The following is a 112,756-nucleotide window of genomic DNA, read 5'->3' on the forward strand; positions in this document are numbered from 1 at the left end:
CCAGCGCTTGCGCAGGAACGCCAGCCCGAGCAGCACGAGCGATGCCAGCGCGAAACGTGCGGTGAGAAAGACGAACGCGGACGCGTGACGCAGCCCGAGTTCAGCGAAGATCGCGCCGCTGCTCCACAGCAGCACGAAGAGCGACGTCGCGCCATGCGCGGCGAGCGCGCGTTTGAACGAAACCATGTGAATCCACCTGTCGAACGGATCGGAATGTTCCATCCGCGCGCGCAGCGGCACGCCGTGCGTCACGACACACGAATGCGAGCCCGCGGGCGAATGGAAGACGAAACGAAAAGCCGGCTGGTCAGCCGGCGCGTGCCGCCGGAGGGGGCGGCGCGGCGCCGACGAGCGGCGGTGCGACAGGAGGAGGAAGGACCGACGGATGCGCGCACGCCTGCGGCCGCGAGTCGAACTGCGGCCGGGATTTTGCGAGGGCGGACGTGAACGGATGCATCGTGTCGGAATGCGCTTGAACGCGAATGAGCATCAAAGGTAACGCAACGACGGCATCGGATGCAACACCTGTCGGTGACGCATCGCATGGCGAAGGTCGGCGGGCGATGCGTGAGCAGCCGTTGCCGTGCGGGCTGCGTTCGAGGCAGGGGGAAGCTGATGACGGCGTCGCGTGATTCGGCAACCGCAGTCGCGCGAAATTGCCGGGTGACCCGACACCCGATTCACGGCGCACGCGGGGCGTTGGTCACGTACGCGCCGCGGTGATGCCGGGGATTCGGCGGGCAGTCACATTCGACAGGGTATGATGGGGGTAACCGGGCGGGCAAGCGTCTACCCCGGCGCAGTGGTTGATTGGAGACATTCGACGAATTCGCGGCACTTCGCCTGCTTCTTCTTCTTTTCGTGCTTCGATAAACCGTGAACAATGGGATCACGCGCAACGCTCCGACGAGAGCGCGCGGATCGTGCATTTGCCGGCCCCCAGCGGGCCGGGTTTCAAGATTCAAGAGTGGGGAACCATCATGCATGTCGGGTCGATTGTCTGCACTACCCATATCGCGGTGCCGAAGGGCGCGCGCGGCATCGTCCAACGCGTCCTGGGCGACATGGCCATGGTGACCTGGTACGCGGGCGTACCGGGCGAGTCCAAGGAACTCAACACCGAGCCGTTCTTTCTCGAGGACCTGATCGATACCGGCGAATCGGTACTGCCGGCCGGCGCAGCGCTTCACTAACGGGCGCTCGTCTTTCAGTCCGGCTGACGGCACAATGCGGGGCATGAAAGACGTCACTCCCGCTCCCGCTTCTCCCGCCGGCCCGCCGTTTGCCGGACTCACGCCCGAGTGCGTGCTCGACGCGCTCGACAGCGTGCTGATACCGGCCGGCCTGCGCACCGACGGGCGCCTGCTCGCGCTCAACAGCTACGAAAACCGCGTCTATCAGGTCGGTATCGAAGACGGCCCGCCGGTCGTCGCGAAGTTCTACCGTCCGGCGCGCTGGTCGGACGAAGCGATCCTCGAAGAGCATGCGTTCGTCGCCGAACTCGCCGCGCGCGAGATTCCGGCGGTGCCCGCGCGCACCTTCGACGGCCGCACGCTGCACGCGTTCGACGGCTTCCGCTTCTCGATCTTCGAGCGGCGCGGCGGCCGCGCGCCCGATCTCGATCGCAGCGACACGCTCGAATGGCTCGGCCGCTTCATCGGCCGGCTCCATGCGGTCGGCGCGACGCAGCCGTATGTCGCGCGCCCCGTGCTCGACATCACGACGTTCGGCTATGAGCCGCGCGACTACCTGCTCGCGCACGATTTCATTCCGGACGACGTGCGGCCCGCATACGAGACGGCCGTGAACCTCGCGCTCGAAGGCGTCGAGGCCGCGTTCGAGCGGGCGGGCGAGATCCGCCTGCTGCGCACGCACGGCGACTGTCATCCGAGCAACGTGCTGTGGACCGATGCCGGCCCGCACTTCGTCGACTTCGACGACAGCCGGATGGCGCCCGCGATCCAGGATCTATGGCTGCTGCTGCCGGGCGATCGCGAAGGCGCGTCGCGTGCGCTGGCGGACCTGCTGGCCGGCTATGAGGACTTCTGCGAATTCGAGCCGCGCGAGCTGCATCTCGTCGAAGCGCTGCGCACGCTGCGGCTGATCCACTACGCCGCATGGCTCGCGCGGCGCTGGGACGATCCCGCGTTTCCGGCCGCGTTTCCGTGGTTCAACACGCATCGTTACTGGGAAGCGCGCGTGCTCGAGTTGCGCGAGCAGATCGGCGCGATGCAGGAAGGGCCGCTCTGGCCCGTGTGACGGCGCGCGCGGCACTCTCGCCGCGCGGCAGGCATGTGCGGGCCGCGGCGCGATGCGCGCGGCCCGTTTTCCGTTTCGCCTAGAACTTCAGCATCAGCTTGATCAGTGCGGCGAAGCGCTTGCCGTACGGCGGCGCGAGCAGGTTGCGCGCGTTCAGGCGCGCCTGCGTGAGCACCGGCTTCATCTTCGAGAACGTCACGAAGCCGTCGTAGCCGTGATAGGCGCCCATGCCGCTCGCCCCGACCCCACCAAACGGCAAACTGCTGCACGCGATATGCATCAGCGTTTCGTTGACCGTGACGCCGCCCGAGATCGTTTCGCGCATCACGCGGTCGATCGTGCCGCCGTCCTCGTCGAACAGGTAGAGCGCGAGCGGACGCGGGCGTGCATTCACGTAGGCGATCGCTTTGTCGAGCCGTTCGTACGGCACGAGCGGCAGCAGCGGCCCGAAGATTTCCTCCTGCATCAGTTGCGACGCGGCCGGCACCTGCGTGACCGCGCACGGCACGAAGCGGCGCGAGGCGGGATCGGATTGCGCGTCGGACAGCGGATGCAGTTGCGCGCCGGCCGCCTGCGCGTCGCTCGCGAGCTGCTGCAGTCGCGCGTAGTGGCGCGGCGACACGATCGTCGTGTAGTCGCCGTTGGCGGACAGGTCGGGATACATCTTCGCGAACCGGGCGCGCGCGCGCTCGATGAACGCGGCTTCCATCCCGCGCGGCAGCAGCACGTAGTCGGGCGCGATGCAGGTCTGGCCCGCGTTCAGCGTCTTGCCCGCGACGATCGCGTCGACGGCCGCATCGAAGCGCGCGTTCGGGCCGACGATCGCCGGCGACTTGCCGCCGAGCTCGAGCGTGACGGGCGTGAGGTTGTCGGCGGCCGCGCGCATCACGTGGCGGCCGACGTGCGTCGAGCCGGTAAACAGCAGATGATCGAACGGCAGCCCGCTGAACGCGGCGCCCACTTCCGCATCGCCGTTCACGACCGCGACGTGGTCGCGCGTGAAGGTCTTCGCAATGAGCTGCTCGAACAGCGCCGACGTGCGCGGCGTCAGTTCGGACATCTTGATGATCGCGCGGTTGCCGGCCGCGAGCGCACAGATCAGCGGGCCGGCCGCGAGCAGCACCGGGTAGTTCCACGGCACGACGATGCCGACCACGCCGAGTGGCTGCGGAATCACTTTCGCGCGCGCCGGGCGCAGCCACTTGTTCATCGGCTTGCGGATCGGCTTCATCCAGCGCTTGCCGTGCTTGAGCGCGTCGTCGATCTCTTCCTTCGCCATCCAGATTTCCGACAACAGCACCTCCTGCTTCGCGCGATGACCGAAATCGGCGCTGATCGCTTCGGCGAGGGCATCCGCATGGTCGATCAGCATCGTGCGCAGCGCGCGCAGGTGCTGCACGCGCGTTTCCCATGCCGGATACGGCGCGCGCAGGTAGGCTGCGCGCTGGTCGCGCAGCAGCGCCGTCAGCGCATCCACCGACGGCAGGGCTTGCGGGGCCAGTTCGGGCAGGTCGTTCTTCATGTCGTCTCCTCCAGTTGGGCCAGGCGGGTCGGCCGGCCGTCACGCCGCATGCGCACGCTCGGCGAGCGCGGCGACGCGGATCGGGGTGGTGCGGGTCGCGCGGCGCGGGCCGGATGCGACGTGTGCTCGAAAACCGGTTGAAGCGTGCAGCGGGCGTCGCATCCGCGCGACGGTGTGTGCATCCGGAACCTGCTTTGTGGCGCATGCGTGTGCGGTGCGATGTGACTGCCGACAGGCACGCGTCGCTGCGCCGTGAGCGTCTGCCGGCGCACCGAAGCGGGGCAGCCCGACAGGTCAGTCGAATCGTGACGCAGCGCACCGTGCCGCTGTGGCCAGCAACCATCCAAACGGTCGGCGACGACGCGTGCCGTTCGATTTCGCTCGACCGCGCGCATGACGCCGAGCCTCGCCGCGCGAGCTGCCGTTTGAAATGAAATGCGGGCTGCACGCATCGCATCCGGACCACCCGGTCGACACGCGGCCTGCAGAACCTGGCGCTGCATCGTCGTCACTCCCGTTTCGCGACGGATCGGCTTCTCGTGGCCGGCGCGTCGCGCCAAGCGAATCGATACATCTTAAATTTAGTTCACGCGGGCGTTTAGAGGAATCGCTCTTGAATACGCGTGCCGCGCGCGCGACGGCCATTCCTACAATGCCCGAACATTACAAGAGGGGACGCGGTCGCCTGGCGGCCTTCCATGACACGACGGAGACGTGACATGCAATACGACTACATCATCGTCGGCGGCGGTTCGGGCGGCTCGAGCCTGGCAGGCCGTCTCGCCGATGCCTGCCCCGATGCGACGATCGCGCTGATCGAGGCCGGCTCGCATACGGAGCGCAACCTGCTCGTCAACATGCCGGTGGGCATCGCGGCGCTGGTGCCGTTCAAGCTCGGCACGAACTACGGCTACGAGACGGTGCCGCAGCCGGGCCTCGGCGGGCGGCGCGGCTACCAGCCGCGCGGGCGCGGGATGGGCGGCTCGAGCGCGATCAACGCGATGATCTACACGCGCGGCCATCCGGGCGACTACGACGAATGGGCGCAGCTCGGCGCGACTGGCTGGGGCTGGCAGGACGTGCTGCCGTATTTCCGCCGCGCGGAAGGCAACCAACGCGGCGCCGATGCGTGGCACGGTGCGGACGGCCCGCTCACGGTGTCGGACCTGCGCTTTCGCAATCCGTTCTCCGAACGATTCATCCAGGCCGCGCACGCGGCCGGCTATCCGCTGAACGACGACTTCAACGGCGCGACGCAGGAAGGCATCGGCTTCTACCAGGTCACGCACCGCGACGGCTCGCGCTGCAGCGTCGCCCGCGCGTATATCTACGGCCGCAACCGGCCGAACCTGCATGTGATCACCGATGCGACGGTGCTGCGCGTCACGTTCGACGGCAAGCGCGCGGCCGGCGTCGCGGTCGCGCGCAACGGGCGCGTCGAGACGCTCGACGCGCGCGCGGAAGTGATCCTGTCGGCCGGCGCGTTCAATTCGCCGCAACTGCTGATGTGCTCGGGGATCGGCCCGGCGGAGCAACTGCGCCGGCACGGGATCGCGGTCGTGCAGGATGCGCCGGACGTCGGCACGAACCTGATCGACCATATCGATTTCATCATCAATACGCGCGTGAATTCATCGGAACTGGTCGGCGTGTGCCTGCGCGGGATCGCGAAGATGACACCCGCGCTCGCGCGCTATTTCTCGAGCCGCACCGGGATGATGACGAGCAACGTCGCGGAGGCCGGCGGCTTCATCAAGAGCGACCCGTCGCTCGAGCGTCCCGACCTGCAGCTGCATTTCTGCACGGCGCTCGTGGACGACCACAACCGCAAGATGCACTGGGGTTTCGGCTATTCGCTGCACGTGTGCGCGCTGCGGCCGTTCAGCCGCGGCACGGTGGCGCTCGCGAGCGGCGATGCGCGCGACGCACCGCTGATCGATCCGCGCTTCTTCAGCGATACGCGCGATCTCGACCTGCTCGTGCGCGGCACGCAGGCGATGCGCAAGATCCTGTCGCAGGCGCCGCTCGCGTCGCAGGGCGGGCGCGAGCTGTACACGCGGGCCGACCAGAGCGAAGCGGAACTGCGCAAGACGATCGTCGAGCATGCCGACACGATCTATCACCCGGTCGGCACCTGCCGGATGGGCTCGGATGCGCGCGCGGTCGTCGATCCGCAACTGCGCGTGCGCGGCGTCGACGGGTTGCGCGTGGTGGATGCATCGGTGATGCCGACGCTGGTCGGCGGGAATACGAATGCGCCGTCGGTGATGATCGGCGAACGCGCGGCGGATTTCATCGTCGCCACGCGCAAGGGCGCGGTGCCGCGCGGCGAGGCAGCCGCGGCGGTGCACGGCCGCTGAGCGGCGCGCGCACGGCGGCGGCCATGCTCAGGCAAACGTATCGACGAGGCCGGCGCGGCTCACGCTCGCGGCGGCCGGTGCGGATTGCGCAGCGCCGACCGGTGCATCGCCGGCTGACGATCCGCCGCTCCCGCGCCGCGACGGCTGGCCGCCGGCGAAGGACTGTTGCGGGTTCTGCTGCTGCGAGGCGAAGCCGCCGTCGCTGACGGTCGCGCTGCCGAGCCCGAGCCCGCCCGCTTCCATCGCCTCGCGCAGCTTCGGCAGCGCGGCTTCGACCGCTTCGCGCACCTGCGCGTGCTGCGACACGAACAACGCGTGCGCGTTGTTGTCGGCGACGCGCAGCACGACCTGCAGCGGCCCGAGATCGGCCGGATTGAGCGTCAGTTCGGCGCTCTGCTGGTGTGCATTCGACAGGAACACGACCTTCTGGCTCAGCGCGTCCGTCCAGTCCGGCGTGCTGATGTGCGGCGCGAGCACGTGCGCGTTCGCGGCGGCGATCGCCCCCGCCGCCGGTGACAACTGCAGGTTCGCCTGGGCCGCGGCCGCAGCCGTGGCGCCGGCCGCGAGGGTCGCGCTGGCGGCCGGGTCCGCCGCGTCGCTGGCTGCCGCGAGCGCGTGCTGCTCGCCCGACTGCGCGTTCGCGTTGGCCTGCAGCGCCTGCGCGGTGGCTTGCACCGGCGTTTGCTGGGTGGCGAGCGCGCCCTTCGCGTCGGCGAGCGTGCGGTCGAAGGTCGGCACCTTCGGTGTCAGCGGCGCGGCGGTGCCGGTCGCCGCGGTCGCGGCCGGTGCGGGCGCCGTCGTGCCGGCTGCGGGCATCGCGATCGCACCCGTGCCGCCCGTCAGCTTGGCGAGCGCGTCCTGCAGCGCATCGCGGCTCGTTGCCGGCGTGGCCTGGGCGGCCTGGGTGGCCGCCGCCGCGTCCTTGGCCGCATGATCCGTCAGCGTGGCCGTGGCATCGGGTTGGCCGGACACGGCCGTCTTTTGCGCAGCGGCCGCGGCGGCAGCCGCGTCGGCCGGCATCGCGTTGTCCGTGCGCGCCTGCAGTTGCGCCTGCACGGCCGCAGCCGCCGCGAGCGCGGCGGCGTCGGGGTTCGTGGCGGCGTTCGTGGTCGTATCGTCGGTCGTGTCGTCGTCTGCGGCGGCGGACGGCTTCGTGCCGGCGGCCGGCTTCGACGAAGCTTGTTGCGTCGAAGCATCCGGGACGCCGGCATTCGACGCATCGCGGCGCGTGGCGACGCTTTGCTTCAGCGTCTGCGCGAACGGCACGGCGGTCGTCGCGGTCGCGGCATCGTTGCCGGCGGCGCTGGACGCACCCGCGCCGCGGGCGGCCTTGAGTGCGGTGCCGGCGGTGTCGAGCAGCGCGCCGAGCAGGGGCAGGGGAGGCATGTCGGTTCTCTCGTTCGAATGCGGTGGTCGGTTACGACGAACGGGCCGCGTCGGCCCGCATGCGCAGGATCTTCGCGGCGTGTTCGTCGGCGTCGCGCTGCTCGCGCCGGGCGTCCCGCTTCGCTTCCTGCGCGACGCCGCGCGCCTGCAGGATTTCGAACGAGCCGACGGTACGTTTCTTGTTTTGCCAGTTCGGGCGGGCTTCGTCGATACGGATTTCGGCCGCGGCCAGCACGTTGCGCTGCTGCGCGATCGCGGCGTCGAGCGTATCGATGAACGCCTGGAAATTGCGCCAGTTGCCGGCCGGCATCCCGTGCTGCGCGGATTGCGAGAAGCGCGCGTGGTATTCGTCGCGATAGCGCAGCAGCGCGTCGAGCTGCTCGGCGGCCGCGGTGCGGTCGCGCTGCGCGGTGCCGAGCTGCTTCGTCGCGGAGTCGAGATCTTCCTGCGCGCGGTCGAGCAGCAACTGAAGAGGAAAGCCGTGTGCCATCGGGATCAGCCTCCGTAAGCGTCGAACAGTGCATCGAGCCCGGCTAGGCTCGACGCGAACGGTGCGCATTCGCGAAAGCCCTGCTGCAGGAACGCCTCGATGCGCGGATAGAGCGCGATCGCGCGGTCGAGCTGCGCGTCGCGGCCGGGCGCGTACGCGCCGACGGCGATCAGGTCGCGATTGCGCTGGTAGCGCGACAGCATCTGCTTGAACTGCCGGACGTGGTCGAGGTGCGTTTCGTCGATCAGCGCGGTCATCGCGCGGCTGATCGACGCCTCGATGTCGATCGCCGGATAGTGGCCGGCCTCGGCGAGCGCGCGTGACAGCACGACGTGACCGTCGAGGATCGCGCGCGCCGAATCGGCGATCGGGTCCTGCTGGTCGTCGCCTTCGGTGAGCACCGTGTAGAACGCGGTGATCGAGCCGCCGCCTTCCGGCCCGTTGCCGGTGCGCTCGACGAGCGCGGGCAGCTTCGCGAACACCGACGGCGGATAGCCCTTCGTTGCGGGCGGCTCGCCGATCGCCAGCGCGATCTCGCGCTGCGCCATCGCATAGCGCGTGAGCGAATCCATCAGCAGCAGCACGTGCTTGCCCTGGTCGCGGAAATACTCGGCGAGCGACGTCGCGTAGGCCGCGCCCTGCATCCGCAGCAGCGGCGACACGTCGGCCGGCGCCGCGACGACGACCGAGCGCGCGAGCCCGTCCTCGCCGAGGATCTGTTCGATGAATTCCTTCACTTCGCGGCCGCGTTCGCCGATCAGCCCGATCACGATCACTTCCGCGCTCGTGTAGCGCGCCATCGTGCCGAGCAGCACCGACTTGCCGACACCGGAGCCCGCGAACAGGCCCATCCGCTGCCCGCGGCCGACGGTGAGCAGCGCGTTGATCGCGCGCACGCCGACGTCGAGCACGTGGTGGATCGGTTCGCGCTCGAGCGGGTTGATCGACGGCGCCGACAGCGGCGCGTCGACCTTCGACGCGAGCGGGCCGAGGCCGTCGAGCGGGCGGCCCGACGCGTCGACGACGCGCCCGAGCATTTCCCAGCCGACCGGCAGCCGCTTCGCGCCCGCGAGCGGATCGGCGACGGGCGCGCTTTCGCGCGGCCACACGCGTGCGCCGGGCAGCACGCCCGCGACGTCGGTGGTCGGCATCAGGAACAGGCGATCGCCGGCGAAGCCGACGACTTCCGCTTCCGCGTGCGGCAGCGTGCTGCCGGGCGGCAGTTCGATCGTGCATTCGGCGCCGACCGACAGGCGCAGCCCGATCGCTTCCAGCACGAGGCCGGCCGCGCGCGTCAGGCGCCCGCACGGCCGCAGCGGCAGCGCGCGCTGGCTGCGCGCGGCGAGCCCGTTCAAATGGGTGCGCCAGTGCGCGAGATGCGGGTTGTGCGGTGCGCGCGGCGCGGCGTCGGACGTATCGGCCGCTGCGGCGGCGGCGTGCGGGGTGGTGGGTGCGGTGTCCAGCGCGGCGTTGTGCGCGTCCGGGCCGAACGACGCGAGCGCGAGTTCGCGCTCCAGCGGCGTCATGCCGTCGTGCGCGAGCGCCTCGGGCGGCCGCGTCACCACGTGCTCACCTTGCCGATCGCGGCGGCGACGCGCTGCCAGCGCGTGGGCAGCGTCGCGTCGACCTCGCCGGTCGCGGCGTGCGCACGGCAGCCGCCGCGCTCGATCGACGCGTCGGTGCGCACGTTCCAGCCGAGCGCATCGAGATCGTCCTGCAGATAGGCTTCGACGACGGGCAGGTCGGCCGGATTCACCGCGAGATGCGGCGCGCCGGACAGCGCGGGCTCGGCCGCGAGCACGTCGCGCACGGCGGCCACCAGCGCGGCCGGGTCGTGCTTCACGTGCTGGCGCACGACCTGCTGCGCGATGTCGAGCGCGAGCTGCGCGATGTCGGCGGCCAGATCGTGCTCGACGGTCGACACGGCCTCGCGGAACGACGCGGCGAGCGCCGCGAGCTGCGCGGCCTGTTCACGCGCGTCGGCCTGGCCGGCCTCGAAACCCTGTTCGCGGCCCTGCTCGAAACCGGCCTGGTAGCCGAGCGCCTGGCCTTCGACGTGGCCGGCCGCATGGCCTTCGGCGTGCGCGGCGTCGCGCACGCGCTGCAGTTCCTCGGCGAGCGCGGCGGCGGCCGCTGCCGCGTCGTCGGGCGGCGGCGGGGGCGGCGGCGGGTCGAACGACGCCATCTCCCACCGCTGGTAGGCGGTGAGGGTGCCCGCGCGATCGCTCGCCGAATCAGACATACGCGTCTTCCGCCTTGCCGCCGATCGCGATCGCGCCGCTCTCGGCCAGGTTGCGCACGATCTGCAGGATGCGGCGCTGCTGCGTCTCGACGTCGGACACGCGCACCGGGCCGCGCGCGTCGAGATCCTCGGCGAGCAGTTCGGCCGCGCGTTGCGACATGTTCGCGAGGAACTTCTGGCGCAGTGCCGGCGGCGCGCCCTTCAGCGCGATGATCAGCGTTTCCGACTCGACTTCCTTGAGCACCATCTGGATCGCGCGATCCTCGAGGTCGAGCAGGTTCTCGAACACGAACATCTGGTCGATGATCTTCTGCGCGAGTTCGGCGTCGTACTGGCGCACGCTCTCGAGCACGCCTTCCTCATGCACGCTCGTCATGAAGTTCAGGATCTCGGCCGCGGTGCGGATGCCGCCCATCGGGCTGCGCTTCAGGTTGTCGCTGCCGGACAGCAGGCCCGTCAGCACGTCGTCGAGCTCGCGCAGCGCGGCCGGCTGGATGCCGTCGAGCGTCGCGATCCGCAGGATCACGTCGTTACGCAGCCGCTCGGTGAAGCACGACGCGATTTCCGACGCCTGGTCGCGGTCGAGGTGCACGAGGATCGTCGCGATGATCTGCGGATGCTCGTTCTTGATCAGTTCGGCCACCGCGGCCGAATCCATCCACTTCAGGCCCTCGATGCCGCTCGTGTCGCTGCCCTGCAGGATGCGGTCGATCAGCACGCCGGCCTTGTCCTCGCCGAGCGCCTTGGTCAGCACCGAGCGGATGTAGTCGCTCGAATCGAGCGACAGCGCGGTGTGCTGCTCCGCTTCCTTCGCGAAATCGTGCAGCACGTCCTCGACCTGCTCGCGCGTGACGTTCTTCAGCGCGGCCATCGCGGCGCCGATCTTCTGGACCTCGCGCGGCGCGAGGAACTTGAATACCTGCGCGGCCTCTTCCTCGCCGATCGACATCAGCAGGAGCGCGCTCTTGGTCAAGCCTTCAGCGTTCATCGGACACCCAGTTCTTCACGACGGTGGCGACGATCTTCGGATCCTGGCGGGCGATCGTGCGCGCGTAGTCGAGGTTGCGTTCGTAACGGTTCTTCTCGCTCTCGAACCCGAGCAGCAGCGAATCGGGTTCCTCGGCCTTTTCCGGCGCCGGCAGGCCGTCGAGCGCGACCGGATCCTCAGGTGCCGCGAGCGCCGGCGCGGCCGGCTCGGGCGGCGGGAACGCGCGGCGCATCGCCGGGCGCACGAACATGAAGTAGAGCGCCGCGGCGGCGGCTGCGATGCCGAGCCACTTCGCCGCTTCCTTCGCCATCTCGATCATGTCCGGCTGGCGCCACCACGGCAGGTCGGCGTACGGGTCGCTTGCGGTCGAGAACGCGCTGTTCACGACGTTCACCGAGTCGCCGCGCTTCGCGTCGTAGCCCATCGCATCCTTCACGAGCTGTTCGACCTGCGCGAGCTTCGCGGGCGGCAGCGGCTGCATCGTCACGTGGCCCTTCGCATCGGCGACCGGCTGGTAGTTGACGACGACCGCGACCGACAGCCGCTTCACGCTGCCCATCGGCTGTTCGAGGTGGCGGATCGTCTTGTCGAGCTCGTAGTTGGTCGTCTGGTCCTTGCGGTCGCTCACCGGCGTTGTCTGCGGCGCATTCGCGCCGTTGCCGGCGACGATCGGCGCGGACGCCGGCTGCGGCGGCGTGTTCGACAGCGCGCCCGGCACGCCCGATGCGCCGCCCTGCGCGAGTTCGGTCGAGCTGCTGGTCTGCTGGCTGCGGATCGCGGATTGCTGCGGATTGCCGTTCGGGCCGTAGCTTTCCGACGTCTGCTCGAGCTTCGAGAAATCGAGGTCCGCGCTGACCTGCGAGCGCGCGTTGCCCGCGCCGAAGATCGGCGCGAGGATCGCGTCGATGCGCTTTTGCGTGTTGTGCTCGACCTGCTGCACGTACTTGAGCTGGCTCGCGTCGAGGCCCGACGCCGACGCGGTCTGGGTCAGCAGGTTGCCGTCCTGGTCGACGATCGTCACGTTCTTCGCGGGCATGTCGGGCACGCCGGACGACACCATCCGCGTGATGGCCTGGACCTGGCCCTCGTCGAGCACGCGGCCCGGGTAGAGGTCGACGAATACCGACGCGCTCGGCGCTTCCTTGTCGCGCACGAACACCGACGGCTTCGGGATCGCGAGATGCACGCGTGCGCCGCGCACGGCGTTGATCGATTCGATGGTGCGCTGCAGCTCGCCTTCGAGCGCGCGCTGGTAGTTGATCTGCTCGGCGAACTGGCTGATGCCGAATTTCTGGTTGTCCATCAGCTCGAAGCCGACCGAGCCGCCCTTCGGCAGCCCCATCGCGGCGAGCTTCAGGCGCGTTTCATGCACCTGGTTCGACGGCACGAGGATCGCGCCGCCGGCATCGGCGAACTTGTAGGGAACGTTTGCCTGCTGGAGCGCGGCGATGATCGCACCGCCGTCGCGATCCGACAGGTTGCTGTACAGCACGCGGTAGTCGGGCGCGCGGCTCCACAGCACGAGCGCGGTGATGACGGCGACCGCGAATGCGACGGCGATCAGGAACGGCAGCTTCGGGTTGCCCTTCATCCGCGAGATGCCGGGGATGCGTTCCGCGAAGCCGCCAAGCCCGAAGTCCGCGCCTGTGCCACCCACGCCCGGCAACGCGGCGGCCGCGGCGGCGCCTGGCGCCGGGCTGGCGAGGCCCGCGCGGGCGTCTGGGTTGATCAGCGAGTTGGCCTGCGAATCCATGCGTCGAGTTTCTCCGGAGCGGGACGACTGAGCTCGCTCGGACGAGCGGGCGGACAATGACACGATGCGATTATCGTGACCCGGGCGGCACTCCGATCGACCGAAAAGAGCGGGGTTTCCCCCGTACTTTCGCGGCTTTGACGCGCGGCGCGCTGCTATCCTTTTTCGGAATCCGGCATGGCGCGCGTGGTGCGGCACCGGCGGATCTCCCGGTGCGTCCGGGTCTCTCTCTCAGTTTTGGGGACAGCATGACTGCGAACGTCAGCGGAATCGGTTCGGTGTTGCAACAGATGCAGTCGATGGCCGCGCAGGCGTCGGGCGGCGTCGCGAGCCCGACGGCGGCACTGGCCGGCTCGGGCGCGGCGACGGCCAGCACGTTCGCCAGCGCGATGAAGGCGTCGCTCGACAAGATCAGCGGCGACCAGCAGCACGCGCTCGGCGAGGCCCAGGCGTTCGAGGTCGGCGCGCCGAACGTGTCGCTGAACGACGTGATGGTCGACATGCAGAAAGCCAACATCGGCTTCCAGTTCGGGCTCCAGGTCCGCAACAAGCTAGTGAGCGCTTACAACGACATCATGCAGATGGCGGTTTGACAAGGCGGCTATTCGGGGAAAGCAATCCGTGGACGGCCATCCGGCCGGGTCCGCGGGCCGGCCTTGCTGCGCCAGGCGGCACGCGCCGCTTGCCTAAAGCTTTCCAAATCCCTTCCGATAACTCCGGTGATGGCCGCGTCGTGCGATGCACGGCGGCGGTTCCCGTATAGCCAACGCATAACAAGGAGAAGCGCATGTTTTCCCCAGGACACGCTGGAGCCAGTGCATACGCGCGTGTCGGCGTCGAGACCGGGGTGATGGGCGCTTCCCCGCACCGGTTGATCGCGATGCTGTACCAGGGCGCGCGGCAGGCGGTTGCGCTGGCGCGCATGCATTTGCAGCAAGGCAATGTGTCCGCGCGCGGCGAAGCGATCGGCAAGGCGATCCGGATCGTCGACAGCGGGCTGAAGGCATCGCTGAACCTCGATGCGGGCGGCGAGATCGCGGCGCGGCTGGATGCGCTGTATGCGTATATCACCCGGCGTCTGCTCGACGCCAATGCGCAGGCGAGCGACACGATGCTGGTCGAAGTCGACGGGCTGCTCGCGACGCTCGAGGAAGCATGGACGGGGATCGGCCCGGAAGTCGCGCGGATGGCCGCACAACAGGCAGTGGAAGCATCACGATGAATCGCAAGGCCGAATACTTCGAACGTTACGAGGCGCTCGCCGCCGTGTCGGGCCGGATGCTGGGCGCTGCCCGCAGCGCCGACTGGAGCGCGTTGCCGGAGTTGCAGGCCGAATTCATGCAGCTGGTCGACGGGTTGAAGGAGGCCGATCCGGGCGTCGTGCTCGACGAATCGGATCTCGGCCGCAAGCTCGACCTGATCCGTCGCATCCTGGCCGACGACGCCGCGATTCGCGATCTCGCGAGCCCGGACCTCGCGCGGCTGTCCGCGCTGTTCGAGGCGCGGCGCTCGACCAAGGTATTGACCGATCTCTACCGCGCGCGCGGGTAGGGCCCGTTTCCGGGGAAACGGGCGCGGGGCGCACGCGTCCGCCGTGGCACGCGCGCAGTTCCCGCAGGCGGCACCGGCGTGCCGTTACCGGATTCGCAACGATGTGGCTGAGATGAGCAGGCTCCGATCATGACCGGTATCGACTCCGTTGCGGCTGCCCTGCTGGCGAGCCGCCTCGACAGCCTGCTGACCGGCACCGTGTCGGCGCCTGCCAGCGGCGGCGCGACCTCGCAGGTCGGCACGCCGGGCAACGGCGCGTCGTCCACGCCTTCGGCCGGCAGTCCGCCTGCCGCGCCGCCGGCTTCCACCCAGACCGCCCTGTCCGATGTCGGGCGCGTGCTCGACGCGATCTCGCGCGCGGGCGGCGACGCGACGCCGGCCATTGTCGGGCGCGCACCGCTGCTGGCTGACCCCACCGTGCTGCTGACCGACACGGCTGCGCCGGCCCGCGCGCCGGCCGCCGCCGATCCGGCGGCGGCCTCCACGCCGGCTTCAGCCGCTGCATCGTCGGCTGCGTCTGCGGCTGCGGCGGCGCGCGACGCGGCTGCGACGTTGCCGGTCGCGGCGCTGCGCGCGGCGCTCGCGCAGGCCGTGAGCGAAAGCGGCCTTTTCTACGAATCTCATCTCGCGCAGTGGCTGGCCGGCCAGCGTCCGCTCGCGGCACTGATGCGCGAGCCGCAGGCGCGCCTCGCGGCCGCGCTCGCGCCGGCCGATCCGGATGCCGCCCAGCATGGCTCGACCGATCCGCTCGACGAACTGCTCGCGCAGCGCCCGCCATTGCCTGCGTCCGCGCGCGCCGCCGCGCAGCCGGGCGCGCCGGCCCAGGGCGGTGCGCCGGCGCGGGACCCCGCACAGGCGTTGCCGGCAGGCGCGCGGCAAGGGGTGCCGCTGCCGCACGATACGGCCGATCTGCTCGGCGACCCGCCCGATGTGCGCTGGACGCCCGCGCGAGCCGAACTGGCCGCCGCGTCGTCCGATTCGCAGGCGCAGACGCTCGCGACCGTGCATCCGGCCGCCGTGCCGCTCGTCAGGCAGCAGCTCGACGCGCTCGCGACCGACCAGTTTCGCTGGGCGGGTGAGGCGTGGCCCGGCGCGCGGCTCGACTGGACGATCGAGCCCGACGATCCGGGCAACCGTGCGCCGCACGGCGACGGCGACACGGGTGACGGCATCGCCTGGCGCACGCGCCTCACGCTGACGTTGCCGTCGCTCGGCACGGTCGACGCGGAGCTGGTGCTGAACGGCACGCAGCTCGTCGCGCGGCTGCGTGCGAACCAGACGGGTGCCGACCGTCTCACGCGGCACGAGGCGGCGCTGCGGCAACGGCTCGAAGTGTCGGGGCTCAAGGTGGGCGGGCTGTCGATCCGCGCGGTCGACGACGGCCCGGACGGCTTCGACCTGTTTGCGGCGCAGGCGGCGGCCGCCGCGTACGCACGCGGTTCGGCGTCGACGTCGATCCTGGCCAGCGGCCCGGCGACGCGTGCGCCGGATACCGACGACGAGGTGCTGCCATGAGCATGACGTCCCGCAAGCGCGCGGCCGCGCTCGTCTACGATCCGAAGGGCGGCGATGCCGCACCGCGCGTGGTCGCGAAGGGCTACGGCGCGCTCGCCGAAATGATCGTCGCGCGCGCGCATGACGCCGGGCTGTACGTGCATACGGCGCCGGAGATGGTGTCGCTGCTGATGCAGGTCGATCTCGACGACCGGATTCCGCCGCAGCTCTACCAGGCGGTCGCCGATCTGCTCGCGTGGCTGTACTCGCTCGACCGTACCGATCCCGCACCGGACGCCGCCGCACCGCGCTTTCCGCTGCCGCCGCTGCGCTGAACGGCGCTGCGCCGCGCGATTTCTTACGAAATGCCGCCTTGACCTTGCAAGGTCATTCTGTCGGTATTTGTCGCCTAACGACCGGCATCGTGCCGCAACGGGCGTGCTTCGGCGGAATTTCCTCGCTCGACGGGCTTGCCGCTCCACAGCCGCGCGGATTGAGCGTGCAATAGATTTGTGTAATGATATCCATTCTCATTTTCATGCTGCACGGGCGGCGCGCACGCTTTGCGCGCCGCCCGTTGTTTTGAACGAATGGAATCTCTCGCGTGAACGCGCCCGAAACGATCAATCCGCCCAAGACGGGGACTTCCCGCGCCGGCGTCACCATGCTGCACCCGGCGGCCCGCCCGCTGAGCGACGACGAACGGGCCGCGCGCCGCCAGCGTTCGCGCCGCGCGACCTTCATCAAATGGCTGCGCAAGGTGCATGGCTGGGTCGGGCTGTGGGGCGCGGTGCTCGGGCTGCTATTCGGCGTGACGGGCGTGCTGCTCAACCACCGCGCGCCGCCGCTGAAGATTTCGACCGGCGAGCCGCAGGTCGAGGAGATGCAGATCGCGCTGCCGGATCCGGCGCCGAAGACGCCCGCCGCGATGACGAAGTGGCTGCAGCACGAACTGCATTTCGACGGCAAGCCGGGCCGCATGCGCAAGGATCCGGCGCAGCCCGTCGCGTGGGGCGACAAGCGCGTGATGCAACCGGAGCACTGGCAGATGGGCCTGTTCGGCCCGCACCAGAACGTGCAGGCCGAATACTGGGTCGGCAACGGCTACGTCGCGGTGAAACGCACCGGCAACACGTTCCTGACGACGCTGAACAACCTGCATCGCGGCGTCGGGATGAATCTCGGCTGGGTGCTGTTGATGGACACGATCGCGGGCTCGCTGATCCTGCTGTCGCTGACCGGCGTGCTGCTGTGGACCGAGCTGAACAAGCGCCGCACGGTCGGCGTCGTGCTGGTGGTCGGTTCGGTCGCCGCGGCGCTGGCCGCCGGCCTGACCTGATCGGCGGCACGCGCGGCCTGGCGCCGGCGCGTGCGCTTTCGTCGATTTCGTCCGCTTCGCCCGCCGCGGACGCCCACCTGGCGCGACCGCGCGCCGGCGTCGCCAGCGATCAGAGGCCGCAGGCCGCGCCGCTGTTCGCGGCGATCTCGCGCGCGGCCTTCGCGCCCTCGACCTGCAGGATCGTCGGCAGCGACACGTTGTTCTTCGCGGCGGTGATCTCGGCGAGGATCGAGATCGCGATTTCCGGCGGCGTCCGGCTGCCGATGTAGATGCCGGCCGGCCCGTGCAGCCGGGCCAGTTCCGCTTCGCTCAGGTCGAATTCGCGCAGCCGCTCGCGCCGTGCCGCATTGTTGCGCCGCGAGCCGAGCGCGCCCACGTAGAACGCGGGCGTCTTCAGCGCCTCCATCAGCGCGAGATCGTCGAGCTTCGGGTCGTGCGTGAGCGCGATCACCGCCGAACGCGCATCGAGGTTCATGTCGAGCACCGTATCGTCGGGCATCGTGTGCACGACGCGCGTACCCGGCACGTCCCACGCATCCGTGTATTCCTCGCGCGGATCGCACACCGTCACCTGGTAGTCGAGCCCGACCGCGATCTGGCACAGATAGCGCGACAATTGGCCGGCGCCGATCACGAGCATCCGGTAGCGCGGCCCGTGGATCGTCACGAGCCGCTCGCCGTCGAACGCGAGCCCGTCGGCCGCCTGCGCGGGCGACAGCGATGCGCGGCCGGTCGCGAGCGTCATCGTGCGCGTGACGAGGCGGCCGGCCTCGACTTCCGCGCACAGCGCGGCAATCCCGCTGTCGCGCGTGAGCGGCTCGAGCACGAGCTGGATCGTGCCGCCGCACGGTAGCCCGAAGCGGTGCGCTTCCTCGGCCGTCACGCCGTACTTGAGCGCTTCCGGGCGCGCATCGGCCGCGATCCCGCTTGCGTGTACGCGGGCGATCAGGTCGTCCTCGATACATCCGCCGGACACGGAGCCGACCACGAGCCCGTCCTCGCGCACCGCGAGCATCGCGCCTTCGGGGCGGGGCGACGAACCCCACGTCTTCACGACCGTCACGAGCAGCACGCGGCGCCCTTCTTCGAGCCAGCGCGCGCTGGATTTCAATACATCGAGATCGACGCTTTCCATCATCTTCTTCCTGTTGCCGGGCGACGCCGCCGATGCGGGCCGCCGTTCGATGGCGCGATTATGAACCGCACGGCGCGCACGTGCAGGCGGCGCGCTGGCTCGTGCGGGCAAATCCGGAGAATCGGGCAAGATATCGCGACGATCGGACAGCGGTCGATCGGGGGAGTGGCGCGCGGCCGGTTCGGAAACGCGCGGGGCACCAGTGATGGGCCCGCGCGGTGTTCGTCCGACGCGCGGCCTGCGCGCGCCGATACGTCGCTCAGTGCGCGTCGTGGTGACCGTGCGCGAGTTTCGAGTGGTGGCGCGAGTACAGGAAGTAGATCGCGAGGCCGATCACGAGCCAGATGCCGAACGCGGCCCACGTGATGGGCTGCAGGTTCAGCATCAGGAACAGGCATGACGCGACCGCGAGGATCGGCACCACCGGCACGCCCGGGCAGCGGAACGCACGCGGCAGCTCGGGGTGCGTGCGGCGCAGCACGAGCACGGCGATCGACACCATCGAGAACGCGGCGAGCGTGCCGATGTTGATCAGCTCGGCGAGCACGTTGAGCGGCACGAGCGCGGCGATCAGCCCGAAGAACAGGCCGACGAGCCAGGTCGTCAGGAACGGCGTCGCGTAGCGCGGGTGCACGCGCGACAGCGCTGCCGGCAGCAGCCCGTCGCGCGACATCGCGAAGATCACGCGCGTCTGGCCGTAGCTCATCACGAGGATCACGGTGAGCATGCCGAGCACGGCGCCGAGATCGATGAAGCCTGCGACCCACGTCTCGCCGGCCTTCTGCAGCGCGTACGAGATCGGGTGCGAGATGTTCGCGTACTCGGCCGACGGCACGATGCCGGTCGCGACCGCGGCGACCGTCACGTACAGCACCGCGCACACCGCGAGCGACGCGATGATGCCGATCGGCAGGTCGCGTTTCGGGTTCTTCACTTCCTCGGCCGCCGACGACACCGCGTCGAAGCCGATGAACGCGAAGAACATCACGGCCGCCGCACCGAACACGCCGTTCCAGCCGTGCGGCATGAACGGCTTCCAGTTCGCGGGCGTCACGTGGAACACGCCGACCGCGATCACGAGCAGCACGACCGACACCTTGATGAACACCATGATGTTGTTGATGCGGGTCGACTCGCGGATGCCGATCGACAGCAGCGTCGTGATCACGATCATCACGAGGAACGCGGGCAGGTTGAACCACGTGACGACGCCCGGCACCGCACCGGGCGCGGCCGTCAGCACGGTGGGCAGCGTGAGCCCGAAGCCCTGCAGCAGCGACTGCAGGTAGCCCGACCAGCCGACCGACACGGCCGACGACGCGAGGCCGTATTCGAGCATCAGGTCCCAGCCGATGATCCACGCGACGAGCTCGCCGAGCGTGGCGTACGAGTACGTGTAGATCGAGCCGGCGACGGGGATCGTCGACGCGAACTCCGCGTACGACAGCGCGGCGAGGCCGCACGCGATCGCGGCGATCACGAACGACAGCATCAGGGCGGGGCCGGCCTGCACGGCGCCGGTACCGGTCAGCACGAAGATGCCGGTGCCGATGATCGCGCCGATGCCGAGGAAGGTGAGGTCGATCGCGCCGAGCGCTTTCTTGAGCCCGGCGGCATGCGCGCCGGCGATCATGCGATCGACGTTTTTCTTGCGGAAGAGAGACATTGCGGATGAATCGCCAGCGCGCGCGGGCGCGGTAGCGCTGACTGAGTGAAAACCCGTAATTTTAGCCGATTTGGCGCGCAAGACCCGCTGCAGCGCAGCGCTGCGTCACAAAATCGTCCGATAAAACAAGCGCTTGCGCTTCCGGCGGGCGACAGAGGGCGGCGGCGCGGCATGTGCCGCGTCGCTGGGCCGGACGAATCGGGTGAAGCGGGGGAATCAGGCGCCGGCCGTGGGCGCCATGTCGACGAGCCGGTTGCTCATCACGTAGAACGTGAGCTCCGCGTTGTTCGACAGCCGCATCTTCTCGAGCAGCCGCGAGCGGTACACGCTCACCGTCTTCACGGATAGCGACAGCGTGTTCGCGATGTCGGTGAGCCGCTTGCCCGATGCGAGCATGCAAAGCGTCTGGTATTCGCGGTCGGACAGCTTCTCGTGCGGCAGCGGTTCGTTCTCGAACGACACGTATTCGGCGAGCGCCTCGGCCATCGCGGGGCTCACGTACTTGCGGCCGGCCGCGACCTGCTGGATCGCGCCGATCATCTGCGCGGCGTTGACCGTCTTCGACAGGTAGCCGGCCGCGCCGGCCTTCAGCGCGCGCACCGCGTACTGGTCCTCGCGATACATCGAGAACATCAGCACCGGCGTGCGCGACAGCTTGCGCTTGAGGCGCTTGAGCACCTCGATGCCGTTCGTGTCCGGCAGCGAGATGTCGAGCAGGATCACGTCGAATTCCTGTTTGTCGACGGCCGCCATCGCGTCGCCGCCGGTTTCGGCCTCGGTGACGTCGCGCGCGACGCCGCGGTCGATCAGCAACTGGCGGATCCCTTGCCGGACGATCGCGTGATCGTCCACGAGCAGGATGTTCAGGCTCATGACGACCTCACGAAAGCGACGCGCGGCGCGCCGCGACGGGCACCGCGAGCAGCGAATCCCAAGCGAAGCGCGCGGTGACGCGCGTGCCGTGGCCGGTTGCCGGCGTGGCCGTCTCGAAGCTGCCGCAGAACGCCTCGCAACGGGCGCGCATGCCGGCCAGACCGTAGCCGGCGCGGCGGCGCCGGGAGAAACCGGTCCCATCGTCGGAGACAATCAGTGACAGGTGCGTGTCGTCAGTGGCGATCCGCACGTCGACCGACGTCGCGCGTGCGTGCTTCGCGACGTTCGACAACGCTTCCTGGGCGACGCGGAACACCGCGAGCGCGCTGGCGCCGGCGAGCTGCGTCAGGCGTGCGTCGGCCGCACAGACGAAGCTGGTGCGCAGGCCGGTGCGGGCCGCATGGGTGTCGGCCCACGACGACAACGCGCCGACCAGGCCCGCGTCGAGCGCCGGCGTTTCGCGCTCGTCGATCAGCCGGCGATTCGCGGCGGTCGCGGCGTCGAGCGCCTGCTGCGCCAGCTCCAGCGCGCGCAGGCAACCGTCCGGCGCATCGGCCGGCAGCCACGTTTGAACGTTTGCGAGCGCGAATCGCGCAGCGGTGAGTTCGGCGCCGAGCCCGTCATGCAACTCGCCGGCCAGGTGGCGGCGGGCCGCTTCGTCGGCGGCGAGCAACTGGGCAGACAGCACTGCGATCCGCGCGGCGGAGGCGCCACGTTTGGACGCGGCGTCGGCAATGGGCGGAGTCGCGGCGCAGCCCGGCACGAGCTGTTGCGACGGGAACGGGGCGTGGGCGCCCAAAGGCGCGTTAAGCGACGTATCCATGACTCTCCCTGCTGTCAGAAAGCGGTTCAGACACCGGCTGGCTGCGTGGATCGGCTGCCGTTCCGATGACGGTCGCCGCCAGAGAATCGCCCCCTGCCGAGGTAACAAAAGTTACGTCTTGTAACACTTGCATCCGACCCTTCCACTCTCATCCGAACGGCAACCACGCGCGGCGAATAATATCTCAAAATTTTCGAAAAAGTCATGACAGGCGGACATTTAAGGGTAAATGTGAATGATTGGGATGAACGTGTTGTAGGAAAAACACTGACACCCAAGCGCCGGACGATGACGTATCCAAATGTAACTATTTGAGATGGGATGATCCCAATTTGTTACGAATTCGCCAAGTGGGGACGAAAAAAAACCGGAGCTTTCGCTCCGGTTCTTGATGGTGCGCAAATTTGGGGATCGATCAGTCCACGAACGCGCGCTCGATCACGTAGTGGCCCGGTGCGCTGTTCTTGCCTTCGACGAGACCGGCCTGCTTCAGCAGCTCGGTCGTGTCCTTCAGCATCGCGGTGCTGCCGCACAGCATCACGCGGTCGTTTTCCGGCGAGAACGGCGGGACGTCGAGATCCGTGAACAGCTTGCCCGTGGCGATCAGGTCGGTGATCCGGCCTTCGTTGTCGAACGCTTCGCGCGTGACCGTCGGGTAGTAGACGAGCTTTTCCTTGATGATGTCGCCCAGGTACTCGTGGCCCGGCAGGTCGTGCTTGATGTAGTCCATGTACGCGAGCTCGCCCTTCAGGCGGCACGTGTGCGTCAGGATCACCTTGTCGAAGCGGTCGTAGATGTCCGGATCGCGGATGATCGACATGAACGGCGCGAGGCCCGTGCCCGTCGACAGCATCCACAGCGTCTTGCCCGGCAGCAGGTTGTCGGCGACCAGCGTGCCCGTCGGCTTCTTGCCGATCAGCACCGTGTCGCCCACCTTCAGGTGCTGCAGGCGCGACGTCAGCGGGCCGTTCTGCACCTTGATGCTGAAGAATTCGAGATGCTCTTCGTAGTTCGGGCTGACGATCGAGTAGGCGCGCGCAAGCGGCTTGCCGTCGACCTCGAGGCCGACCATCGTGAATTCGCCGTTGTTGAAGCGCAGGCTCGCCTCACGGGTGCAGGTGAAGCTGAACAGCGTGTCGGTCCAGTGATGGACGGATTGGACGGTGGCGGTGTCGTATTTGCTCATGGCTTTGAAAACGGACGCGCGTAGCGAACGCGAGTAACGGGCCCAAAAACGGGCAAAAAACCGAGTGCGACGGCCCGATCACGGATCGGCCGGCCGGCGCGTCGGACACGCGCCTTCTCGATGACAGACGATTGAGGAACTCGTTATTTTACCCTGTTGACGCGGATCGCGGGCTTGACCCCCGCGGCCGCGCGGATTTGGCGCAACGAATTATTTCAATCGCCTTTCAGTTTTTCAGCGCTCGGCCGCGAGTTTCGCGCCGAGGTCGGGAACGCTATTGCGGATCGAGGCGCAGGCGCGCGATGTACGGCAGGTGATCCGACAGCCACGCGGCCTCGCCGGACGGCGCGCGCCATTCGAGCGGCGTCAGCCCGCGCACGAACATCTTGTCGAGCGCGAGCGCCGGCGAGAACGCGGGGAACGTGCGGCCCGATTCGCCGAGCAGCGTCGCGACCTCGGACAGCCCGATCTCGCCGAACAGCGCGACCGAATCGTTGCGCCAGTCGTTGAAGTCGCCGGCGAGCATCAGCGGGCCGTCGCCTGCGTTGCGCACGATCCAGTGCGCGATCCAGTGCATCTGGCGCAGCCGCGCGGCGCGCGTGAGCGCGAGGTGCGCGCACAGCAGCGTGACCGGGCGGGCGCCCGCGAGCGTCGCGCGCGCGACCAGCAGGCCGCGCCGCTCGAAACGGTGCGCGGAGATGTCCCAGCGGCCGCCGAGGTCCAGCGGATGCGGTGACAGGATTGCGTTGCCGTGCCGCCACGACGGCTTGAACACGTTCGGCCCGAGCGCGATCTGCCAGTCGAGCGCATGCGCGATCTCGGTGGCCTGGCAGTGCCAGACGTCGTCGACCGCGTCGTCCATCGGGGCGCCGAAGCCGGGCGCGAGCACGGGGCGCGGCATGCGGCGCGCCATCGCTTCCTGCAGGAAATACACGTCGGCGTGCGTCGACTGCATCCAGTTGCGCATCGCGTTCCACGCGGTGAAGCCGAGCGGCGAGCGGCCCTTGTGCAGGTTCCAGCTCACCGCGGTGATTTCGTCGGGGGCGGCGTGCGGTTCGGCGAACGGCAGGGACAGTGCGTCGGCGGACATGACGCTCAATCCTTCGCGACGTGCGCACGCACGCGATACACGAGGTGCGGATGTTGCTCGACGAGCGTCCAGTCGGTCCACGCGTCGGCGCCGACCGTCAGGCCGGGGTGACTCGCGACGATTTGCCGCGGTGACGCGGGCACGCACGGATCGGCCGGCTTCGCGCCTTCGTCGTCGATCGTTTCCTGCACGTCGAGCGCGAGCGACACCGTGTTCGCGCCGGCATCGACGGTGAGCGGGGCGACCGTCACCGTGCGCGAGCGCTCGGTCGGCACGACGCGCGCGGCATTGCCGCAGCCGACCGGCACGGCGGACGGATAGCGATGAGTATCGGTACGGGTCTGACCGACGGTGGTGCGCTGCTGGAACGTGTCGATGGTCTGACCGTCGCGTACCACCTGGATCTCCCACGCGACGGAGGCCGGTGCGGGGCTCTGCGCATGGGCGGCGAGCGCGACGCTCGCGAGCAGGACGGCCAGGCCGTGTTTCAGCATGAAACGTCTCCGGAAACGCGCAATAGCGGGGAACGGACGCACATCTTACGCCCGATCGATTTCGGTCGCGATGTGACGGGACGCGCCGCGGCAGGTTCGCCGCACGATGCGTTCCTGCTCGAAAGGTAGGGCCGCGTCATGCGTTTTCAAGCGAAAAAGCGCGTGAACTCGGCGACGGGCGCGCGCTCGGTGACGAGGCGGTTCTCGATCGCGTCGGGGTCCGCATGGCCGAGCGACATCCCGCAGACGAGCTGTTCGTTAGCGGGAATGCCGAGGTGTTCGGTGACGATCCGGTGAAACGGCACGAACGCGGCCTGCGGGCAGGTATCGAGCCCGCGTGCACGCGCGGCCGTCATCACGCCCTGCAGGAACATCCCGCAGTCGAGCCAGGCACTTAGGGGCTGTTTGCCTGCGGAACGTGCATGCGTTGCCCCGAGAAGGGCCGCTCGCAAGGCGTGCGACGCCGCGAATACTGGACGTATTCGCAAGGAGCACAACGCGGCGAGCGGCCCTTCTCGGGGCAACCCCAAATTTAAAATTTATTCCACGGGAATGGCCTAAATCGGCCGCATGGCGGCGTCGATCGTTGCTTGTTTGGCGCGGCCAAACGGCGCTCCTCACTCCTTGCCCTGCAGCCGATTTAGGCCATTCGCATGCACGTTCCGCAGGCAAACAGCCCCTAATCATCACGCGGTCAAGCGTGAAGAACAACGCGACCGGCGCATCGAAGAAGCGGAAGTTGCGGGCGTGCTGCGCATGCATGCGTGCCTTCTCGTCGCGGCCGATGTTCAACAGCCCGTACAGGTCCCAGCCGACCTTGCGGCGACGGTCGATATACGGCGACACCCACTCGCGCGGGTAGTAGTCGTACTCGGCGACGTATTTCTCGTCGCGCGCGGGATCGTCGTGGGCCGCGGTGAGCGCGGCGGCGAGCGCATCGCGCGTGGCGCCCGTCGCGACGTACACGCGCCACGGCTGGATGTTGGTGCCCGACGGCGCGCGGCTCGCGGCTTCGAGGATCGCCTCGAGCGTGTCGCGCGGCACCGGCGTCGGCAGGAACGCGCGAACCGCACGGCGCGACGTGAGCGCCGCGTCGACGGCACCGATCGTATCGGCATCGACGCGCGGAAATGCAGGGGGGACGGACATCGGCATACCTTCGGGGGGCGGGGGCCGACGCGCCGCGCGGGCGCGGTCGGCCAGGCCGGTGTGGCGGGTGGGTGAACTGACGATCATACGCCGCGGCGCGCCGGCGTGCAGCGCGCGCGGGTGTTAGCAGCAGACGCGCTCGGCTGCTTGCTTGCGCGGGATGGCGGGATCGCTACACTGAAATCGTAAGGGTCTGATGATCGTGTGACGGCAAGCGGGAGCGAGGTTGGTATGACGACGGCGATGGTGAAACAGGAACTGGCGGTGGCGTCCTTCAGCACGGTGTACGACCTCGAGCAGGTCGAGACGGCGCTGAGTGACCTGAACGAGAGCGCGAGCGACGCACTGCGCGCCACCTACGAGAAGATGCTCAAGACGGGCAATCTGCGCTTCTGCGTGAAGCCGAACCGGATGCCGTCATTCGACGCGCTCGGCGAGGCATTGCCCAATTTCGCCGAGCCGCTCGAAGACGTGCGCAAGCAGGTCGCGCTGTGCCTCGAAACGGAGGACCGGCTCGAACTGATGCCGATCCTGCTGCTCGGGCCCCCGGGCATCGGCAAGACGCACTTCGCGAAGGCGCTCGCGCAACTGCTCGGCACCGCGTACCACTACGTGCCGATGAGTTCGCTGACGGCCGGCTGGATCCTGTCGGGTGCGTCGTCGCAATGGAAGAACGCGAAGCCCGGCAAGGTGTTCGATGCGCTCGTGAACGGCAGCTACGCGAACCCGGTGATCGCGGTCGACGAGATCGACAAGGCCGGCAGCGATGCGCAATACGATCCGCTCGGCGCGCTGTATGCGTTGCTCGAGCACGACACCGCGCGCGCATTCATCGACGAATTCGCGGAAGTGCCGATCGATGCGGGCAACGTGATCTGGATCGCGACCGCGAACGAGGCGCACGCGATTCCGGAGCCGCTGCTCAACCGGATGAACGTGTACGAGATCGCGCCGCCCGATGCGGCCGGCGCGCGCCGGATCGCGCAGACGATCTACGACGAGATCCGCTCGTCGCACGCGTGGGGGCGGCGCTTCCCGGATACGCTCGGCGACGACGCGCTCGACGTGCTGGCCGCGACCCCGCCGCGCACGATGCGCCGCGCGCTGCTGCACGCGTTCGGCGCCGCGCGGCTCGACGGGCGCGACGCGATCGGGCCGCGCGACATCCGGGCCGACGAAGGCGCCGCGAAGCGCCGGCCGATCGGCTTCTGAACGAGCGGCGCGCGCACGCGACCAAGGCCGGGGCCGTGCGCGCCGCGCAGAGCCGCGTGTCGTGTCGTACCGAGCGTCGCGCGTCATGCACGGCGTCGTCGCGAGACGCTGCACGACCTTCGGCAAGCGGATGAACCGGGACGTACAATTCCCTTCTCTCCCCTCGACGCGCTAGCGGCGCGAAACGTCATGGAGCAGATGGATTGTGTCGTGATCGGCGCGGGCGTCGTCGGTCTGGCGATTGCACGCGAACTGGCCGCGCGCGGGCGTGAAACGCTCGTGCTCGAGGCCGCCGATGCGATCGGCACGGGTACGAGTTCGCGCAACAGCGAAGTGATCCACGCGGGGCTCTACTATCCGCGCGGGTCGCTGAAGGCGACGTCGTGCGTGCACGGGCGCGACCTGCTGTACGAATTCTGCGAGACCCATCACGTGCCGCACCGGCGCGCGGGCAAGCTGCTCGTCGCCACGAGCGCCGCGCAGGTGAAGCAGTTGAGGGCGATCGCCGCACGCGCGACCGAAAACGGCGTGCTCGACCTGCTGCCGCTCACGCGCGCCGAGGCGCAGACGCTCGAGCCCGCGCTCGAATGCGTCGAGGCGCTGTTCTCGCCGTCCACCGGCATCGTCGACAGCCACCAGCTGATGCTCGCGCTGCTCGGCGACGCGGAGCGCGACGGCGCCGTGTGCGCGCTGAAATCCCCGGTCGAATCGATCGACGTGCTGCGCGGCGGACGCTTCGTCGTGCGCACGGGCGGCGACGCGCCGACCGAGATCGAGGCCGCCTGCGTGATCAACAGCGCGGGCCTCGGCGCGCAGGCGCTGGCGCGCCGCACGCGCGGCCTCGACCCGCGCTGGGTGCCGCCGCTCTATCTCGCGCGCGGCAACTATTTCAGCCTGTCGGGGCGCGCACCGTTTTCCCACCTGATCTACCCGATGCCCGACCGCGCGGGGCTCGGCGTGCACCTGACGCTCGACCTCGGCGGGCAGGCGCGCTTCGGCCCGGACGTCGAATGGATCGATGCGCTGCGCTATGAAGTCGATCCGGCGCGCGCGACCGCGTTCTACGCGTCGATCCGCGCGTTCTGGCCGGGCTTGCCGGATGACGCGCTGCAGCCGGCGTATGCAGGCATCCGGCCGAAGGTCGCGGGCCCGGGCGAGCCACCGGCGGACTTCATCGTGCAGGGCGCCGCGCAACATGGCGTGCGCGGGCTCGTGAACCTGTTCGGCATCGAGTCGCCGGGGCTCACCGCGTCGCTCGCGCTTGCGCAGCGGGTGGGCGACATGACGGCTTACCGCTGACGCGGCACGTATGTGGAGGGGAAGTGGCGAATGCGTATCGGCCGTGTGGCGGCCGTGTGAAATTCCTTATCTCTGGAATTTCGGCACGCACATTTATTCGCTTGAGCGTTATTCTGTCGAACGGCTGTCGCCAGAACAGCTTTCAAACCGATAACGTTGGAGCGAGTCCCCCATGAAAACATCCCGTCGGAGTTTCCTGATTACGAGCATTGGTGCCGTGTCCGCGCTGGCGCTGTCGCGTGAAGCGCTGGCCGATGCGCCGATGCTCGCGGAAAGCGACCCGACCGCGACGGCACTCGGCTACAAGGCCGATGCGACGAAGGTCGACAAGACGAAGTACCCGAAATACGCAGCGGGCCAGGATTGCGCGGCCTGCATGCTGTACCAGGGCAAGAAGGGCTCGGCCTCGGGCCCGTGCGGCGCCTTCCCCGGCAAGCAGGTGTCGGCGAAGGGCTGGTGCAGCGCCTTCTCGAAGATGGGTTGAGGCCCGTGCGGCATCGTGCGATGCCGCATTGTGGCGAAAACCACACAACGCCCGCCGTCGAAAGATGGCGGGCGTTTTTTATTGCTTGAAAACGGTTCCGTCGCTTTCTACACTCGCTGCACACCGGCGCGCCGCGGGCACTTTGCGCGCCGCGCAGCCCGACACGGCGAACCGACGAGGACGAGGCACGCATGGCGACGATTGCGAATTCAACGAAAACGATCCGGCCCGAGCGTGCGCTGAACCGCCGTGCGGTCGCGGCCGCCGTGATCGGCAATGCGCTCGAGTGGTACGACTTCACGGTGTTCGGCTTCATGACGGTCGTGATCGCCGAGCTGTTCTTCCCGACCTCCAGCGAATACTCGTCGCTGCTGCTGACCACCGCGACGTTCGGCGTCGCGTTCTTCATGCGTCCGATCGGCGGCATCGTGTTCGGGCTGTACGCGGATCGCGCGGGCCGCAAGGCCGCGCTGTCGCTCGTGATCCTCCTGATGACGGCCGGCATCTTCCTGCTCGCGGTCGCGCCGCCGTATGCGGCGATCGGCATCGGCGGCCCGCTCCTGATCGTGCTCGGCCGTCTGCTGCAGGGTTTCTCCGCGGGCGGCGAATTCGGCAGCGCGACGGCGCTGCTGATCGAGGCCGCGCCGTTCTCGAAACGCGGCTTCTACGGCAGCTGGCAGATGGCGAGCCAGGCGGCCGCGCTGCTGATCGGCGCGCTCGTGGGCGCGGCCGTCACACGCGGGCTGTCGCACGAGGCGCTGCGCAGCTGGGGCTGGCGCGTGCCGTTCATCCTCGGGCTCGTGATCGGCCCGATCGGCTTCTACATCCGCCGCCATCTCGCCGATTCCGAGGCGTTCCTGCATGCGCAGCAAAGCGCGCGCCGCGTGACGCTCGGCGAAGTGTTCACGCGCTACCCGCGCGAGGTGCTGTGCGGGCTCGGCTCGGTGATCGCGCTGACGGTGACGATCTACGTGCTGATCAGCTATCTGCCGACCTTCGCGGTGAAGCAGCTGAAGCTGCCGTACGCGGAATCGTTCTATGCGGTGATCGTCGGCAACCTGCTGCTGATGGTGCTGTCGCCGATCGCCGGTGCGTGGTCGGATCGCATCGGCCGCAAGGGGCTGTCACTGTGGTCGCTCGTGCTCACGCTCGTGCTGATGTATCCGCTGTTCGCGTGGCTCGACGCGGCGCCGAGCATCGCGCGGCTGATCGCGGTGCAGGCCGTGCTGTCGGTCACGCTCGCGGGCTACTACGGGCCGTTCGGCGCGATGATCGCCGAGCTGTTCCCGGCCAACGTGCGCTCGACCGGGCTGTCGATCGCGTACAACGTCGCGGTGATGCTGTTCGGCGGCTTCGGGCAGTTCATCGTCACGTGGCTGATCAAGGTCACGGGCACGCCGCTCGCGCCGACCTACTACGTGATGGCCGGGATCGCGCTGTCGATCGTCGCGGTCGCGTTCGTGCCCGCGCGCAGCGCCGACCTCGACGCGCCGGCGTGACGACGCGGCGACGCGACAACATGACGATTTGAAGACGGTCACCCGATCGTTTCGCAAAACGCAATGATGTGCTGCAGAACACGGGCAAGCGGTGGGTCGATCCTTCGTGGTCGCGCCCGAATTGTTTAGTCGTCGAACGAAACTTGCGCCAAATGAACGAAATGGGCGCTCGCGCGCGTTGTCGCATTTTTTACTCCCACTAAACATCGGCAAAAACCCGGCGGGACATCTAGAAGAGTTTTTTCTCCAGCTTGTTGCCACATCGTTAGCTCAAGTAATATCCGCGTACGCCGGCCCCTGGCGGGCCGGTTCCGATCTGGAGACCTGGAGGAAACATGGAATACAACCGTCTGTTGCACACCCTGCGTGTTACCGCCATTGCAGGCGTGGCAGCGGCATCGCTCGGCGTCGCGGGCTCTGCATTCGCACAGATCCCGAACAAGACGCTCGTCTACTGCTCAGAAGGCAGCCCGGCGGGTTTCGATTCCGCGCAATTCACGACCGGCGTCGATTTCACCGCCGCCACGTTCACCGTCTACAACCGTCTCGTCGAATTCGAGCGCGGCGGCACGAAGGTCGAGCCGGGCCTCGCCGAGAAGTGGGACGTGTCGCCGGACGGCAAGGTGTACACGTTCCATCTGCGCCACGGCGTGAAGTTCCACACGACCGACTTCTTCAAGCCGACGCGTGAATTCAACGCGGACGACGTGCTGTTCACGTTCCAGCGCATGCTCGACCCGAACCAGGCGTTCCGCAAGGCGTACCCGGTGTCGTTCCCGTACTTCACCGACATGGGCCTCGACAAGCTGATCACGAAGGTCGAGAAGGTCGATCCGTACACCGTGAAGTTCACGCTCGCCGAGCCGAATGCGCCGTTCATCCAGAACATGGCGATGGAATTCGCTTCGATCCTGTCGGCCGAATACGGCGACCAGCTGATGAAGGCCGGCAAGGCCGCCGACATCAACCAGAAGCCGGTCGGCACGGGCCCGTTCATCTTCCGCAGCTACACGAAGGACGCGACGATCCGATTCGACGGCAATCCTGATTACTGGAAGAAGGGCGAAGTGAAGATCTCGAAGCTGATCTTCTCGATCACGCCGGATCCGGGCGTGCGCGTGCAGAAGATCAAGCGCAACGAGTGCCAGGTGATGAGCTATCCGCGTCCGGCCGACATCGCGACGCTGAAGGCCGATTCGAACGTCGACATGCCGTCGCAGGCAGGCTTCAACCTCGGCTATCTCGCGTACAACGTCGAGCACAAGCCGGTCGACAAGCTCGAGGTGCGTCAGGCGCTCGACATGGCGATCAACAAGAAGGCGATCCTCGAGTCCGTCTACCAGGGCGCAGGCCAGGCCGCCAACGCGCCGATGCCGCCGACCCAATGGTCGTACGACAAGAACCTGAAGATGGCGCCGAACGACACCGCGAAGGCGAAGGCGCTGCTCGCGAAGGCCGGCTTCCCGAACGGTTTCGAGATCACGCTGTGGGCGATGCCGGTGCAGCGCGCGTACAACCCGAACGCCCGCCTGATGGCCGAGATGATCCAGGCCGACTGGGCGAAGATCGGCGTGAAGGCGAAGATCGTCACGTACGAGTGGGGCGAGTACATCAAGCGCGCGCACTCGGGTGAGCAGGACACGATGCTGATCGGCTGGACGGGCGACAACGGCGATCCGGACAACTGGCTCGGCACGCTGCTCGGCTGCGAAGCGATCAAGGGCAACAACTTCTCGCACTGGTGCTACAAGCCGTTCGACGAGCTGGTCCAGAAGGGCCGCACGACGACGGGCCAGGATGCGCGGACGAAGCTCTACATGCAGGCTCAGCAGATCTTCGCGCAACAGCTGCCGTTCTCGCCGATCGCGAACTCGACGGTCTACCAGCCGGTGCGCAAGACCGTGGTCGACATGCGTATCGAGCCGCTCGGCTATGCCCGCTTCGACGGTGTTAGCGTGAAGTAACGCGCCCGGCGTAAGCTGTCTACGAAGACCGAGACCGGCTAATTCATCCGGCGGCGGGAGGCCAAAAGCTTCCCGTCGCCGGTCGCACATTTCCCACAAGAAAATCCGAGACGCATCATGTTCACATTCGTGTTGCGCCGCGTGGGCATGGTGATCCCGACTTTCATCGGCATCACCATCCTGGCGTTTGCGCTGATTCACCTGATACCGGGCGACCCCATCGAAGTGATGATGGGCGAGCGCGGCGTCGATCCCGCGATGCATGCGGAGGCGATGAAACGCCTCGGGCTCGACCAGCCGCTGCCCATGCAGTACATCCACTACATCGGCCGGGCGCTGCATGGCGACCTCGGCACGTCGATCATCACGAACACGAGCGTCGCGGGCGAGTTCTTCGCGCGCTTCCCGGCGACCGTCGAGCTGTCGCTGTGCGCCCTCGTGTTCGCGCTCGCGGTCGGGCTGCCGGCCGGCGTGATCGCTGCGCTGCGGCGCGGCTCGGTCGTCGACCATGGCGTGATGGGCACCGCGCTCACCGGCTACTCGATGCCGATCTTCTGGTGGGGGCTGATCCTCATCATGGTGTTTTCGTCATACCTCGGCTGGACGCCCGTGTCGGGGCGCATCGCCGTCGAATACGACTTCCCGCACCCGACGGGCTTCATGCTGATCGACGCGCTGCTCGCGCCGGATGAAGGCTCGTTCAAGTCGGCGGTCAGCCACCTGATCCTGCCCGCGATCGTGCTCGGCACGATCCCGCTCGCGGTGATCGCGCGGATGACGCGCTCGTCGATGCTCGAAGTGCTGCGCGAGGATTACATCCGCACCGCCCGCGCGAAGGGACTGTCGCCCGCGCGCGTGGTCGTCGTGCATGCGCTGCGCAATGCGCTGATCCCGGTCGTCACCGTGATCGGCCTGCAGATCGGCACGCTGCTTGCTGGCGCCGTGCTGACCGAGACGCTCTTTTCGTGGCCCGGTGTCGGCAAGTGGCTGATCGATGCGATCGGCCGCCGCGACTATCCGGTCGTCCAGGGTGGCATCCTGCTGATCGCGACGCTCGTGATCGTCGTGAACCTGGTCGTCGACCTGTTGTACGGCGTGCTGAATCCGCGCATCCGCCACACGAGGTAATCCCATGAGCAATCTGCAAAATACCCTGCCGACCGAATCCGCGCCGGCCGGCGGCCGTGCGCTCGCGCTGCGCGAGTTCTGGGCCAACTTCTCGCGCAACCGGGGTGCCGTCGGCGCCGGCATCGTCGTGATCGTGCTGATCCTGGTCGCGCTGCTCGCGCCGCTGCTCGCACCGCACAGCCCGGTCGAGCAATACCGCGACTTCGTGAAGATCCCGCCCGCGTGGCTTGAAGGCGGCAACTGGAAATTCATCCTCGGCACCGACGAAGCGGGCCGCGACATTCTTTCGCGCCTGATGTACGGCGCGCGGATGTCGTTCTGGATCGGCTTCGTGTCGGTCGTGCTCGCGCTGATCCCCGGCATCGTGCTCGGGCTCGTCGCCGCGTTCTTCCAGAAGTGGGCGGACACGCCCGTGATGCGCATCATGGACGTGCTGCTCGCGCTGCCGTCGCTGCTGCTCGCGGTCGCGGTCGTCGCGATCATCGGCCCGGGCCTGACCAACACGATGTTCGCGATCGCGATCGTCGCGCTACCGGCCTATGTGCGTCTCACGCGCGCATCGGCGCTCGGCGAGCTGCAGAAGGAGTACGTGACGGCGTCGCGCGTGGCCGGTGCCGGCACGCTGCGCCTGATGTTCTCGCAGGTGCTGCCGAACTGTACGGCGCCGCTGATCGTGCAGGCGACGCTCGGCTTCTCGTCGGCCATCCTCGACGCGGCCGCGCTCGGCTTCCTCGGCCTCGGCGTGCAACCGCCGACCGCCGAATGGGGCGCGATGCTGGCCTCCGCGCGCGACTACATCGACAACGCGTGGTGGATCGTGACGATGCCGGGCCTGTCGATCCTGATTTCGGTGCTCGCGATCAACCTGCTCGGCGACGGGCTGCGCGACGCGCTCGATCCCAAACTGAAACGGATGGCGTGACCATGAGTAATCTTCTGACCATCCGCAATCTCGCGGTGAACTTCAACGGCCTGCCCGCCGTCGACCGGATCAACCTGTCGATCGCGCCGGGCGAGGTGGTGGGCGTCGTCGGCGAATCGGGCTCGGGCAAGAGCGTGACGATGATGGCGCTGATGGGCCTGATCGACGCGCCGGGCAAGGTGACGGCCGATGAGGTCACGTTCAACGGCGTCGACCTGCTGAAGGCGTCGCCGAAGGCGCGCCGCAAGATCGTCGGCAAGGACATCGCGATGGTGTTCCAGGATGCGCTGACGAGCCTGAACCCGAGCTATACGGTCGGCTACCAGATCAAGGAAGTGCTGAAGCTGCACGAGGGCTTGCGCGGCGACGCGCTGCACCGGCGCGCGCTCGAACTGCTCGACCAGGTCGGCATTCCCGATGCGAAGAACCGCATCGCGTCGTTCCCGCACCAGATGTCGGGCGGGATGAACCAGCGCGTGATGATCGCGATGGCGGTGGCGTGCAACCCGAAGCTGCTGATCGCCGACGAGCCGACCACCGCGCTCGACGTGACGATCCAGGCGCAGATCATGGACCTGCTCGTGAAGCTGCAGAAGGAGCGCGGCATGGCGCTCGTGCTGATCTCGCACGACCTGGCCGTGGTGTCGGAAGTCGCGCAGCGCGTGGCGGTGATGTACGCGGGCGAGGTGATCGAGACCAACCGCGTGCCCGACATCTTCCGCGCGCCGCATCATCCGTACACCGAAGCGCTGCTCGCGGCGATTCCCGAGCACAATCAGGGGGCGCGTCGCCTTGCCGCATTGCCCGGCATGGTGCCGGGCCGCGATGATCGCCCGTCCGGGTGCCTGTTCGCGCCGCGCTGCAAGTACGTCGTCGACGACTGCCGCAAGGCGCGGCCGGCGCTCGACACGCTGGTGCCGGCCAACGATGCGATGCGCGCACGCTGCATCAAGCCGCTCAACGTTTCCAACCTCGACCTGACGGGAGGTGCACGATGAATGCAGTCAATCAAACGCCTCGCGTGGCGCACGACGAGGAAGCCGTGCTGGTGGCCGACGGCCTCGCGAAACACTATTCGGTGAAGCGCGGGATGTTCGGGCAGGGCACGGTGAAGGCGCTGAACGGCGTGTCGTTTTCGCTCAAGCGCGGCAAGACGCTCGCCGTCGTCGGCGAATCGGGCTGCGGGAAGTCGACGCTCGCCCGCCAGCTGACGATGATCGAGACGCCCACCTCGGGCAGCCTGACGATCGACGGCAAGAACGTGGCCGGCGCGAGCCGCGAGACGGTCGCCGACCTGCGCCGCCGCGTGCAGATGGTGTTCCAGAACCCGTTCGCGTCGCTGAATCCGCGCAAGACCGTCGAGCAGACGCTTTCCGAGCCGCTCGAGATCAACGCGAACCTGACCGCCGCCGAACGCGCGCAGCGCATCGCGCAGATCATGCGCACGGTCGGCCTGCGGCCCGAGCACGCGAAGCGTTATCCGCACATGTTCTCGGGCGGCCAGCGCCAGCGTGTCGCGATTGCGCGCGCGATGATCCTCGATCCGCGCATCGTCGTGGCCGACGAGCCGGTGTCCGCGCTCGACGTGTCGATCCAGGCGCAGATCCTGAACCTGTTCATGGATCTGCAGGAACAGTTCAAGACGAGCTACGTGTTCATCTCGCACAACCTGTCGGTGGTCGAGCACGTCGCGGACGACGTGATGGTGATGTACTTCGGCAGCGTCGCGGAGCTGGGCGACAAGGCGACGATCTACGCACGGCCGCGCCATCCGTATACGCGCGCGCTGATGTCGGCGACGCCGGCGATCTTCGAGGAAGACCGCCGCGTGCAGATCAAGCTGCAGGGCGAACTGCCGTCGCCGCTCAATCCGCCGTCGGGATGCGCGTTCCATCAGCGCTGCCCGTATGCGGTCGAGCGCTGCCGGGTGGAGGAGCCGCAGCTGCGCGAGGTCGACGGCCGGCGCGTGGCCTGCCATCGGGCCGAGGAAGTCGGGGAGGAGAATGCCTGAAGTGTTGGCGGCGCGCGCGTCCGGCGTGCGCCGTGCGGGGGCAAGCAGCGCGCGCGTGATGCGCGCGTACCGCTACGCGCGGCGCTGGAGCGTGCGTACCGTCACGGGCGCGGCGCTGGCCGGCGCGTGCGTGGCGGCCAGCTTCGTGGTTCCCGTCGAATCCGCGCGCGCCGAAGGGCGCGCGCCGGCCACTTCACCGATCCATCCGTCGCAAGTCCCGCCGCCCGGCATGAGCCTGCCGGGCTTCCACGCGCCTGCCGTATCGAACGGCACGGTGTCGAGCGGCACCGTGCGCGTACAGCCCGCACGCATGCCGTTCTACGTCGCGACCAAGGGCAAGGTCACGCTCTACGTGCTCGGCACGCTGCATACCGGCGACCCGTCCGACTACCCGAGCGCGCAGCCGTTCCGGCCGCGCATCCTCGCGGCGCTTGCCGCGTCGCCCACCCTGGCGCTCGAACTGTCGCCCGACGATCTGCTCGAATCGCAGGATGACGTGTCGAAGTACGGCGTCTGCCGCTACCCGTGCCTGCAGCGCCTGCTGCCCGAGCCGCTGTGGCAGCGGCTCGCGGCGCGCCTGCGCGGCAACCCGGCGGCGCTCGTCGAGATCCGCAAGATGCGGCCGTGGCTCGCGGCGCTCGTCGTCGAGACCTACGATTCGCTGTCGGCCGGCCTGCAGACGGAATACGGCACCGAGGCGCAGCTGCAGAACGTGTTCCTGAAGAAGAAGGGCGGCCGCGTGATCGGGCTCGAGACGCTCGCCGAACAGATGCGCGCGTTCACCGGGCTGACGCTCGCCGAGCAGCGCGAGATGCTCGCGCAGGACATGGTGCAGACGCCCGCGCAGAACGCCGACGACATCAAGGCGCTGCATCGACTGTGGCGAATTGGCGACGCCGATGCGATCTCGGCATGGGCGGTCGCGAAGAGCGAACGGCTCGCGCGTTCGAAGGCATTGTCGGACGCGATCGACAACAAGATCGTGTACGAGCGCAACCGGCGCTTCGTTGCACGGATGACGACAATCGCCGCGCCGAACCGGCCGCTGTTCGTCGCAATCGGCGCGCTGCACCTGGGCGGCCCGCGTGGCGTGCTCGAATTGTTGCGTCAACAAGGTTACAGCGTCGACGCGAACTGATCGCCGTCACCGCGCCCGAACCGATCCTCCCCTGTTTGATCGACACTGCGCGAGCGGCTCGAACGCCTGGTTGGGCACGCGATTCGATAAGGAAAACCCTCGAATCATCAGAAAATAGCGTTTCAAACGATTGACATCCCGATCTGCCAATATCTATTCTTCGATCCACAAGTTGAAAAAATGAAAAGAATAGAAAAAGTTCTACGGGGTAGCAGAAAATAAAGCGCGGGGTTAGCGCGTTGCCGGCACGTGGTGCACGTGCCGGCCGCGGAAGTGTCTGCATGTACGGCGGGGCCAATCATCGTCGGACAACAACAACGCATGCAGGCCGACTTGCGGGATAAGCAACGTTCCGTCGTCCCACCGGGGAAAGGCAGTGATCGGGCGGCGGCGGACGTTTTTTAATCCGGAATAATTTTCCGGTCACCGTCGCAAGACGGTTTCGGGGGGCGAATCGACAGACGGCGAAGCCGCAGCGATTGCGCCAACGGAAAAGCGCCACGAGGGCGCTTTTTTCTTTGGTGCGACGGATCGTGCGTGCGCCGGCGCGATCGGCCGGATCAGGCGCGTTCGTCGGCCTGCAGCATGCCGGGCGCGACCACGTCGACGCCCACCGCCTCGAGCGCGGCGCGAATCCGTTTCGCGAAGACCAGCGCGTGCGGCCCGTCGCCGTGCAGGCAGACGGTCTGCGCATTGAGCATCACCCATTCGCCGCCGATCGCCCGCACCTGCCGGCTGCGCACCATGTCCAGCGTGCGCGCGATCATCGTGTCCTCGTCGTCGATCAGCGCGCCGGGCTGGTTGCGCGGCACGAGCGAGCCATCGGCGCGGTAGCCGCGATCGGCGAACACTTCCTCCACCGCGGCGAGCCCCGCGTGCCGCGCGGCCGCGACGAACACGCTGTTCGCGAGCCCGAACACCGCGAGCGACGGGTCGAAATCGCGGATCGCGGACACCACCGCCTCGGCGATCATCGGGTCGCGCGCGGCCTGGTTGTACAGCGCGCCGTGCGGTTTCACGTGCGCGATGCGGCCGCCCTCGGCCTGCGCGATCGCCGACAGCGCGCCGAGCTGGTACAGCACGCCCGCGTAGATGTCGCTGGCCGGCAGCTGCATTTCCTTGCGGCCGAAATTCTCTGGATCGTGAAAGCTCGGATGCGCGCCGATCGCCACGCCTTTCTGCACGGCCCAGCGTACGCAGTCGCGCATCGCGTTCGCGCCGCCCGCATGCCACCCGCATGCGATGTTCGCGGACGTCACGAGGTCGAGCAGCGCCTCGTCCGAACCGCATCCTTCGCCGAGATCGGCATTCAGATCGATTTGCATGATGTTCCTCGTCCACTGGTTGCGTGGCCCGTTTTCTCTACGACGACTGCCTTCGGTACCGCTACCGCCATTGTCACGCCGCACGCGACTCGGCGCGGCGGCGCGCTTCCTCGCGCAGGTCGATCGCCACGTCGATCTGCCGCAGATACGCACGTTCCGCGGCCAGCGCGGCGCGCGCGGCGTCGGGTGTCGTGCGCACGAAGCGGATCGGCAGGTTGAGCCGCGCCTGCGCGAGTTTCCACAAATCCGCACGGATCACCGTGCCGATCTTCGGGTAGCCGCCGGTGGTCTGCGCGTCGTGCATCAGCACGATCGGCTGGCCGTTCGGCGGCACCTGGATCGTGCCGGGAAGCACCGCGTGCGACAGCAGCTCGGCCGGCCGCTCGCGCACGAGTTCGGCACCGGCCAGCCGGTAGCCCATGCGGTTGCTGTTCGCCGTGACGAGCCATTCCTCGTCCCAGAACGCCTGCTGCGAATCGGCGGCGAACGACGCGTAGTCGGGGCCCGGCAGCACGCGCACCGGCATCGCCCACGGCGCATGCGCGGGGCGGTGACGGCGCGGCGGCTCGTCGACGCGCACGAACGCGCACCACGCCGGCGCCTTGACGCCGAATTCGGGCGCGTCGGCCGCGAGGCAACCCATCCCGGCCGGAAGCACGCCGACCGGAAGGCGATCGCCGTCGCGCAGCGCGCGGCCGCCGAGGCCGCCGAAGCGGGACGCGAGATCGGTGCTGCGCGAGCCGAGCATCGGCAGCACGTCGATGCCGCCGGCGATGCACAGGTAGCCGCGCATCCCGCGTTTCGCGGCGGGCAGCACGAGCGTCTGCCCGGCCTCGACCGGCAGGCTCCACCATGAATATACGCGCTGGCCGTCGAGCGTCGCACCGAACTCGGTGCCGGTGATCGCGATGCGGGTCGCGCGCGTGAAGCGGAAAGCGGCCGGGCCGATCGTGATCTCGACGGCCGCCGCATCGGGGCGGTTGCCGACCAGCCGGTTGCCGACTTCGAGCGCGAGGCCGTCGAGCGCGCCGCCCTGCGCGACGCCGAGATGGCGCGCGCCGCGGCGCCCGAGATCCTGCACGGTGGACAGCGGGCCGGCCCGCACCACTTCGATGGTGCCCGGTACGGTGCTCTGGGTCATCGTGCGTCGACTCCGGCAATGGTGAAGCGCACGCGGTCGCCGGGCAGCAGCAGCGTCGGCTGCGGCCGCGCCGGGTCGAACAGCACGTGCGACGTACGGCCGATCAGTTGCCAGCCGCCGGGCGACGTGGCCGGGTAGATGCCCGTCTGCGCGCCGCCGATGCCGACCGAGCCGGCCGGCACCTCGAGGCGCGGCGCCGCGCGGCGCGGCATGTGCAGCGCGGCGTCGAGCCCGCCGAGATACGCGAAGCCCGGCTGGAAACCGACGAAGAACACGACATATTCGCCGGCCGCGTGGCGCGCGACGACTTCGTCGGCCGACAGGCCGGTATGCGCGGCGACGGCCGGCAGATCGGGGCCGGCGGCGCCGCCGTATTCGACCGGGATCTCGACCTCGCGGCCGTCCGCGTGCTCGACGTCGGCCGTCTCCCACGCGTCGCGCAGCGCCGGCGTGAGCGACTCGGCCGTCGTGGCGAGCGCGTCGAAGACGATCGTCAGGTTGTTCATGCCGGGCACGACGTCGATCACGTCGGGCCACGCGCGCGCGGCCTCGGCAACGGCCCAGACGCGGCGCTGGCAATCGAGCGTGGCGGGCGGCGGCACCTCGCAGACGAGGGCGGCATCGCCGAGCGGATAAAAGCGGGGTTGCGTCATCGGACTGGCACGGTTCGGACGGCAATGTTAGCGCACATTGTCAATAAAATATCGACAACTTCCCAATAAGCGTTTTCGCCTAGCCCGTATGTCGGGGCTTCTGGCGTACACTCGGCACACCCTGTCATCCGGCTTGCTCCGCCTTTCCATGAAGCGTCCTGCGACCAAGATCGTGTCATCCGAACACCTCGTTTCCGATTCGAGCGCGGAGCTGTCGGAGCTCGAATACGGCCTCATCATGGCAGGCAATGCTTTCAATCGGTGGATGGTGCGCTGCATGTCGGCGGCCGGCGCGAAGGACATGACGGCGGTCGAGGTGTCGCTGCTGCATCACGTCAGCCATCGCGAACGCAAGAAGAAGCTCGCCGACATCTGCTTCGTGCTCAATATCGAGGATACGCACGTCGCGACCTATGCGCTGAAAAAACTGATCGCCCGCGGCTATGTGAAGAGCGAGAAGAACGGCAAGGAAGTGTTCTTCTTCGCGACCGACGCGGGCCGCGACCTGTGCCTGAAGTACCGCGAGGTGCGCGAGCACTGCCTGATCGAGACGCTGAAGGACAGCGGGCTCACCAACGAGCAGATCGGCGACGCGGCGCAGTTGCTGCGCAACGCATCGGGCCTGTACGACACGGCCGCGCGCGCGGCGGCGTCGCTGTAAACGGTGGCGCCGCGGGTGGTGCGCGGCAGCGCGCCGACGGGCGTGCGACGACGGGTGCGGCGCCGCCCGCCGCGTCATCCGGCGGCCGGGTACAGCGCGCCGTCGGTCACGATCCAGTGCAGCGCGAGATCGTGCGCTTCGGCCGGCAGCGCATCGACGCGGCACGCTTCGTACGCAATGCCGACGGTTACGGGCAGCGCGCTGCCCGGCCACGCGGCGAGCGTGCGGTCGTAGTAGCCGCCGCCGTAGCCGAGCCGGTAGCGCTGCAGATCGAATCCCACACAGGGAATCAGCAACAGGTCGGGCACGACGACGATTCCCGACGCCGGTTCCGGAATCCGGTGATGACCTTCGCGCATCGGCGTGTGCGCGTCCCACGCATGGAACTCGAGCGGCGTGTGCCGTTCGTCGATCACGGGCAGCGCAGCCAGCCTGCCGGCGCCGGCCGCGCACCACGCGAGCACGGCCTCGCGCGCATCGAATTCACCCGGCAGCGGCCAGTAGAACCCGACCGTGCGCGGCGCGAGCCGGTCGAGCAGCGTGCGCAGCCGCGCGTCGAGCGCGGCGTTCGCGGCGGGTTGCGACGCGGCGTTGCGACGCGCGCCGGACAGCGTTTTGCGTAGCGCAACCTTCGGGTTCGGCACAGGGTTGCGTGCTATGCTTTCGCTCACTTCGTGCTCCATTCAAAACGATGTCGAACAGCCTTTTCCGAGTATATCGCGCGGTGGCGCTCACACTTTCGGCCGCCGCGCTCGTCGCGGGTACGGCTGCGTGCGCCGCACCGAACGACGATACGGTCGCCGGGGACGACCAGACCTTCGTGCAGCTTCGTGAAGCCGCGCGTCGCAACGACGCCGCGAAAGCCGCGCAGCTCGCGTCGATGATCCCGAACTATCCGGTACCGTCCTACGTCGAGTATTTCCAGATCAAGCCGCAGCTGTTCGATTCGACGGGCCGCGCGCGCGTGGACGCGCCGGACGCGCCCGTGCAGTCGTTCCTGCAGCGCTACGACGGCCAGGCGATCGCCGACCGCCTGCGCAACGACTACCTGCTCGTGCTCGGCGCGCGCCACGACTGGCGCAACTTCGACGAGCAATACAAGCGCTTCGTGCTCGACGACGACACGCAGGTCAAGTGCTATGCGCTCGAATCGCGCGCGGCGCGCGGCGAGAACGTCGCCGAAGCGGCGCGTGCGCTGCTCGTCGAGCCGAAGAACTACGGCGACGCGTGCGTCGACCTGATCACCGCGCTCACGGTCAACCAGCAGTTCACGAGCGACGACGTGTGGCAGCAGGCGCGCCTCGCGTACGAGCAGAACTACACGACGCTCGGCGGCAAGATCGTCGATGCGCTCGGCCCGCGCCCGGTCGGCTTCGACCAGGCGACGAGCGCGCCGCCGCTGTACCTCGCGCGCGGCGTCGGCTCCGACGCAACCTCGCACCAGCTCGCACTGATCGCGCTCAGCCGCATGGCGCGCAACGATCCGGACGCCGCCGCCGGGATGCTGACCACGGTCGCGCCGTCGCTGACCAAGCAGGAGCAGGCGATCGCGTGGGGCGCGATCGGCTACCAGGGCGCGATCAAGCGCTCGCCGCTCGCGTCGGTCTGGTACGCGAAGTCGACGAATGCGCCGCTGTCGAACCCGGGCTACGAATGGCGCACGCGCGCCGCGCTGCTCGCCGGCAACTGGCCGATGGTGCGCTGGTCGATCGAGCAGATGCCGCCGTCGCTGCGCAACGATCCGGCCTGGATCTACTGGCATGCGCGCGCGCTCAAGCAGAGCGGCGACACGCTGCAGGCGAACCAGGAATTCGAGCAGGTCGCGGGCCAGTTCAACTTCTACGGGCAGCTCGCCGGCGAAGAGCTCGGCCAGCGCACGACGATCCCGCCGCGCACGAAGGTGAGCGACGCCGAGATCGACGCGATGAGCAAGATTCCGGGCTTCGCGCTCGCGCAGCGTTTCTACGCGCTGAACCTGCGCCTCGAAGGCAACCGCGAATGGAACTGGCCGCTGCGCGGGATGACCGATCGCCAGCTGCTGGCCGCGGCCGAATACGGCAAGCGCGTCGAGCTGCTCGACCGTACGGTCAACACGGCCGACCGCACGAAGGCCGAGCACGACTTCACGCTGCGCTACCCGTCGCCGTACCGCAACATCGTCGAGCGCTATGCGCAATCGACGGGCCTCGACATCGAATGGGCGTACGGGCTGATCCGCCAGGAATCGCGCTTCATCATCAGCGCGCGTTCGTCGGTGGGCGCGGGCGGCCTGATGCAGCTGATGCCGGCCACCGCGCAGATGGTCGCGAAGAAGCTCGGCATGGGCACGATTTCGCGCGCGCAGATGCACGACATCGATACCAACATCCAGCTCGGCACCTGGTATCTGGCGGACATCTACAACAACTTCGACAGCTCGCCGGTGCTCGCCACGGCCGGCTACAACGCGGGCCCGGGCCGGCCGCGCCAGTGGCGCCAGGTGTTGACGCAGCCGGTCGAAGGCGCGATCTTCGCAGAAACGATTCCGTTCAACGAGACGCGCGACTACGTGAAGAACGTGCTGTCGAACACCGTCTATTACGCGGCGCTCTTCGAGGGCAAGCCGCAGTCGTTGAAGAAACGTCTAGGCATGATCTCGCCCTGATACGCAATCTTCACACTGCCGCGCGAGACGCGGCAGTGTTCTTTTGAGGCTCACGACATGGATCGCCAGACCGTTGCGCTGCTGGGCGGCACCGGCTTCATCGGCAGCCGGCTCGTCAATGCACTGATCGAATCCGGCAAGCAGGTACGGATCGGCACGCGCCGGCGCGACCACGCGCGCCACCTGCAGATGCTGCCGGTCGAAATCGTCGAGCTCGACGCGCTCGACACGCGCACGCTCGCGCGCTTCGTCGCCGGTGCGCACGCGGCGATCAACCTGGTCGGCGTGCTGCACGGCGGCCGCGGCACGCCGTACGGGCCCGGCTTCGAGCGCGCGCACGTCACGCTGCCGGCCGCGCTCGCCACCGCCTGCACCGAGGTGGGCGTGCAGCGCGTGCTGCACATGAGCGCGCTCGGCGCCGATTCGCACGGCCCGAGCATGTACCAGCGCTCGAAGGGCGACGGCGAGGCCGCGCTGCATGCGATCGCGGCGACCGATTCGCTCGCGCTGACGATCTTCCGCCCGTCGGTCGTGTTCGGCCCCGGCGATGCGTTCCTCAACACGTTCGCGAACCTGCAGCGCTCGGTGCCCGTGCTGCCGCTCGCGATGCCCGACGCGCGCTTCCAGCCGGTGTTCGTCGGCGATGTCGTGCGCGCGTTCGTCAACACGCTCGATCTCGCGGCCGCACACGGCAAGACCTACGAACTCGGCGGCCCGACCGTCTACACGCTCGAGCAGCTGGTGCGCTATTGCGGCACGCTGGTCGGCCGGCAGGCACGCATCGTGCGGCTGCCCGACGCGCTCGCGCGGCTGCAGGCAAGCGTGTTCGAATGCCTGCCCGGCGAGCCCGTGCTCACGCGCGACAATCTCGCGACGATGTCGGTGCCGAACGTGCTCGCGGGGCCGCTCGCGCCGGAACTCGGGATCTCGCCCGCGAGTCTCGAAAGCATCGCGCCCGCGTATCTCGGCCAGGCCGCGCAGCGCTCCCGGTTCGACTGGTTCCGCTCGCGCCGCTAGGCCGGCAGCGTCTTCCTTTTCACTTTCGCGTTTTCCGGATCACCGTCATGAAACTCGTCATTGGAGACAAGAACTACTCGTCATGGTCGATGCGCCCGTGGCTGCTGCTCGCGCATTTCGGCATCCCGTTCGACGAGATCGCGATCGAGCTGCGCCACGATGACACGGCCGCGCGCATCCGCGAGTATTCGCCGTCCGGCAAGGTGCCGTGCCTGATCGACGACCACGGCGTCGCGATCTGGGATTCGCTCGCGATCGCCGAGACGCTCGCCGAACGCTATCCGCAGTTTCCGATGTGGCCGGCCGATCCGCTCGAGCGCGCGCATGCGCGCTGCGTCGCGGCCGAGATGCATTCGGGCTTCGCGGCGCTGCGCACGCAGATGGGCATGAACGTGCGCGCGTCGATGCCGGGGCGCGGCGCCACACCCGACGCGCTCGCCGATGTCGCGCGCATCGATGCGCTGTGGAGCGCGTGTCTCGAGGCATCGGGCGGGCCGTTCCTGTTCGGCGAATTCGGCATCGCCGACGCGATGTACGCGCCCGTCGTGATGCGTTTCAACACGTACGCGCCGGGCCTGTCGCCGGAAGCGGCCGGCTATGCGGCGCGCGTGACGGCGCTGCCGGCCGTGCAGCGCTGGATCGATGCCGCGCGCCGCGAAACGAACGTGATCGCCGAATACGAGCCGCAGCCATGAACATCTACGCAGTAGGCGGCGCCATCCGCGACGAACTGCTCGGCGTGCCCGTGCAGGACCGCGACTACGTGGTGGTGGGCGCGACCCCCGAGCAGATGGCCGCGCAGGGGTTCCGGCCGGTCGGCAAGGATTTCCCGGTATTCCTGCATCCGCGCACGCAGGAGGAGTACGCGCTCGCGCGCACCGAGCGCAAGACGGCGGCCGGCTATCACGGCTTCCAGTTCCACTACGCGCCGGACGTGACGCTCGACGAGGATCTCGCGCGGCGCGACCTGACGATCAACGCGATGGCGCGCGAGGTGAGCCCGGAGGGCGACCTGGTCGGGCCCGTGATCGATCCGTTCGACGGTCAGGCCGACCTGCGCGCGCGCGTGTTCCGGCACGTGAGCGACGCGTTCGTCGAGGATCCGGTGCGGATCCTGCGCATCGCGCGCTTCGCCGCGCGGTTCGCGGATTTCACGGTCGCGGACGAAACGCTCGCGCTGATGCGGCGGATGGTCGACGCGGGCGAGGTCGACGCGCTCGTGCCCGAGCGCGTGTGGCAGGAAATCGCGCGCGGGCTGATGGAAGCGAAGCCGTCGCGGATGTTCGCGGTGCTGCGCGAGTGCGGCGCGCTCGCGCGCATCCTGCCCGAGGTCGATGCGTTGTGGGGCGTGCCGCAGCGCGCCGACTACCACCCGGAGGTCGACACGGGCGTGCACGTGATGATGGTCGTCGACTATGCGGCGAAGCAGGGGTATTCGCTGCCGGTGCGCTTCGCGGCGCTCACGCACGATCTCGGCAAGGCGACGACGCCCGCCGACGTGCTGCCGCGCCACGTTGGCCATGAAGGCCGCAGCGTCGACCTGCTCAAGCCGTTGTGCGAGCGGTTGCGCGTGCCGAACGAATGCCGCGATCTCGCGCTGGTCGTCGCGCGCGAGCACGGCAACCTGCATCGCGTGATGGAGATGGGCGCGGCCGCGCTGGTGCGGCTGTTCGAGCGCAGCGACGCGCTGCGCAAGCCGGCGCGTTTCGCCGAGATGCTGCAGGCGTGCGAATCGGATGCGCGCGGGCGGCTCGGGCTCGACACCCAGCCGTATCCGCAGGCCGAGCGGCTGCGCGTCGCGCTCGCGGCCGCGCGCAGCGTCGATGCCGGTGCAATCGCGCGCGGCATCGGCAACGATACGGAGAAGATCAAGGACGCCGTGCATCGCGCACGGATCGCGGCCGTCGCGCAGGCGCTCGAGATCGGGGAATAGGGGCGGCGGATAGGGCCGGCGGGAAGCGCGCGCCTTGCGTCCGCCGCCCGGCAACCGTTACGACTTCTTCTTGCGTGCCGGCTTCGCGGCCGCCGGGCGTTTGCCGGCGGATGCGCGCGGCTTGGCCGCGGCCTTCTTGTCCTTTCCCGCCGCGCCGGCGTCGCGCTCGCGCTCCGCCCGCTTGGGCGCCGGCCCACGGCGGCTCGCGCGCGGCTCCCCCGGTGTCGCACGTGCGGCGGGCGCCGCTTTCCCGACGTCCATCGTCGCCGACACGAACCCGGCGCCACGGTCGTCGAACAGCGGCAGCGTGCCGACCGCGATCACCTCGGCCGGCCCGTCGCCCACGTTGGCGACCCGATGCCGCTTGCGCGCGTCGAAGTGCAGCGAGTCGCCGGGCGACAGCGGGTAATCCTTCTTGCCGACCGTGTAGCAGATCCGGCCGGCCAGCACGTACACGAATTCGTCGCCGCCGTGCGCGACCCATTCCGAGCGGTAGCCTTCCATCATCTGCACCTTGAGCGCATTGATCTGGCTGCCGTCGAACGTGGTGGAAAGGCGTTCGTACCACTGCGACCTGGCGTCGAGCGCGTACGGCTTGCGGCGGCCCTCGTACGAATCGGGCTGGGCCTGGCGCGGCTGGTCGATCAGCGCGCCGAGCGGCACGCCGAGCGCCTTCGCGACGTTGACGAGCGACGACAGCGAGATGCCCGTGAGGTGGCGCTCGACCTGGGACAGGAACCCGACCGACAGCTTCGCCTCGGTCGCGACTTCCAGCAGCGTCTTCTTCGCTTCCCGGCGCAGGCGGCGAATGCGCTGGCCGATACGCATGATGTCTGAATCCATGAATCTCTTTCGTGACAACGAGTCGGGAGGCGAGCGGACGGGCGGTGCAGTCGCCGGACGGTGATTTCCGCGCCTCGCACGAAGCACGGCCGTCGGGACGGCGATGCCGGCGCATTGTACCGCGCCGTGTCGCCGGGCGAATTCATGTGGCGTTGTGCCGGGATACGCAGGTGCCGCGCCGATTTTAGCCCTACGAAAATTTTAGCTTGACCTCAATTTCGGCGTGTTCTAGATTCTGTCGCGCGTATCAAAAAAAGTTAAGTGGGACGAAAATTTTTTCAAGGACTGCTGCCGGAACGGCACGGCGGTCCGGCGCCGTGCCGCGCCGGGCCGAACGTCCACTTGCAGCGGCGCCGTGCCGCATCAGGCCTGCCTCGGGCCTGCACTCCGCTGCGTCACCGCCGGCCGCCGACAACAATGCATAACGGGCTTCCGATGATCGATCGACTGAAATACAGCTTCTCCGGCCTTCCCCCGTACGACGCATCCGTCGTCGACACGCAGGCGGGCCTGTCGCGCCTGCTCGACGCGGCGCGGCTCGACGCGGTGCTGGTCACGTCGCAGGACGAATACGTGACCGAGTACCTGCCGCTCGCCAACAATCCGCGCTATGCGGTGTCGGGTTTCGACGGCTCGGCCGGCTGCGGGATCTTCCTGAGCGCGGCGACCGCGCAGGCGCTCGATCTGCCCCCGTTCGTGCTGTTCGTCGATGGCCGCTATCACCTGCAGGCCGAGCAGCAGTGCGATCCGGCGCGCGTGCGCATCGAGAAGCTCGGGATGAACGTGACGATCTGGCAGGCGATGGCCGACTGGCTGGTCGCGCACGGCAGCCGGCTCGCGCGGGTCGGCTACGACGCGCGGCGGATCAGCGTCGCGCAGCGCGATCGGCTGTTCGAACGGACGCAGGCCGCGACGCTCGACTGGACGAGCCTCGTCGACCGGGAGATCGATCGCGCGATCGCGCTGCCGGGCTGGGTCGTCGAGCGGCCGATCTTCGACGTGCCGGAATCGGCGACCGGCCTGAGCGTCGCGCAGAACCTCGACACGCTGAACCGCCAGCTCGCCGCGCATACCGGCGCGCCGGACGGCAAGACCGCGTTCTTCACCTGCGCGTCGGACGACCTCGCCTATTTGCTGAACAGCCGCGGCTATCACATTCCGAATGCGTCGTCGCACCTCGGCTTCCTGTTCGTGGTCGGCGGCGAGGTGGCGTTGTTCCTGCCGGAAGGCTGCGACCGCTGCGAGGTCGCGCTCGCGTCGTATCCGGCGCTGCACGTGATCCGGCGCGATGTCGCGGCGCTCGAACGCTTTCTCGCGCAGTTCGACGTCGAGCACGTGTGCTACGGCTTCGAATCGGTGAACTGCGCGCTCGTCGACGCGGTGAAGCGGGTGTGGCCGCACGCGCGGCAGGCCGACTTCAACCCGGTCGAGGCGATGCGGGCCAGCAAGACGCCGGCGGTGCTCGACCGGTTCCGCGACGCGTTCGCGCGCAGTTCCGAGGCGATCGCCGAGACGATGCGCTGGGCGAAGGCCGGCGAGCCGGGCGCGCGCCACACCGAATACGATCTGGCGCGCAGGATCAACGACGCGTACGGCGCACGCTCGGCGGTGGCGCTGACGTTTCCGTCGATCGCGGCGAACGGCGCGAACAGCGCGTTCGCGCATTACACGGCGGCGAGCGCCGACGTCGAGCTGACGGAGGGCGAACTCGTGCTGCTCGACAGCGGCGCGTACTACGAAGCCGGCTTCGCGACGGACTGCACCCGTGTGGTGCTGCGCCGGACCCGGCCGGAAACGGTCGCGCAGCCGTGGCAGCGCGAGATCTACACGGTCGCGCTGAAGGCCTGCATCAAGGGGCTCGTCACGCGCTTCCCGAGCGACGCAAAGGGCGGCGACGTCGATGCGCTCGTGCGGCAGGTGTGCCGCGACCACGGCCACGATTTCGGCCACGGCACCGGGCACGGCGTCGGGATTCACGTGCACGAGGGCGGCGTGCGGTTCGCGCCGGGCGCGCAGTACGGGCTCGTGCCGAATGCGGTGATTTCGGTCGAGCCGGGCATCTACGTGCCGGGCAAGGGCGGTGTACGGATCGAGAACATCGTGATCATCCGCCGGGACGACGCGCAGCCGGACACCGTCACGTTCGAGAACATCGTGACGGTCGGCTACGACTGGGACCTGATCGATCTCGACCTGCTGGACGACGACGAGCGCGCGTACTTGCGCGACTACGAGCGGCTGTGCGTGGAGCGCGGCACGCAGGTCACCGCGTGTCCGCTGCTGTAGGCACGGCCGGGCGCGCCGCTCAGTTCAGCAGGCGTGCGCGCACGAACGGCGCGATCCGCTCGGCGAGCCACGCGTGCGTGCGCGTGGTCGGGTGCAGCGTGTCCCAGAACACGAAGCGCGCCGGATCGCGGCAGTCCGCACGCGGCGTCTGCGCGCTCAGGTAGGTGAGCGACGTCGGCTTCGGGATGTCGAGGCATGAACGCTTCGCGTCGTCGAAGCCGTACTGGGCCGGGTGGCTCAGCAGGTCGTCGAACAGCGCATACGCATCGAACACCTCGAGCCGCAGCGTCGCGCCGTAGCGGGCGCGCAGCGCGGCGGCCGCGTCCGCGAGGCGCTGGTTGTAGTCCTTCACCTGCGCGGCGACGCTCGCGGTGTCGCTGCGGGTCGCGAACACCGGCGCGCGCGAGACGTCCGGCAGCGTGACGAGCATGATCCGCGTCGCGCCGGCCGCGGCAAGCCGCTCGAGGCTGTCGCGCACCGCATTCGCCGCCTGCTCGGGCGAGCGCCCGTAGTTCACCAGGTCGTTGCCACCCGCGAACACCGCGAACAGCGTGTTGGCGGGCCGGTAGTCCGGCGCGCGATCCATGTATTCGCGCCACGAGTCGATCTGCTGCACGAGGCCCGGCACGACGAGGTACTGGTCGGTCGCCGCACCGCCGATCGCCCAGTTGTAGAGCGGCAGCCGCAGCGTGTTGGCGAGATATTCGGCCCACACCGGGCCGTTGCTGAAGCGCCCCGCATTCCAGCTCGTGCCGTTCGGCAGCTTCCACTGGCTCGCGTTGAACATGTTCTGCGTGTCGGACAGGCTGTCGCCGAACACGATCAGCTTGTTGACGCGCGCGTCCTGCTGCGCGGCGTCGATGGTCCACACCGTGTAGTTGAACGACAGCGCGTTGTTCGCCGCGACCGCCTGCACGAGCTCGGTCGTGATGCCTTTCGCGGCCAGCGTCTGGCGGCACACGTCGGCGAGCGTGTCCTGCGGCGTCGTGCTGTAGAACATGTTCTTCCACTGCGTGATGCCGTCCGCCCACCAGTAGCCGGACACGCGATACCAGTCGCCGCCGGCCGGGTTGCGCGCCCATTCGTAGGTCGCGGCCGGCTTCAGCGGGTCCGCGTCGAGCCGGTACCAGCAGCGCAGGTATGTGTAGGTGTCCGATCCGCGGCGGGACGCGCGCGGCGTGGCGCCGGGCGGGCTCGATACAGCCGGCGGCACGACGTCAGGGCCGGCCGGCGACAGCGACATGTCGCCCGTCGGCGTGGGCAGCGGCGCGGGGCCGGCGGCGTGGGCGGCGGGGAGCGTCAACGCGGCGCCCAGCGTGGCGACAGCGCAAACGGCAGCGACGCGAGATGAAAACGGAATGCGGACAGTTGGCATGCGGCCCTCTTCTGATTGTTGTGACGGGACGGCGCGCGGCTGCGCGACCGTGTATCGGAAGGGACCGTGGGTGCCGGGCTCGGGCCCGGTCTGTCGAAACGTGACGTGCCGCGAACGGCGGGGAAGGTACGGTGGCGGCGCGGCCGCCGATCAGTCAGTCAGGCAGTCAGTGCTTCAGCGCGTGAGGGCCGACACGCGGCCGTCGGCGCCATAGATGCCGGCCGGCGCGGGCGCCGAGCGCAGTACCGCGAGCGCGCGCTCGTTGTAGTCCATGCGGATCCGGATCAGCATCCCGTTGTTCGCGTTGGCCTGGCGCGCACGTTCGGCGGACTGCTGCAGCAACTGCCAGCGGCCGGCGAGGCGGGCATCGCGCTCGGCGGCCTGGTCCATCCCCTTCTTGCCGGCCGGAAAGCCGAGTGCGGAAAGCTGGGTGTCGCGCGTGCGTTCGAGCTGCGCGAGCCGGTCGATCAGCTCGCTTTTCTTCTCGACGATCCCGGGCAGCATCTCGAGCGGCTGCGCCATCGTCAGCGCCTTTTCCTCGTACGCGAGCAGGGACGCGAACGCCTCGACCGTCGCGTGTTCGTCATTGACCGTGGCCAGCAGCTCTTCTCTCATCGCGTCATGCTCGTCGCGCCGGCGCGGGAGCGCCGGCAAACCGGGGGGGGGCGGGCCTCGCGAGGCCCGCTTCAGTTACCCGGGCGCTGCTGCTGCAGCAGCTCTCGGGCGGTATTCAATACGCCGTCGGCGATCTTGTTCGCGTCGATCGTCAGCGTGCCGTTGTTCAGCGCATCCTTGATCGACTGGACCAGGCCCGTGTCGATATCGCCGTTGCCGGACGCGGTTACCGAGCGCAACCGCCCGGACAGCCCCGACAGGTTCACGCTCGGGTCGCCGCCGGTCGACCCCGCATCGGCCGCCTGCGCGGACGAGGACGAGGCCGCGCCGGATTGCGCACGGGTCGCGCCGTTGCCGGTCGGCGCCAGGGGGCTCGGGTTCGGAGTGGAATCGATCTTCACGATGGGTTTCCTGTTCGGTTTGACCCAGATAACGGCCGGGTCGGCCCGAACTTTAGCATCGCGAGCCCGAAATGCCCCGAATAAACAATTCTTTACATTCTTGCCGGCAGATCCGTCCCTATAGCGGAATTTCCACGGTGCCGGCGTCCTTGACGATCGCCGTGACGATCTGGCCCGCCGCCATCCGCACCCGTACCGACTGGCCGGGCGCGGCATTCGCCAGCGCGCTGCCCTCGGCCGAAATCGTGAAGCCGGGCCCGGCCGCGACCACCCGCACCGTCTGGCCGGCCGACACCGACGCCGCGCTCTTCAGCAGGTCCTGCCGCAGCGGCAGCCCGGCCGAGATGCGCGCGAGCGCGGTCGCGCCGATCGCCTGCGCCGGATCGGTGATCACCGCGAGCGGCAGCACCGTCAGGTCGCCGTCGCGGGCGACCAGGTCGGCTGCGGAAAGCGGCTCGCCGGGCGCGATCTGGCGCGCGGCGACATAGTAGGTGGCCTGCACGGTGACTTTCGCCTGCAGGTAGACGGTCCACGGCCGCTCGCCCGCGCAGCGCACGCCGACCGTCGTGCGGCCCCACAGGCGCGCGCCGGTCGGCATGAACGGTTCGAGCGTCGTGCACGCGGCGAGCCCGCGCGGAAACGCGGTCGTGACCGTCGTGGTGGTCTTGCCGGGCAGGCCCGCGACCTGCTGCTGCAGGAACGCGAGGGCCGTGCGGCGGATCGACTCGGGATCCTGCTGGCCGGGCGGCGTCGCGGGCTGGGCCGCGGTGGCGGCATTGGCGGCATTCGCCGCCGGCGCCGGGTTCGCGGAAACCGGGACGGCGCGCGGCGCCGATGCGGCTGACGCGGCGCGGGCCGCCGCCAGGCGCGCGGCCATGGCCGGCTGCGGGGTCGGCCGTGCGGAATTCGATGCGGGTTCGGCCGTGCCGGCGACGACCGTCGCGATCGCGTTCGGATCGGCGGCGCGCGGCGCGCCATATCCGGTTCCGGCGTTCATGCGGGCGGCTGCGTAGACGGGGCGCGGCGCTGCGGCTGGCATAGGAGCCGGCGGCGGGACGGTCGTCACGACCATCGTGCCGGCCGGTTGCGCCGCGTAGCCGGCGCCGGACGCGCCGGCGGCGGCACCCGTGCCCGCGCCGCTCGCGGCACGACCCGTGTCCGGCGCCAGGCCCGAACCCGGCGCCGTCGCCGCATTCCCGCCGCTTGCCGCATTGGCATGCGCGAGCGCGGTTTCGGCCGTCTCGCCGCGCCCCGGAATCACGATCATCGCGTCGTCCGCGTGCGCGGCCGGGGCGGCGATCCACAGCGCCGCGATGAGCGCGAACGGCGCAAACGCACGCCGGACGTGCGTGAGCCGCCCGTTCCTTCCGCGAAGTGCGCTGCCAGTCATCGCCGTATCCCCGATCCGTTGCTCCGCTTCGCATTCTAGGGAGCGGGGCGGTCGCGCAAACGATGAATAGAGGGGGCCTTTGCCGCGTTATTCGCCCGATTGCCGGTTGCGTCGGACGCCTACCATCGCTGTCATGGAAAAAAGCCTCTCGCGTCGCCATCCGGCATGAGGGGCGTGCAGCGCTTCATACGGAGAGACGCACACATGCTGGACAAACTCGATGCGGAATTCGCGTTCGGCCGACAGGCGCTGGACGTGCGCGCCTACCGGCAGGAACTGCTGTCGTCGAACATCGCGAACTCCGACACGCCCGGCTACCAGGCCCGCGACGTCGATTTCGCGTCGACGCTCGCGCGCTCGCTGAAGCAGGCGGGCGGCGGCCTCGCGCCGAGCAACGCGGCGCAACTGCCGATGGTCCAGCCGGCCGGCGTGACGAACGGGATGTCGATGGTGTCGACGGCGGCGGGCCACATGGCCGGCACCGCGAAGCTGATCCCGACGGGCGGCCCGTCGGACGACTACGGCCGCGCGCAGTACCGGATGCCGCTGCAGCCGTCGCTCGACGGCAACACGGTCGATCTCGACGTCGAGCGCGTGCAGTTCGCGAACAACGCGCTGCACTACCAGACCGGGATGACCGTGATGACCCAGCAGATCAAGGCGATGATCGCCGCGATCACGTCGAACCAGTGACGGCGCGCACCGCCGCCGAATCCGAGCAAAAGGAGCTTCCATGCCTTCGTTGATGAACATCTTCGGCGTCGCCGGCTCGGCGCTGTCCGCACAGTCGCAGCGCCTGAACGTCACCGCGTCGAACCTCGCGAACGCCGACAGCGCGACCGGCCCCGACGGCAAGCCGTACAAGGCCAAGCAGGTCGTGTTCGCGACCGACCCGATCGGCGGCGCGCGCACCGCGTCCGGCCAGGGCGTGGGCGGCGTGCGCGTGACGAAGGTGATGGACGACCCGTCGCCGATGAAGTCGACCTACGACCCGTCGAACCCGGCAGCCGATTCGAACGGCTACGTGCAGATGCCGAACGTCGACCCGGTGCAGGAGATGGTGAACATGATTTCGGCATCGCGCTCGTACCAGGCCAACGTCGAGACGCTGAACACCGCGAAGACGCTGATGCTCAAGACGCTGACGATCGGCTCGTAAGCCGCGCGTCGCCCGATCTTACCGACCCGACAGTTCCGACAGAAGGCCACCCAGGATGACTTCCTCCAGCACGACGATCGGCAGCAACGGCACCAACGTGTCGACGCTGCCGACCGACACGATGAACACCAACAACGTGTCGTCGACCAACGGCACGTCGGCGAGCGACCTGCAGGCGACGTTCCTGAAGCTGCTCGTCACGCAGCTGCAGAACCAGGATCCGACCAGCCCGGTCGACAGCTCGCAGATGACGTCGCAGCTCGCGCAGATCAACACGGTGAGCGGCATCGCGCAGCTGAACACGTCGCTCACGTCGTTGTCCTCGCAGCTCACGGCGGGCCAGCAGACGCAGGCCGCGCTGCTGATCGGCACGAACGTGCTCGCGCCGGGCAACGCGGTCGCGGTGAAGAGCGGCGCGGCGTCGCCGTTCGGCGTGTCGCTCGCGAGTTCGGTGTCGAACCTGACGATCACCGTGAAGAACGCGGCGGGCACCGTGGTGAACACGATCAACGCGGGCGCGCAGTCGGCCGGCACCGTGCCGTTCAACTGGACGCCGACCGACGCGGCGGGCAACGCACTGCCGGACGGCAAGTACACCGTCAGCGCGTCGTACACCGACAGCAACGGCACGCCGCAGCCGGCCACGACGCTCGCGGCGTCGACCGTGCAGAGCGTGATCAAGCAGGCGGACGGCACGGCGGGGCTCGTGCTGTCGAACGGCACGACCGTGGGGCTGACCCAGGTCGCGTCGATTTTCCCGAACACCACGTCGTCCGCGTCGAATTCGTCCGGCAGCGGCACCTCCTCCAACTGATACTGATCGAGCAATCTCGAAACGGAGACCGAAATGGGTTATCAACAGGGTCTGAGCGGCCTCGCGGGTGCATCGAACGCGCTCGACGTGATCGGCAACAACATCGCGAACGCGAACACGGTCGGCTTCAAGTCGAGCACCGCGCAGTTCGCCGACATGTATGCGAACTCGGTCGCGACGTCGACCAACACGCAGATCGGTATCGGCACGTCGCTGAACGCCGTGCAGCAGAACTTCGGCCAGGGCACGATCAACACGACGAGCTCGTCGCTCGACGTCGCGATCAACGGCAACGGCTTCTTCCAGATGTCGAACAACGGCGTGACGACCTACTCGCGCGACGGCACGTTCCAGCGCGACAAGAACGGCTTCATCGTCGATTCGCAAGGCCGTAACCTGATGGGCTATGCGGCCAACGCGGGCGGCGTGATCAACACCGCGCAGACCGTGCCGCTGCAGGCGCCGACGACCAACATCGCGCCGACCGCGACGACCAAGATCGGCGCGCAGTTCAACCTGAATTCGCAGGACGCGGTGCCGGCCAAGACGCCGTTCAGCGCGACAGACAACACGACCTACAACTACTCGACGTCGATCCAGGTGTACGACTCGCTCGGCGGTTCGCAGGCGGTCAACATGTACTTCGTGAAGTCGGCGGCCGGCACGTGGGAAGCGTACGCGGGCGTGCAGGGCGGCGCCACGACGGATCTCGGCACGGTCACGTTCGACGCGTCGGGCGCGATCAAGAGCACGACCACGGGCACGCCGCCCACGCCGACCGCGTCGGTCGGCCAGTTCCAGTTCACGGTGCCGAACACCGATGGCTCGGCGACGCCGCAGAACCTCACGCTCGACCTGACCGGCACGACGCAGTACGGCGGCAAGAACGGCGTGAACAACCTCACGCAGGACGGCTACGCGAGCGGCACGCTGACGACCTACACGATCGGCACCGACGGCAAGCTGACCGGCAACTACTCGAACGGCCAGACCGCCGTGCTCGGCCAGATCGCGCTCGCGAACTTCAACAACCCGAACGGGCTGGTGAGTCTCGGCGGCAACCAGTACGCGGAAAGCTCCGCGTCGGGCGTGCCGCAGATCTCGGCGCCGGGCAGCACGAACCACGGCAAGCTGCAGGGCAGCGCGCTGGAAAACTCGAACGTCGACCTCACGTCGCAGCTCGTCAACCTGATCACCGCGCAGCGCAACTACCAGGCGAACGCGCAGACGATCAAGACGCAGCAGGCTGTCGACCAGACGATCATCAACCTGTAAGCGCGGATAACGGGCAGCCATGGACCGACTGATCTACACGGCGATGACGGGTGCGTCGCAGTCGCTCGACCAGCAGGCGGTGGTCGCGAACAACCTCGCGAACGCGTCGACGACGGGCTTTCGCGCGCAGCTCGCGACGTATCGCGCGGTGCCGATGAATTTCGGCGACGGCAGCACGAGCGACCCGACGACGACGCGCACCTACGTGCTCGCGTCGACGCCGGGCGCCGACTACACGCCGGGTCCGATCACGCGCACCGGCAACCCGCTCGACGTCGCCGTGCAGGGCGCGGGCTGGCTGGCGGTGCAGGCGGCCGACGGCAGCGAGGCGTACACGCGCGCCGGCAACCTGCACGTCGACGAGAACGGCCAGCTCGTCAACGCGAGCAACCTGCCGGTGGTCGGCAACGGCGGCCCGATCTCGGTGCCGCCGAACGCGGAAGTGACGATCGGCAAGGACGGCACGATTTCCGCGCTGATGCCGGGCGACCCGCCGACGGCGGTCGCGATCGTCGACCAGATGAAGCTCGTGAACCCCGACCCGGCCACGCTCACGCGCGGCAACGACGGGCTGTTCCGCACCGCCGACGGCAATCCGGCCGACGCCGACCCGAACGTGGTCGTCACGCCGAATTCGCTCGAAGGCAGCAACGTCAACCCGGTGACCGCGATGGTCGCGATGATCGACAACGCGCGTGCGTTCCAGCTGCAGTCGAAGCTGATCCAGACGGCCGACCAGAACGAGCAGACGGCGAACCAGCTGCTCAATTTCAGCTGAGCGCCCGCGCCAGCCTACGCAGGAGACCTGATAAATGAACCGTTCGCTCTACATCGCCGCCACCGGCATGAATGCGCAGCAGGCGCAGATGGACGTGATTTCGAACAACCTCGCGAACACCAGCACGAACGGCTTCAAGGCGTCGCGCGCGGTGTTCGAGGATCTGCTGTACCAGACCATCCGCCAGCCGGGCGCGAACTCGACGCAGCAGACGGAACTGCCGTCGGGCCTGCAGCTCGGCACCGGCGTGCAGCAGGTCGCGACCGAGCGCCGGTACACGCAGGGCGGCCTCACGCAGACCGGCAACGCGAAGGACGTCGCGATCAACGGCGCGGGCTTCTTCCAGGTGCTGATGCCGGACGGTACGAACGCGTACACGCGCGACGGCGCGTTCCAGACCAACGCGCAGGGCCAGCTCGTCACGTCGAGCGGCTACCAGATCCTGCCGGCGATCACGATCCCGCAGAACGCGACGTCGCTGACGATCGGCAAGGACGGCGTCGTGACGGTCACGCAGGCGGGCTCGACCAATTCGGTGCAGATCGGCTCGCTGCAGGTCGCGACCTTCATCAACCCGGCCGGCCTCGAGGCGCGCGGCGAGAACCTGTTCTCCGAGACGACGTCGTCGGGCGCGCCGAACGTGTCGCAACCGGGGCTGAACGGCGCGGGCACGCTCAACCAGAACTACGTCGAAGCGTCCAACGTGAACGTCGTGCAGGAGCTCGTCAACATGATCCAGACGCAGCGTGCCTACGAGATCAACAGCAAGGCCGTGACGACGTCCGACCAGATGCTGCAGACCGTCACGCAGATGAAGAGCTAACCGGAACACCCGTCGTCGCCATGAAGCAGGTTCGCCTCCTCCCGTCAGCCACCGTCCGCGCCGCATGCGCGGTCGCGGTGGCGGCGCTCGCCGCCGGCTGCGCGCAGATTCCGCGCGATCCGATCATCCAGCAGCCGATGACGGCGCAGCCGCCGACGCCGATGTCGATGCAGGCGCCCGGCTCGATCTACAACCCCGGCTACGCGGGGCGGCCGCTCTTCGAGGATCAGCGTCCGCGCAACGTCGGCGACATCCTGACGATCATGATCGCGGAGAACATCAACGCGACCAAGTCGTCGGGCGCGAACACGAACCGGCAGGGCAATACCGACTTCAACGTGCCGACGGCCGGCTTCCTCGGCGGGCTGTTCGCGAAGGCGAACCTGTCGGCGACCGGCAACAACAAGTTCGCGGCGACCGGCGGCGCGAGCGCGGCGAACACGTTCAACGGCACGATCACGGTGACCGTCACCAACGTGCTGCCGAACGGCAACCTCGTGGTCAGCGGCGAGAAGCAGATGCTGATCAACCAGGGCAACGAATTCGTGCGCTTCTCGGGTGTCGTCAACCCGAACACGATCTCGGGCGCGAACTCCGTCTACTCGACGCAGGTCGCCGACGCGAAGATCGAATACTCGGCGAAGGGCTACATCAACGAAGCCGAGACGATGGGCTGGCTGCAGCGCTTCTTCCTCAACATCGCGCCGTGGTGATGACGATGCAGAAGACGCTTCTCGACCGCCTGTCTGCCCGCGTGCACGCCGCCGCGCGGCTCGCCGTCGCGCTCGTGGCGATGGCCTGCGCATTCGGCGCGGCGCCCGCGCACGCGGAACGCCTGAAGGATCTCGCGCAGATCCAGGGCGTGCGCGACAACCCGCTGATCGGCTATGGCCTCGTCGTCGGCCTCGACGGCACGGGCGACCAGACGATGCAGACGCCGTTCACCACGCAGACGCTCGCGAACATGCTCGCGAACCTCGGCATCTCGATCAACAACGGGTCGGCCAACGGCGGTGCGTCGCAGCTGAGCAACATGCAGCTGAAGAACGTCGCGGCCGTGATGGTGACCGCCACGCTGCCGCCGTTCGCGCGGCCGGGCGAGGCGCTCGACGTCACGGTGTCGTCGCTCGGCAACGCGAAGAGCCTGCGCGGCGGCACGCTGCTGCTGACGCCGCTGAAAGGCGCGGACGGCCAGGTCTATGCGCTCGCGCAGGGCAACATGGCGGTCGGCGGCGCCGGCGCCAGCGCGAACGGCAGCCGCGTGCAGGTGAACCAGCTCGCGGCCGGCCGGATCGTCGGCGGCGCGATCGTCGAGCGTTCGGTGCCGAACGCGATCGCGCAGATGAACGGCGTGCTGCAGCTGCAACTGAACGACATGGACTACGGCACCGCGCAGCGGATCGTGTCCGCGGTCAACTCGAGCTTCGGCCCGGGCACCGCGACGGCGCTCGACGGGCGCACGATCCAGCTCGCCGCGCCGGCCGATTCGGCGCAGCAGGTCGCGTTCATGGCGCGGCTGCAGAACCTCGACGTCAGCCCGGACAAGGCCGCGGCGAAGGTGATCCTGAACGCGCGCACCGGCTCGATCGTGATGAACCAGATGGTCACGCTGCAGAGCTGCGCGGTCGCGCACGGCAACCTGTCGGTCGTCGTCAACACGCAGCCGGTGGTGTCGCAGCCGGGGCCGTTCTCGAACGGGCAGACGGTGGTGGCGCAGCAGTCGCAGATCCAGCTGAAGCAGGACAACGGCGCGCTGAAAATGGTGACGGCCGGCGCGAATCTCGCCGACGTCGTGAAGGCGCTGAACACGCTTGGCGCGACGCCCGCGGACCTGATGTCGATCCTGCAGGCGATGAAGGCCGCCGGCGCGCTGCGCGCCGACCTGGAGATCATCTAAATGGCAGCCAGTCTCCCGAACGCGAACGACCTCACGCAGCGCTTTGCGCTCGACGTGCAGGGTTTCGACGCCCTGCGCGAGCAGGCCAGGCAATCGCCGCGGGCCGGCGCGAAGGCGGTCGCCGGCCAGTTCGACGCGATGTTCACGCAGATGATGCTCAAGAGCATGCGCGACGCATCGCCCGACGGCGGGCTGTTCGATTCGCATACGTCGAAGATGTACACGTCGATGCTCGACCAGCAGCTCGCGCAGCAGATGTCGACGCGCGGGATCGGCGTGGCCGACGCGCTGATGAAGCAGCTGCTGCGCAATGCGGGGCAGGGCGCGGGCAGCGACACGGCAGCCGGCGTCGGCGCGGCCGGGCCGGGCGCGGACGGTTTCGGCGCGTCCGGCAACGAAGGCGGCCTCGCCGCGATGAACGCGATGGCGAAGGCCTACGCGAACTCGGCCAACAACGGCGGGCTCGCCGGCACGCGCGGCTATTCGGCCGGCAGCGCGCTGACGCCGCCGCTGAAGGGCGCGAGCGGCGTGCAGGACGCCGACGCGTTCGTCGACCGGCTCGCAGGCCCCGCGCAGGCGGCCAGCGCATCGACCGGCATCCCGGCGCGCTTCATCGTCGGCCAGGCCGCGCTCGAATCGGGCTGGGGCAAGCGTGAAATCCGCGCGACCGACGGCTCGACGAGCTACAACGTGTTCGGCATCAAGGCGACCAAGGGCTGGACCGGCCGCACGGTGTCGGCGCTGACCACGGAGTACGTGAACGGCACGCCGCGCCGCGTGGTCGCGAAATTCCGCGCGTACGATTCGTATGAGCACGCGATGACCGATTACGCGAACCTGCTGAAGAACAACCCGCGCTACTCGGGCGTGCTGAGCGCGAGCCGCAGCGTCGAAGGCTTCGCGCACGGGATGCAGAAGGCCGGCTACGCGACCGACCCGAACTACGCGAAAAAGCTGATCTCGATCATGCAGCAGATCGGCTGACGGCCCCCGTCGGCTCCCGCCTGTTGCACCCTCTGGACCGCGCCCGGCCGCCCGCCGCGCGCGGTTTCAACGTTTGCGCGAAAAAAATCCCCAATTCGATCTAAACTTTCGGTCAGCACTGCCGCTAAGTGTGAGAGACCTGCGACCGGGCCCCCGTTCTGGCCCGGTTTTATTGCGCACCGGTTGCCCGGGCGCCCATGACAAGAATGACCGGCTAGCCATGAATATCGAAACGTCGACGGACCCCAGCCTGGATGCAGGCCACTCCGGGCCCGACTATGCCCGCCGCAATCCGCTGGAAATCGGCGTGCAGCTGCGCAACCTCGTCAACCGCGGCGATTTCCTGACCGTCCAGTACCCGGGCGGCCAGCTCGTCACGCGCCTGCTCGAGGTGGATGTCGGCGCGCGGACGTTTACGTTCGACTGGGGTGCGCTGGCGGAGCAGAACGCCGGCATCCTCGGCGCGTCGCACTGCACGTTCGCGGCCGCGCCGGAGGGCGTGCGCGTCGAATTCTCCACGGGCACGCCGCGCGAGACGCGCTACGAGGGGCTGCCCGCGTTCGTCGCCGATTTCCCCGACGTGCTGATGTGCATCCAGCGGCGTGAATATTTCCGCGTCGATGCGCCGATCGTCGATCCGTTCCTGTGCCGCGGCAAGCTGCCGGACGGCGAAAGCTTCCTGTTCGAGGTGCACAACCTGTCGCTCGGCGGCGTGGGGCTGCGCACGGCCGACGAACGCGTCGAGGCGCTCGAGGTCGGCACGCTGCTGCCCGACGTCGAGCTCGAGCTGACCGGCCACGGCAAGCTGTCGCTCGACCTGCAGCTCGTGTCGCAGCGTTCGACGCAGATGCCGAACGGGTCGCGGCGCTTCCAGCTCGGCTTCCGCTATATGTCGCTGCCGGGCAGCGCGGAAAACACGCTGCAGCGGCTGATCACGCAGCTCGAGATGAAGCGCCGCTCGCTCGCGCGGGCCTGACGCGCAAGCGGCGGCCGGCCCCGCCCGGGGCGGCCCGCACGGTGTTTGCGGCCGCTTGGCCGCACGCCTGAACCGGCGACGCGCACGTGCGCGTCGCGCGCGCATTTTTTCCTCAATTTTTTCGATCGGCGGCCGTTATACCGGGAGTCACGCAACCCGGCGGCCGCGACGCGCGGCCGGCTCATCAGGATCGCGCATGTCCAACACACTCATGAACCTCGGCGTCAGCGGCCTGAATGCCGCGCTCTGGGGCCTCACGACGACCAGCAACAACATCAGCAACGCGGCGACGCCCGGCTATTCGGTCCAGCGGCCCGTGTATGCGGAAGCGAGCAGCCAATACTCGGGCAGCGGTTACATGCCGCAAGGCGTGAACACCGTCACCGTGCAGCGGCAGTACAGCCAGTACCTGAGCGACCAGCTGAACACCGCGCAGACGCAGGGCGGCGCGCTGTCGACGTGGTACACGCTCGTCGCGCAGCTGAACAACTACATCGGCAGCCCGACGGCGGGGGTCTCGACCGGGATCACGAACTACTTCACCGGGCTGCAGAACGTCGCGAACAACGCGTCCGACCCGTCGGTGCGGCAGACCGCGATCAGCAACGCGCAGACGCTGGCCAACCAGCTCAACGCGGCCGGCCAGCAGTACGACGCGCTGCGCCAGAGCGTGAACACGCAGCTCACCAGCACCGTGTCGCAGATCAACACGTACACCGCGCAGATCGCGCAGCTGAACCAGCAGATCGCGGCGGCGAGCAGCCAGGGGCAGCCGCCGAACCAGCTGCTGGACCAGCGCGACCTCGCGGTGTCGAACCTGTCGGGCCTGGCCGGTATCCAGGTCGTGCGCAACGACAGCGGTTACAGCGTGTTCATGTCGGGTGGCCAACCGCTCGTCGTCGCCGACAAGAGCTATCAGCTCGCGGCCGTCACGTCGCCGTCGGATCCGAGCGAGCTGACCGTCGTGTCGCAGGGGATCGCCGGCGCGAAGCCGCAGGGGCCGAACCAGCCGTTGCCCGATTCGTCGCTGTCGGGCGGCACGCTCGGCGGCCTGCTCGCATTCCGCAGCCAGACGCTCGACCCCGCCCAGGCCCAGCTCGGTGCGATCGCGACCAGCTTCGCCGCGCAGGTCAACGCGCAGAACGCGCTCGGCATCGACCTGTCGGGCAACAAGGGCGGCAACCTGTTCACGACGCCGTCGCCGACCGTGTACGCGAACCAGGGCAATACCGGCAACGCGTCGCTGTCCGTGTCGTTCGCGAACGCGTCGCAGCCGACCACGAGCGACTACACGCTGTCCTTCGACGGCACGAACTACACGCTGACCGACCGCGCGAGCGGCGCGGTGGTCGACCAGAAGGCGGGGCCGATGCCGGTTTCGCTCGGCGGGCTGAATTTCTCGACCCCGTCGGGCTCGATGAGTGCCGGTGACAAGTTCACCGTGCTGCCGACGCGCGGCGCGCTGAACGGCTTCGGCCTCGCCACGACGAGCGCGTTGGCGATCGCGGCAGCCTCGCCGGCCGTCACGTCGGCGGCGAGCACCAACACCGGCACGGGCAAGATCGCGCTGGGCGGCGTCACCGCGGGCTATCAAGTGCCGACGACCAAGCTGACCTATGACGCGACGGCGAAGACGCTGACGGGTTTCCCGGTCGGCACCACGGTGACGATCGGCACCACGCCGCCGACGTCGGTCACGATCAACAACCCGACGGACACCGTCCCGTACGACCCGGCGGCCGGCGCGACGATGACGATGTCGGGAACGGCCGCGGGCGCGCTCAACGGCGTGAGCGTCACGCTGTCCGGCGCCCCGGCGACCGGCGACTCGTTCACGATCGGGCCGTATGCGGGCGGCACCAGCGACGGCTCCAACGCGCTCGCGCTGTCGAAGCTGGTCAACTCGAAGGCGTTCGGCAACGGCACGACGACGCTCACCGGCGCGTATGCGAGCTACGTGAACGGCATCGGCAACACGACGACCCAGCTGAAATCGTCGAGCGCCGCGCAGACCGGGCTGATCGGCCAGATCACCCAGGCGCAGCAGTCGGTGTCGGGCGTGAGCACGAACGAGGAAGCGGCCAACCTGATGCAGTACCAACAGTTCTACCAGGCGAACGCGAAGGTGATCCAGACGGCGGCGACGCTGTTCCAGACCGTGCTCGGCCTGTTCAATTGACCGGATTCGAGGGATAGAAGCGATGCGGATTTCCAGCGCCCAGTTCTTCCAGCTGAACGTTTCACAAATGAACGATCAGCAGGCCCAGCTTGCGCAGCTGTATCAGCAGATCTCGAGCGGTGTGAGCCTGCAGACGGCGGCGGACAATCCGGCCGGCGCGGCGCAGGCCGTGCAGCTGTCGATGACGTCGGCGACGCTGTCGCAGTACGCGACCAACCAGACCGCGGCGCTCGCGTCGCTGCAGGCCGAGGACCAGACGCTGCAGAACGTGAGCACCGTGCTGACGAACACGCAGTCGCTGCTCGTGCGCGCCGGCGACGGTTCGATGTCCGACAGCGACCGCTCGGCGCTCGCCACGCAGCTGCGGGGTTACCGCGACCAGTTGATGACGCTCGCGAACACCAACGACGGCGCGGGCAACTACCTGTTCGCCGGCACGAAGAATTCGGCGGCGCCGTTTTCGACGACACCGAGCGGCAGCGTCGCCTATGTCGGCGACACCGGCACGCGCCAGGTGCAGATCGCCGATTCGAGCACCGTGTCGCAGGGCGACACGGGCGCGGCCGTCTTCATGTCGGTGCCGGCGATCGGCAGCTCGCCGGTGCCGTCGGCCGGCGCAGGCAACACGGGCACCGGCACGATCGGCGCGGTCACGGTGACGAACCCGGCGATCGCGACGAACGGCCATCAGTTCTCGATCACCTTTGGCGGCACGGCCGCCGCGCCGACCTACACCGTGACCGACAACTCGGTCAGCCCGCCCACCACCACGCCGGCGCAGGCCTATTCGTCGGGCTCGGCGATCTCGCTCGGCGGCGGAATGACGGTGGCGGTGTCGGGCACGCCGGCCGCCGGCGACACGTTCGCCGTTGCGCCGGCGCCGCAGGCGAGCGGCGGCTCGGACGTGTTCTCGACGCTCGACGCGATGATCGCGGCGCTGAAGACGCCCGTGACGGGCAACGCGGTGGCGGGCGCGGCGCTGAAGAACGCGCTGATGACCGGCTCGACCAAGCTGGGCAACACGATGCGCAACGTCACGACGATCCAGGCATCGGTCGGTGGCCGCGAGCAGGAAGTCAAGGCGATGCAGGCCGTCAACCAGACCGCGTCGCTGCAGGTCACCAGCAACCTGTCCGACCTGACGAGCACCAACATGGTGACGACGATCAGCCAGTTCCTGCAGATGCAGAACGCGCTGACGGGCTCGCAGAAGGCGTACGCGCAGTTGCAGAACCTGTCGCTGTTCCAGTACATCAACCCCTGATGTCCGCCGCGCCGGCCGCGATGTGAGCGCCCGCTTGCGTTGCGGCGGGCACCGATCGCCGCCCGCGCAGGTTCCCGCGCAGGCAGGCGCTTCATCGAGGCGCGCCATCGTGCCCCGTTTCGCACACGCGGCAAGCCGCGCAACGTGCTCGCCGGCGCCGCTCGGCGGCCCGCTTTTCCGCCCCATTGTCGGCCTGCTTGCCAGCCCCATTTCCGCTCCGTAAACTCGCGCCAGATTCCAGACCGGCGCATCCTCCGCAGCCGGCGACCGACAGGAGCCCTTTTCCCCATGTCCGATTCCTACTTCCCGCGCTGGCGGGTGCAATCGACCGGCGCGGCCTCGCGCGTGGTCGGCCCCGACGAGCGCCTCGCGTGGCCGCAGATGGTCGCGATGGGTGTGCAACACGTCGTCGCGATGTTCGGCTCGACCGTGCTCGCGCCGCTGCTGATGGGCTTCGACCCGAACCTGTGCATCTTCATGTCGGGCGTCGGCACGCTGCTGTTCTTCGTGCTGGTCGGCGGCCGCGTGCCGAGCTACCTCGGCTCGAGCTTCGCGTTCATCGGCCTCGTGATCGCGGTGACCGGCTACGGCGGCAGCGGCCCGAACCCGAACATCCCGGTCGCGCTCGGCGGCATCGTCGCGTGCGGCGTCGTGTACGTCGCGCTCGGCCTGCTGGTGCAGGCGATCGGCACGCGCTGGATCGAGACGCTGATGCCGCCCGTCGTGACCGGCGCGGTGGTCGCGGTGATCGGGCTGAACCTCGCGCCGATCGCGGTCAAGGGCGTGTCGGGGTCGACCTTCGAATCGGTGATGGCGCTCGTCACGGTGCTGTGCGTCGGCGGCGTCGCGGTGTTCTCGCGCGGCATGGTGCAGCGCCTGCTGATCCTGGTCGGGCTGGTGATCGCCTATGCGATCTACGCGGTCGCGACCAACGGGATGGGGCTCGGCAAGCCGATCGATTTCTCGATCGTCGGGCAGGCGGCCTGGTTCGGGGTGCCGAGCTTCCGCGCGCCGGTGTTCGATCCGCACGCGATGCTGATGCTCGCGCCGATCGCGGTGATCCTGGTCGCGGAGAATCTCGGCCACATCAAGGCCGTCAGTGCGATGACGGGTACCAGCCTCGATCGCTACGTGGGCCGCGCATTCATCGGCGACGGGCTCGCGACGATCGTGTCGGGCAGCGTCGGCGGCACGGGCGTGACGACCTACGCGGAGAACATCGGCGTGATGGCCGTCACGCGGATCTACTCGACGCTGGTGTTCGCGCTCGCCGCGGTGATCGCGATCGTGCTCGGCTTCTCGCCGAAGTTCGGTGCGGTGATCCAGACGATTCCGGGCCCGGTGCTCGGCGGCGTGTCGATCGTCGTGTTCGGGCTGATCGCGGTGACGGGCGCGCGGATCTGGGTCGTCAACAAGGTCGACTTCTCCGACAACCGCAACCTGATCGTCGCGGCCGTCACGCTCGTGCTCGGCGCCGGCGATTTCTCGCTGAAGATCGGCGGCTTCGGGCTCGGCGGGATCGGCACCGCGACGTTCGGCGCGATCATCCTGTACGCGATCCTGCGCAAGGAAAAGGAACCGGGCCCGGTGGTCTGAGCGTTCGGCGGGCGGCGCGCTGCCGCCCGCGTCATCTTGTGCGTCGACCGTCGACGCGCTACGCGCCGACGTTCGACTGCGTCTGCAGCCACGCGCAGAACTGCGCGACGAGCGGATCGTCCGCCGGCGCGCGCGGCGCGATCCACCAGTAGCTGCGCGTCGCGATGCGCGGCCCTTCCAGCGGCATCACCAGCCGGCCGCTCGCGAGCTCGTCGTCGATCAGCGGCAACGGGCCGAGCGCGACGCCCAGGCCGTCGACGGCCGCCTGCAGCGCCAGGTAGAAGTGGTCGAACGACTGCCGCTTGCGCCCCTTCATCGCCACGCCGGCCGCCGCGAACCAGTCGCGCCAGCCTTCCGGCCGCGTATCCGAATGCAGCAGCACATGGCGCGCGAGATCGTCCGCGCGCGCGATCGGCGCGCGCTTGAGCAGCGCGGGGCTGCAGACGGGAATCACGCTTTCGTCGAGGAAGTGGCCGCTCGTGCAGTTCGGCCAGTGGCCGGGGCCGCGGCGGATCGCGACGTCGAAGCCGTCGAGCGTGTCGAGCGGCGCATTCGACGTCGACAGCTTCAGCTCGACGTTCGGCACGTCGCGCTGGAATCGCGACAGGCGCGGCAGCAGCCATTTCATCGCGAAGGTGGGTAGCGCATTGATGCGCAGCACGCGTGCCGCGCCCGTGTTGCGCAGCTGCTCGGTCGCGAGCGCGATGCTGTCGAACGCCGCGCGCACGGTGTCGAGGTAGCGGCGGCCTTCGTCGGTGAGCTTCACGCGCTTGCCGTAGCGGTGGAACACCGGCTTGCCGAGCCAGGCCTCGAACCCGGCGATCTGCCGGCTGATGGCACCGTGAGTCACATGCAGCTCGTCGCCGGCGGCGCTGAAGCTTTCATGTCGTGCCGCGGCTTCAAAGGCCCGAAGCGCGGAAAAGGGCGGGAGATCGCGTGCCATGCTTGTGATTCTAAATCACAAAGGCGCGCCGATAAAATCGTTTTGCCGGTATGCCGAACGGCGGTAACCTCGGGTCACCGTTTGATAAGGAACCCCATGCAATCCGCTTCTCCGCCGGCCGCCCCGCCGCCGGCCGCCTCACCCCGCGGCGTCGGCCTCGCCGAGTTGTTCACCGGTTTCCTGTCGCTGGGCCTCATGTCGTTCGGCGGCGCGCTGCCGTTCGCGCGGCGCACCATCGTCGAAGAGCGCAAGTGGCTCTCCGCCGACGAATTCACCGATCTGCTCGGGCTGTGCCAGTTCCTGCCGGGCGGCAACGTGATCAACCTGTCGGTGGCCGTCGGCATGCGCTTTCGCGGCGTCGCTGGCGCGTTCGCCGGCATTCTCGGGCTGATCGCGGGCCCGACGCTCGTCGTCGTCGCGCTCGGCGTGCTGTACGCGAAGACGCAGAACGATCCGCGCGTGCAGCACCTGTTCGCGGGGCTGGCCGCGGCGGCGGCCGGGCTGCTCGTCGCGATGGCCGTGAAGGTCTTGAAGCCGCTGCGGCATGCGCGGGCGGCGGCCGGCATCGCGGCGCTCGCGTTCGTCGCGATCGCGATGCTGCGCATCCCGCTGCTGACCACGATGCTCGTGCTGACGCCCGTCAGCGTGTGGTTCGCGTCGCGCCGCCGCGACGCGGGTACGCCGCAGCCGGCGCCGGCCGCGGCGCGCGACGCGCAGCGAGGAGACCGGCCATGAACGACACGCTGATCGCCATCGCGACGATCTTCAGCCAGTTGTCGCTGCTCGCGTTCGGCGGCGGCAACACGATCCTGCCGGAGATGCAGCGGCAAGTCGTCGACGTCCATCACTGGATGAGCGCGCACGAGTTCACCGCGCTGTTCGCGCTGGCCCAGGCGGCGCCCGGGCCGAACATGATGATCGTGTCGCTGGTGGGCTGGCACGTGGCCGGCTGGAGCGGGCTCTTGGTCGCGTCGCTCGCGAAGTTCGGGCCGTCGTCGATCGTCACCGTGCTCGCGCTGCATGCGTGGGAGCGCTTTCGCGACCGGCCGTGGCGCCGCCATGTGCAGCAGGGGATGATGCCGGTCACCGCCGGGCTCGTCGCGGCGAGCGCGGTGCTGATCTCCGAGGCGTCGAACCGCACCGCGATCCAGTGGGGCATCACGGCCGCGTGCGCGGTGCTCGCATGGCGCACGCGCATCCATCCGCTGTGGCTGCTCGCGGGCGGCGCGCTGATCGGACTCACGGGCATCGGGCAATGACCGGCGCACTTTGACCGCCCGTGCGCCATACTGCGCGAATCTTCACGGGAGGCTCGATGGATCTCGACGGCGCCAGCCGCAATCTCACTGTCGCCGCGTTGCTGACGCTGTCCGGCGGCTACCTCGACGCGTACACGTATGTCGGCCACGGCCACGTGTTCGCGAACACGATGACCGGTAACGTCGCGCTGCTCGGCATCAACCTGTCGGCCGGCGAATGGGCCGCCGCGCTGCATCACGTGCCGCCGCTCGTCGGCTTCACGATCGCGGTGTTCGTCGCGCACCTGCTCGGGCTTGCCGCGCAGCGCGGCTGGATGAAGCACACGGCGTTCGCGAGCCTGCTCGTCGAGATCGCTTTTCTCGGTGTCGCCGCGAGCGGCCTCGTCGGCGCGTCGAGCGCGTGGCTGATTCCAGGCATCTCGTTCGTTGCAACGCTGCAGACGCTGTCGTTCACCCATCTCGAGGAGTTGTCGTACACGTCGGTGATGACCACCGGCAACCTGCGGCGTGCCGCGCAGAAGCTGTTCGTCGGGCTGATCCCGCGCTACGACGCGGGAGCGCTGCACGACTCGGCGCTGCTCGCGACGATCAGCTTCTGCTTCCTGGCCGGCGCGGTGGTCGGCGGCCTCGTCACGCGGCTCGCGCCGGAGGTCGCGCTGTGGGGCGCCGTGCTGCTGCTCGTCGGCGCGTTCGCGGAAATCGTGCGGCGCGCGTGGCGCCGGCACTCGGCCGACGACGGGCCGGCCGCGGCGTGACCGCGCATCCCGCGGGCGCACCCCTGCGTGCGGCCCGGGCGTGCTCGCGCGTGCGCCCGTTCCGCGGCACTGCCGCGCGATCCTGACAGACCCGACGCATCGTCAGCCGCGCGAGCGGCCGCTGCCGTGCGGCGCCCGATGCCGCCCGCTGCCCGCCGGACGTGCGTTGCCGCGTGCAGCGTTGTGTGCGGGCGACAGTTCCGCCGTTACCGCACATTTCAATTTCTTTCAGCGATGGCAGTCGTCATATGATTCAGCCCACATCGCGCGCGCCAAGAACGTGAGCGATCGCCACCCGGCTGCGCACGCGGCCGGCCATGAATGGAGACACCTACAAAAAGGAAAGCTCATGAAGCAGACCACCCGACTCGCAGCCATCGCAGGGGGCGCCGCGCTCGCATTTGCCAGCCAGTACGCGGCCGCACAAAGCTCGGTCACGCTCTGGGGCGTCGCCGACGCCAGCATCCGTTACCTGACCAACGCCAACGCCAAGAACGACGGCCTGCTGTCGATGACCAACGGCGCGATCACGAACAGCCGCTTCGGCATCTACGGTACGGAAGACCTCGGCGGCGGCCTGAAGGCCGTGTTCAACCTCGAGAGCGGCGTGAACCTGCAGAACGGCGCGTTCGCCGACAGCGGCCGCCTGTTCAACCGCGCAGCGTACGTCGGCCTGCAGAGCCCGTACGGCACGGTGACCCTCGGCCGCCAGAAGACGCCGCTGTTCGACCTGCTGTCGGATACCTACGATCCGCTGACGGTCGGCAACTACCTCGAAAACGCGTGGCTGCCGGTCGCACTCGGCGGCGGCCTGTATGCGGACAACCAGATCAAGTACACGGGCAAGTTCGACGGCCTGACCGCGAAGGCGATGTACTCGACCGGCACCAACTACGAATCGACCGGCGCGGGCGGCTTCTCGGGCCAGATCCCGGGTTCGCTCGGCAAGGGCAATGCGTGGGGCGTGTCGCTGTCGTACGTGATGGGTCCGCTGAGCATCGCGGCCGGCGCGCAGCAGAACAGCGACAACTCGGCGCGCAAGCAGACGATCTACCACGCGAACGTCGTGTACGCGTTCAGCAAGGCGAAGATCTACGCGGGCTACCTGCGCTCGAAGGACGACACGGGCTTCGTCGACAGCCTGCTCGCACAGCAGACGATTCCGGTCGCGAAGGGCACCGGCCGGATCGACGACGGTCCGTTCGCGGGCGTGAGCTGGCAGGTCAGCGCGCCGCTGACGCTGACGGGCGCGTTCTACTACGACCACATGCGCAATGCGATGACCACCAACGGCACGCTCGCGAGCGGCAACCGCTACGCGATCGTCGGCATCGCCGAGTACGCGCTCAGCAAGCGCACGGAAGTCTACGGCACCGTCGACTTCAACAAGACGAACGGCGCGGCGAACGTCGAGCTGCCGGGTCGCAGCAACCAGACCGGCATCGCGATCGGCCTGCGCAATATCTTCTGACGAACGTCGGAACGCATCGGCCGGCAGTCGTCCGGCCTGCATCGAAGGGGCGCCGCGAGGCGCCTCTTTTTTTTCGTCACGCGACCTTCATGCGCGCGCACGACTATTCGGCGAATGCTTCATCACGAGACCCCCGCGCCGTAAGGGTTTCGTCGGCAATCCAGAACATACTTTTACAGTGCGCGCGCATGCTTTCCGCTACGCTGCGTGCATCGCCCGTTGCGTGCCGCCCGGCGCGCGCGTGCGTCGTTCCGGTTGCGCTCGGCGAGTGCGGCCGGCCTGGTGCGTAACTTGTGTATCCGGTGATGACAATCGCGGTCTGCCGGTTTTTTTCGTGGGACGATGCGCTCACGATTTTCTTGAAAGGGGATGACGATGGGTATCCTGAACACCGTGGGTGAAATCGCTGGCGCAGTCGCTGCTGTCGAAGGCGCGGAAAAGCTGGATCCGGATGCGGGCCTGCTGACCAAGGCGGCCGCCGCCGTCGCCGGCTTCAAGGGTGCGGAAGCGATCGAAGGCATGCTCGAGAAGAAAAAGGAAGACCAGCCCGAACAGGCTGGGGACGACACGCAGGCGACGGACGGCAGCGACACGTCGCAGGCATGAGCATGGCGGCCGGTCCGGCCGTGGGCGCGCCCTTCGCGCGCCCGTCGGACCGGTGCTGCGCAGCCGGCAGGTCGGGCATGCGGTCGATCGGTGACGCATGACACACCCGGCAGCTGGTTTGACCGGCGAGAGGCAACGTCTCTCGCCGTTTTTTATGGGGCGCGCCGGGCTGCACCGTGCGCCGCAAGCATCCCGGAATCTTGCTATCGTGCCGTCATCCGAACTGCGATGAGGGAATGCGATGGATTTCGACTACGACCTGTTCGTCATCGGCGCCGGCTCGGGCGGCGTGCGGCTCGCACGCATGTCCGCGTCGTACGGCGCGCGAGTCGGCATAGCGGAAGAAGAGCAGATCGGCGGCACCTGCGTGCTGCGCGGCTGCATTCCGAAGAAGCTGCTCGTCTATGCATCGCACTACCCGCATGAAGTCGAGGACGCGAAGGGCTTCGGCTGGACCTTCGGCCCCGGCACGCTCGACTGGCCCGCGCTGATCGCCGCGAAGGATCGCGAGATCAACCGGCTCAGCGACATCTACATCAACCTGCTGCGGCAATCGGGCGTCGAGATGCACGCGGGGCGCGCGACGCTCGTCGATGCGCATACGGTCGCGATCGGCGAGCGCACGATCCGCGCGCGCCACATCGCGATCGCGACCGGCTCGCGCCCGGCGATGCCGGCGCGGCCCGGCATCGAGCATGCGATCACGTCGCGCGAGGCGCTGTCGCTTGCCGCGCTGCCAAAACGCATCGCGGTGGTCGGCGGCGGCTATATCGCGGTCGAGTTCGCGGGCATCTTCAACGGCTTCGGCAGCCACGTCGACCTGTTCTATCGCGGCGAGAAAATCCTGCGCGGCTTCGACGACGACGTGCGCCAGTTCCTGACCGACGAGATGACGAAAGAGGGCGTCACGATCCATGCACGCTCGGTGATCGAGTCGATCGAGCGCGCGGACGACGGCACGTTGAGCGTGCGCGTCGGCGCTGCGCGGCACGGGCCGTACGACCAGGTGCTGTATGCGACCGGCCGCGTGCCGAACGTCGACGGCCTCGGGCTCGAGCAGGCGGGCGTGATGCTCGACGCGCGTGGCGCGATCGCCGTCGATGCGTACTCGGCGACGTCGGTGCCGTCGATCCATGCGATCGGCGACGTCACGTCGCGGCCGCAGCTCACGCCGGTCGCGACGCGCGACGGCGGGTTGCTCGCCCGCACGCTGTTCGGCGGGTCGCGCGTCGCGGCCGATCACGAATGGGTGCCGTCGGCGGTGTTCAGCCAGCCCGAGGTCGCGACGGTCGGGTTGACCGAGTCGACCGCGCGCGACCTGTACGACGGCGACGTCGATATCTACCGCACGTCGTTCAAGGCGCTGCGCCACACGCTGTCGGGCCGCGACGAGCGCACGCTGATGAAGCTGGTCGTCGCGCGCGACAGCCAGCGCGTGGTCGGCGCGCACATGGTCGGCCGCGATGCGGGCGAGATCATCCAGGGCATCGCGATCGCGATTCGCGCGGGTGCGACCAAGGCGCAGTTCGACGACACGATCGGCATTCACCCGACCGCGGCCGAGGAGTTCGTGACGATGCGGCAGAAGGTGGCGGATTAGCGGGCGCGTCAGCGCACGGCGGCAACGGAACGGCTGCGTGTCGGCGCGGCCGTTTGTCGTTGATGTGACCCGCTCAATGCACGCCAAACGCGTCGAGCAGCCGGTACCAGCTCATCGCGAGCACCAGCGCCGGCGTGCGCAAGGCTTCGCCGCCGGGGAAGTCGCGATGGCGGATCTTGTCGAACAGGTCGAAGCGGCTCGCCTGTCCGTTGATCGCCTCGGCGATCAGCTTGCCCGCGAGCGCGGTCGTGTTCACGCCGTGCCCCGAGAATCCCTGCGCGAAATACATCGTCGGCGCGATGCGGCCGAAGTGCGGCGCGCGGTTCATCGTGATGTCGACGAAGCCGCCCCATGCGTAGTCGACCTTCACGTCCGCCAACTGCGGGAACGTCTTCAGCATGTCCGCGCGCATCGCCGCCGCGAGATCGCGCGGCTCCCGCGTCGAATAGCTGACCTTGCCGCCCCACACGAGCCGCGTGTCGGGCGCCGGCCGGAAATAGTCGAGCACGAAGCGGCTGTCGCAGATCGCCGCGCGCGCAGGCATCAGCGCGGCGGCGCGCGCGTCGCCGAGCGGCTCGGTCGCGATCACGTAGGTGCCGACCGGCATGATCTTCTTCGACAGCGCGGGCGCGAGCGTGCCGACGAAGGTGTTGCACGCGAGCACGACGAAGCGCGCGCGCACGTTGCCGCCGCTCGTCTCGACGAAATGGCCGCCGGCGACGTCGCGCACGCGGGTCACGCAGCTGTCCTCGTGGATGCGCACGCCCGCGTCGGTCGCCGCGCGGGCGAGGCCGAGCGTGTAGTTCAGCGGATGGAGGTGGCCGCTGTCCGGGTCGTACAGGCCGCCGCAATAGCGCTCGGACTGCACGTAGTCGCCGAGTTCGTCGGCTTCGACGAAATGGAAGCGGTCGTAGCCGAAGCGCTTCGCGGCTTCGTCGCGCCAGCGCTTCAGGCCGTCGGCGTCGCGCTCGGTGTTCGCGGCGGTCAGGTAGCCGGGCACTAGCGCGCAGTCGATGTCGTGCTGCGCGATGCGCGACTTCACGAGCGACAGTGTTTCGAGCCCCATGTCCCAGATGCGCTTCACGTCGCCTTCCGGCATGAACTGCCCGAACGTGTCGATGTCGCACGCGAACCCGCCGATCAGCTGGCCGCCGTTGCGGCCGCTCGCCGCCCATCCGACCCGCGACGCTTCGAGCACGGTCACCGAATGGCCGCGCTCGGCGAGGTTGAGCGCGGCGGACAGGCCCGTGAGGCCCGCGCCGATCACGCACACGTCGGCATCGATCGTGCCGGCGAGCGGCGCGTGGCGGGTCGTATCGTTGGCGGTCGCCGCGTAGTAGGACGCGACGTGCGGCTGGTTGGCGAATGTCTGCATGGTCAGGATAACGGAGGAGTTTGGCTCAGAATAGCTCGCGCACGCGGTGATACAGCATCCCGAGTTCGAGTGCGGGTTGCCGCCACGCGTCGCCGCCGGGGAAGCGCCGGTGACGCATGCGCGCGAACAGGTCGAACGCACGCGTGTCGCCCGCGATCGCGCCGGCGACCGCGCGACCGGCGATGCCGGTGAGCGCGACGCCGTGGCCGCTGAAGCCCTGGACGTAGAAGAAGTTCGGATCGAGCGCGCCGAAATCCGGCGCGCGGTTGCGCGTGACGTCGACGAAGCCGCCCCACGCATGGTCGACGCGCACGTCGCCGAGTTGCGGGAACACGCCGACCATGCGGCGCCGGATCGTCTCGGCGAGCGTGGCGGGCGACGCGCCGGCCGAATTCGCGCGGCCGCCGAACAGCATCCGGTGGTCGGCCGACAGCCGGAAATAGTCGAGGAAGAAGTTGTTGTCGCACACGGCTTCGCGCTGCGCGATCAGCGCGTCGGCGCGCGCGTGGCCGAGCGGCTCGGTCGCGATGATGGTCGACGCGATCGGTGCGATGCGGGCGGCCGTCGCGGCCGGCAGCACACCGCCGGGGCCCGCGTTGCAGCACGACACGACGAAGCGGCAGCGCACGTCGCCCGACGGCGTGCGCACGATGGGCCGCTCGCCGCGCACGACGTCGAGCGCGGGCGTATGCGCGTACAGCGCGGCGCCTTCGCGGCGCGCGGCATCGGCCAGGCCGAGGCAGTACTTGAGCGGATGCAGGTGGCCCGACAGCGGATCGTAGACGCCCGCGAGATAGCGCGTCGATGCGATGCGCGCGCGGATCTCGCCGGTGTCGAGCCACGACAGCGACGGGTGACCCCAGCGCTGCGTTGCGGCGTCCATCCACCCGTGCAGGTCGTCGATGCGGCGCGGTTTCGTCGCGACCGTCAGGTAGCCGCGCGTGAAGTCGCAGTCGATCCCGTAGCGCGCGATCCGCTCGGCGATCAGCGCGACACCGTCGAGCGACAGCGACCACGCGGCGCGCGCGCCGTCGGCGCCGAGCTGCCGCTCGATCTCCTCGTCCTTCGCGAAGCCGGTGATCGCCTGGCCGCCGTTGCGGCCCGATGCACCCCAGCCGGGCCGGTGCGCATCGATCACCGCGACGGACAGCCCGCGCGCGCGGCAGTCGAGCGCCGTCGACAGGCCCGCGAAGCCGGCGCCGATCACACAGACGTCGACGTCGATCGTCCCGTCGAGCACGGGGTCGTCCACGGCGGGGCGCACGGCCGTCGCTTCGTAGTACGAGTCGCGCGCGAGCGCATCGGCGCGGCGGGTGAAAGACTGCGTCATGAATCGGGCTCCCTCGTTGCAGCCGGCGGCGGTGCATCGCGCACCGTCATCCGGCCGGTAAAAACGGCGCGGGACGCCGTGCGTGCGGCACGGCGTCCCGCGCGGGCTGCGTCAGAACGAATAGATGAACTGCGTCGCGAGCAGGTCGTTGGACTTGCCGTACGACCCGTCGTTGCGCAGGAACACCTTGTTGTTCGCCCAGTCGTGGCGGTATTCGACCTTCACGGTGATCTGCTGGGTCGGATAGAACAGCAGGTCGAGCGCCACGTCCTGGCGCACCGCGCCCTTGCACTCGAAGCCCAGGCCGCCGCCGGCCTTCGACTGCGCGAGGCAGTCCGCGTCGACGCCGAAGCCGTTGCTCGGGTCCATCCCGTTACCGTTCAGTGCGATGCCGCCACCGCCGCCGCCATTCTTCGAGTTGGCGAGCAGGTCGTAGCGCAGCGTCACGCCCATGCGGCCGACCACCGGCGCGTTGAACTTGCGGTGCGCGAGCAGCGACAGCCCGTACCACTGCGCGAGGCCGCCGTTGAACGCCGCATGCTGCTGACGGCCGTAGTCGACTTCCGCGTTGTACTGAATGTCGGCGAGCGTGTAGGTCGCGTCGAGTTCGCCGAAGAAGAACGAACCGTAGCCGCTCGGTGCCGCCCCGCCCGGGCCGTAATGGACGACGCCGTTCGAATCGATCGCGCTCGAGAGCGTCTGGCGGCCGATGTTGAACGACCCGCCGATGTCGAGCGCGCTCGACCACGTGTAGTCCGCCCGCGCGGTGAAGGTCGGCACCTTGTTGCTGGTGGTGATCGGATCGCCGAGCGCGTTGGTGCCCGTCGTCGTGACCGAACCGTAGGTGCGGTACTGCTCGTTGCCGAGGAAGAACTTCCACGCCCAGTTGCCCTTCGTGTAGTTCGCGCCGGCACCGATGTAGCTGCCCGGATCGGAGAAATCGTACAGCAGGTTGTGCGTGAGCGTGAGCATCTGGTTCGACTGCTGGACCTCGTAGCCGCCGAAGCTGGGGATCAAACCGGCGACGAGCGTCGTCGTCGCGGAGATCGGCACGTTGACGACCGCCGTGTTCAGGATGTTGTTGCCGATGTTGCCGCGCGAGTTCTGCAGCAGCGTGATGCCGTTGCCGCGGTTCGGCATCAGCGTGATTTCCGCCGACGGCGCCATCGGGCCGACGCCGAACGTCTTCTTGATGTCGAGGTAGAGATCGCCGAACGTGCTGTTGAAGTAGTTGTACGCGCTCTCGTGGTTCGCGAACAGGAACGACGACGTGCCGGCCGCGCGGTTGTAGATGTAGGTCGGGTCGATGTAGCCGGTGACCGACAGGCCTGCGAGCGGGCCCGTGTTGGCCGCGTCCGTCAGCGAGTCGACCTTCAGCTGCTGGTTCGCGATCTGCTGCTTCATTTCGCCGACCTCGTCGTTGGTCAGCGTCGCCTGCGCCTTGCCGTAGTCCGGCGAGCCCGGGTCGACGGCCACGGCGGCCGGCGCGGCGCCCACCCCTGCCTTCGTGCCGGCCTGGGCGGCCGCGGGGCCGCCCTTCGCCGACAGTTGCGCCTGCATCGCCTTCATCTGTTTCTGCAGCGCCGCGACCTGCGCCTGCAGCGCCTTGATCTCGGCGGATGTCGAGTCGGCCAGCGCGATGCCCGGTAACGCGCCGGCCACCAGCAGGCAGATCAGTTTCTTCTTCATTGCGGATTCTCCTTGTCGTGCGCCTGTCAAATCGGAATCGAATCGCGCGCCCCCCCTGGGGCAGCGCGGGTTGCTTGTCTGCAGTGCTTGTTATCTTTGAAGCGGGAAGCGGGGCGTCACGCCACCGCGAACGCCGCCTTCATGTCGGCGATGCGGCGTCGTTCGCGCGCGATCATCATCCGGTTCACGACGATCACGCCGATCGTCACCGCCGTGATGAACAGCGTCGCCAGCGCGTTCATCTCCGGGTTCAGCCCCAGCCGCACGCGCGAGAACACCACCAGCGGCAGCGTCGTCGAGCCCGGCCCGGACAGGAACGCCGACAGCACCAGGTCGTCGATCGACAGCGTGAACGACAGCAGCCACCCCGACAGCAGCGCCTGCGAGATCAGCGGCAGCGTCACCACGAAGAACACCTTCAGCGGCGTCGCGCCCAGATCGAGTGCAGCCTCCTCAAGCGACTTGTTCATCTCCTTCACGCGCGACTGCACGATGATCGCCACGTACGACACGCACAGCATCACGTGACCGATCCAGATCGTCACCATCCCGCGCCCCTTCGGCCAGCCGAACATCTGCTCCAGCGCAACGAACAGCAACAGCAGCGAGATGCCCTGGATCACTTCCGGAATCACCAGCGGCGCATTGATCATCCCCGTATACAGCGTGAAGCCCTTGAAGCGGCCGAAGCGCGCGAGCACGAAGCCCGCCCACGTGCCGATCACGACCGACGCGGTGGCCGTCAAGAGGCCGATCTTCAGCGACAGCCACGCGGCGGTCAGCAGCTCGTCGTCGTCCAGTAGCGCCGAGTACCACTTCAGCGAGAAGCCCGACCACACCGTCACCAGCTTCGACTCGTTGAACGAGTACACGACCAGGCTGATGATCGGGATGTACAGGAACAGGAAGCCGAAGGCGAGGACGCCCGTCGACAGCGGTTTGCTCGGCTTGATCATTTCGCGTCCTCCAGTTCCTTGACCTGGTAGTACTGGAACAGCGCCATCGGCACCAGCAGCAGCATCACCATCGCGACCGTCACGGCGGACGCCATCGGCCAGTCCATGTTGTTGAAGAATTCATCCCACATCACGCGGCCGATCATCAGCGTGTCGGCGCCGCCGAGCAGCTCCGGGATCACGTACTCGCCCACCGCCGGGATGAACACCAGCAGGCTGCCGGCGATGATCCCGTTCTTCGACAGCGGCAGCGTGATCCGCGTGAACGCGACCCACGGCTTGGCGCCGAGGTCGTACGCGGCTTCGAGCAGCGTGAGGTCCATCTTCACGAGGTGCGCGTACAGCGGCATCACCATGAACGGCAGGTACGAATAGACCATGCCGATGTAGACGCCCGCGTCGCTGTGATAGAGGCGCAGCGGCGTGTGGATGATGCCCAGCGCGATCAGCGTGTGGTTCAGCAGGCCGTCATCCTTCAGGATGCCGATCCATGCGTACACGCGGATCAGGAACGACGTCCAGAACGGCAGCATCACGGCCATCATCAGCACGTTGCGGCGGTTCGGTTCCGAGCGCGCGATGTAGTACGCCATCGGATAGCCGATCAGCAAACACAGCACCGTCGAGACGGCAGCCATCTTCAGCGAGCTGAGGTAGGTCGCGATGTACAGGTCGTCCTGCAGCAGGAACGCGTAGTGCGACAGCTGCAGCGCGAAGTGCACGACGCCGTCCTTGATCTCGACGAGCGACGTGTACGGCGGGATGCCCATCACCTGGTCGGCGAAGCTGATCTTCAGCACCAGCACGAACGGCAGCGCGAAGAACACGGCCAGCCACACGAACGGCACGCCGATCGCGACGCTGCGGCCCGACGGCAGGAAGCGCGACAGCGCGGCAAGGCGGCCCGGGCGGGCACGGCCGGCGCCGGCGCTCGCGGCGCCGGTCGGCACCGGCGCGGACGGATTGGAGGCGGAGGTTCTCATCGTGGCGTCCTCACTGCGTCAGCACGACGCCGCTGGCCGGCGACCACGACACGAACACGTCGTCGTTCCACGCCGGTGCGTTGTCGTTCATCAGGTGCGAGCTCGACAGGTTCGACACGACCGTCTTGCCGCTCGGCAGGCGCACGTGGTACAGCGAGTAGCTGCCCATGTACGCGATGTCGGTCACGACGCCGCGCGCCCAGTTGTGTTTCGAGCCCGGTTTCTCGCGCGACACGTGAATGCGTTCCGGGCGCACCGAGATGCCGACCGGCATCCCGAGCGGGCCCGTGATGCCGTGGCTCACGTACATGCGGGCTTCGAGGTCGTCGCTCTCGACGAAGATGTGGTCGGGTTCATCCTCCACGACGCGGCCCTCGAACAGGTTGGTCGAGCCGATGAATTCGGCCGAGAAGCGGCTGTTCGGAAATTCGTACACTTCGCCCGGCGCGCCGATCTGCACGATCTTGCCTTCGCTCATCACCGCGAGGCGGCTGGCCATCGTCATCGCCTCTTCCTGGTCGTGCGTGACCATCACGCAGGTCACGTCGACCTTCTCGATGATGTTCACGAGTTCGAGCTGGGTCTTCTGGCGGATCTTCTTGTCGAGCGCGGACATCGGCTCGTCGAGCAAGAGCAGCTTCGGGCGCTTGACCAGCGAGCGCGCGAGCGCGACGCGCTGCTGCTGGCCGCCGGAGAGCTGGTGCGGCTTGCGCTGCGCGTACTTGCTCATCTGCACGAGCGCGAGCGCGTCGGCCACGCGCTCCTTGATCTCGTTCTTCGGCGTGCCTTCCTGCTTGAGGCCGAACGCGACGTTCGATTCGACCGTCATGTGCGGGAACAGCGCGTACGACTGGAACATCATGTTCACCGGGCGGCGGTACGGCGGCAGCGAAGCGAGGTCCTCGCCGTCGACGAAGATCTTGCCCGAGGTGGCCGTCTCGAGCCCGGCGAGCATGCGCAGCAACGTCGACTTGCCGCAGCCCGAGCTGCCGAGCAGCGCGAACAGCTCGTTCTTCGCGATCGTCAGGTTCACGTTGTCGACAGCGGTGCTATCGCCGAATTTCTTCACGACGTTTTCGATGCGCACGAAGGCGTCGTTTTGCGTACGGGCCGCGGGGGCCGGTTGGGTCTGTCGTGCAGCAGCGGAAGAGGGTATCGATTGCATGGGATTCACCATTCGTTCTTCACGGATTGCAGGCGTGAGGGTCCCCGCGCGAGGTGCATGACGCGACTCACGGGCGACGGCTCGTGCCGGATGGAACAGTGCGCGCGGCGCGCGCAGGCGGACGAAGGTCCGCGGATCTCAGGCGGGCAGGCGAGAAGCGCCGCCTGCGCCGCCGGCATTCAGGTCGATCAGTGGCCGGTCTTCAATTGGGCCCACAGACGGTTCTCGAGGCGCAGGATGTCGGCCGGCATCGGCTTCATCAGCACCATCTTCTTCAGCACGTCTTCAGGCGGGTAGACGGTCGGGTCCTGCGCGACGGCCGGCGTGACGAACTGGTGCGCAGCCTTGTTCGCGGTCGGGTAGAACACCGTGTTGGTGATCGCCGCGTTGACCTTCGGATCGGACACGTAGTTGATCCACTTCAGTGCGGCCTCGGGGTGCGGCGCATCCTTCGGGATCACCATCACGTCGAACCACAGCAGGCCGCCTTCCTTCGGGTTCGAGAACTTGATGTCGTACGAACGCTTCGCTTCCGACGAGCGGCGGTGCGCGATGCCGACGTCGCCCGACCAGCCGAGCGCGACGCACACGTCGTTGTTCGCGAGGTCGTTGATGTAGCCGGACGAGTTGAACTGGGTGATGTACGGGCGGACTTTCTTCAGGACTTCGAAGGCTGCCTGGTAGTCGCCCGGGTTCTTGCTGTTCGGATCCTTGCCCATGTATTGCAGCGTGGCGGCGAACACGTCGACGGCCTGGTCGAGGAACGACACGCCGCAGCCCTTCAGCTTTTCCATGTTGGCCGGGTCGAACACCAGCGCCCAGCTGTCGACCGGCGCCTTGTCGCCGAGTGCCTTCTTCACCGCCTGCACGTTGTAGCCGATGCCGTCCGTGCCGTAGGCCCAGGGCACACCGTACTGGTTGCCCGGATCGGCGTCCGAGATCATCTTCATCAGCAGCGGATCGAGGTTCGCGAGGTTCGGCAGCTTCGACTTGTCGAGCTTCTGGTACACGCCGGCCTGGATCTGCTTGGCCATGTAGTTCGACGTCGGCACGACGATGTCGTAGCCCGAGCTGCCGGCCAGCAGCTTCGCCTGAAGCGTGTCGTCGCTGTCGTAGTTGTCGTACTTGACGTGGATACCCGTCTGCTTCTGGAAGTTCGGGATCGTGTCGGGTGCGATGTAGTCGGACCAGTTGTAGACGTTCAGCTCGTCGGCCGCGTGTGCCGTCGGGCTGGCGACCGACGTGAACGCGGCCGCGGCGGCAAGGGCGGCAACGGAACAGGCTTGGCGAAGAAAGCAGGCACGCATGGTGGAATTCCCCTGGTTATGGCGGCGTGCGGCGCCCGCCGCACGCCTGTAGGCAAAAACCGTTACGAAATACCCAGTTGCTGGGCGGTTGCATCGACTGCTTTTTTCGCCTTCGATACGAGTTCATCGATTTCCGGACGCGAGATCACGAGCGGCGGCGACAGCAGCATCCGGTCGCCGGTCGCGCGCATGATCAGGTTGCCGTTGAAGCAGAAGTCGCGGCAGATCGTGCCGACGTCGCCGCCGTTCGCGAAGCGGCGGCGTTCGGCCGGCGCTTCGGCGAGCTGCAGGCTCGCGACGAGGCCGTGGCCATGCACTTCGCCGACGATCGGGTGACGCGCGAAGGTTTCGCGCATCAGCGCCTGGAAGTACGGGCCCGTGTCGTTCTTCACGCGCTCGACGATCCCTTCGTCGCGCAGCAGCTTCAGGTTCGCGACCGCGACGGCCGCCGCGACCGGGTGGCCCGAGTACGTGAGGCCGTGGTTGAATTCGCCGTTGTCGATGATCGGCCGTGCCACGCGTTCGTGAATGCCGACCGCCCCCATCGGCACGTAGCCCGACGTGAGGCCCTTGGCCATCGTGATGAGATCGGGTTCGAAACCGAAGTGCTGGTGCGCGAACCATTCGCCGGTGCGGCCGAAGCCGCCGATCACTTCGTCGGCCACCAGCAGGATGTCGTACTTGCGGCAGATCCGCTGGATTTCCGGCCAGTACGTCGACGGCGGGAAGATCACGCCGCCCGCGCCCTGGAACGGCTCGCCGATGAACGCGGCGACGTTCTCCGCGCCGAGTTCGAGGATCTTCGCTTCGAGCTGCTGCGCGCGCGCCAGGCCGAACGCTTCCGGCGTTTCGCCGGCCGCCGCTTCGCCGAAGAAATACGGCTGGTCGATGTGCACGATGTTCTCGACCTTCGACGGCATCTGCTCGTGCATGTAGCCCATCCCGCCGAGCGTGCCGCCGGCGATCGTCGAGCCGTGATAGCCGTTCTTGCGCGAGATCACATACTTCTTCTGCGGCTGGCCCTGCACGCGCCAGTACTGGTGCACGAGGCGCAGCACGGTGTCGTTGCCTTCCGAGCCGCTGTTGCAATAGAAGAAGTGGTTGAAGCCCTTCGGCGTGACTTCCGCGAGCATCGCGGAAAGCTCGATCACCGGCGGGTGCGTGGTCTTGAAGAACGTGTTGTAGAACGGCAGTTCCTGGATCTGGCGATACGCGGCGTCGGCGAGTTCCTTGCGGCCGTAGCCGACGTTCACGCACCAGAGGCCGGCCATCCCGTCGATCACCTTGTTGCCGTCCGAGTCCCACAGGTAGACGCCGTCGGCCTTCACGATCACGCGGCTGCCGGCGCGGTTCAGCGCGCCCATGTCGGAGAACGGGTGGATGTGGTGCGCGGCGTCGAGCGCGCGGTATTCGGCGGTCGTGCGCGCCTGCGTCGCGCGCGGTGCGGCGGCCGTGGCGCTCGGTGCGGCCGGCTGGACCCAGGCTGATTCGTTGCGATACGTCATGTTTCCTCCGTGATTCCGTATTCGGTCGGGTGCACGCTCAGACGTGCAGCAGCAGATGGCGGCGTTCCCACGAGCTGATCACGCGGAAGAACGCTTCGTATTCGGTTTCCTTCAGCGCGAAATACGCCTTCAGGAACTTGTGGCCGAGGATCTCGCCGAGCGGCTCGCAGGCGGCCATCAGCGTCAGCCCTTCCTCGAGGTTGCGCGGCAGCTGGTACGGCAGCTCGTAGCCGTCGCTGACGAGCGGCTCGGTCGGCTCCAGGCGCTGCGTCATGCCGAGATAGCCGGCCGCGAGCGTCGCGGCGAGCGCGAGGTACGGGTTGCAGTCGACGCCCGGGATGCGGTTCTCGATACGGCGTGCCGACGGGCCCGAGTGCGGGATGCGGAAACCGACCGTGCGGTTGTCGTAGCCCCACTGCACGTTGATCGGCGCGGCCATGAAGCGCGACAGGCGGCGATACGAGTTGATGTACGGCGCGAAGATCGGCATCAGCGCCGGCGTGTATTTCTGCAGCCCCGCGAGGTAGTTGTAGAACATCGACGTCGCGCCGCCGGTTTCCGGCGACGTGAACAGGTTCTGGCCGGTTTCCTCGTCGACGATGCTCTGGTGCACGTGCATCGCCGAACCGGGCTCGTCTTCCATCGGCTTGGCCATGAACGTCGCGTACATGTTGTGACGCAGCGCGGCCTCGCGCACCGTGCGCTTGAACAGGAACACCTGGTCGGCCAGCGACAGCGCGTCGCCGTGCATGAAGTTGATCTCCATCTGCGCGGCGCCGACTTCGTGGATCAGCGTGTCGATATCGAGGTTCTGTGCTTCGCAGTACTCGTAGATGTCCTCGAACAGCGGGTCGAACTCGTTGACGGCCTCGATCGAATACGACTGGCGGCCCGTTTCGGGGCGACCCGTGCGGCCGACCGGCGGGCGCAGCGGCAGGTCGGGGTCCTTGTTCATGTCGACCAGGTAGAACTCGAGTTCCGGCGCGACGACGGGCTTCCAGCCCTTCGCCTTGTATAGGTCGAGCACGCGGCGCAGCACGTAGCGCGGCGAGATCTCGACCGGCGAGCCGTCGAAGTGCACGCAGTCGTGGATCACCTGCGCGGTCGGGTCGACGGCCCACGGAATCAGTCGGATCGTCGACGTGTCGGGCACGCACACCATGTCGGGGTCGGTCACGCCGGTCAGCGAGCCGTCTTCCGGATATTCGCCGGTGACCGTCTGCACCATCACGGCTTGCGGCAGGCGCATCGATTCGCCGGACGTGAACTTGTTGCGCGGCGTGATTTTGCCGCGCGCGATGCCGGCCATGTCGGGGATGATCGCTTCGACTTCGGTAATCCGGTGCTGCTTCAGAAAATCTTCGATGTCTTGCATGTCTGTTCTCGTTGGTTGGGTCGGCGCTCAGGCGAGCGCGGCGGCCGTGGCGCGCGTGCGAGCAGCGCGGCGGGCGCGGCAGGCATCGCCGAAGGCGCGGAAGATCGCGCTCGACAGCGGGTCCTGCGCATGGCGCCATTCCGGATGCCACTGCACGGCGAGGGCGAAAGCCGGTGCATCGACGACGCTCACGGCTTCGATCAGCCCGTCCGGCGCGACGGCTTCGACGGCGAGACCGGAGCCGAGCTGGGCGATGCCCTGCTTGTGCAGCGAGTTCACGTGCACTTCGTCGCGGCCGCCGGCGAGGGCGTGCAGCGTGCCGCCGGGCGTCAGGCGCACGACGTGCGCGGGGCCGTACTGCGTGTCCATCGGCGCGTCGTCGTCCTCGCGGTGATCGGCGAGGCCCGGCACTTCGTGCACGCGCTGGTGCAGCGTGCCGCCGCAGACGACGTTCAGCTCCTGGAAGCCGCGGCAGACGGCCAGCACGGGCACGCCCGCGGCAATCGCCGCGCGCAGCAGCGGCAGCGTGGTCGCGTCGCGGGCCGGGTCGTGCTTCGTGCCCGGCGCGCTCGGTTCGCCGCCATACCGATGCGGCTCGACGTTCGAGTAACTGCCGGTAAACAGCAGGCCGTCGACCGTGTCGAGTACGTCGTCGACCGACTGGCGCTCGCCGAGCGCGGGCAGCACCATCGCGAACGCTTGCGCGCCATCGACGATCGCGGCGACGTATTTGTCGCCGACCGTATGCGACGCGTGTGCGCCGATTTGCGTGTGGTCGGCGGTGATGCCGACGAGAGGTTTCCTTCTATCCATGACGTCAATCAGTTATCCGGAAGGTCGTTGCGTCTTGCTTGCCGGATGTGGCGAAACGACGGCGTGCAACGGCCCCGCAGCCTTGCGCAAGAGGCAAGGCCGCTGGTGAATGGGCGCAACGGGATGGCGTGGCGATCCGCGCTGCGCGCGACGATCAGGCCGTCGTTCGTTTCATTGCGACACGCGACGCGGCAACGCATGCGCGAACGCGTTCCGTCACCGCACGGACGATGCGGTTGGCGAATCAGCAGACGAAACGAACGACGTAAAGAAAGGAGAGGCGCTACGGCAACAGCGACGCCACTTCGTCGGTGTCGACGGCGACGAATGCGCGTGCGGAAACGGCGTTGTGACGCCGAACGGAACGACGGGACAGGATGGTGTAGATCGACAGGTGAAGCAGGCGAGGACTATGCCAGCCGCAACTGCCGTCGTCGGAAGCGGACGCCGCGCTGCGCAAACTTCGCACATCGCCTCGATCCCACCTCACCAGAGGGCCACGGACTCTCACGATTACACTCGACTGGGTTGTTGAAAGTATTGAACACCTGACCGTTTCGACGCGCTGGGCGTTTAAAATAATCAAGGCGCCGGTTACGCGTTATTTACATTGATGGGCATCAATTTTTGCGTTGCAATAACGTTTTTTGCTGCCGATGAATGCTTGATGACGCTAACCTGAGAGCCAGCATATACGAGCCAAAAACGGCGTCAAATGTTTTTTAACGGTGTTGCATCAGGGCTTTCCCGAGCAGTGCGAACAAAAGATTCGTAAAAGGAATAATCGGCGCGGTGTTCATTATTTCGAACGCCTTTCAGGGTTTTCCCCGCTGATGCGCGGCATAAAGTGATTAGAATATTCAACGGCTGTCCACCGCGTCGTTTCACTTTGTCATCGCACTTATCGTGTCCGAAACCGAATCGATGTCCACCGAAGTCGCCGAGCGCCTGCGTTTCGTGCGCAACAAGCATGGCCTGTCGCAGCGCGAACTCGCGAAGCGGGCCGGCGTGACCAACGGCACGATCTCGCTGATCGAACAGGGCCGCGTGAGCCCGTCGGTCGGTTCGTTGAAGAAGCTGCTCGAATGCATCCCGATGAGTCTCGCGGAGTTCTTCACGTTCGAGCTGATCGAATCGCGCTCGGTCGTGTCGCGTCGCGACGAGATGCCCAACCTCGGCAACGACACGCTCGCGTTTCATCTGGTCGGCGCGAGCATGAAGGATCGCAACATGTGCATCCTGCGCGAGATCTACCAGCCGCAGGCCGACACGGGGCCCGAGATGCTGGTGCACGCGGGGCACGAGGGCGGGGTCGTCGTGTCGGGCCGGCTCGAGCTGACCGTCGACGGTGCGACGTGGCTGCTCGACCCCGGAGACGGCTACTACTTCGAAAGCCGTTTGCCGCACCGTTTTCGCAATCCCAGCGCGGACCTGATCTGCGAGGTCGTCTCGGCCAATTCGCCGGCGACCTTCTGAGCTCCCCCCGCGCGTCACTGCATTCGCTGCCGGCCGGCTGCGCGTCATGCGCAGCGGCGTGCCGCATCGCGAATGCCAAAAAACTGAGGCATCCTGATGAACAAGTTGACTTTGGCTGACTGGCAGGACAAGGCGGCGTCGCTCAAGATCGAAGGGCGCGCATTCATCGACGGCGCGTCGCGCGACGCGCACGGCGGCAAGACGTTCGACTGCGTGAGCCCGATCGACGGCCGCGTGCTCGCGAAGGTCGCCGATTGCGGCGAAGCCGACGTGAACGCGGCTGTGGCCGCCGCGCGCCGCGCGTTCGACGCGGGCGTGTGGGCCGGGCTGAACCCGCGTGCACGCAAGGCCGTGCTGCTGCGCTGGGCTGCGCTGATGCGCGAGCATCTCGACGAGCTGTCGCTGCTCGAAACGCTCGACGCCGGCAAGCCGATCGGCGACACGACGACGGTCGACGTGCCGGGCGCCGCGTACTGCGTCGAATGGTTTGCGGAAGCGATCGACAAGGTGGGCGGCGAAGTCGCGCCGGCCGATCATCATCTCGTCGGTCTCGTCACGCGCGAGCCGGTCGGCGTGGTGGCCGCCGTCGTGCCGTGGAACTTCCCGATCCTGATGGCCGCGTGGAAATTCGGCCCGGCGCTCGCGGCCGGCAACAGCGTGGTGCTGAAGCCGTCGGAGAAATCGCCGCTGACCGCGATCCGCGTCGCGCAACTCGCGTATGAGGCCGGCATTCCCGCCGGCGTGTTCAACGTCGTGCCGGGCGCGGGCGAGCCGGGCAAGCTGCTCGCGCTGCATCGCGACGTCGACTGCATCGCGTTCACGGGCTCGACGGCGGTCGGCAAGCTGATCATGCAGTACGCCGCGCAGTCGAACCTGAAGCGCGCGTGGCTCGAACTCGGCGGCAAGTCGCCGAACATCGTGCTGCCCGATTGTCCCGATCTCGACCGCGCGGCACAGGCGGCTGCCGGTGCGATCTTCTACAACATGGGCGAGATGTGCACGGCGGGCTCGCGCCTGCTCGTGCATCGCGACATCAAGGACGCGTTCATCGAGAAGCTCGTCGTGGCCGCACGCGCGTACGTGCCCGGCAATCCGCTCGATCCCTCGGTGTCGATGGGCGCGATCGTCGACGGCATCCAGCTCGAGCGCGTGCTCGGCTATATCGAGGCCGGGCGCAGCGAAGGCAGGCTCGTCACGGGCGGTGCGCGCGTGAAGGAGGAAACGGGCGGCTTCTACGTGGAGCCGACGGTGTTCGAGGTGAAGCCGGATGCGAAGATCGCGCGCGAGGAGATCTTCGGGCCTGTGCTGTCGGTGATCGTGTTCGACGATGTCGACGAAGCGGTGCGGATCGCGAACGACACCGAATACGGGCTGGCGGCGGCCGTGTGGACGTCGAACCTGACGACCGCGCACGACGTGTCGCGCCGGCTGCGTGCGGGCACCGTCTGGGTGAACTGCTACGACGAGGGCGGCGACATGAACTTCCCGTTCGGCGGCTACAAGCAGTCGGGCAACGGCCGCGACAAGTCGCTGCATGCGCTCGAGAAATACACCGAGCTGAAGTCGACGCTGATCCGGCTGCGCTGACGCGCAATCGGGCGCGGGCGCAGCGCCGGTTGGCGGTGTGCCCGCGGGTCGCGGCGCGCGGGCGTTATGCGACGCGCAGCGCGGGGTGGAAGCCGGCGGCTTCGATGATCGACTGCACGCGCTCGGCGCTTTGCGCCGATTCGACCTTGACGAGCTTCGCCGCGACGTCGATGTCGAGCTTCGCGGCGGGATCGGCGGCCGTCACCGCGCGCGTGATGGCGTTGGCGCAGCCGCCGCAGGTCATGTCCTGGACTTCGAATTCCATCGTGTTCTCCTGAGTTGACGATTGACAAGCATCGACAGCATGAAGCTTGCCACGGTGGGAAGGTCAAGCGTGCGCGTGTTGCCGGAAATCCGTGTCGCGGCCTCGCTGCAACGTCAGACGGTTGTAAACATGAAGTCTGATGAATCGCGAGCGCGCCCTTGACGTCATTCCGAATTTATCCTGATTGACGGCGAAGCGTGCTGGCCGTCACGGGGCGGATGCCTTGCCGGGCAACGCGCGACGACGATCCGTGAAGCGTGATCACCATGTTGCAAGTAAGGGTACGCGAGTTGAAAATGCGAATCGATCTTAGTATCGGTTCCCTTCGATATTTCAATTCGTTACCGTCATGAACCGTTTTGCTTTCGGCTTCGCGCTGGCCCTGCTGGGCGCATCGGCCACGTCCGCATTCGCGGCCGACGATGTCGTCAACCTGACCCTGAAGGACCACAAGTTTTCGCCCGATGGCGTGACGATCCCGGCCGGCAAGAAGGTGAAGTTCGTCGTGAAGAACCTCGACGCGACGCCCGCAGAATTCGAGAGCGACGACTTCAAGGCGGAGAAGGTCATCCCGGCCGGCAAGTCGGTGGAAATCATGGTCGGACCGCTGAAGGCCGGCACGTACGAATTCCACGACGAGTATCACGAAGCGCAGTCGAAGACGCACCTGACCGTCAAATAAGCCGATATCGCCATGTTGTCTACTGCCCTGATCGTCTTTCGTGAAGTGCTCGAGGCCGCGCTGGTGGTGTCGATCGTGATGGCCGCCACCAAGGGCGTGCCGCGGCGCGGCTGGTGGGTCGGCGGCGGGCTGGTGGGCGGCGTGATCGGCGCGGGCCTGATCGCCGCGTTCGCCGACGTGATTTCGCAGTGGGCGTCCGGCATGGGGCAGGAGGTGTTCAACGCGGGCGTGATGTTCGTCGCGACGCTGATGCTCGCGTGGCACAGCATCTGGATGAGCCGGCACGGCCGCGAGATGGCGATGCAGATGACCGAGGTCGGGCGTGCCGTCGCGGCTGGCAGCAAGCCGCTGACGGGGCTGGCGATCGTGGTCGGCGTTGCCGTGCTGCGCGAAGGCTCCGAGGCCGTGCTGTTCCTGTACGGCATCGCGGCGGGCGATCCGGGGCAGACGCCGCAGATGATCGTCGGCGGGCTGCTCGGCGTGCTGGGCGGCGCCGGGCTCGGCTACGGGATGTATGCGGGCCTGCTGCAGATTCCGCTGAAGCGCCTGTTTTCCGTCACCAACTGGCTGATCGTGCTGCTCGCGGCGGGGATGGCGAGCCAGTGCGTCGGCTTCTTGCTAGCGGCGGGCCTCGTGCCGTCGTGGGGCGACGTGATCTGGGATACGTCGTGGCTGCTCAAGGAAACCAGCATCGTCGGCAAGGCGCTGCATACGCTGATCGGCTATACCGCGCGACCGGCGGGCATCCAGATCGTCGCGTACCTTGCGACACTGGCCACCATCGTCGGGCTGGCACGGCTCGTCGGCCGGCCGCAGGCGGCCATGCGGCCGCCACGGCCGGTGGCCTGAGTTGTCCGGGTGCGAATAAAAAAGGGGTGTTCATCACGGACGCCCCTCTTTTCATGTGCGGTTCGCGGCCGGCCCGTGCGCGGCCTCCACAGCCGCGTGCGGGTGGCGCACGCCGCGCTTGCTCAGCGATGGCTGTCGATCCAGGCGCGAGCCCATTCGAGCCCCGCGTCGCGCGCGTCGTCCTCGGTGTCGAACACGCCGAGCACGCCGGATGCCTCGACCAGCTTGTTGTTCTGCGTGATCGTGCCGCTCGCCGCGAAGCGCTCGGGTTGCAGGATCTCGTCCTGCTGCAGGATCGCGTGCCCCCAGATCTGGTAGCCGTGATAGGTTTGCGCTTCCATTATCGAGCTACCTCCGCGGAGCGGCCGTGCGTGCCGACCTGCAGCACGTTGCCGTCCGGCGTGTATTGACGCGGGATGTTGGAGTAATTCAGTGCACGCGGCGCATCGGGCGCAGCCGGCTGCATCACCGTCAGGCGTCCCGGTGCGGGCTGCGCAACGGGGCGCGGAGCGGCCGGCGTCGCGGCCGCGGGCGGACGGTGCGAATCGGTTTTCACGGCCTGCGCGACGCGGCGCTTGTGCGGTTTCGCCGCGGCTTTCGGGGTGGCGTTCGCGTGCTTCTCCGCGCTCTTGCCGGCGCGTGCGTCGGCGCCCGTGTGCGTGGCCGCGGTACGGGCATCCGGGGTACGGACTTCCGGCGCGTGGGCTGCCGGCTTCCGTGCTTCGGGCGGGTTCCAGACCTCGACGTAATGCTCGGCGGCCCGGCCCGTCGACGCGAACGTCAGCGCCAGCACACCGCATCCAATCAGTCTTACCATTGTCTCTCCGTCTGTCTCGGCGGCGCACACGTTGCTGGTGCGCCGACCGGTGCCCTGCCTTACTCCACCGTCACCGACTTCGCGAGGTTCCGCGGCTTGTCGACGTCGGTGCCGCGCGCGCACGCGGTGTGATACGCGAGCAATTGCAGCGGCACGACGTGCAGGATCGGCGACAGTTGCCCGTAGTGCTCCGGCATCCGGATCACGTGCAGTCCGTCGTCGTTGACGATCTGCGTGTCGGCATCGGCGAACACGTATAGCTCACCGCCGCGCGCACGCACTTCCTGCATGTTCGACTTCAGCTTCTCGAGCAGCGTGTCGTTCGGCGCGACCGTGACGACCGGCATCGCTTCCGTGACGAGCGCGAGCGGCCCGTGCTTCAGTTCGCCGGCCGGATAGGCCTCGGCGTGGATGTACGAGATTTCCTTCAGCTTCAGCGCGCCTTCGAGCGCGATCGGATAGTGCAGCCCGCGACCGAGGAACAGCGCGTTTTCCTTGCGCGCGAATTCCTCCGACCACGCGATGATCTGCGGCTCCAGCGCGAGCACGCTGTTCAGCGCGGCCGGCAGGTGGCGCAGCTCCTTCAGGAATTGCGCTTCCTGCGCGGCATCGACGTGCCCGCGCAGCTTGCCGAGCGTGGCCGCCAGCACGAACAGCGCGACGAGCTGCGTCGTGAACGCCTTCGTCGACGCGACGCCGATCTCGGTGCCCGCGTGCGTCAGGAACTGCATTTCGGTGAGGCGCACCATCGCGCTCGTCGCGACGTTGCAGACGGCAAGCGTATGCGTATGGCCGAGCGACTGCGCGTGCTTGAGCGCGGCGAGCGTGTCGGCCGTCTCGCCCGATTGCGAGATCACCAGCACGAGCTGGCGCGGGTTCGGCACCGATTCGCGGTAGCGGTATTCGCTCGCGATCTCGACCTGGGTCGGAATCTTCGCAATCGATTCGAGCCAGTACTTCGCGGTGAGGCCCGAGTAGTAGCTCGTGCCGCACGCGAGGATCAGCAGGCTGTCGATGCCAGCGAACGCGGCGGGCGCGGCGTCGCCGAACAGCGTCGCGTCGAACGCGTCCGCCTGCGGCACGGTATCGCTGATCGCGCGCGGCTGCTCGAAGATTTCCTTCTGCATGAAGTGGCGATACGGCCCGAGTTCGACCGCGCCGCCGTACGCGCTGACCACGCGGATCTCGCGCTGCGCGGTGGCGCCGTTGCGGTCGACGATCTTCACGCCGTCGAGCGACAGCTCGCACACGTCGCCTTCCTCGAGGAACGTGAAGTGGTCGGTGCTGCCCGCGAGGGCGAGCGCGTCGGACGCGAGGAAGTTCTCGCCGTCGCCGTGGCCGACCACGAGCGGCGAACCCTGGCGTGCGCCGACGACGGTGTGCGGCTGGTCCTTGTGGATCACGGCGATCGCATACGCGCCGTGCAGCTGGCCCACCGCTTCGCGTACCGCGTCGAACAGGTTGCCGCGATACAGGCTGTGCACGAGGTGGGCGATGACTTCGGTGTCGGTCTGCGACACGAATTCGTAGCCCTTCGCGCGCAGCGCTTCGCGCAGCGATTCGAAGTTCTCGATGATGCCGTTGTGGACGAGCGCGAGCGCGTTCGACGAGAAGATCGGGTGCGCGTTGTGCGTGACGGGCGCGCCATGCGTCGCCCAGCGGGTGTGCGCGACGCCGGTGGTGCCTTCGAGGTTTGACTCGCGCACCTGCGCGTCGAGATCGGCGACGCGTGCGACGCTGCGCGCGCGCTTCGGTGCGTCCGGCTCGAGCACGGCGACGCCGCACGAATCGTAGCCACGGTATTCGAGGCGCCGCAAACCTTCGATCAGCACCGGAACGATATTACGCTGCGCAACTGCGCCGACAATGCCGCACATGAAATCTACCTTCCATAGGGAAGCGGGCGCCGTACGGCACCCGCGTGATGTTAACTTTTCTTCTTGACCGGGCGGACGTAGCCGCTCTTCGCGGTCTGGGTCTTCTCGTTCAACGCGAGCAGGCCGTCGGCCACGTCCTTCCAGATCGTCGTGCCGGCGGCGATCGTCACGCCGCGGCCAACGCGCACGGGTGCGACGAGCTGCGTATCGGAGCCGACGAACACGTCGTCCTCGATCACGGTGCGGAACTTGTTCGCGCCGTCGTAGTTGCAGGTGATCGTGCCCGCGCCGATGTTCACGCGCGCGCCGATGTCGGCGTCGCCGATGTACGTGAGGTGGTTCGCCTTCGAGCCGTGGCCGATCACGGCGTTCTTCACCTCGACGAAGTTGCCGACGTGCGCTTCGTCCGCGAGTTGCGCGCCGGGGCGCAGCCGCGCGTACGGGCCGATCACGGTGTGCGCGCCGAGCTCGGCGCCGTCGATGTGCGTGAACGCGTCGATGCGCGTGCCCGCGCCGACCGACGCATTGCGGATCACGCAGTTCGCGCCGATCGTCACGTTGTCCGCGAGCGTCACGTTGCCTTCGAACAAGCAGTTCACGTCGATCGACACGTCGCGGCCGCAGCGCAGCGTGCCGCGCACGTCGATACGCGCCGGATCGGCGAGTGTGACGCCGTCGACGAGCAGCGCATCGGCGATGGTGCGCTGGTGGATGCGTTCGAGCTCGGCGAGTTGCGCCTTGCTGTTCACGCCGAGCGTTTCCCATTCCTCGTCGGGCTGCGCGGTGACGACCTCGAAACCGGCCTCGATCGCGAGTTCGACGACGTCCGTCAGGTAGTACTCGCCCTGCGCGTTCTCGTTCTTCAGCGCGCCGAGCCACATCGACAGCTGGGCCGTGGGCGTGACGATGATGCCGGTGTTGATCTCGGCGATCTTCAGCTGTTCGGGCGACGCGTCCTTCTGTTCGACGATGCGCGTGACGAAGCCGGCCGCGTCGCGCACGATGCGGCCGTAGCCGGTCGGATTGTCGAGCGTGACCGTCAGAATCCCGTAGCGGCCTTCGCGCGCGGCGTCGACGAGGCGCTGCAAGGTCGACGCGCGCGTGAGCGGCACGTCGCCGTACAGCACGAGCGTCGGTTGCGCGGGATCGAGGAGCGGCAGCGCCTGGCGCACCGCGTGGCCGGTGCCGAGCTGCTCGGCCTGCACCGCGAACTGGACGTCGGGCGCGGCGACGGCGGCCTGGACCTGCTCGGCGCCATGACCGACGACGACGACGAGTCGGGACGGCTGCAGTGTGCGCGCGGTGTCGATGACGTGGGAGAGGAGCGGCCTGCCGGCCAGGGGGTGAAGCACTTTCGGCAGCGCGGAACGCATGCGCTTGCCGGTGCCTGCCGCCAAAATCACGATATTCATGGCGCGCGCTTGGGTCAGAGTTCGAAGCCGTCCATTTTAGCATGCGGCCCCTGTCGCTCCGGGCCTGTCGCGGCGGGGCGACAGCGCCGGAAAGCGGCCTTGCGGCCCCGTTCCGGCGGGTGTTCCGGCCCTGTTTACAGGTCGTCGAACTGGACGATCGAGATCGGTTGGGCGCCGCCCGGCGCCGCGCTGTCGTCGCCCGATGCGCACGGTTCCTCGTCGAACGCGATGTCGCCCTGCGGATCGGCCTCGCCCGTCGCGCGCAGCGACTGGAACGGGTACAGCGTCGTGTCCATCAGGTGCGACGGCACGACCTTCGCGAGCGCGTTGAACATGTTCTCGACGCGGCCCGGGAAGCGCTTGTCCCATTCGCGGATCAGCGCCTTCATTTCCGCGCGCTTCAGGTTCGGCTGGCTGCCGCACAGGTTGCACGGGATGATCGGGAATTCGCGCAGTTCCGCATATTTCTCCAGATCGGTTTCCTTCACGTACGCGAGCGGGCGGATCACGATGTTCTTGCCGTCGTCCGACTGAAGCTTCGGCGGCATCCCCTTCAGCTTGCCGCCGTAGAACATGTTGAGCAGCAGCGTCTGCACGATGTCGTCGCGGTGGTGGCCGAGCGCGATCTTGGTCGCGCCGAGCTCGCCGGCCACGCGGTACAGGATCCCGCGGCGCAGCCGCGAGCACAGCGAGCAGGTCGTCTTGCCTTCGGGTACGAGGCGCTTGACGATGCTGTAGGTGTCCTGGTTCTCGATGTGGAACGGCACGCCGACCTGCTTCAGGTATTCCGGCAGCACGTGCTCCGGGAAGCCCGGCTGCTTCTGGTCGAGGTTCACCGCGACGATGTCGAAATCGATCGGCGCGCGCTCGCGCAGGCGCAGCAGCACGTCGAGCATCGCATAGCTGTCCTTGCCGCCCGACAGGCACACCATCACCTTGTCGCCTTGCTCGATCATGTTGAAGTCGCCGATCGCCTGGCCGACCTGGCGCACGATCCGCTTGAACAACTTGTTGTTCTCGTACGCGTCCTTCTGTTCGCGGCGCGTCAGCGCCGGGCGGCCGGCCGGGGCGGCGGGCGTGTCGAGGGTGGCGGCATCGGCCGCCGTGTCATTCATGTGGGGGGCGTTCATGTGCGCTCCTCGTCCTTGATGCGAAAGACTTCGACGCCGACGGCGTCGCAGTCCGGATAAGCGTCCGGTTTCTCGGTACAGACGCGTACCGCGCGCACGGCATCGTGCGCCAGCAGGCGCGCGGCGATCGCGTCGCACAGCGTTTCCTGCAGGTGGATGTGGCCGCGCGCCAGGCATTGCGTGACGCTCTGCTTCATCAGATCGTAGTCGACGATTTCATGCAGCCGGTCGTCGACGGGGGTGGACAGCGCGAGCGGCACGAACAGGTCGATATTGATGACGACGCGCTGCTCGCCGCGCTTCTCGTGTTCGAAGGCACCGATGTTGATGTGCACTTCGTAGTCGCGCAGGTAGAGCCTGCGGCAGTCCGCGAGGCGGGGGTGCAGGAGAGCGGAAAACATGGTCGTCCCAGTCAAATTGGCGTGCGCACACGCAAAGCGGCGCGGGCGGCGGCGCTCAGGCCGCGCGTTTCCGCGCCGTTCATTCATTCGGGCCGGCGGCGGGCGGCACGAGGTGCTCGCCGCCGTCGACGGTCAGCGTCGCGCCGGTGACGCCCGGCGCGCTCGCGAGATAGCAGGCGGCCGCCGCGATGTCGTCCGCGTGCGGCGCGTGGCCGCGCACGAGCGCCGCGACCCGCACCTTCGGCGCGAGCGCCAGTGCGAGCGCCGACGTCGCGCGGTTCAGCGCGGCCTGCATCAGCGCGTGCGACATCTGCGCCGGTGCCGGGTGAAACAGGGCCTGATCCAGCACGTGGATCGCGCAGGCGCGCAGCGCCTCGTGCTCGCGTGCGGCGTCGGGCGTCGCATCGGCGAGCGCGCGGGCCAGTGCGAGCGGCGCCGTCACGTTGCGCGCGAGGGCGCCGGCGAGCGACGCGCCGTCCACCGTGTGCGCGTCGTCGGCGCCGGCGCTGGCACTCACGAACACCGCGCACGCGGGCCGGCCGAGCGCCGCGCCGCACGCGGCGACGAGTCCGGCGGCGTCGGCTTCCAGGGCCAGATCGGCGTCGAGCACGACCGCGCGGCGGCCGAGCGCCGCGACTTCGGCGACGAGTGCGTCGGCTGCCGCATGCGGCGCGCCGTGGCTGCGCTGCAGCGCGACGTCCCAGCCGCGCCGGGCGAATCCGGTCGCGAGCGCACGACCGATCGACGCGGCGTCGGCTGCGCTGCCCAGGGCACCCGTGATGAGCGCCACGCGCTGGGTCGACGTATCGGCTGAAACGGTCATTTACAATGCCGGGATGAACCCGAAAGCTCACGAACCCGCTAGTTTACCTGCTCCCGGCCCTGACGCGCTCGCGCAGTCCGAAACCCTCGCCGCGCAACTGCGCGACGAGATCGCGGCGGCCGGCGGCTGGCTGCCGTTCGACCGCTTCATGGAGCGTGCGCTGTATGCGCCCGGCCTCGGTTATTACAGCGGCGGCGCGCGCAAGTTCGGGCGCCGCGCCGACGACGGCAGCGACTTCGTCACCGCGCCCGAGCTGTCGCCGCTGTTCGCGCAGACGCTCGCGCAGCCGGTCGCGGAAGCGCTCGCGGCGAGCGGCACGCGCAGCGTGATGGAATTCGGCGCTGGCACGGGCAAGCTCGCGGCCGGGCTGCTCGCGGCGCTCGACGCGCTGGGCGTCGAACTCGACGCCTACCTGATCGTCGATCTCTCGGGCGAGCTGCGCGAGCGGCAGCGCGACACGATCACGGCCGCCGCCCCGGCGCTCGCCGCCAAGGTGCGCTGGCTCGACGCGCTGCCTGAGCGGTTCGACGGCGTCGTGGTCGGCAACGAGGTGCTCGATGCGATGCCGGTGCGCCTGTTCGCGAAGGCGGGCGGCGCATGGCACGAGCGCGGCGTTGCGCTCGACGCGCGGCAGGCGTTCGTGTTCGAGGACCGTCCGGCCGCACCGGCCGGCCTGCCGCCGGTGCTCGCGGGCCTGGACGATGCGGCGGACGGTTACGTGACCGAGACGCACGAGGCCGCGCTGGCGTTCACGCGCACCGTCTGCACGATGCTCGGGCGCGGCGCGGTGCTGCTGGTCGACTACGGCTTTCCCGCGCATGAGTACTACCACCCGCAGCGCGACCGCGGCACGCTGATGTGCCACTACCGTCACCATGCGCACGACGATCCGTTCCTGTACCCGGGGCTGCAGGACATCACCGCGCACGTCGAATTCACCGGCATCTACGACGCGGCCGTCGCGACCGGCGCCGATTTGCTCGGCTACACGTCGCAGGCGCGCTTCCTGCTGAACGCGGGCATCACCGACGCGTTGTCCGCGATCGATCCGTCTGACATCCACGCGTTCCTGCCGGCCGCGAACGCGGTGCAGAAGCTGATTTCCGAAGCCGAGATGGGCGAGCTGTTCAAGGTCATCGCGTTCTCGCGCGGCATCGACGGCACGCTCGACGCGTTCGCGCGCGGCGACCGCTCGCACGCACTCTGACCGGAGCCGACATGCTGCGCTGGCTGATGACGTCGTTCGTCGCGGTGATGATCCTGACGCGCTGCTGGCCGTGGCTCGGCAAGCTCGGTATCGGACGGATGCCGGGCGACGTCACGTTGACGCTCGGCGGGCGGCGCTACCCGTTCCCGTTCATGTCGACGCTGGTGCTGACGATGCTGCTGTCGATGGTGGCGCGGCTGCTCTGAGCCGCGCCGAAAAGAGCGGCGGCGCGCTACAACTCGATTTCGCCGAGGATCCGGTGCGCGAGCGCCTTTGCCTCTTCGAAGGCTTCCTCCTCGCTGGGGCTCGTCGAGTGGACGTCGTAGCGCGTGTTCTCGGTGTCGTCCCCGTCGTCCCGCGCGAGGATCACGTAACCCTGGAACTGCCCGTTGCCCGCATGCTGGGTATGCGCCTTGGCCGTGTAGATGCCCTTCGTGAACGTGTTGGTGTCCATGGTGCTCTCCCGCAAAAGGACACTTCATCGTAGCACTGCGGCGCAGCATGTACAGCGCCGCTTATCGGTGACCGAACGGGATCCGGCCGCCATCCTCCCGTCATCGTTCGATCAGTGCGACGACCTCGTCGAGCGTCGGCGCGTGCGCGCCCGTATGCCGGCAGGCCGCGGCGCCCGCCGCCAGCGCGAACACGAGATGCTCGCGCCACGATCGCTGCGGCGCGGCCATTAGACTGAACAGCATGCCGCCGATCGACGCGTCGCCCGCGCCGACGGTGTCGGCCACCTCGACGCGCGGCGGGCTCGCTTCATGCACGTCGCCGTCCGCGTAGAGCGTCGCCGCCTGCGCGCCGCGCGTGACGAGCACGGCCGCGCGCGGGTTCAGTGCGCGCACCGCAGCGATCGCGTCGGGGCCGTCGCCGCCGAACAGGTGCCGCAGGTCCTCGTCGGACACCTTGATCAGGTCGGCGAGCGCGGCCATCTTCTCGAGCGTCGGCCGGAATGCGGCCGTCATCAGGTTGCGGACGTTCGGGTCGAAGCTGATCTTCACGCCGCGCGCATGCAGGTCGGCCGCGAGCGCGGCCAGCGTGCCGGCGAGCGGTTCGCGCACGAGGCTGATGCAGCCGAAGTGCGCCCATTTCACGTGATCGGTCCAGCCCGCCGGCAGCCGCGCCGGATCGAACGCGAGGTCGGCACTGGCTTCGCCGATGAAGAAGTACGCGGGCGGGCGCGTCTCGTGGACGATCGCGAGCAGCGGCGGCCGCGCGACGCGCTGCAGGAAGCGCAGGTCGAGCCCGGCCGCTTCGCTCGTGCGCCACAGCACGTCGGAGAAGCAGTCTTCGCCGATCGAGCCCGCGAGCGCGCTCGGCACGCCGAGCCGCGCAACCGCGCGCGCGACGTTCCAGCCGGCGCCGCCCGGCACCGAGGTCCATTGCGCGTCGCCCGCGCGCACCATGTCGGTCAGGATGTCGCCCGCCGACACGAAAGCCGGAAACGTGCCGCCGCTCATTGCGTCGGCTCGCTGCGTTGCGCGCGCGCGAGGGTCGTGAGCACGTCGTAGCACGCGCCCATCGTGTGATAGTCGGTCTTGCCGGCCGGGCTCTTCTCGTCGCTGTACTTGCGGTTGTCGCAGGTGAGGATGCGGTACCACGCGCCGTAGCGGTGATCGACGAAGTGCGCCCAGCTGTAGCGCCAGATCTCGTCGTACCAGTCCCAGAAGCGCTCGCTGCCGGTGCGCGCGCCGAGCATCGCGGCGGCGGCGAAGGTTTCCGCCTGCACCCAGAAATACTTGTTGTGGTCGCAGATCGTGAAGTCGGGGCCGAAGCCGTAGCACAGGCCGCCGTGATCGGCGTCCCACGCGTGCGTGAGCGCCGCGTCGAACAGCTCGGCCGCGCGCGGCACGAGCCAGTCGAGCGGGCGGTGCCGCTCGAGGATCAGCAGCAGCTTCGCCCATTCGGTCTGGTGCCCGGGCTGGAAGCCCCACGGGCGGAAGATGTTCGAGCTGTCTTCCTTGTTGTAATCCCAGTCGACCGACCAGTCCGCATGGTAGTGCTCCCACACGAGCCCGCCCGACAGCGCGGCCTGGCGCTGCGTGATGTGGGACGCGAGCTTTTCCGCGCGATCGAGGTACGTGAGGTGGCCGGTCGCCTCGTACGCCGCGAGCAGCGCCTCCGTCATGTGCATGTTCGCGTTCTGGCCGCGGTACGACGACACGATCCAGTTCGGCGTCGCGTCGTCCGCATAGAGGCCCGCGGCCGCATCCCAGAAACGGTGCTCGGCGAGCTCGAAGGTCGCCGCGATCAGCGGGCGGGCCTCGTCGAGGCCGGCCATCGTCGCGTGCGCGGCCGCGAGCAGCACGAACGCGAGCCCGTAGCAGTGGCGCGTGCCGTCGAGCGTCGCGCGCTTCGCGCCGTCGCGCCAGTCGAGTTCCCAGTCGTAGCCCTGCAGTGCGTCGTCCCAGTGCGCGTCGCGCAGGAAGCGCAGCCCGTGGCGCGCATATTCCAGGTGGCGCGGATCGCCGAAATGCCGGTACGCCATCGCGTAGTTGAAGACGAACCGGCAACTGCTGACGAGGTGGCGCGACGTGCGGTTGTAGATGCTGCCGTCGTCGCGGAAGTAGTGGTAGAAGCCGCCCGTCGGGTCGAACGCGTTCGTCGCGTAGAAGCGCAGCGTGTCCTCGACGTGCGACAGCAGGAACGACGGATCGCGGAAACTCGCGACGAACGGCGCGGCTTGCGTGTGGGCGGCCGGCGCGGCCGAGCAGGGTTGGACCGGGGGCATGTTCATGATGATTCGGTGGCCGTGGCGGTATCGAGTGCCGGGGAGCCGGCGGGCTGGCTGCTGGCCCGCACGATCAGCTCGACGGGCAGGGAAATCTCGGTGCGCTCGGGCGCTTCCGCGAGCAGCAGCTCGACGCCGCGGCGGCCGAGCGCCTCCTTGTCGACCGCGAGCGTCGTGAGCGGCGGGCTCGCGTGCGCGGCGGCCGGGATGTTGTCGAAGCCGACGATCGCGATGTCGTCGGGAATGCGCAGCCCGCGCGCGGTGCAGACGCGCTGCGCGGCGAGCGCGGCCGCGTCGTTGTACGCGAACACGGCTTCCGGGCGCGGGCCCGGCGCGTCGAGCAGCTGCTCCATCGCCCGCGCGGCGCCGGTGTCGGGATCGAGCCCCGCATCGATCGTCACTTCGTACGCGGGATCGAACAGCCGCCCGGCCTCGAAGAACGCACGCCGGTAGCCGATTGCGCGCTGCGCGATGCTGTAGTGCGCGGGCGAGCCGCCGATGAACGCGATCCGCGTGCGGCCGGTGGCGAGCAGGTGGCGCATCGCGAGCGCCGCGCCCGTCGCGTTGTCGATGTTCACCGAGCGCAGCCCGGGCGCCCACAGGTCGATCAGCACGAGCGGGCGGCCGGTCGCGGCGAGCGCCTCGATCGTCTCCGGCTCGATGAAGCCGGCCACCGCGATCGCGTCGGGCGCGTGCGGGCGCATCTGGCGCAGCACGTCGTCGTTCGGCCCGACCGTGAGCAGCGTCGGCACGATGCCGCGCTCGCGGCATGCGTCCTCGACGCCGTGCAGCACGTGCGAGAAGAACGGGCTGGCCGGAAAGCGGTTGTGCTGGCGATGCAGCAGGAAAGTGAGCCGGCGGATGCGCGGCCGCAGTTGCGCGGGATCGTAGCCGAGCCGCTGCGCGATCTCGACGATGCGCGCACGCGTCGCTTCGGACAGGCCGGGCTGGTTTTTCAGCGCGCGGGAGACGGTGCCGATCGAAACCTCTGCCGCCCGCGCCACATCGCGAATGGTCGTACCCATCGTTCGGGGTCCGGTTTGTTTAGGGTGGAAGCGATTGTATAGTAAAACGTATTGCGGAATTCGGGCCGGATAGCCGGGGAATACCCGCAAATTCCCGGCTTTTAAGCGCTAATCTGCGAAAACACCGTTACTAAAAATACTAAACAAAACGCGAAAAAGGCAAGGTAGAGATGCGGGCGCGTCGCGAGCGGGAAACGGGCGGCAAGCGGGCGGCAAGCGGGCTGGCTTCATCCGTTCACGGCAGCGGTGCCCGATCGCCGCCGCGGGCCACCGCGAAGTCAGTGTGCCACTCACGGTCTGGCTGCCTGGCGGATGAATGTCCGCCGTCGCCGCACCAGGCGCCGCCGTGTCTGCAAACGACGGTTGCCCGCCGTTCAGCGGATTGCCACGGCCGGCGGTTCGCCGCGATGGCGCAGCGCGGCGCGGCCCGCATCGAGGTCGACGACCGCCAGCCCATCCGGCTGCTGTTTCGCGCGCCGCTTCGCGAGCGCGGCGACCGACGCGATCTCGTCGCTGCCGTAGCGTTTCGCGCCGTGCGCGCCGGCCGCCACGCCGACCGCGCCGATCGCCATCGTCACGAAGCCGAAGAACGCCGGGTTGCCGTGGCGGTCCTCGCCGTGCAGCCCGCCCGCCTGCCGGTCGGCCTGCGTGTAGAAGAGCTGCGCGCCTTCGTTGAAGCGGGCGATCGCGTCGGCGGCGCGTTCGCGCCAGTCGTCGCGCTGGAACAGCACGAGGAAATCGTCGCCGCCGACGTGCCCGAGAAAGTCGCGCTGCGGGTCGCACACGCCGGCCAGCACCGTCGCCGCGAACTTCAGCACCTCGTCGCCCTGCCAGTAGCCGTACTGATCGTTGAACGGCTTGAACTGGTTCAGGTCGACGTAGCACGCATGAAAGCCGGCGTCGCGCTGCAGCAGGCGGTCGATGTGCGCGCTGATCGGGATGTTGCCGGGCAGGAACGTCAGCGGATTCGCGTAGCGCGCGGCCTCGATGCGCATCTCGGTCACCGCGCGCACCAGGCTCTCGCCGGTGCCGAGCCCGACGTAGCGGCCGTGTTCGGTGATCACGAAGCCGTCCGCGAGATAGCGCTGGTCGTGGCTCGCGAGCAGCATCGCGAGCTGCTCGAAGGTCGTCGCGTTGTCGATCATCAGCGGCGCGTCGTTCGCGAACTGCAGGCACGGCTTCTTCCCGAACACCTCGCGGTGGTACGGCAGCGCGAAGCGGTCGATGAAGCCGCGGCGATTCACGAGCGCGACGGGCCGCCCGCGTTCGACGAGCGCGACCGCATGCAGGTCGGGCATCCGGTTGAACAGGTCGAGCACGTCGTTGCTGGTCGCGTCGCGCGGCAGCGCCGGCGCGGGCACCAGCATCTTCCCGGCGATCGTGCCGGCCGGCCGCACCGAGCGCGTCGCGCCGGGAAATACCGCGATGTGCGGCGCGCGGATCGCATCGCGCGCGGCCGGCGCGACGACTCGCGACGGCTGCGCGTTCGGCCGGCCGAGCAGGAAGCCCTGTACGCAGCAGATGCCCATGTCGCGCACGACGATCAGGTCGCACTCGTTCTCGATGCCTTCCGCGATCAGTTTCGCGCCGCTCGCCTGCGCGAAGTGCTGCATTGCCTTCACGGCCTCGAACTTCAGCGGGTCGCGGGCGATGTCATGGATGAAGAAGCGGTCGATCTTCACGACGTCGGGATGCAGGCGCAGCCACAGGTTCATGCTCGCGTTCGCGGTGCCGTAGTCGTCCAGCGCGAACTGGATGCCGGCGTCGCGCAGCGACGCGACCGCCGGGCCGATCTGGGCGACATCGGGAATCGCATTCTGCTCGGTCAGCTCGATCACGATGCGCTCGGCGCCGATTCGCGCGCGCACGAGGAGCTGGCGTGCCCGCTCGCGTTCGCTGGCGAGCTTCAGGATCGTCCCGGCGCTGAAGTTGAGGAACAGCTTGCCGTCGCAGCCGAGTGCCGCGAATGCGTCGAGGCAGGTGCGCGCGGCGGCCTGTTCGAGCGCGATCGTTTCGCCTTCGCGCGCGGCCTGCGCGAACAGCGCGACGGGCGGTTCGAGGTCGGTGCCGCGCGGGCCGCGTATCAGGCCCTCGTAGCCGACGACCGTCCCCGACCCGAGATCGACGATCGGCTGGAAGACGGCGGCGAGCGCGCGATCCGCGATCAGGCGCGTGATGCTGACGGCAGCGGAGTCGGGGTGGGGCGCGGGCATGGGCGAGGGCAGCCGAATCGACAGGACGCCCGACTTAACGGCATCGCTCGCGGAGAATTGAATGAAGATTTCGTGACGCGATGGGCGCTGGTGGTGCATCGCGCCTGGGGTGCATCGGGAAGGGCGGTGCGGCGGTGCGGCGGAAAGGCGGAAAGGCGGAAAGGCGGAAAGGCGGAAAGGCGGAAAGGCGGAAAGGCGGAAAGGCGGAAAGGCGGAAAGGCGGAAAGGCGGAAAGGCGGAAAGGCGGAAAGGCGGAAAGGCGGAAAGGCGGAAAGGCGGAAAGGCGGAAAGGCGGAAAGGCGGAAAGCGGGAAGCGGGAAGCGGGAACGTCGGGACGGCACCACGCGATGGCCGTCCCGCCGCCCTGCCCGTCAGCGCTTGCCCGCGCTCAGCGCGCCGGACGCCGATGCCGCGTCGCCCTCGTCGTGCTCGCCGCTCATGTCGCGCGCCCCCCAGCGCTGCGCGAGCGCCGCGCACGCCATCAGCTGGATCTGGTGGAACAGCATCAACGGCAGCACGATCGCGCCGACCGCGTTCGCCGAGAAGATCACCTTCGCCATCGGTACGCCGGCCGCGAGGCTCTTCTTCGACCCGCAGAAGATGATCGTGATCTGGTCGGCGCGGTTGAAGCCGAGCCGCTTGCTGACGAACGCGGTCAGCAGCAGCGCGATCGCGAGCAGCACGAGGTTGACGACGAGCAGGCCGCCGAGCGCGCGCGGCGGGATCTGGTGCCACAGGCCTTCGTTGACGGCCTCGCTGAAGGCGACGTAGACGACCAGCAGGATCGAGCCCTGGTCGACGAAGCGCAACACGCCGCGGTTGCGGTCGATCCAGCCGCCGATCACGGGCCGCAGCAACTGGCCGGCGAGGAACGGCACGAGCAGCTGCATCACGATGCTGCCGACGGTGCTCCACGGCGACGCGGCGGCCGCCGACTGCGACGTGATCATCAGCCCGACGAGCGCCGGCGTGACGAAGATCCCGAGCAGGCTCGACGCGGATGCCGCGCACACGGCGGCCGGCACGTTGCCCTTCGCGATCGACGTGAACGCGATCGACGACTGGACCGTCGACGGCAACGTGCACAGGAACAGCACGCCCGCGTACAGCGTCGGCGTGACGAGCGGCTGCAGCACGGGCTTCAGCGCGAGGCCGAGCAGCGGGAACAGCGCGAACGTGCTGAGCAGCACGACCGCGTGCAGCCGCCAGTGAGTCGCACCCGCGACCACGGCTTCGCGCGACAGCTTCGCGCCGTGCAGGAAGAACAGCAGGCCGACGGCGATGTTGGTCGCCCAGTTGAACGCATGGGCGGCCGGGCCGCGGCACGGCAGGAAGCTCGCGAGCACGACGGTGCCGACGAGCGCGAGCGTGAAGTTGTCGGGAAGAAAACGGGGACGGGCCATCGGGAACTCGATTCGGAAACGACACAGGCGCGCGTCGCGCGCGCGGATGGCGCCATTGTCCCGGTCGGCGATTCACTACACAAATGCATTGTGTGAATCGATTGATGAGCCAATATCATGCAACAGCGCCCACGGCACCGGCCCGGCCGTGCGCAAAACGGCAGAAGAATGTTCTGTCGCGGTCGCGCCCGGAAGTGAAAAAACCTAGCAGTAACATGGTGTTACACCGATGCCGGCGACATAACACTTTTTGGCTCGACACGCTTTCGGCCCGCTCATAAATTACTGCTGAAAGCCTTGGGTCGGCCGAAAGGAGCCGGCGGCGGGCGTGGACAGGCACTGAACGATGACGGAACGGGTGAAACGGAAGATCGGACGATGGGTGGCAGGCGTGCTCGGCGCGCTGCTGTTGCCGCTCGCGCTCGCGCAACCGCCCCACGGCGGCGGTCATGCGTTCGGCGGCCACGGCTTCGGTGGCGGCGACATGCGCGCGTACGGTCAGCCGGCTGGTGGCGGCCCCGTCTGGCGCCGCGTGGCGCCCCTGGCCGGCGCACGCGCCGGCGGCGTGAACGGCTCCGGCTCCCGCTGGGGGCTGCGGCCGACGCCGTCGTATGGCCACTACGCCGCGCAAAGCCCGTATCGTCCGATCAGCGCCGACGTGCGCCAGGTGCCGCGCCCGCCGGGCGGCGGCAACGTGCCGCTGCGTGCCGGTTCGATCCGCGCCGACGTCGCGCGCTACAACGAGGAGCGCGGCGGACGTCCGATGCCGCCGCCCCGCTCGCAGGAAGAGCCTGCGCACTCGCCGTATTTTTCCCCGTTCTACCGAAACTGAGCGCCCCCGCGCGCGTCCCTCTGCCGGCTGATGCGAATTCGCCACAGTCGCGCACAGATTTCCGCTGATTTTCCCGTCGCATTGCGCTATCTTTCGCGCCCGGCTCGCGTGTGCCCCGCTGCCGTCCCGCCGCGCGACCGCGTTCGTGCGGGGCCGCCGGCAGGCGCCCGGCCATGTATCCATTCCGCGAAGTTAATGCTGGCGCTATACCAGCAATAAGTGTGCGCAATTTTGGCCGGACGAATGATCCGTAAAGATGGCTGCGCCCCATACGACGCAAGCACTCGGCTCCAAAAAACAACGCTCGCGCCACTTATCGACCATTCGACAAAATCTGGAGATCCAATGAAAGCATTTGCTCGCCGTGCGTCGCGCACGTCCGTCAAGCTGATCGCCGCGGCCGCCTGCGTGGCGGCTGCCGCTCCCGTCCATGCGCAGTCGAGCGTGTCGCTCTACGGTCAGGTCGACGAATGGGTCGGCGCAACCAAGTTCCCGGGCGGCAACCGTGCGTGGAACGTGAGCGGCGGCGGGATGTCGACGTCGTACTGGGGCCTGCACGGCGCCGAGGATCTCGGTAACGGCTACAAGGCAATCTTCACGCTGGAAAGCTTCTTCCGCGCACAGAACGGCCAGTTCGGCCGCTTCCAGGGCGACACGTTCTTCGCCCGCAACGCGTACGTCGGCATCGATTCGCCGTACGGCACGGTGACGGCCGGCCGCCTGACGACGCACCTGTTCCTGTCGACGATCCTGTTCAACCCGTTCTACGACTCGTACACCTTCTCGCCGATGGTGTACCACGTGTTCCTCGGCCTCGGCACGTTCCCGACCTACCCGAGCGACCAGGGGGCCGTCGGCGATTCGGGCTGGAACAACGCGCTGTCGTACACGTCGCCTTCGTTCGGTGGCCTGAATTTCGGCGCGATGTACGCACTCGGCAACCAGGCCGGCGACAACGGCTCGAAGAAGTGGAGCGCGCAGTTCAACTACGCGAACGGCCCGTTCGCGGCGACCGCGGTCTACCAGTACGTGAACTTCAACAACGGCCCGCGCGACCTGAGCGCGCTGGTGGCCGGCATGAAGAGCCAGGGCATCGCGCAAGTCGGCGCGACCTACGACCTGAAGTTCGTGAAGCTGTTCGGCCAGTACATGTACACGAAGAACGACCAGGTCGCGGGCAGCTGGCACGTGAACACCGCGCAGGGCGGCGTGTCGGTGCCGCTTGGCGTGGGCAACGCGATGGCGTCGTATGCGTACTCGCGCGATTCGGGCGGCCTCGACCAGACGCGCCAGACCTGGGCCGTCGGCTACGACTATCCGCTGTCCAAGCGCACGGACGTCTACGCCGCGTACATGAACGACCACATCAGCGGCCTGTCGACCGGCAACACGTTCGGCGCCGGCATCCGCGCGAAGTTCTGACGCGCACGCGCGACCGGTGCGCCGGACGCGCGCGAAAAGCGCGTCCGGACTGCATGTTTTCCCGCCAAAACGGCGCTGCGACCCCGCGGCGCCGTTTTGCCTTTCTTGACCTTTCTGTTTCTCCGCCTTTGTTACCCTATCTCGTAATTGGACCATTCCCCGTCATTACGAGCTAGTTCGATGGATACCCTCGTCAGCATGAATGTGTTTCGCTACGTCGTCGAAGTGGGCAGCTTCGTCGGCGCGGCCGAGCGCATGCAGATGTCGGCTGCGATGGCGAGCAAGCACGTGATGCATCTCGAGCAGCAGCTCGGCGCACGGCTGCTGCATCGCACGACACGACGCGTCGCCCCTACCGAGGCGGGACGCGAATACTATGAGCGCCTCGTGCAGGCGCTGTCCGAACTCGACGAAGCCGGACAGGCCGTCGGCGCCGCGAGCGTGGTGCCGCAAGGCCGGCTGCGCGTGACGTCGCTATCGGCGTTCGGGCTGCGGCACGTGATGCAGGCCGTCACCGATTACGCGGGCCGGTTCCCGGACGTGACCGTCGACATGACGCTGTCCGATCGCGTGGTCGACCTGATCGAGGAAGGCTACGACGTCGCGGTGCGCGCGGCGCCGAACGGATTGAAATCGTCGTCGCTGGTCGCGCGGCAGATCGCGACCGCGCACATCCTGCTGGTCGCGTCGCCCGAGTATCTCGAGAAGCACGGCACGCCCGCGACGATCGGCGATCTCGCGCACCACAACTACCTGCGGCGCGACTCGAATTCGACGATGCTCGACTCGCTGGTGATCGACGCGGCCGCCGCGTCGCGCGTGAACCTCAACGGCAACCTGATCGTGAACCATCTCGAAGGGCTGCGTGCGGCCGTGCTCGCGGGCGCGGGCATCGCGCTGCTCGGCACCGAGGTGGTCGGCGACGACATCGAGTCCGGCCGGCTCGTGCCGGTGCTGCTCGATGCGGTGCCGCCGCACGAGGCGCCGATCTACGCGGTCTATGCGAGCCGTCGTCACGTATCCGCGAAGGTGCGTTCGTTCGTCGACTTCCTGGCCGCGCGTTTCGAAGGGCAGTCGCTGTGCCCGTCGATCGAATCGCGCCTGCGCGTGCTGCCGATCACGCGGATGAAGCGCGCGGTCTGAACCGCCGTGTGTCCCGCTACAGCGGGGCGATGAAAAAAGCGCGAACCGCTGCGGTTCGCGCTTTTTGTTTTGTCCGACGGCATGCGCGCCGGTAGCGGCCGCGAGGGCCGCCGCATCCGTCAGCGCGGAATCCCGAGTCGCGCCTTCGCGTCGTCGTATTCGCGCTTCAGGCGCTCGACGAGCGCGCTTACGCTCGGCAGGTCGTCCATCAGGCCGACGCCCTGGCCGGCGCCCCAGATGTCCTTCCACGCCTTCGTCTTGTCGCTGCCGAAATTCATCTTGGTCTTGTCGGATTCCGGCAGCGCCTCCGGATCGAGGCCGGCCTTCTCGATGCTCTCGCGAATGTAGTTGCCGTGCACGCCCGTGAAGAGGTTCGTGTAGATGATGTCCGACGATTTCGCGTTCACGATCGCATGCTTGTAGTCGTCGATCGCGTGCGCTTCCTGCGTCGCAATGAAACGCGTGCCCATGTACGCGAAATCGGCGCCCATCGCCTGCGCCGCGAGGATCGAGCCGCCGTTCGCGATCGCGCCGGACAGCACGATCGGGCCGTCGAAGATCTTGCGGACTTCGCCGACGAGCGCGAACGGCGACGTCGTGCCCGCATGGCCGCCTGCGCCGGCCGCGACGAGGATCAGCCCGTCGACACCGGCTTCGAGCGCCTTCTGCGCGTGGCGCAGGTTGATCACGTCGTGCAGCACGATGCCGCCGTAGCTGTGCACCGCGTCGACGATCTCGCGCGCCGGGGCGCGCAGGCTCGTGATGAAGATCGGCACCTTGTGCTCCACGCACACGCGCACGTCGTGCTCGAGCCGCGCATTCGACTGATGGACGATCTGGTTGACCGCGATCGGGCCGATCACCGCGCCGGGATTTTTTGCCTGGTGGTCGGCGAGCTCGGACTGGATCTGCGTGAGCCATTCGTCGAGCAGTTCGGCCGGACGGGCGTTGAGCGCGGGGAATGAACCGACGATGCCCGCCTTGCATTGCGCGAGCACGAGTTCGGGGTAGCTGACGATGAACATCGGCGACGCGATGACGGGCAGCGTCAGGTTCTGCAGGACGGTGGGCAATGCCATGTGATGTCTCCAGTCTCCAGGGGCGCCCGCGCGGTTGCGTCGGCGCCATGCTTTGCGGTCGAACGGTGATTCGAGTGTAGCTGCGAAACGATGTCGTCCTTATTAATACGAACGATCGTGCGATTCTACGCGAGCTTAACAAAATGCGCGGTGTGCCGGCAATCGAGTGAGTGTTCTCTTTCTACGGATTCTGGCTGTTGCCCCGCTGTGCAGAGGCACAAGCGCTCATAAAATAGCCGCCATAACAAACCAACGAGAAATAAACCATGTCGTTTGAGGCGTTTGCACCGTTTCGCGTGACGGTGCAGGACACCGACATCTTCGGTGTCAAAGGCGGCGCGGGTCCGCCGCTCCTGTTGCTGCACGGACATCCGCAAACCCACATGATCTGGCATCGCGTGGCCGCGACGCTCGCGAATCATTTCACGGTGATCGCCACCGACCTGCGCGGCTACGGCGCGTCGGGCAAGCCGCCGAGCGACGCGCAGCACGTGCCGTATTCGAAACGGGCGATGGCGGCCGACCAGGTCGCCGTGATGCGGCATTTCGGCTTCGAGCACTTCCATGTGTGCGCGCACGATCGCGGCGCGCGGGTCGCGCACCGGCTCGCGCTCGATCATCCGGACGCCGTCGAACGGATGATGCTGCTCGACATCGCACCGACGCTCGCGATGTACGAGAAAACCGATCGCGCGTTCGCGACCGCGTATTTCCACTGGTTCTTCCTGATCCAGCCGGCGCCGCTGCCCGAGACGCTGGTCGGCGCGCATACCGATGCGTACATCGAGCGCGTGATGGGCAACCGGTCCGCCGGGCTCGCGCCGTTCGCGCCCGAGGCGCTCGCCGCGTACCGCGCCGCGCTCGCGCAGCCGGGCGCCGTGCATGCGATGTGCGAGGACTACCGCGCGTCCGCGACGATCGATCTCGAGCACGACCGTGCGGATCTCGAGCGGGGCAACAAGGTCGCGTGCCCGCTGCGCGTGCTGTGGGGCGAGAACGGGATCGTCGGCCGCTGCTTCGATCCGCTCGACGAATGGCGCCGTGTCGCGCGCGACGTCAGCGGCCGCGCGCTCGAGTGCGGGCACTACATTCCGGAAGAGGCGCCCGTCGCGCTGATCGACGAACTGCTGGCGTTCTTCGACGCGCGCGACGCGGCTGCATGACAGTACGCGTGGGCACGCGCGGGCACGTCGGCGGGGCGGCCGCGTACCGGCTCGTTCAGCGGTGCGCGCCGTCGTCCTCGACGAGCGGCGGCAGCCGGCGCGGCACCGGTGTCGACTTCACGATCGCGGTGCTCGTCTCGGCGCGCTCCGTCACTTTCGACAGGATGTCGTCGAGGTGCGCGATCGTGCGCAGGTAGAGCCGGCAGATGAAGCAGTCGTCGCCGGTCACCTTGTCGCACTCCACGAATTCGGGAATCCGCCGCAGCATCTCTTCGACGAGATGCAGCTGGCCGGGCAGCGGTTTCACGCGGACGATCGCCTGCAGCGTGTAGCCGAGCGCGCGCGGATCGAGCTCGACGGTGAACGCGGCGATCACGCCTTGCGCCTCGAGCCGTCGCACGCGGTCGGCGGTCGCGGGTGCCGACAGCCCGATCTGCCGGGCGAGTTCGCTGGTGGCGATGCGCGCGTCGTCGGCCAGCGCCGCGAGGATCGCGCGGTCGGTCGCGTCGAGCGACGCGACGGCGGGCGGGGAAAGGCGTTTCGGCATGATCGCTTTGCTTTCGAAGGTGAATCGGTCGATTCACTTCAGTTTAGCCGT

General features: G+C 68.2%; 106 protein-coding genes and 2 pseudogenes (1 of these 108 running past the window's edge). 54 read left to right on the top strand and 54 right to left on the bottom strand.

What is annotated here, in order from left to right; all coding sequences use genetic code 11:
* Nucleotides 1–186 carry the 5' portion of a DMT family transporter gene (locus CFB34_RS24695; RefSeq protein WP_089441343.1) on the bottom strand. The gene continues 696 nt to the left of window position 1, outside the view, so 186 of the gene's 882 nt are visible here — the first part of the coding sequence; the start codon lies at nt 184–186; the stop codon falls past the left edge of the window.
* Nucleotides 187–980: 794 nt separating this feature from the next.
* Here CFB34_RS24695 and CFB34_RS24700 point away from each other — a divergent pair.
* Nucleotides 981–1,193: a hypothetical protein gene (locus tag CFB34_RS24700; protein ID WP_011353523.1), complete on the top strand. Its 213-nt coding sequence runs from the start codon at nt 981–983 to the stop codon at nt 1,191–1,193.
* A gap of 34 nt (nt 1,194–1,227) precedes the next feature.
* Nucleotides 1,228–2,259 carry a serine/threonine protein kinase gene (locus CFB34_RS24705; protein ID WP_089441247.1) on the top strand — a complete coding sequence of 344 codons (1,032 nt, stop codon included), beginning with the start codon at nt 1,228–1,230 and terminating at the stop codon, nt 2,257–2,259.
* Nucleotides 2,260–2,338: 79 nt separating this feature from the next.
* On the opposite strand, the gene CFB34_RS24710 is transcribed toward CFB34_RS24705, so the two are convergent.
* Complete coding sequence (locus CFB34_RS24710; protein WP_089441246.1) at nt 2,339–3,781, bottom strand: coniferyl aldehyde dehydrogenase; 1,443 nt, start codon at nt 3,779–3,781, stop codon at nt 2,339–2,341.
* 719 nt (nt 3,782–4,500) lie between these two features.
* Between CFB34_RS24710 and CFB34_RS24715 the strand changes: the two genes are divergently transcribed.
* Complete coding sequence (locus CFB34_RS24715; protein ID WP_089441245.1) at nt 4,501–6,141, top strand: GMC family oxidoreductase N-terminal domain-containing protein; 1,641 nt, start codon at nt 4,501–4,503, stop codon at nt 6,139–6,141.
* A gap of 27 nt (nt 6,142–6,168) precedes the next feature.
* Here the strand turns inward: CFB34_RS24715 and CFB34_RS24720 are convergent, their stop codons facing one another.
* Genes CFB34_RS24720 through fliF form a run of 6 tightly spaced genes read right to left on the bottom strand, consistent with a single transcriptional unit; the run spans nt 6,169 to nt 13,000 of the window.
* A complete protein-coding gene (locus CFB34_RS24720; RefSeq protein WP_089441244.1) occupies nt 6,169–7,527 on the bottom strand; it encodes a flagellar hook-length control protein FliK in 1,359 nt (452 codons plus the stop codon).
* A 31-nt stretch (nt 7,528–7,558) separates the two neighbouring features.
* Complete coding sequence (gene fliJ / locus CFB34_RS24725; protein ID WP_089441243.1) at nt 7,559–8,017, bottom strand: flagellar export protein FliJ; 459 nt, start codon at nt 8,015–8,017, stop codon at nt 7,559–7,561.
* A gap of 5 nt (nt 8,018–8,022) precedes the next feature.
* A complete protein-coding gene (gene fliI / locus CFB34_RS24730; protein ID WP_089441242.1) occupies nt 8,023–9,582 on the bottom strand; it encodes a flagellar protein export ATPase FliI in 1,560 nt (519 codons plus the stop codon).
* Nucleotides 9,576–10,259 carry a flagellar assembly protein FliH gene (gene fliH / locus CFB34_RS24735; protein WP_089441241.1) on the bottom strand — a complete coding sequence of 228 codons (684 nt, stop codon included), beginning with the start codon at nt 10,257–10,259 and terminating at the stop codon, nt 9,576–9,578. The genes fliI and fliH overlap by 7 nt, the downstream gene beginning before the upstream one ends.
* Entirely contained in the window at nt 10,252–11,247 is a 996-nt protein-coding gene (gene fliG / locus CFB34_RS24740) for a flagellar motor switch protein FliG (protein WP_089441240.1), read from the bottom strand. Before fliG ends, fliH begins: the two co-directional genes overlap by 8 nt.
* Entirely contained in the window at nt 11,237–13,000 is a 1,764-nt protein-coding gene (gene fliF / locus CFB34_RS24745; protein WP_089441239.1) for a flagellar basal-body MS-ring/collar protein FliF, read from the bottom strand. Before fliF ends, fliG begins: the two co-directional genes overlap by 11 nt.
* A gap of 248 nt (nt 13,001–13,248) precedes the next feature.
* Here fliF and fliE point away from each other — a divergent pair, with 248 nt between their 5' ends.
* The 6 genes from fliE (at nt 13,249) to CFB34_RS24775 (ending at nt 17,384) form a co-directional block, all read left to right on the top strand.
* The gene (fliE, locus tag CFB34_RS24750; protein WP_046544213.1) at nt 13,249–13,593 is read left to right on the top strand and encodes a flagellar hook-basal body complex protein FliE; all 345 of its coding nucleotides are present in this window, start codon (nt 13,249–13,251) and stop codon (nt 13,591–13,593) included.
* Between the two features lie 194 nt (nt 13,594–13,787).
* The gene (gene fliS / locus CFB34_RS24755; protein ID WP_089441238.1) at nt 13,788–14,222 is read left to right on the top strand and encodes a flagellar export chaperone FliS; all 435 of its coding nucleotides are present in this window, start codon (nt 13,788–13,790) and stop codon (nt 14,220–14,222) included.
* Entirely contained in the window at nt 14,219–14,551 is a 333-nt protein-coding gene (locus CFB34_RS24760) for a flagellar protein FliT (protein WP_089426550.1), read from the top strand. The genes fliS and CFB34_RS24760 overlap by 4 nt, the downstream gene beginning before the upstream one ends.
* Nucleotides 14,552–14,680: 129 nt before the next feature.
* Nucleotides 14,681–16,066, top strand: a complete 1,386-nt coding sequence (locus tag CFB34_RS24765; protein WP_089441237.1) for a flagellar hook-length control protein FliK — start codon at nt 14,681–14,683, stop codon at nt 16,064–16,066.
* Nucleotides 16,063–16,380, top strand: a complete 318-nt coding sequence (locus CFB34_RS24770) for an EscU/YscU/HrcU family type III secretion system export apparatus switch protein (protein WP_089441236.1) — start codon at nt 16,063–16,065, stop codon at nt 16,378–16,380. The genes CFB34_RS24765 and CFB34_RS24770 overlap by 4 nt, the downstream gene beginning before the upstream one ends.
* 269 nt (nt 16,381–16,649) lie before the next feature.
* Nucleotides 16,650–17,384 carry a PepSY-associated TM helix domain-containing protein gene (locus CFB34_RS24775; RefSeq protein ID WP_089441235.1) on the top strand — a complete coding sequence of 245 codons (735 nt, stop codon included), beginning with the start codon at nt 16,650–16,652 and terminating at the stop codon, nt 17,382–17,384.
* Between the two features lie 109 nt (nt 17,385–17,493).
* On the opposite strand, the gene CFB34_RS24780 is transcribed toward CFB34_RS24775, so the two are convergent.
* The 9 genes and pseudogenes from CFB34_RS24780 to CFB34_RS24820 form a co-directional block, all read right to left on the bottom strand.
* Nucleotides 17,494–18,519, bottom strand: a complete 1,026-nt coding sequence (locus CFB34_RS24780) for an XdhC family protein (RefSeq protein WP_089441234.1) — start codon at nt 18,517–18,519, stop codon at nt 17,494–17,496.
* 259 nt (nt 18,520–18,778) lie between these two features.
* The gene (locus CFB34_RS24785; RefSeq protein WP_089441233.1) at nt 18,779–20,185 is read right to left on the bottom strand and encodes an amino acid permease; all 1,407 of its coding nucleotides are present in this window, start codon (nt 20,183–20,185) and stop codon (nt 18,779–18,781) included.
* A 216-nt stretch (nt 20,186–20,401) separates the two neighbouring features.
* Nucleotides 20,402–21,058, bottom strand: a complete 657-nt coding sequence (gene rqpR, locus CFB34_RS24790) for a response regulator transcription factor RqpR (RefSeq protein ID WP_059232953.1) — start codon at nt 21,056–21,058, stop codon at nt 20,402–20,404.
* 7 nt (nt 21,059–21,065) lie between these two features.
* The gene (gene rqpS / locus CFB34_RS24795; protein WP_089441232.1) at nt 21,066–21,881 is read right to left on the bottom strand and encodes a quorum system sensor histidine kinase RqpS; all 816 of its coding nucleotides are present in this window, start codon (nt 21,879–21,881) and stop codon (nt 21,066–21,068) included.
* 415 nt (nt 21,882–22,296) lie between these two features.
* Nucleotides 22,297–23,067: a ferredoxin--NADP reductase gene (locus CFB34_RS24800; protein ID WP_089426542.1), complete on the bottom strand. Its 771-nt coding sequence runs from the start codon at nt 23,065–23,067 to the stop codon at nt 22,297–22,299.
* Nucleotides 23,068–23,341: 274 nt separating this feature from the next.
* Complete coding sequence (locus CFB34_RS24805; protein ID WP_039354781.1) at nt 23,342–24,157, bottom strand: endonuclease/exonuclease/phosphatase family protein; 816 nt, start codon at nt 24,155–24,157, stop codon at nt 23,342–23,344.
* 5 nt (nt 24,158–24,162) lie between these two features.
* Nucleotides 24,163–24,651 carry a hypothetical protein gene (locus CFB34_RS24810; RefSeq protein ID WP_089441231.1) on the bottom strand — a complete coding sequence of 163 codons (489 nt, stop codon included), beginning with the start codon at nt 24,649–24,651 and terminating at the stop codon, nt 24,163–24,165.
* A gap of 146 nt (nt 24,652–24,797) precedes the next feature.
* Nucleotides 24,798–25,043, bottom strand: a pseudogene (locus CFB34_RS24815) (nitroreductase family protein); the annotation flags it as partial.
* 292 nt (nt 25,044–25,335) lie between these two features.
* Nucleotides 25,336–25,800: pseudogene (locus tag CFB34_RS24820) on the bottom strand (nitroreductase family protein); the annotation flags it as partial.
* 231 nt (nt 25,801–26,031) lie between these two features.
* Here CFB34_RS24820 and CFB34_RS24825 point away from each other — a divergent pair.
* The 10 genes from CFB34_RS24825 to CFB34_RS24870 all read left to right on the top strand — a co-directional run bounded on the left by CFB34_RS24825 (nt 26,032) and on the right by CFB34_RS24870 (nt 37,457).
* Nucleotides 26,032–27,012: an AAA family ATPase gene (locus CFB34_RS24825; RefSeq protein ID WP_089441230.1), complete on the top strand. Its 981-nt coding sequence runs from the start codon at nt 26,032–26,034 to the stop codon at nt 27,010–27,012.
* Between the two features lie 189 nt (nt 27,013–27,201).
* Entirely contained in the window at nt 27,202–28,311 is a 1,110-nt protein-coding gene (locus CFB34_RS24830; protein WP_089441229.1) for an NAD(P)/FAD-dependent oxidoreductase, read from the top strand.
* Between the two features lie 172 nt (nt 28,312–28,483).
* Nucleotides 28,484–28,795, top strand: a complete 312-nt coding sequence (locus CFB34_RS24835; protein WP_039354792.1) for a high-potential iron-sulfur protein — start codon at nt 28,484–28,486, stop codon at nt 28,793–28,795.
* Nucleotides 28,796–28,986: 191 nt separating this feature from the next.
* The gene (locus CFB34_RS24840) at nt 28,987–30,294 is read left to right on the top strand and encodes an MFS transporter (protein ID WP_089441228.1); all 1,308 of its coding nucleotides are present in this window, start codon (nt 28,987–28,989) and stop codon (nt 30,292–30,294) included.
* A 335-nt stretch (nt 30,295–30,629) separates the two neighbouring features.
* Nucleotides 30,630–32,258: an ABC transporter substrate-binding protein gene (locus CFB34_RS24845; RefSeq protein WP_046544223.1), complete on the top strand. Its 1,629-nt coding sequence runs from the start codon at nt 30,630–30,632 to the stop codon at nt 32,256–32,258.
* Between the two features lie 117 nt (nt 32,259–32,375).
* Complete coding sequence (locus CFB34_RS24850) at nt 32,376–33,386, top strand: ABC transporter permease subunit (RefSeq protein ID WP_014895775.1); 1,011 nt, start codon at nt 32,376–32,378, stop codon at nt 33,384–33,386.
* 4 nt (nt 33,387–33,390) lie between these two features.
* Entirely contained in the window at nt 33,391–34,308 is a 918-nt protein-coding gene (locus tag CFB34_RS24855) for an ABC transporter permease subunit (RefSeq protein WP_089441227.1), read from the top strand.
* A gap of 2 nt (nt 34,309–34,310) precedes the next feature.
* Entirely contained in the window at nt 34,311–35,306 is a 996-nt protein-coding gene (locus tag CFB34_RS24860) for an ABC transporter ATP-binding protein (protein WP_089441226.1), read from the top strand.
* Entirely contained in the window at nt 35,303–36,319 is a 1,017-nt protein-coding gene (locus CFB34_RS24865; RefSeq protein ID WP_089441225.1) for a peptide ABC transporter ATP-binding protein, read from the top strand. Before CFB34_RS24860 ends, CFB34_RS24865 begins: the two co-directional genes overlap by 4 nt.
* On the top strand, nt 36,312–37,457 hold the full coding sequence (locus CFB34_RS24870; RefSeq protein WP_089441224.1) for a TraB/GumN family protein: 1,146 nt from the start codon (nt 36,312–36,314) through the stop codon (nt 37,455–37,457). The genes CFB34_RS24865 and CFB34_RS24870 overlap by 8 nt, the downstream gene beginning before the upstream one ends.
* 560 nt (nt 37,458–38,017) lie before the next feature.
* Here the strand turns inward: CFB34_RS24870 and pxpA are convergent.
* The 3 genes from pxpA to pxpB all read right to left on the bottom strand — a co-directional run bounded on the left by pxpA (nt 38,018) and on the right by pxpB (nt 40,576).
* The gene (pxpA, locus tag CFB34_RS24875) at nt 38,018–38,782 is read right to left on the bottom strand and encodes a 5-oxoprolinase subunit PxpA (RefSeq protein WP_089441223.1); all 765 of its coding nucleotides are present in this window, start codon (nt 38,780–38,782) and stop codon (nt 38,018–38,020) included.
* Between the two features lie 73 nt (nt 38,783–38,855).
* Nucleotides 38,856–39,923 (bottom strand): biotin-dependent carboxyltransferase family protein, encoded by a 1,068-nt coding sequence (locus CFB34_RS24880; RefSeq protein ID WP_089441222.1) that lies wholly within the window; start codon nt 39,921–39,923, stop codon nt 38,856–38,858.
* Complete coding sequence (gene pxpB, locus CFB34_RS24885) at nt 39,920–40,576, bottom strand: 5-oxoprolinase subunit PxpB (protein ID WP_089441221.1); 657 nt, start codon at nt 40,574–40,576, stop codon at nt 39,920–39,922. Before pxpB ends, CFB34_RS24880 begins: the two co-directional genes overlap by 4 nt.
* A gap of 148 nt (nt 40,577–40,724) precedes the next feature.
* On the opposite strand from pxpB, the gene CFB34_RS24890 reads away from it, so the two are divergent.
* Entirely contained in the window at nt 40,725–41,237 is a 513-nt protein-coding gene (locus CFB34_RS24890; protein ID WP_027788908.1) for a winged helix DNA-binding protein, read from the top strand.
* Nucleotides 41,238–41,311: 74 nt separating this feature from the next.
* Here the strand turns inward: CFB34_RS24890 and CFB34_RS24895 are convergent, their stop codons facing one another.
* The gene (locus tag CFB34_RS24895; RefSeq protein ID WP_089441220.1) at nt 41,312–41,920 is read right to left on the bottom strand and encodes a 5-formyltetrahydrofolate cyclo-ligase; all 609 of its coding nucleotides are present in this window, start codon (nt 41,918–41,920) and stop codon (nt 41,312–41,314) included.
* 8 nt (nt 41,921–41,928) lie between these two features.
* Between CFB34_RS24895 and CFB34_RS24900 the strand changes: the two genes are divergently transcribed.
* From CFB34_RS24900 to CFB34_RS24915, 4 genes are read left to right on the top strand one after another with little or no spacing between them, the layout of a single operon-like run.
* Nucleotides 41,929–43,881, top strand: a complete 1,953-nt coding sequence (locus CFB34_RS24900) for a lytic transglycosylase domain-containing protein (protein ID WP_089441219.1) — start codon at nt 41,929–41,931, stop codon at nt 43,879–43,881.
* 57 nt (nt 43,882–43,938) lie between these two features.
* Entirely contained in the window at nt 43,939–44,898 is a 960-nt protein-coding gene (locus tag CFB34_RS24905) for a complex I NDUFA9 subunit family protein (protein WP_089441218.1), read from the top strand.
* Between the two features lie 47 nt (nt 44,899–44,945).
* Nucleotides 44,946–45,593, top strand: a complete 648-nt coding sequence (locus CFB34_RS24910) for a glutathione S-transferase family protein (protein WP_089441217.1) — start codon at nt 44,946–44,948, stop codon at nt 45,591–45,593.
* Complete coding sequence (locus CFB34_RS24915; RefSeq protein WP_089441216.1) at nt 45,590–46,831, top strand: multifunctional CCA addition/repair protein; 1,242 nt, start codon at nt 45,590–45,592, stop codon at nt 46,829–46,831. Before CFB34_RS24910 ends, CFB34_RS24915 begins: the two co-directional genes overlap by 4 nt.
* Nucleotides 46,832–46,888: 57 nt before the next feature.
* Here the strand turns inward: CFB34_RS24915 and CFB34_RS24920 are convergent, their stop codons facing one another.
* On the bottom strand, nt 46,889–47,674 hold the full coding sequence (locus CFB34_RS24920; protein WP_089441215.1) for an XRE family transcriptional regulator: 786 nt from the start codon (nt 47,672–47,674) through the stop codon (nt 46,889–46,891).
* 435 nt (nt 47,675–48,109) lie between these two features.
* Between CFB34_RS24920 and CFB34_RS24925 the strand changes: the two genes are divergently transcribed.
* Nucleotides 48,110–49,960 carry a M24 family metallopeptidase gene (locus tag CFB34_RS24925; protein WP_089441214.1) on the top strand — a complete coding sequence of 617 codons (1,851 nt, stop codon included), beginning with the start codon at nt 48,110–48,112 and terminating at the stop codon, nt 49,958–49,960.
* A 19-nt stretch (nt 49,961–49,979) separates the two neighbouring features.
* On the opposite strand, the gene CFB34_RS24930 is transcribed toward CFB34_RS24925, so the two are convergent.
* The 4 genes from CFB34_RS24930 to flgA all read right to left on the bottom strand — a co-directional run bounded on the left by CFB34_RS24930 (nt 49,980) and on the right by flgA (nt 53,741).
* A complete protein-coding gene (locus tag CFB34_RS24930) occupies nt 49,980–51,335 on the bottom strand; it encodes an SGNH/GDSL hydrolase family protein (protein WP_089441213.1) in 1,356 nt (451 codons plus the stop codon).
* 174 nt (nt 51,336–51,509) lie between these two features.
* Nucleotides 51,510–51,950, bottom strand: a complete 441-nt coding sequence (locus CFB34_RS24935; protein WP_089431819.1) for a flagellar protein FlgN — start codon at nt 51,948–51,950, stop codon at nt 51,510–51,512.
* A gap of 71 nt (nt 51,951–52,021) precedes the next feature.
* The gene (gene flgM / locus CFB34_RS24940; protein WP_089441212.1) at nt 52,022–52,351 is read right to left on the bottom strand and encodes a flagellar biosynthesis anti-sigma factor FlgM; all 330 of its coding nucleotides are present in this window, start codon (nt 52,349–52,351) and stop codon (nt 52,022–52,024) included.
* Nucleotides 52,352–52,469: 118 nt separating this feature from the next.
* Nucleotides 52,470–53,741, bottom strand: coding sequence for a flagellar basal body P-ring formation chaperone FlgA (flgA, locus tag CFB34_RS24945; RefSeq protein ID WP_089441211.1), 1,272 nt, complete (start codon nt 53,739–53,741; stop codon nt 52,470–52,472).
* Nucleotides 53,742–53,945: 204 nt separating this feature from the next.
* Here flgA and CFB34_RS24950 point away from each other — a divergent pair, with 204 nt between their 5' ends.
* From CFB34_RS24950 to CFB34_RS25010, 13 genes are all read left to right on the top strand, one after another.
* On the top strand, nt 53,946–54,434 hold the full coding sequence (locus tag CFB34_RS24950; protein ID WP_089441210.1) for a flagellar basal body rod protein FlgB: 489 nt from the start codon (nt 53,946–53,948) through the stop codon (nt 54,432–54,434).
* Nucleotides 54,435–54,474: 40 nt separating this feature from the next.
* Nucleotides 54,475–54,900 (top strand): flagellar basal body rod protein FlgC, encoded by a 426-nt coding sequence (gene flgC, locus CFB34_RS24955; protein WP_011353470.1) that lies wholly within the window; start codon nt 54,475–54,477, stop codon nt 54,898–54,900.
* A gap of 55 nt (nt 54,901–54,955) precedes the next feature.
* A complete protein-coding gene (locus CFB34_RS24960; protein WP_089441209.1) occupies nt 54,956–55,714 on the top strand; it encodes a flagellar hook assembly protein FlgD in 759 nt (252 codons plus the stop codon).
* A gap of 33 nt (nt 55,715–55,747) precedes the next feature.
* Nucleotides 55,748–56,989 (top strand): flagellar hook protein FlgE, encoded by a 1,242-nt coding sequence (flgE, locus tag CFB34_RS24965; RefSeq protein WP_089441208.1) that lies wholly within the window; start codon nt 55,748–55,750, stop codon nt 56,987–56,989.
* 19 nt (nt 56,990–57,008) lie between these two features.
* Complete coding sequence (gene flgF, locus CFB34_RS24970) at nt 57,009–57,767, top strand: flagellar basal-body rod protein FlgF (protein ID WP_089426515.1); 759 nt, start codon at nt 57,009–57,011, stop codon at nt 57,765–57,767.
* A 34-nt stretch (nt 57,768–57,801) separates the two neighbouring features.
* Nucleotides 57,802–58,590: a flagellar basal-body rod protein FlgG gene (gene flgG, locus CFB34_RS24975; protein WP_089441207.1), complete on the top strand. Its 789-nt coding sequence runs from the start codon at nt 57,802–57,804 to the stop codon at nt 58,588–58,590.
* Nucleotides 58,591–58,610: 20 nt separating this feature from the next.
* Entirely contained in the window at nt 58,611–59,303 is a 693-nt protein-coding gene (gene flgH, locus CFB34_RS24980; RefSeq protein WP_089441206.1) for a flagellar basal body L-ring protein FlgH, read from the top strand.
* On the top strand, nt 59,303–60,487 hold the full coding sequence (locus CFB34_RS24985; RefSeq protein WP_179243664.1) for a flagellar basal body P-ring protein FlgI: 1,185 nt from the start codon (nt 59,303–59,305) through the stop codon (nt 60,485–60,487). The genes flgH and CFB34_RS24985 overlap by 1 nt, the downstream gene beginning before the upstream one ends.
* Entirely contained in the window at nt 60,488–61,471 is a 984-nt protein-coding gene (flgJ, locus tag CFB34_RS24990; protein ID WP_089441205.1) for a flagellar assembly peptidoglycan hydrolase FlgJ, read from the top strand.
* A 220-nt stretch (nt 61,472–61,691) separates the two neighbouring features.
* On the top strand, nt 61,692–62,447 hold the full coding sequence (locus tag CFB34_RS24995; RefSeq protein ID WP_039369150.1) for a flagellar brake protein: 756 nt from the start codon (nt 61,692–61,694) through the stop codon (nt 62,445–62,447).
* Between the two features lie 196 nt (nt 62,448–62,643).
* Complete coding sequence (flgK, locus tag CFB34_RS25000; protein WP_089441204.1) at nt 62,644–64,626, top strand: flagellar hook-associated protein FlgK; 1,983 nt, start codon at nt 62,644–62,646, stop codon at nt 64,624–64,626.
* A 22-nt stretch (nt 64,627–64,648) separates the two neighbouring features.
* Complete coding sequence (flgL, locus tag CFB34_RS25005; protein ID WP_089441203.1) at nt 64,649–65,890, top strand: flagellar hook-associated protein FlgL; 1,242 nt, start codon at nt 64,649–64,651, stop codon at nt 65,888–65,890.
* A gap of 288 nt (nt 65,891–66,178) precedes the next feature.
* On the top strand, nt 66,179–67,486 hold the full coding sequence (locus CFB34_RS25010) for a solute carrier family 23 protein (RefSeq protein WP_089441202.1): 1,308 nt from the start codon (nt 66,179–66,181) through the stop codon (nt 67,484–67,486).
* 58 nt (nt 67,487–67,544) lie between these two features.
* Here the strand turns inward: CFB34_RS25010 and CFB34_RS25015 are convergent, their stop codons facing one another.
* A complete protein-coding gene (locus CFB34_RS25015) occupies nt 67,545–68,429 on the bottom strand; it encodes a transcriptional regulator GcvA (RefSeq protein WP_069249062.1) in 885 nt (294 codons plus the stop codon).
* Between the two features lie 96 nt (nt 68,430–68,525).
* On the opposite strand from CFB34_RS25015, the gene CFB34_RS25020 reads away from it, so the two are divergent.
* The 6 genes from CFB34_RS25020 (at nt 68,526) to gor (ending at nt 74,120) form a co-directional block, all read left to right on the top strand.
* Nucleotides 68,526–69,164 carry a chromate transporter gene (locus tag CFB34_RS25020; RefSeq protein ID WP_089441201.1) on the top strand — a complete coding sequence of 213 codons (639 nt, stop codon included), beginning with the start codon at nt 68,526–68,528 and terminating at the stop codon, nt 69,162–69,164.
* Nucleotides 69,161–69,688 carry a chromate transporter gene (locus tag CFB34_RS25025; RefSeq protein ID WP_039369134.1) on the top strand — a complete coding sequence of 176 codons (528 nt, stop codon included), beginning with the start codon at nt 69,161–69,163 and terminating at the stop codon, nt 69,686–69,688. The genes CFB34_RS25020 and CFB34_RS25025 overlap by 4 nt, the downstream gene beginning before the upstream one ends.
* A gap of 56 nt (nt 69,689–69,744) precedes the next feature.
* The gene (locus CFB34_RS25030) at nt 69,745–70,443 is read left to right on the top strand and encodes a YoaK family protein (protein WP_089441200.1); all 699 of its coding nucleotides are present in this window, start codon (nt 69,745–69,747) and stop codon (nt 70,441–70,443) included.
* A 349-nt stretch (nt 70,444–70,792) separates the two neighbouring features.
* The gene (locus CFB34_RS25035; protein WP_034190325.1) at nt 70,793–71,914 is read left to right on the top strand and encodes a porin; all 1,122 of its coding nucleotides are present in this window, start codon (nt 70,793–70,795) and stop codon (nt 71,912–71,914) included.
* 375 nt (nt 71,915–72,289) lie between these two features.
* Nucleotides 72,290–72,520, top strand: coding sequence for a hypothetical protein (locus CFB34_RS25040; RefSeq protein ID WP_089441341.1), 231 nt, complete (start codon nt 72,290–72,292; stop codon nt 72,518–72,520).
* Nucleotides 72,521–72,761: 241 nt separating this feature from the next.
* Nucleotides 72,762–74,120 carry a glutathione-disulfide reductase gene (gor, locus tag CFB34_RS25045; protein ID WP_089441199.1) on the top strand — a complete coding sequence of 453 codons (1,359 nt, stop codon included), beginning with the start codon at nt 72,762–72,764 and terminating at the stop codon, nt 74,118–74,120.
* Between the two features lie 73 nt (nt 74,121–74,193).
* Here gor and CFB34_RS25050 read toward each other — a convergent pair whose 3' ends face one another.
* The 11 genes from CFB34_RS25050 to CFB34_RS25100 form a co-directional block, all read right to left on the bottom strand.
* Nucleotides 74,194–75,495, bottom strand: coding sequence for an FAD-binding oxidoreductase (locus tag CFB34_RS25050; protein ID WP_089441198.1), 1,302 nt, complete (start codon nt 75,493–75,495; stop codon nt 74,194–74,196).
* Nucleotides 75,496–75,520: 25 nt separating this feature from the next.
* Nucleotides 75,521–76,825, bottom strand: a complete 1,305-nt coding sequence (locus CFB34_RS25055; RefSeq protein ID WP_089441197.1) for an FAD-binding oxidoreductase — start codon at nt 76,823–76,825, stop codon at nt 75,521–75,523.
* Nucleotides 76,826–76,936: 111 nt separating this feature from the next.
* Nucleotides 76,937–78,514: a DUF3138 family protein gene (locus tag CFB34_RS25060; RefSeq protein ID WP_089441196.1), complete on the bottom strand. Its 1,578-nt coding sequence runs from the start codon at nt 78,512–78,514 to the stop codon at nt 76,937–76,939.
* A 116-nt stretch (nt 78,515–78,630) separates the two neighbouring features.
* Entirely contained in the window at nt 78,631–79,470 is an 840-nt protein-coding gene (locus CFB34_RS25065) for an ABC transporter permease subunit (RefSeq protein ID WP_011353448.1), read from the bottom strand.
* Nucleotides 79,467–80,453 (bottom strand): ABC transporter permease subunit, encoded by a 987-nt coding sequence (locus tag CFB34_RS25070; protein ID WP_089441195.1) that lies wholly within the window; start codon nt 80,451–80,453, stop codon nt 79,467–79,469. The genes CFB34_RS25065 and CFB34_RS25070 overlap by 4 nt, the downstream gene beginning before the upstream one ends.
* A gap of 10 nt (nt 80,454–80,463) precedes the next feature.
* Entirely contained in the window at nt 80,464–81,618 is a 1,155-nt protein-coding gene (potA, locus tag CFB34_RS25075; RefSeq protein WP_089441194.1) for a polyamine ABC transporter ATP-binding protein, read from the bottom strand.
* A 188-nt stretch (nt 81,619–81,806) separates the two neighbouring features.
* The gene (locus CFB34_RS25080) at nt 81,807–82,925 is read right to left on the bottom strand and encodes a polyamine ABC transporter substrate-binding protein (RefSeq protein WP_089441193.1); all 1,119 of its coding nucleotides are present in this window, start codon (nt 82,923–82,925) and stop codon (nt 81,807–81,809) included.
* A 62-nt stretch (nt 82,926–82,987) separates the two neighbouring features.
* The gene (locus CFB34_RS25085) at nt 82,988–84,430 is read right to left on the bottom strand and encodes an aspartate aminotransferase family protein (protein ID WP_089441192.1); all 1,443 of its coding nucleotides are present in this window, start codon (nt 84,428–84,430) and stop codon (nt 82,988–82,990) included.
* A 37-nt stretch (nt 84,431–84,467) separates the two neighbouring features.
* Nucleotides 84,468–85,805 carry a glutamine synthetase family protein gene (locus tag CFB34_RS25090; protein WP_089441191.1) on the bottom strand — a complete coding sequence of 446 codons (1,338 nt, stop codon included), beginning with the start codon at nt 85,803–85,805 and terminating at the stop codon, nt 84,468–84,470.
* 27 nt (nt 85,806–85,832) lie between these two features.
* Nucleotides 85,833–86,618 (bottom strand): gamma-glutamyl-gamma-aminobutyrate hydrolase family protein, encoded by a 786-nt coding sequence (locus tag CFB34_RS25095; RefSeq protein WP_089441190.1) that lies wholly within the window; start codon nt 86,616–86,618, stop codon nt 85,833–85,835.
* A gap of 283 nt (nt 86,619–86,901) precedes the next feature.
* The gene (locus CFB34_RS25100) at nt 86,902–87,087 is read right to left on the bottom strand and encodes a hypothetical protein (RefSeq protein ID WP_043184603.1); all 186 of its coding nucleotides are present in this window, start codon (nt 87,085–87,087) and stop codon (nt 86,902–86,904) included.
* A 455-nt stretch (nt 87,088–87,542) separates the two neighbouring features.
* Here CFB34_RS25100 and CFB34_RS25105 point away from each other — a divergent pair, with 455 nt between their 5' ends.
* Nucleotides 87,543–88,094, top strand: a complete 552-nt coding sequence (locus CFB34_RS25105) for a cupin domain-containing protein (protein WP_089441340.1) — start codon at nt 87,543–87,545, stop codon at nt 88,092–88,094.
* 96 nt (nt 88,095–88,190) lie between these two features.
* Nucleotides 88,191–89,681 (top strand): aldehyde dehydrogenase, encoded by a 1,491-nt coding sequence (locus CFB34_RS25110; protein ID WP_089441189.1) that lies wholly within the window; start codon nt 88,191–88,193, stop codon nt 89,679–89,681.
* Nucleotides 89,682–89,745: 64 nt separating this feature from the next.
* Here CFB34_RS25110 and CFB34_RS25115 read toward each other — a convergent pair whose 3' ends face one another.
* Nucleotides 89,746–89,946 (bottom strand): heavy-metal-associated domain-containing protein, encoded by a 201-nt coding sequence (locus tag CFB34_RS25115; protein WP_089441188.1) that lies wholly within the window; start codon nt 89,944–89,946, stop codon nt 89,746–89,748.
* A 349-nt stretch (nt 89,947–90,295) separates the two neighbouring features.
* Here CFB34_RS25115 and CFB34_RS25120 point away from each other — a divergent pair, with 349 nt between their 5' ends.
* Together CFB34_RS25120 and CFB34_RS25125 are read left to right on the top strand one after the other, a co-directional pair.
* Nucleotides 90,296–90,628, top strand: coding sequence for a cupredoxin domain-containing protein (locus CFB34_RS25120; RefSeq protein WP_089441187.1), 333 nt, complete (start codon nt 90,296–90,298; stop codon nt 90,626–90,628).
* A 12-nt stretch (nt 90,629–90,640) separates the two neighbouring features.
* Nucleotides 90,641–91,477: an FTR1 family protein gene (locus CFB34_RS25125; protein WP_089441186.1), complete on the top strand. Its 837-nt coding sequence runs from the start codon at nt 90,641–90,643 to the stop codon at nt 91,475–91,477.
* 122 nt (nt 91,478–91,599) lie between these two features.
* On the opposite strand, the gene CFB34_RS25130 is transcribed toward CFB34_RS25125, so the two are convergent.
* The 7 genes from CFB34_RS25130 to CFB34_RS25160 form a co-directional block, all read right to left on the bottom strand.
* The gene (locus tag CFB34_RS25130; protein WP_011353435.1) at nt 91,600–91,818 is read right to left on the bottom strand and encodes a hypothetical protein; all 219 of its coding nucleotides are present in this window, start codon (nt 91,816–91,818) and stop codon (nt 91,600–91,602) included.
* Nucleotides 91,818–92,294, bottom strand: a complete 477-nt coding sequence (locus tag CFB34_RS25135) for a hypothetical protein (protein ID WP_089441185.1) — start codon at nt 92,292–92,294, stop codon at nt 91,818–91,820. The genes CFB34_RS25130 and CFB34_RS25135 overlap by 1 nt, the downstream gene beginning before the upstream one ends.
* A 59-nt stretch (nt 92,295–92,353) precedes the next feature.
* Nucleotides 92,354–94,171, bottom strand: coding sequence for a glutamine--fructose-6-phosphate transaminase (isomerizing) (gene glmS / locus CFB34_RS25140; protein ID WP_089441184.1), 1,818 nt, complete (start codon nt 94,169–94,171; stop codon nt 92,354–92,356).
* Nucleotides 94,172–94,221: 50 nt separating this feature from the next.
* Nucleotides 94,222–95,583 (bottom strand): bifunctional UDP-N-acetylglucosamine diphosphorylase/glucosamine-1-phosphate N-acetyltransferase GlmU, encoded by a 1,362-nt coding sequence (gene glmU, locus CFB34_RS25145; protein WP_089441183.1) that lies wholly within the window; start codon nt 95,581–95,583, stop codon nt 94,222–94,224.
* Nucleotides 95,584–95,717: 134 nt separating this feature from the next.
* Complete coding sequence (gene ttcA, locus CFB34_RS25150) at nt 95,718–96,713, bottom strand: tRNA 2-thiocytidine(32) synthetase TtcA (RefSeq protein WP_046544270.1); 996 nt, start codon at nt 96,711–96,713, stop codon at nt 95,718–95,720.
* Nucleotides 96,710–97,114: a dihydroneopterin aldolase gene (locus tag CFB34_RS25155; RefSeq protein WP_039355357.1), complete on the bottom strand. Its 405-nt coding sequence runs from the start codon at nt 97,112–97,114 to the stop codon at nt 96,710–96,712. The genes ttcA and CFB34_RS25155 overlap by 4 nt, the downstream gene beginning before the upstream one ends.
* Nucleotides 97,115–97,193: 79 nt before the next feature.
* The gene (locus CFB34_RS25160) at nt 97,194–97,937 is read right to left on the bottom strand and encodes an SDR family oxidoreductase (RefSeq protein ID WP_089441182.1); all 744 of its coding nucleotides are present in this window, start codon (nt 97,935–97,937) and stop codon (nt 97,194–97,196) included.
* Nucleotides 97,938–97,950: 13 nt separating this feature from the next.
* Between CFB34_RS25160 and CFB34_RS25165 the strand changes: the two genes are divergently transcribed.
* Nucleotides 97,951–99,144 (top strand): SAM-dependent methyltransferase, encoded by a 1,194-nt coding sequence (locus tag CFB34_RS25165; RefSeq protein ID WP_089441339.1) that lies wholly within the window; start codon nt 97,951–97,953, stop codon nt 99,142–99,144.
* A gap of 11 nt (nt 99,145–99,155) precedes the next feature.
* Complete coding sequence (locus CFB34_RS25170) at nt 99,156–99,350, top strand: DUF2905 domain-containing protein (RefSeq protein WP_039355363.1); 195 nt, start codon at nt 99,156–99,158, stop codon at nt 99,348–99,350.
* Between the two features lie 26 nt (nt 99,351–99,376).
* Here the strand turns inward: CFB34_RS25170 and CFB34_RS25175 are convergent, their stop codons facing one another.
* From CFB34_RS25175 to CFB34_RS25200, 6 genes are all read right to left on the bottom strand, one after another.
* Nucleotides 99,377–99,598, bottom strand: coding sequence for a hypothetical protein (locus CFB34_RS25175; protein ID WP_069249042.1), 222 nt, complete (start codon nt 99,596–99,598; stop codon nt 99,377–99,379).
* A gap of 100 nt (nt 99,599–99,698) precedes the next feature.
* Entirely contained in the window at nt 99,699–100,607 is a 909-nt protein-coding gene (locus CFB34_RS25180; protein ID WP_089441181.1) for a carbohydrate kinase, read from the bottom strand.
* Nucleotides 100,604–101,884, bottom strand: coding sequence for an AGE family epimerase/isomerase (locus CFB34_RS25185; protein ID WP_089441180.1), 1,281 nt, complete (start codon nt 101,882–101,884; stop codon nt 100,604–100,606). Before CFB34_RS25185 ends, CFB34_RS25180 begins: the two co-directional genes overlap by 4 nt.
* On the bottom strand, nt 101,881–102,903 hold the full coding sequence (locus CFB34_RS25190; protein WP_089441179.1) for a LacI family DNA-binding transcriptional regulator: 1,023 nt from the start codon (nt 102,901–102,903) through the stop codon (nt 101,881–101,883). Before CFB34_RS25190 ends, CFB34_RS25185 begins: the two co-directional genes overlap by 4 nt.
* Before the next feature lie 374 nt (nt 102,904–103,277).
* On the bottom strand, nt 103,278–105,116 hold the full coding sequence (locus CFB34_RS25195) for a phosphodiesterase (RefSeq protein ID WP_089441338.1): 1,839 nt from the start codon (nt 105,114–105,116) through the stop codon (nt 103,278–103,280).
* Nucleotides 105,117–105,487: 371 nt separating this feature from the next.
* A complete protein-coding gene (locus CFB34_RS25200; RefSeq protein WP_089441178.1) occupies nt 105,488–106,519 on the bottom strand; it encodes a bile acid:sodium symporter family protein in 1,032 nt (343 codons plus the stop codon).
* 346 nt (nt 106,520–106,865) lie between these two features.
* Between CFB34_RS25200 and CFB34_RS25205 the strand changes: the two genes are divergently transcribed.
* The 3 genes from CFB34_RS25205 (at nt 106,866) to CFB34_RS25215 (ending at nt 109,916) form a co-directional block, all read left to right on the top strand.
* A complete protein-coding gene (locus tag CFB34_RS25205) occupies nt 106,866–107,351 on the top strand; it encodes a peptide-binding protein (RefSeq protein ID WP_089441177.1) in 486 nt (161 codons plus the stop codon).
* A 345-nt stretch (nt 107,352–107,696) separates the two neighbouring features.
* Nucleotides 107,697–108,773 carry a porin gene (locus CFB34_RS25210; RefSeq protein WP_089441176.1) on the top strand — a complete coding sequence of 359 codons (1,077 nt, stop codon included), beginning with the start codon at nt 107,697–107,699 and terminating at the stop codon, nt 108,771–108,773.
* A 180-nt stretch (nt 108,774–108,953) separates the two neighbouring features.
* Nucleotides 108,954–109,916, top strand: a complete 963-nt coding sequence (locus CFB34_RS25215; protein WP_039346485.1) for a LysR family transcriptional regulator — start codon at nt 108,954–108,956, stop codon at nt 109,914–109,916.
* Between the two features lie 119 nt (nt 109,917–110,035).
* Here the strand turns inward: CFB34_RS25215 and CFB34_RS25220 are convergent, their stop codons facing one another.
* The gene (locus CFB34_RS25220; protein WP_089441175.1) at nt 110,036–110,995 is read right to left on the bottom strand and encodes a nitronate monooxygenase family protein; all 960 of its coding nucleotides are present in this window, start codon (nt 110,993–110,995) and stop codon (nt 110,036–110,038) included.
* 266 nt (nt 110,996–111,261) lie between these two features.
* On the opposite strand from CFB34_RS25220, the gene CFB34_RS25225 reads away from it, so the two are divergent.
* Nucleotides 111,262–112,158, top strand: coding sequence for an alpha/beta hydrolase (locus tag CFB34_RS25225; protein WP_089441174.1), 897 nt, complete (start codon nt 111,262–111,264; stop codon nt 112,156–112,158).
* A 55-nt stretch (nt 112,159–112,213) separates the two neighbouring features.
* Here the strand turns inward: CFB34_RS25225 and CFB34_RS25230 are convergent, their stop codons facing one another.
* Nucleotides 112,214–112,705, bottom strand: coding sequence for an Lrp/AsnC family transcriptional regulator (locus CFB34_RS25230; RefSeq protein ID WP_011353413.1), 492 nt, complete (start codon nt 112,703–112,705; stop codon nt 112,214–112,216).
* Nucleotides 112,706–112,756 lie beyond the last annotated feature (51 nt).

The sequence above is a fragment of the Burkholderia sp. HI4860 genome (genome assembly GCF_002223045.2).
In the GTDB taxonomy this organism is placed as follows: Bacteria; Pseudomonadota; Gammaproteobacteria; order Burkholderiales; family Burkholderiaceae; genus Burkholderia.

Coding starts and splice junctions, on each gene's coding strand:
- CFB34_RS25115 (WP_089441188.1), bottom strand. CDS start 89,946: ATGGAATTCGAAGTCCAGGACATGACCTGCGGCGGCTGCGCCAACGCC.
- CFB34_RS25205 (WP_089441177.1), top strand. CDS start 106,866: ATGACGGAACGGGTGAAACGGAAGATCGGACGATGGGTGGCAGGCGTG.
- CFB34_RS25130 (WP_011353435.1), bottom strand. CDS start 91,818: ATGGAAGCGCAAACCTATCACGGCTACCAGATCTGGGGGCACGCGATC.
- CFB34_RS25195 (WP_089441338.1), bottom strand. CDS start 105,116: ATGCCCGCGCCCCACCCCGACTCCGCTGCCGTCAGCATCACGCGCCTG.
- CFB34_RS24710 (WP_089441246.1), bottom strand. CDS start 3,781: ATGAAGAACGACCTGCCCGAACTGGCCCCGCAAGCCCTGCCGTCGGTG.
- glmS (WP_089441184.1), bottom strand. CDS start 94,171: ATGTGCGGCATTGTCGGCGCAGTTGCGCAGCGTAATATCGTTCCGGTG.
- CFB34_RS25060 (WP_089441196.1), bottom strand. CDS start 78,514: ATGAAGAAGAAACTGATCTGCCTGCTGGTGGCCGGCGCGTTACCGGGC.
- CFB34_RS25200 (WP_089441178.1), bottom strand. CDS start 106,519: ATGGCCCGTCCCCGTTTTCTTCCCGACAACTTCACGCTCGCGCTCGTC.
- CFB34_RS25230 (WP_011353413.1), bottom strand. CDS start 112,705: ATGCCGAAACGCCTTTCCCCGCCCGCCGTCGCGTCGCTCGACGCGACC.
- CFB34_RS25125 (WP_089441186.1), top strand. CDS start 90,641: ATGTTGTCTACTGCCCTGATCGTCTTTCGTGAAGTGCTCGAGGCCGCG.
- CFB34_RS25065 (WP_011353448.1), bottom strand. CDS start 79,470: ATGATCAAGCCGAGCAAACCGCTGTCGACGGGCGTCCTCGCCTTCGGC.
- CFB34_RS25220 (WP_089441175.1), bottom strand. CDS start 110,995: ATGGCATTGCCCACCGTCCTGCAGAACCTGACGCTGCCCGTCATCGCG.
- CFB34_RS25160 (WP_089441182.1), bottom strand. CDS start 97,937: ATGACCGTTTCAGCCGATACGTCGACCCAGCGCGTGGCGCTCATCACG.
- CFB34_RS24910 (WP_089441217.1), top strand. CDS start 44,946: ATGAAACTCGTCATTGGAGACAAGAACTACTCGTCATGGTCGATGCGC.
- CFB34_RS24780 (WP_089441234.1), bottom strand. CDS start 18,519: ATGGAAAGCGTCGATCTCGATGTATTGAAATCCAGCGCGCGCTGGCTC.
- CFB34_RS25025 (WP_039369134.1), top strand. CDS start 69,161: ATGAACGACACGCTGATCGCCATCGCGACGATCTTCAGCCAGTTGTCG.
- CFB34_RS24930 (WP_089441213.1), bottom strand. CDS start 51,335: ATGCCAACTGTCCGCATTCCGTTTTCATCTCGCGTCGCTGCCGTTTGC.
- CFB34_RS24995 (WP_039369150.1), top strand. CDS start 61,692: ATGAATATCGAAACGTCGACGGACCCCAGCCTGGATGCAGGCCACTCC.
- CFB34_RS24715 (WP_089441245.1), top strand. CDS start 4,501: ATGCAATACGACTACATCATCGTCGGCGGCGGTTCGGGCGGCTCGAGC.
- CFB34_RS24860 (WP_089441226.1), top strand. CDS start 34,311: ATGAGTAATCTTCTGACCATCCGCAATCTCGCGGTGAACTTCAACGGC.
- CFB34_RS25030 (WP_089441200.1), top strand. CDS start 69,745: ATGGATCTCGACGGCGCCAGCCGCAATCTCACTGTCGCCGCGTTGCTG.
- glmU (WP_089441183.1), bottom strand. CDS start 95,583: ATGAATATCGTGATTTTGGCGGCAGGCACCGGCAAGCGCATGCGTTCC.
- CFB34_RS25095 (WP_089441190.1), bottom strand. CDS start 86,618: ATGGATAGAAGGAAACCTCTCGTCGGCATCACCGCCGACCACACGCAA.
- flgG (WP_089441207.1), top strand. CDS start 57,802: ATGAACCGTTCGCTCTACATCGCCGCCACCGGCATGAATGCGCAGCAG.
- flgH (WP_089441206.1), top strand. CDS start 58,611: ATGAAGCAGGTTCGCCTCCTCCCGTCAGCCACCGTCCGCGCCGCATGC.
- CFB34_RS25040 (WP_089441341.1), top strand. CDS start 72,290: ATGGGTATCCTGAACACCGTGGGTGAAATCGCTGGCGCAGTCGCTGCT.
- CFB34_RS24880 (WP_089441222.1), bottom strand. CDS start 39,923: ATGACCCAGAGCACCGTACCGGGCACCATCGAAGTGGTGCGGGCCGGC.
- CFB34_RS24855 (WP_089441227.1), top strand. CDS start 33,391: ATGAGCAATCTGCAAAATACCCTGCCGACCGAATCCGCGCCGGCCGGC.
- CFB34_RS25190 (WP_089441179.1), bottom strand. CDS start 102,903: ATGGGTACGACCATTCGCGATGTGGCGCGGGCGGCAGAGGTTTCGATC.
- fliF (WP_089441239.1), bottom strand. CDS start 13,000: ATGGATTCGCAGGCCAACTCGCTGATCAACCCAGACGCCCGCGCGGGC.
- CFB34_RS25175 (WP_069249042.1), bottom strand. CDS start 99,598: ATGGACACCAACACGTTCACGAAGGGCATCTACACGGCCAAGGCGCAT.
- rqpS (WP_089441232.1), bottom strand. CDS start 21,881: ATGGATACGTCGCTTAACGCGCCTTTGGGCGCCCACGCCCCGTTCCCG.
- CFB34_RS25035 (WP_034190325.1), top strand. CDS start 70,793: ATGAAGCAGACCACCCGACTCGCAGCCATCGCAGGGGGCGCCGCGCTC.
- pxpB (WP_089441221.1), bottom strand. CDS start 40,576: ATGACGCAACCCCGCTTTTATCCGCTCGGCGATGCCGCCCTCGTCTGC.
- CFB34_RS25225 (WP_089441174.1), top strand. CDS start 111,262: ATGTCGTTTGAGGCGTTTGCACCGTTTCGCGTGACGGTGCAGGACACC.
- CFB34_RS25010 (WP_089441202.1), top strand. CDS start 66,179: ATGTCCGATTCCTACTTCCCGCGCTGGCGGGTGCAATCGACCGGCGCG.
- CFB34_RS24865 (WP_089441225.1), top strand. CDS start 35,303: ATGAATGCAGTCAATCAAACGCCTCGCGTGGCGCACGACGAGGAAGCC.
- CFB34_RS25185 (WP_089441180.1), bottom strand. CDS start 101,884: ATGAACATGCCCCCGGTCCAACCCTGCTCGGCCGCGCCGGCCGCCCAC.
- CFB34_RS24835 (WP_039354792.1), top strand. CDS start 28,484: ATGAAAACATCCCGTCGGAGTTTCCTGATTACGAGCATTGGTGCCGTG.
- fliG (WP_089441240.1), bottom strand. CDS start 11,247: ATGAACGCTGAAGGCTTGACCAAGAGCGCGCTCCTGCTGATGTCGATC.
- CFB34_RS25155 (WP_039355357.1), bottom strand. CDS start 97,114: ATGTTTTCCGCTCTCCTGCACCCCCGCCTCGCGGACTGCCGCAGGCTC.
- pxpA (WP_089441223.1), bottom strand. CDS start 38,782: ATGCAAATCGATCTGAATGCCGATCTCGGCGAAGGATGCGGTTCGGAC.
- CFB34_RS25120 (WP_089441187.1), top strand. CDS start 90,296: ATGAACCGTTTTGCTTTCGGCTTCGCGCTGGCCCTGCTGGGCGCATCG.
- CFB34_RS24905 (WP_089441218.1), top strand. CDS start 43,939: ATGGATCGCCAGACCGTTGCGCTGCTGGGCGGCACCGGCTTCATCGGC.
- ttcA (WP_046544270.1), bottom strand. CDS start 96,713: ATGAACGCCCCCCACATGAATGACACGGCGGCCGATGCCGCCACCCTC.
- CFB34_RS24720 (WP_089441244.1), bottom strand. CDS start 7,527: ATGCCTCCCCTGCCCCTGCTCGGCGCGCTGCTCGACACCGCCGGCACC.
- CFB34_RS25215 (WP_039346485.1), top strand. CDS start 108,954: ATGGATACCCTCGTCAGCATGAATGTGTTTCGCTACGTCGTCGAAGTG.
- CFB34_RS24840 (WP_089441228.1), top strand. CDS start 28,987: ATGGCGACGATTGCGAATTCAACGAAAACGATCCGGCCCGAGCGTGCG.
- CFB34_RS24915 (WP_089441216.1), top strand. CDS start 45,590: ATGAACATCTACGCAGTAGGCGGCGCCATCCGCGACGAACTGCTCGGC.
- CFB34_RS24900 (WP_089441219.1), top strand. CDS start 41,929: ATGTCGAACAGCCTTTTCCGAGTATATCGCGCGGTGGCGCTCACACTT.
- flgK (WP_089441204.1), top strand. CDS start 62,644: ATGTCCAACACACTCATGAACCTCGGCGTCAGCGGCCTGAATGCCGCG.
- CFB34_RS25135 (WP_089441185.1), bottom strand. CDS start 92,294: ATGGTAAGACTGATTGGATGCGGTGTGCTGGCGCTGACGTTCGCGTCG.
- CFB34_RS25020 (WP_089441201.1), top strand. CDS start 68,526: ATGCAATCCGCTTCTCCGCCGGCCGCCCCGCCGCCGGCCGCCTCACCC.
- CFB34_RS24870 (WP_089441224.1), top strand. CDS start 36,312: ATGCCTGAAGTGTTGGCGGCGCGCGCGTCCGGCGTGCGCCGTGCGGGG.
- flgE (WP_089441208.1), top strand. CDS start 55,748: ATGGGTTATCAACAGGGTCTGAGCGGCCTCGCGGGTGCATCGAACGCG.
- CFB34_RS24765 (WP_089441237.1), top strand. CDS start 14,681: ATGACCGGTATCGACTCCGTTGCGGCTGCCCTGCTGGCGAGCCGCCTC.
- CFB34_RS25080 (WP_089441193.1), bottom strand. CDS start 82,925: ATGCGTGCCTGCTTTCTTCGCCAAGCCTGTTCCGTTGCCGCCCTTGCC.
- CFB34_RS24700 (WP_011353523.1), top strand. CDS start 981: ATGCATGTCGGGTCGATTGTCTGCACTACCCATATCGCGGTGCCGAAG.
- CFB34_RS24950 (WP_089441210.1), top strand. CDS start 53,946: ATGCTGGACAAACTCGATGCGGAATTCGCGTTCGGCCGACAGGCGCTG.
- fliJ (WP_089441243.1), bottom strand. CDS start 8,017: ATGGCACACGGCTTTCCTCTTCAGTTGCTGCTCGACCGCGCGCAGGAA.
- CFB34_RS25085 (WP_089441192.1), bottom strand. CDS start 84,430: ATGACGTATCGCAACGAATCAGCCTGGGTCCAGCCGGCCGCACCGAGC.
- CFB34_RS24925 (WP_089441214.1), top strand. CDS start 48,110: ATGATCGATCGACTGAAATACAGCTTCTCCGGCCTTCCCCCGTACGAC.
- CFB34_RS24810 (WP_089441231.1), bottom strand. CDS start 24,651: ATGCTGAAACACGGCCTGGCCGTCCTGCTCGCGAGCGTCGCGCTCGCC.
- flgJ (WP_089441205.1), top strand. CDS start 60,488: ATGGCAGCCAGTCTCCCGAACGCGAACGACCTCACGCAGCGCTTTGCG.
- CFB34_RS24895 (WP_089441220.1), bottom strand. CDS start 41,920: ATGGAGCACGAAGTGAGCGAAAGCATAGCACGCAACCCTGTGCCGAAC.
- CFB34_RS25110 (WP_089441189.1), top strand. CDS start 88,191: ATGAACAAGTTGACTTTGGCTGACTGGCAGGACAAGGCGGCGTCGCTC.
- CFB34_RS24935 (WP_089431819.1), bottom strand. CDS start 51,950: ATGAGAGAAGAGCTGCTGGCCACGGTCAATGACGAACACGCGACGGTC.
- CFB34_RS24845 (WP_046544223.1), top strand. CDS start 30,630: ATGGAATACAACCGTCTGTTGCACACCCTGCGTGTTACCGCCATTGCA.
- CFB34_RS24985 (WP_179243664.1), top strand. CDS start 59,303: ATGACGATGCAGAAGACGCTTCTCGACCGCCTGTCTGCCCGCGTGCAC.
- CFB34_RS24850 (WP_014895775.1), top strand. CDS start 32,376: ATGTTCACATTCGTGTTGCGCCGCGTGGGCATGGTGATCCCGACTTTC.
- CFB34_RS25070 (WP_089441195.1), bottom strand. CDS start 80,453: ATGAGAACCTCCGCCTCCAATCCGTCCGCGCCGGTGCCGACCGGCGCC.
- potA (WP_089441194.1), bottom strand. CDS start 81,618: ATGCAATCGATACCCTCTTCCGCTGCTGCACGACAGACCCAACCGGCC.
- fliE (WP_046544213.1), top strand. CDS start 13,249: ATGACTGCGAACGTCAGCGGAATCGGTTCGGTGTTGCAACAGATGCAG.
- flgL (WP_089441203.1), top strand. CDS start 64,649: ATGCGGATTTCCAGCGCCCAGTTCTTCCAGCTGAACGTTTCACAAATG.
- CFB34_RS25015 (WP_069249062.1), bottom strand. CDS start 68,429: ATGGCACGCGATCTCCCGCCCTTTTCCGCGCTTCGGGCCTTTGAAGCC.
- CFB34_RS24805 (WP_039354781.1), bottom strand. CDS start 24,157: ATGTCCGCCGACGCACTGTCCCTGCCGTTCGCCGAACCGCACGCCGCC.
- CFB34_RS25105 (WP_089441340.1), top strand. CDS start 87,543: ATGTCCACCGAAGTCGCCGAGCGCCTGCGTTTCGTGCGCAACAAGCAT.
- CFB34_RS24890 (WP_027788908.1), top strand. CDS start 40,725: ATGAAGCGTCCTGCGACCAAGATCGTGTCATCCGAACACCTCGTTTCC.
- CFB34_RS25180 (WP_089441181.1), bottom strand. CDS start 100,607: ATGAGCGGCGGCACGTTTCCGGCTTTCGTGTCGGCGGGCGACATCCTG.
- CFB34_RS25165 (WP_089441339.1), top strand. CDS start 97,951: ATGAACCCGAAAGCTCACGAACCCGCTAGTTTACCTGCTCCCGGCCCT.
- CFB34_RS24920 (WP_089441215.1), bottom strand. CDS start 47,674: ATGGATTCAGACATCATGCGTATCGGCCAGCGCATTCGCCGCCTGCGC.
- CFB34_RS24785 (WP_089441233.1), bottom strand. CDS start 20,185: ATGTCTCTCTTCCGCAAGAAAAACGTCGATCGCATGATCGCCGGCGCG.
- CFB34_RS25050 (WP_089441198.1), bottom strand. CDS start 75,495: ATGCAGACATTCGCCAACCAGCCGCACGTCGCGTCCTACTACGCGGCG.
- CFB34_RS24960 (WP_089441209.1), top strand. CDS start 54,956: ATGACTTCCTCCAGCACGACGATCGGCAGCAACGGCACCAACGTGTCG.
- fliS (WP_089441238.1), top strand. CDS start 13,788: ATGTTTTCCCCAGGACACGCTGGAGCCAGTGCATACGCGCGTGTCGGC.
- gor (WP_089441199.1), top strand. CDS start 72,762: ATGGATTTCGACTACGACCTGTTCGTCATCGGCGCCGGCTCGGGCGGC.
- CFB34_RS24830 (WP_089441229.1), top strand. CDS start 27,202: ATGGAGCAGATGGATTGTGTCGTGATCGGCGCGGGCGTCGTCGGTCTG.
- flgF (WP_089426515.1), top strand. CDS start 57,009: ATGGACCGACTGATCTACACGGCGATGACGGGTGCGTCGCAGTCGCTC.
- CFB34_RS24770 (WP_089441236.1), top strand. CDS start 16,063: ATGAGCATGACGTCCCGCAAGCGCGCGGCCGCGCTCGTCTACGATCCG.
- CFB34_RS24825 (WP_089441230.1), top strand. CDS start 26,032: ATGACGACGGCGATGGTGAAACAGGAACTGGCGGTGGCGTCCTTCAGC.
- CFB34_RS24760 (WP_089426550.1), top strand. CDS start 14,219: ATGAATCGCAAGGCCGAATACTTCGAACGTTACGAGGCGCTCGCCGCC.
- CFB34_RS25055 (WP_089441197.1), bottom strand. CDS start 76,825: ATGACGCAGTCTTTCACCCGCCGCGCCGATGCGCTCGCGCGCGACTCG.
- CFB34_RS24800 (WP_089426542.1), bottom strand. CDS start 23,067: ATGAGCAAATACGACACCGCCACCGTCCAATCCGTCCATCACTGGACC.
- rqpR (WP_059232953.1), bottom strand. CDS start 21,058: ATGAGCCTGAACATCCTGCTCGTGGACGATCACGCGATCGTCCGGCAA.
- CFB34_RS25170 (WP_039355363.1), top strand. CDS start 99,156: ATGCTGCGCTGGCTGATGACGTCGTTCGTCGCGGTGATGATCCTGACG.
- CFB34_RS25090 (WP_089441191.1), bottom strand. CDS start 85,805: ATGCAAGACATCGAAGATTTTCTGAAGCAGCACCGGATTACCGAAGTC.
- fliH (WP_089441241.1), bottom strand. CDS start 10,259: ATGTCTGATTCGGCGAGCGATCGCGCGGGCACCCTCACCGCCTACCAG.
- flgC (WP_011353470.1), top strand. CDS start 54,475: ATGCCTTCGTTGATGAACATCTTCGGCGTCGCCGGCTCGGCGCTGTCC.
- flgA (WP_089441211.1), bottom strand. CDS start 53,741: ATGACTGGCAGCGCACTTCGCGGAAGGAACGGGCGGCTCACGCACGTC.
- CFB34_RS25210 (WP_089441176.1), top strand. CDS start 107,697: ATGAAAGCATTTGCTCGCCGTGCGTCGCGCACGTCCGTCAAGCTGATC.
- CFB34_RS24705 (WP_089441247.1), top strand. CDS start 1,228: ATGCGGGGCATGAAAGACGTCACTCCCGCTCCCGCTTCTCCCGCCGGC.